Genomic DNA, 112,423 nt, shown 5'->3' with positions numbered 1-112,423 from the left:
GGTCGGGGCGGGCCCGGGCGGGAAGCGGGGCAGGGGCGGGGCGAGGGAGCGCGAGGGGGTGGTGGACGGCACCGCCGTCAGCCGGTGATCGCCCCGAAGATGCTGATCCCGGCCAGCACCACCATGATCGCCGCCGCCACCCGGATGATCAGCTTCATCGGCACGTGCTTGAGCAGCTTCTGCCCGCCCACGATGGCGATCCCGCCGACCGCGCACAGCGCCAGCCAGGAGCCCAGGCCGACGGCCAGCGGATCGGCGTACTTGGCGGCCAGGTTGGCGGTCATGATCTGGGTCAGGTCACCGAACTCGGCGACCGCGACGACCACGAAGCTGGTCCCGGCCACCTTCCAGAAGCGGTTCGAGGACGGCTCCTTGGCCTCGTGCCCCTCCTCGTCCTCACCGCCGTGGAACAGCAGCATGGCCGCGCCGACCAGGAACAGCACGCCGGTGATGCCCTCCACCCAGCGGTGCGGCAGCAGCGACAGCAGCTGCCCGGCGACCAGCGCCAGCACCACCTGGAGCAGCATGGCGGCGGCGACGCCCGCGAAGACGTAGGCCGCCCGGTACTTGGTGCCGAGCACCAGGCTGGCCAGCGCGGTCTTGTCCGGCAGTTCGGCCAGGAAGATGATGCCGAACGTCAACGCGGCAACGGTCAAACTCATCGGAGGATTCCCTCGGTCGGGCTGTCCGGCCTCGGCTGGTCCGTCAGGGGACGCTTCGGCCCGACAGCACTGGAAACGGTCACAGCACTGCGGCCGAAGGTCTCGCCGGCAGCCGCTCTCCGAGCGGTGCCCCGGGCGCCGGGCCCCTGGGGGCCAGTATGTCGACGGTCCGGTGGAGGGCTACTCCCCTTCAACGCGCTCCAGCCTACCCGACCCGGTCGACCGGCCCGGTCGTCACCAGCCCCCGCGCGACCAGCTCCAGCACCACCACGACCGCCACCGACTCCACCGCCAGCAGCCCGATCAGCACGAACAGCTGCACCGCGCCCGCCTGGACCGGCGAGGCTCCGCCGAGCAGCATGCCGACGAAGGCGCCGGGCAGGGTGACCAGCCCGACCGTACGGGTCTGGTCCAGCGCCGGGACGAGCGAGGTCGCGGCCGCCGTGCGGCAGATCTCCAGCCGGGCGTCCCGTTCCTCGAAGCCGAGCGCGAGCGCCGCCTCCACCTCGCCGCGGCGCTGGCGCAGCTCGTCCAGGGCGCGGCGGCCCGCCAGCGAGGTGGCGGTGAGCGCGCCGCCGATCAGGATGCCCGCGACCGGGATCACCGACAGGCCCTTGAGCGGCAGCAGTCCGACGGCCGGCAGCAGCAGGAGCACCGGCAGCACCCCCGCGCCGATCGGGGCCGCCGCCCAGATCCAGCCGGGGCCCGGGGTCATCCGCCGCCCGGCGGTGCGCACCGCGACCGAGAACATCAGCAGCACGAACAGCACCGACCACCAGAGCGAGGCGACCACCCAGGTGATCACCGCGGCCACGGCGGCCAGTTGGACGACCGCCCGCAGCCCGGCCCGGGCCACCGCCCGCCCGTGGCCGAGCAGGCCCCACCCGGCCACCGCGACGGCCGCCAGCAGCAGCACCGCGGTGACCACCCCGAGCGCCGGGGTGACCGGCAGCAGTTGCCCGCCGCCGGAGGCCGCCAGCGGCATCAGATCCAGCTGGTGAACCACATCCGGTCCTGCCAGGACGACATCGGGATCACCTCCGCCGTGTACAGCGGATAGAAGAAGGCGAAGCAGCCGACGATCGCGAGCACGATCAGCCCCGCCCCGATCGCCCCGTAGCGGCGGCGCTCGGGGGTGCAGCCGACCGGGCCGAGGATCGCCCCGAGCATCTGGGCGACGGCCAGGCAGAGGAACGGCACCAGCACGACCATGTAGAAGGAGAAGATCGTCCGCTCCTGGTACTGGAACCAGGGCAGGTAGATCCCGGCCACCGCGCAGAGCACGGCGCCCGAGCGCCAGTCGCGGCGGAAGAACCAGCGCCACAGCAGGTAGAGCAGCGCGAAGCAGGCCGCCCACCAGAGGAACGGGGTGCCCAGGCCGAGGATCTGCGAGGCGCAGCCGCCGGAGGAGGTGCAGCCGTGCGTCCCGGCCGGGACCTGCTCCCAGTACATCGACACCGGGCGGCCGTCGACCAGCCAGGCGTAGGGGTTGGACTGGTAGGTGTGCGGGGTGCTCAGACCGGTGTTGAAGTCGTACATCTGCGCGTGGTAGTGCCACAGGCTGCGCAGCGGTGCGGGCACCCAGCTCATCGAGACCTGCGGCAGCGGGATGCCGAGGACGTGGTCCGGGGAGAGGCCGGCGCGGCCGTCCGCCCAGTGCCGGTCGTAGCCGCCGCCGGTGCCGGCGCCGGTGGCCAGCCAGCCGCTCCAGGCGCCGACGTACACCACCACGGCGGAGCCGACCATGGCGAGGAAGGCGGGGAGGGCGTCCAGGCGCAGCATGGACCGCCAGGGGTGGCGGGCACCGGCCGCGCGGCGGCCGGACTGGTCCCACAGCACGGTCAGGATGCCGAAGGCGGCGAGGATCGGGGCGCCGTTCCACTTGACCGCGCAGGCGGCGCCGATCAGCAGGCCGGCGGCGATCCGCCAGGGGCGCATCCCCAGCCGGACGGTGTCGCCGCCGGTGCCGCCGCCGGTGGCCGCGGCCAGCCGGGCGCGGACGTGGTCGCGGTCGACCAGCAGGGCGCCGAAGGAGGCGAGCACGAAGAACATCTGGATGCCGTCGAGCAGGCCGACCCGGCTCATCACCAGGTGGAGGCCGTCGACGGACATCAGCAGCGCCGCGGTGCAGCCGATCAGGGTGGAGCCGAAGAGCCGGCGGCCGATCCGGGCCAGCATCAGCACGGCGAGGGTGCCGAGCAGGGCGGTCATGAACCGCCAGCCGAAGGGGTGCAGTCCGAACAACTGCTCACCGAGCGCCATCACCCATTTGCCGAGCGGCGGGTGGGCGATGAACTCGGGCGCGGAGCTGAGCGGGATGGACTGCGGGACGGCCAGGATGTCGGCGTTGGCGTGGTCGGGCCAGGTGCCCTCGTAGCCCTGCTGGAGCAGCGACCAGGCGTCCTTGGGGTAGTACGTCTCGTCGAAGACGAAGGCGTTGGGGTGGCCGAGGTTCCAGAACCGCAGCAGGCCCGCGAAGACGGCGACGCCGATCGGGCCGAGCCAGCCGGAGCGGTCGGCGGCCCAGCGCAGCAGCCCGCGCGGGGCCGGGGCCGGGTCCGGGTCGGCGGTGGCCGGGGCCGCCGAAGGATGCGTGAGCGCCGCTTGCGTCATAGCCTCGCCGATCGCCTGTCTGCGGGGCCCGCGGGTGCTGCGCCGGGCCCGGGTCTGCTGCCCGGGCCGGGGCCGGGCGGTCAACAGCCACTGACACTATGTGGCGGTGCCCGGGAAGCCAAGCGCGACGGGCGCCGACCAGGTGACCGGTCGGCGCCCGCTCGAACGCCCGTGCGCGGCCGCCGGGGCCGGCGCGTCAGGCGGCGGTCTGCAGCTCCCGGACCGGGGCCGGGGTGTGGACCACGACCGGGGCCGCGTTGTCCTGCTCCGCCGTGAGGTACGGGCGCAGCCGCAGCGCCAGGACGACGATCAGCAGCGTCGAGCCCGCCATGGCCGCGAGGTAGAGCGGCCAGGTGCCGGAGCCGACCAGCAGCACGCCGACGGCCGGGCCGACCGCGATCGCGATCTGCTTCACCAGGGCGTACCCGGCGTTGTAGGTGCCGAGCAGCCGCGCCGGAGCGAGCTCCGCGACCATCGGGCCCATGGTGGGCGCGAGCAGCGACTCGCCGACGCCGAACAGGGCGTAGATCGAGACGATGGCGACCGTGGCGGCCATGGTCTCGGTCCGGATCAGGCCGGCCACCAGGGCCATCGCCCAGGCGCCGAGCCAGACCACGGCGGCCGCGGCCATCGCGGTGGTGCGGCGGCGGCGGGCGGTGATCCGCACCATGAACATCTGCAGCACCACGATGGTCACCGCGTTGGCGCCGATCGCGAGGCCCAGGGTGGACGGTGCGGTGCCGACGGTGTCGGTGGCGAAGGCCGCGACACCGGACTCGAACTGGCCGTAGCAGGTGAAGAAGATCAGCCCGGCGAGGATGCTGAGCCGGACCATCGCCTTGTCGGCGAGCAGGGCGCGCAGCCCGGTCGGGCTGTCGCTCTTCTCCGGCACGATGCCCAGCTGGGCCTTGGGTATCCGGGCGGTGCCGGTGACCAGGGCCAGGCCGAGGAAGGTGATCGCCTCGATGGTGAAGAGCCGGGTGAGGCTGGCCGGGTCGGCGACGTTGACGATCTGCCCGCCGACCAGCGCGCCGATGCCCATGCCCAGGTTGACCAGGGTGAACTGCAGCGCGAAGGCGTGCGAGCGGGTCGCCGCCGTGGAGCAGCGGACGATCATCGTCGCGAGCGCCGGCTGGCAGGTGGTGACACCCGCGCCGAACAGGAAGGAGGAGACCAGCAGGGCCGGGGTGCCGGTGGCGTGGCCGAAGGCGAACGCGCCGCTCGCGGCGAGCGCGGCACCCACCAGCAGCACCGGACGGGGGCCGTAGCGGTCGATGCCGCGCCCGGTGAACGGGAGGACGGCGAGCGCCGCCAGCGCGAAGACGGTGAACACCATCCCGGCCGCCAGCGAGCCCAGTCCGCGCACCTGGTCCACGTACACGAACATGTACGGCATCGTGAACCCGCTGCCGAACGCGCTGAGCGCGTTGCCGATCTGGACGCGGCGCAGCGGGCTGCCCGCCCCACGTCGCTGCTGCCTCTGCTGCTTCACCGTGCCGGTCACCGTGCACATCCCTTCCTGGTTTCGACTGGAACTCTTGAGCCCAGAAGACTTCAGACCTAAACTCTGACGAGATAAAGTCTTAGCACCGGAAGAGTGCGGAGTCAAAGTCTTAAGGAGTGCACGACCGTGCGACACTGGTCCGCATGACTACGGACAAGCCGTCGCCGGCTGCCGACAAGCTCCCGCGCGCCACTCCCCTGGAGCTCGGCATCGCCGAGCAAGTGGCGCTCTACCAGCGGGAGTTCCCCACCGTCGACCCCCAGGTCGAGACGATCGTGCAGACCCTCAACCGGGTCTCCCGGCGGATGGGCGTGGCGTACGACCGGCAGCTGACTGTGCTCGGAATCACCTCCGCCGAGTGGGAGGTGCTCAAGGCGCTGGTGGTCAGCGGCAGCCCCTACCGGCTGGGGCCGGGCGAGCTGGCCAAGCGGCTGGGCCTCACCCCGGCCGCGATGACCCACCGGATCGACCGGATGGTGGCCGAGGACCTCGTCACCCGGGAGCGGGACGAGTCCAACCGGGTCCGGGTGATCATCGAGCTGACCGAGAACGGCCGCGACAAGTGGCTGGAGTCGATGCGGATGGCGGCGGTGTTCGAGGAGGAGCTGCTCCAGGACGTCGTGGGCGAGGAGCGCACCGCGCTCTCCGCGCTGCTGGCCCGGATGCTGCGGCGGATCGAGGAGAGCCAGCCGGACGCACTCGGGCGCACGGCCGATCTGGCGCCGTAGCACCGGGACGGCATCGCCGGGGGCCGTGGCGCCGGGAGGCCGTGGCGCCCGGCGGCGGGAACGACCGAGTCCGGCCCGCCGGGGAGATGCTCCCCGGCGGGCCGGACTCGTCGTCGTTCAGGTGCCGCGGGGTCCGTCGGACCCCCGGGCGGTCAACCGGTCAGGCCGGTCGACCGGTCAGCAGGGGCCGTTGTCGGTCCAGACGCCCCACTGGCCGCTCTGGCTCGGGTCGTCGCCCTTGGTCCACCACTTGTTGGTGTAGTAGTGGCCCTTCCAGGAGACCTTGGTGCCGCCGGCCGCGTAGGTGGCGTTCGGGTCCCAGGCCGGGGCGGCCGCGCAGGTGGCCGGCGAGGTCGGGGTGCCGGTGGGGGTGCCGGTCGGCGTCCCGGTGGGCGTGCCGGTCGGGGTGCCCGTCGGCGTACCGGTGGGGGTGCCGGTGGGCGTACCGGTCGGGGTCTGGCTCGGGGTGCCGGTCGGCGGGGCCGGGCAGCCGGCCGCCGAGCCGTTGGTGGCGTTCACCATCGTGTCGAACAGGCTGGTGTTGGTCCCCAGGTCGTACAGCGAGAAGGCGAAGGAGCCGCCGAGGCCGTTGCAGTGCGCGTAGTCGAGCTTGGCCTGGATGGACCGGGCGTCCTCACCGCTCCAGAAGGTGTTGCCGTCGTAGAAGTAGGTCGCCTTGGCGTCGTCGTCCCAGAAGGTCTTGGAGGGGTTGTCGACGAAGCCGGCCAGCTCCTTGTACATCTGGATGCCCGCGACGTTGCCGGACATCGCGGCGCCGGTCGCCGGGGCGGTGGCGGGCTGGAAGAGGCCGTTCTTGCCGTTGTTCTGGACGCCGGTCCAGCCGCGGTAGTAGAACGGCACACCCATGTTGATCTTGCTGGCCGGGAAGCCGCCGGGGATGCCGTACTGCGGGTCGCCGACCGTCCACGCCTTGATGGCGTTGTCGATCGAGTACTTGCCGTTGCCCGGCTTGGCCGGGGTCGACGGGTCGTTCGGGCCGGAGTACAGCGGCGCCTGGTGGTTGGTCGGACCCTGGGGGTCCCAACCGCCGTGCATGTCATAGGTCATGACGTCCATGAAGGTCAGGTACTGACCGATCTTGTCGGTCTCGACGTTCATGATCTTGTCCTGGCCGGCACCGACCGCCGCCGACAGGGCGTAGGTCTTGTTGTCGGCCTTGCCCTGGGCGTCCAGCTGGTTGCGGAACTCCTGCAGCAGCAGGGTGAAGTTCTGCTTGTCGGCCGGGCTGGAGATGTTCCCGGTGTGGCCGCCGCCGCCCGGGTACTCCCAGTCGATGTCGATGCCGTCGAAGATGCCCGCACCGGTGCCCGGGCCGCCGTAGCCGGCGTCGGACGGGAGGTTGCCCTTGATGAACATGTCGATGCAGGACGAGACCAGGTGCTTGCGCGAGGCGTCCGTGGCGGCCGCCGACGAGAAGTACTTGGAGTAGGTCCAACCGCCGATCGACAGCAGGATCTTGAGCTTGGGGTTCTTCGCCTTCAGCTTCTTCAGCTGGTTGAGGTTGCCCGCGATCGGCTGGTTCCAGACGTCGCCGACGCCGTCCACCGAGATGTCCGCGCCGAAGCTCTTCTGGTAGTCGGCGAACGCGTCGGCCGCGCCGTCACCGGCGTTGGGGTTGTTGTCGTTGGTGTCGGCGGCCTTGGTCGCCTCGAAACAGCCCAGGTCGGTCGGCGAGATGTTGGCGAAGTCGTAGATCAGGTAGTCCAGCTTCCCGGCCACGCCGGTGTCCTGGATCGTCTTCGGGTAGTACGCGTTCGCGTAGATCGACCACTGGTCGTAGTAGGCGACCTTGAGGCCGCCGCTGGTGGCGGGCGCGCCGGTGGAGTTGGTGGTCGCGGCGTTGGCCGCGGCGCCGCCGGTCAGCGCGAGGCCCGCGCCGAGCAGCAGGGAGGCGGTGGTGCCGACCGCGATCGCGGCCAGGCTCTTCGGACGGCGCCGACGGGGCCCGTCCGGAGCCGGGGTCCCGGCCCTTTCAATGCGTGAGCGCAGCATGGGTGCGTGACTCCTGGTCGTGGGGGAGGTTCCGTCGCCCGGCGGGGTCGTGCGTCCGGGGTGGGGCCGGACGACCGGGACATGACAGATCAGGGGGTGGGGAGTAGAGCGGGCAGGCCATGACGGACGCCGGGATGTGCCGAACCGGCGCCCCCGGCACGAGGCCGGTGACGCCGGTTCAGGGGCTCCCTGCACCTGGGCAATAAAAATGGACTAGACCAACTCGCCCGTCAAGGGGTGCTGTTGGCCCTTGAGTCCCGCTTAAGGTTGCCCGCCCGGCCCGCACCGGGTCCGAGCAGCGGGTTTCGGCGCCCGGACCCGGTGCGGGGTTCGACAACGGGGGGCGGGGTCCGGCGGAGGCGGGGGCGATCCGGCGGCGGGGGCGCGGGCGGGGTTCAGTAGCGGACGGTGTTGGCCACCTCGGCCTTGACCGTGCCGGTGAGGGCGCGGTTGGCGTGCGCGACGGCCTCCGCGCTCCCGCCGGCGGCCACGTCGTCGACGGTCACCGCGGTCGCGTCCAGCAGCCTGCCGCCGCCGTCGGTGAAGTTCACCTGGACCACGTACCGGTACGACTGCTGCCCGTGGTTGGTGACGGTCAGCCGGACCTGCGGCCGACCGTCCGCGCCGGTCGACACCGCCCCGACCGCGACGTCCCCCTTGGCGTCCAGTCCGCCCTTGATCCCGGCGACCGCCGAGGAGGCCGCCGAGATCGCCGCCGAGGCCTCGGCCTCCGCCGAGGCGATCACCCCGCCCACCCCGCCCGCCACTCCGCCGGCCGCCGAGGCCAACGCCGAGGCGGCGGAGGCGGCGGCGCTCGCCAGTTGCTGGGCCTGCCCGGCCGCCGAGGAGGCCGGACTGCCCGCGCTCTTGCCGGAGGAGCAGCCCGCCAGCCCCGCCACGGCCAGCACGGAGGCCGCCAACACTGCTGCGGTGAAGCGTTGTTGACGTTTCGTCAGACTCTTCGAACACCGCCCTGAGGTGACCCGGGTGAGCGGCTGGCGGTCCGTCGTACGGTCCATGGGGTCCCTCGTTCCTTCCCGGCGCCGGGCCGCCCGGCACACCTCCCCGCCCACCCTCCGAGCCGCCCGGCACCGCCGCCAGCAGAGGTGCTGCCTCCGGGTGAAAGCACCGGGGCCGGTCCGACGGAACCCACGGGGCGGACCCTAGGAGAGCCCGGACCCCTCCTGCTCGTCCGCCTCCACCGCCGCCCGCTCCTCGCGCAGCCGCACCAGGTGACGGCGACGCGCCACCACCCCGTACGCCCCCAGTGCGCTCGCCACGAAGGCCGCCGCGCCGACCCACGGCCGGTCGAAGACGTGTCCGGTGGCGTGGTCCAGCGAGTACCGGCCCGGGCCGGCCAGGCCGAGCGCCAGCGCGGTCGCGCCCAGGAACGCGGGGTACTCGTAGCCGCCGCTGGTCAGGAAGAAGCCCGCCGGGGCGTGCACCGACACCGCCCCGGCCATCGTCCCGGCCACCGCCGCGCCCGCCGCCGGAGTCGCCAGTCCGGCCACCAGCAGCGCACCGCCGCCCGCCTCGCCGAGGCCCGCCGCGACGGCGCTCTGCCGGGCCGGGTGGAAGCCCATGTGGTCCATCGCCCGGGTGGTGCCCTCCAGGCCGCCACCGCCGAACCAGCCGAACAACTTCTGGGTGCCGTGCGCGATCAGCACCCCGCCGACCGCGCTGCGCAGGGCCAGCAGGCCCAGGTCCTTACGGTTCAGGCACATGTCGCATCCTCGTTTCCGCCAAGGGTGGTCACACCGCCGGGGAGCGGTCGCACCTACCTCCATGGCACCCGAGAGCGCGCACCCGTTCGAGTCGGGGCCGCCATCCGGGCGAATCCGCCCGCCGCGAGGAATGGACCGCGCGCGGGGAGATCCACGCCACGCCCGGCCGCGGGGCGTGGCGGGCGGGAGGCCGCGGCCGTCGCGGTCATGCTGGACGCATGTTCGTCTTCAACCTCGGCAGCGCCTTCATCACCTTCTTCGCCGTGGTCGGCCCGCCGAAGACCATGCTGTCCTTCGCCCGGCTGGCCGGGACCCGCAGCAACCGGGAACTGCGCAGACTGGCCGCGCTGAGCACGGTCATCTCGGCGGTGATCGGCCTGGTGCTCGGCTTCGGGGCCGACGAGGTCACCACGCTCTTCCACATCAGCGACCAGTCGCTGCAACTCGCGGGCGGGGCGATCTTCTTCGTCTACGCGGTCGCGCTGGTCTTCGGGATGCACCTCGGCACCGACGGCGACGAGGACGAGCACCTGACCAACCCGCTGGCGGACGGCGTCCGCGAACTGCTGCTGCCGTACATCGCCAGCCCGCTCGCGATCACCGCCGTCCTGGTCGCCTCGCTCAACCGCAACGACTGGGGCTGGAAGGCCGCCGTCGCCGGCGCGTACGTGGCGGTGGCGGTGCTCAACTACGTCTGCGTGGCCCTGCTCGCACCGCTGATGCGGCGCACCCACAGCACCTCGCTGGAGGTGCTGTCCCGACTGCTCGGCCTGCTGCTGGCGGCGGTCGGGGTCGAACTCTTCCTGGAGGGCCTGGCCGGGCTCGGGGTGCCCCTGGCCGTGGTGCACTGAGGCCGCTCGACCCACCGCCGACCGGGCCGGCACCGCGCCCGTCAGCCCGCCACCTCGTCGCTCAGCCCGCCGCCAGCCGGGCCAGCACCGCGCCGATCCGCTCGCGCACCAGCGGGTCGGCGACCAGTCCGTCCGGGCCGACCGCGCCGCGCTCCAGCGGGATCCGCACGCAGGCCTCGTCCAGGACGGCCGCGCCGGTGTAGCCGAGGACGGTGCGCAGGGTCGCCTCCGCGCCCCCGCCGCGGCCCGGGCCGGCGCAGTTGATCCAGCCGACGGGCTTGTCCGCGATCTCGACCCCGCCGACCGTCCAGTCCAGCAGGTTCTTGAACGCGCCCGGCAGCGTCCCGGCGTACTCGGGGGTGCAGACCAGCAGCGCGTCGGCCGCCCCGATCGCCGCCCGCAGTCCGGCCACCGGCTCCGGCAGCGGGTCGGTGTCGTGGTCCGGGTTGAAGTGCGGCAGCCCGGCCGGCCCCGGGTGGTACACGGTCCGGACGCCGGGCAGGGTGTCCGCCACGGCGGCGGCGGTGCGCAGCACGGCCTCGTTGGCGGATCCGGCCCGCAGGCTCCCGGACAGCAGCAGGATGTGGCGCTCGTTCGGCATGCCGAGGAACCTACTCCCTGCCGTCGACGTCAACGCACGTTCGTCAGCTCGGCAGCAGCGGCCGCCAGGGCACCGGGCTGGAGAGGATCATCGAGCTGGCCGGCGGGCCGTACCCGCCGAGCCGGTCGCAGAGCGCCTCGAACTCGGCCATCGTGGACACCGCGACCAGCAGCACGCAGCAGGCCCCGCCGGTGACCCGGTGCAGTTGCAGCACCTCCGGCCAGGTCGCCACCTCCGGGTCGCGCAGCACGCAGCGCGGGCCGTAGCACTGCACCTGGACCAGCGCGGTGATCGGCAGCCCGGCCCGGGTGGGGTCGACGTGGGCGTGGTAGCCGCTGATCACCCCGTCCGCCTCCAGCCGGCGGACCCGTTCGGCCACCGCGGGTGCGGACAGGCTCACCCGGCGGGAGAGTTCGTTGTACGAGAGCCTGGCGTCGGCCTGCAGCTCGGCCAGCAGTCGGCGGTCGACGGCGTCCATGGGGCTCCCGAAAAGCGGTGGTGATCAGCGGTTTTTCATTCGTAAAGCAGTTCGGCCGAACGCCTCGCGAATGACAACCCGAAGCCCGGTTGCGGTGCTCGTCGGCCATTCAAGCGGGGCACCGTGGCGCCGCACAATGGGCTCCCCGGTGGAACCAGGACGTCCGTCCACTCCGCCGGCCCCGGGCGACGAGGCCCGGACGGGACCAGGAGGGATCGGGATGGGGCACGACACGGTGGAGACACCCAACCTGTCGTTCGGTCGGGGCGGCCGACCGGGTCGGGGCACCCCGTACGCGCAGTACGTGCGCCTGGAGGAGTTGCACGGCCTCCAGCACCCGCGCAGCAAGGAGCCGGCCGAGCTGTCGTTCATCGTCACCACCCAGGTGATGGAGCTGCTCTTCGACCTGCTGCGGCACGAGTGGACGATCGCCCGGCAGGCACTGCACGACGACGACCTGGCCGCCGCGCTGGCGGCGCTGCGCCGCGGCACCCACGTCCAGGACGTGCTGGTGGGGTCCTGGGACCTGCTGGCCACCATGACGCCGCAGGAGTTCAACTCCTTCCGCGCGCTGTTCGGCGAGGCCTCCGGGTTCCAGTCCTCGGCCTTCCTGCACCTGGAGTTCCTGCTCGGCAACAAGAACGCCGCGCTGCTCAACATGTACACCGAAATGCCCGAGGTCCAGGCCGAGTTGGCCGAGGAGCTGCGCTCCCCCGGGCTGTACGACGAGGCGCTCGGGCTGCTGGCCCGGCACGGCCTGGCGGTGCACGCGGAGACATCGGAGCAGCGCTACCGGCCCTCCGAGGAGGTCGTGGCGGCCTGGCGCCGGGTCTACACCGAGCCGGAGTTCGCGGCCCTGCAGCCGCTCGCCGAGGCCCTGTTGGACGTGGCCGAGCGGGTCACCCGCTGGCGCCAGCGGCACCTGACCTCGGTCAAGCGGACCATGGGCGGCAAGCCCGGCTCGGGCGGCTCCAGCGGGCTGACCTGGCTGCGCAAGGCGGCCGAGCAGGACGTGTTCCCGGAGCTGTGGACGATCCGGGACGAGCTGTGAACGACGACGGCGGGAGAGGGACCGGCATGATCACGCGCGAGGAGTGCGCGGCGCTGGACGCCGTCGACCCGCTGGCGGCGTTCCGCGAGGAGTTCACCCTCCCCGAGGGGGTGGTCTACCTGGACGGCAACTCGCTGGGCGCGCTGCCGGTGCGCACCCCCGAACGGGTCGCCCGGGTGGTCGAGCAGGAGTGGGGCCGGGAGCTGATCCGCAGCTGGAACGACGCCGGCTGGTTCGAGCAGCCGTACCGGCTGGGTCGGCGGATCGCGCCGCTGATCGGGGCCGACCCGGCGGAGGTGGTCGTCTGCGACACCACCTCGGTGAACCTGTTCAAGGTGCTCTCGACGGCGCTGCGGCTGCGCCCGGAGCGCCGGACGGTGCTCGGCGACGTCGAGGCCTTCCCGACCGACCTGTACATCGCCGAGGGCGTGACCGGCCTGGCCGAGGGCGGGCGCAGCGTGCTGATCCGCCCCGAGGAGCTGGACCGGCACCTGGACGGCGACGTGGCCGCCGTCGTCCTGTCGCACGTGGACTACCGCACCGGCGAGCTGCTGGACATGCCCGGGATCACCGCCCGGGTGCAGGCCGCCGGCGCCCTGATGATCTGGGACGTCTGCCACTCGGTGGGTGCGCTGCCGATCGGACTCGGCGCCGCCGGGGCGGACTTCGCGGTCGGCTGCAGCTACAAGTACCTGAACTCCGGCCCCGGCTCGCCGGCCTTCCTGTACGTCGCCGAGCGGCACCTGGCGGCCGGTCCGCAGCAGCCGCTGAGCGGCTGGTTCGGGCACGCCCGCCCGTTCGCCTTCGAGCCCGGGTACGACCCCAAGCCGGGCATCGGCCGCTTCCTGACCAGCTCGCCCTCGCTGCTCGGCCAGGCCTCGCTGGAGGTCTCGCTGGACATCTGGGAGCGGGCCGACCTGGCCGCCGTGCGGGCCAAGAGCCTGGCGCTGACCGACCTGTTCATCGCGCTGGTCGAGGGCCTGGACGGGGTCGAGGTGGTCACCCCGCGCGAGCACACCCGGCGCGGCAGCCAGGTCGCGCTGCGGCACGCGGACGGCTACCCGGTGGTGCAGGCGCTGATCGCCCGCGGGGTGATCGGGGACTTCCGCGCGCCCGACCTGATGCGCTTCGGCTTCACCCCGCTCTACCTCTCGTACACCGAGGTGTGGGACGCGGCCCGGCAGCTGGCCGAGGTGCTGGCGAGCGGCGAGTGGCGGGAGGAGCGCTTCTCCCGGCGGGGCGAGGTGACCTGACCGGAAGGCGGCGGTCGTGGCCGTCGGAGCCGGGGTCCGTGGGCCTCGGAGCCGGGGTCCGTGGGCCTCGGAGCCGGGCGGTCGTGGCCGTCGGAGCCGGGGGCGCGTTGCCGTTAATAATGCGCAGTATTAATCTGGTGCGCATGGCAAGGACGACAGCGGGCCACGAGACCCGCGAGAGGCTGCTGCGGGCGGCGGAGGAACTCTTCGCCACCCGGGGCGTGGAAGGCGCCCTGACCAGGGACATCACCCGGCTGGCCGGACAGGGCAACCCCTCCGCCGTGCAGTACCACTTCGGCTCCCGCGAGGGCCTGCTCGACGCGATCATGGCCGGCCGCCAGGACCGCACCGAGCGGGCCCTCGCGCCGCGTCTGCCCGCACTCGCGGACGCGGACCTGCCCGGACTGCTCGGCGCCCTGGTCACGGCCGAGGCCACCGAGCTGCGCACCGACCAGGGCCGGCACTGCCTGCGGATCTCCGCCCAGGTCAGCCACAGCAGCGGGGTCCGCACCCGGACCCCGCACCCCACCCTGGCGGGCGGCGGCTACTGGCGACTGATCGAGCTGGTCGAGGAGCGGATCACCGCGCTGCCGGAACCGATCCGGCTGGAACGGATCGACCTGGTCCTCACCCTGATCGGCGCGGCCCTGGCCGACCGGGCACAGCAGTACCTCACCGGGTCCACCCCCCTCACGGACGAGGAGACCTTCCTCGCCGACCTGGTGACGGTGTCCGCCGCCATGCTCTCCGCCCCCACCCCCGCAAGGAGCACCCCATGAACGACCTCACCGGCAAGACCGTCATCATCACCGGCGGCGCCCGCGGCCTCGGCGCCGAGGCGGCCGGGCTCGCCGTCGCGGCCGGCGCCAACGTGGTGATCACCGACGTCCTGGAGGAGGACGGCAGGGCCACCGCCGCCGAACTCGGCGAGCGGGCCCGGTTCGTACGCCACGACGTGACCTCCGAGGCGGACTGGCAGCGCGTGGTGGACTTCGCGACGGCGGAGTTCGGCGCGGTGCACGGCCTGGTCAACAACGCCGGCATCTCGACCGGCTCGCTGCTCGCCGACGAGAGCGTCGAGCACTTCCGCAAGGTCCTGGACATCAACCTGACCGGCGTCTTCATCGGCATGAAGACCGTCGTCCCGGCCCTGCGCGCGGTCGGCGGCGGCTCGATCGTCAACATCTCCTCGGCGGCCGGCCTGATGGGCCTGGCGCTCACGGCCGGCTACGGCGCCTCCAAGTGGGGCGTGCGCGGCCTCAGCAAGATCGGCGCCGTGGAGCTCGGCACCGAGCGGATCCGGGTCAACTCGGTGCACCCGGGCATGACCTACACCCCGATGACCGCGTCCGTCGGCATCCAGCGCGGTGAGGGCAACTACCCCAACACCCCGATGGGCCGGGTCGGCGAGGCGCCCGAGATCGCCTCCGCCGTGGTCTACCTGCTCTCCGACGACTCCTCCTACGTCACCGGCGCCGAGCTCGCGGTGGACGGCGGCTGGACCACCGGGCCGACCGTCAGGTACGTCATGGGGCAGTGACACCGCTCCGCCCACCCGGGCCGCCCGGGCCGGACGGACCGCCCAGCAGGTGGCGTGACGTGACGTGACCCAGTTCATGGCCGGGCCCGAGTTCGACCGCCACCGCCCCTGGGAAACCTCCTTCTTGACTGTTCGTCAGACCTTGGGGAGGTTGGCGTGCACATCGAACTCGGGCCGCTCAGGCCCGATCCCGGCATGCTGGTGCTCGGCCTGGCCCTGTTCCTCCTGCTGCTGTGGACGCTCGGCACCCGCCTGCTCCCGCGCGTCGAACGAGTGCAGGCGGAGCGCCGGGACGCGACCGAGGGCCGCGCCGAACGTGCGGAAGCCGTCCGCGCCGAGGCCGAGGCGGTCCGGGAGGCCGTCCGGCGCGAGCTGGCCGAGGCCCGGCACGAGGCGGCCCGGATCCGCCGGGACCACGCCGAGCGCGGCGCGGCGGCGATCGCGGCGGCCCGCGCCGACGGCACCCGTGACCGCGAACGGCTGCTCGCCGCCGGCCGCACCCGGATCGCCGCCGACCGCGACGCGGCCGCCGCCGTGCTGCGGCAGGACGTCGGCGAGCTGGCCGTCCTACTGGCGGGCCGGGTGGTCGGCGAACCGGTGCACACCGTCGCCGCCGAGCGCCGCACGGTGCAGCGCTTCTTCACCGCCGAGTAGCGGAGCAGCCGCGCCACGGACCGGCGTCCGGCCGATTCGGCCGTTCCGGTCAGGTCGGCGAGCTCGGCCGAACCACCGCTCTGGGAACAGGACTTGGGGCGCGGCTTCGGGAACGGCGAAGGCCGCCCGGTCGGATCGACCGAGCGGCCTTCGCGTGGCAGCCTGCGCTGCTACCGACGTCAGCTGTGGCGGCCGCGACGGCGGGCAGCCATGACGGCGAGACCACCGAGGCCGAGCAGGCCGACACCGGCCAGGCCGAAGACCACCGGGGCGTTGCCCGCACCGGTGGAGGGCAGTTCACCGCCCGGGTGGGTCGGGTGGTGGCTGGTCGGGCCGGGGCCCGCGCTCGTCGTGGACTCGCCGGCCGACGGCGAGGTGGCGGTCCCGCTCGGGGACGTCGGCGCGGGCGAGGTCGGGCTCGCCGAGGGTGAGGTCGGCGACGGAGAGGTGGGGCTCGGGGACGTCGGACTCGGAGACGTCGGACTCGGAGACGTCGGCGAGGGCGAAGTGGGCGACGGGGAGGTCGGGCTCGGGGACGTCGGCGAGGGCGACGTCGGGCTCGCCGAGGGTGAGGTCGGGCTCGCCGAGGGCGACGAGGAACTCGGCGACGGACTCGGCGTCACCCTGCAGTCCGGGAGGTCGCCGTCGAACGGGTAGCTGTGGAGTTCGTAGCCGCCGGTGCCGGTGTGGATCAGGTTGCCCGCGAGGTAGACCCGGCCGTTCATGCCCGGCTGGGCGATGGTCATGGTGCCGCCGGGGTTGCCGGCCAGGACGGAGCCCTGGAACTGGGCGCTGCCCAGGATCTGGGCGTTGGTCGCGGTCGGGAAGTTGTACATCAGCTTGGAGCGCATGTCGGTGGTCTGGTCGCCCGCCGCGCCGGTGCCGGTGTAGGTGTTGATGAGCGGGCTGTCGCCGAGCATGTTGACCACGACGGTGGCCCCGGCCGGGATGTTGTTGAAGACCAGGCCGATCTGCCCGCCGCTGGGCGAGGCGAGGTTCTGGGAGACGTTGAAGACCTGCTTCGCGCTCGTCCCGTCACCGGTGAAGGTGGCCTCGCTGCCGGTGACGTCGACGGTGCCGGTCGCGGTGGCCGTGGCGGCACAGGCGGAGACCGTCTCGATCTGGGTCAGCACGTCCTGGTACGGCGCGGCGGCGTTCGGGTCCTCGATGGACTGGCCGGTGGGGTCGATGGTGACGGTGCCGTCGACGGCGCCCGCGTGGCGCAGGTTGCCGAAGGCCGGGCCGTGCGAGTCGCTGCCGCCGATCAGGATCGAGTTGCCGCTCAACGCGTCGGTGTTGCCGCCGACGGTGACGAAGTCGCTGCCGTTGGGCGGGACGACCCGCGAACCGACGCCGACCACGCCCATGTTGTAGATGCCGCCGCCGTTCTTGTCGACGGTCAGGTTCCCCAGCGTGACGATCTTGCCCTCGGCCTCGGCCGCACGGCCGTTGACGGTGTAGTTGCCGCCGGTGAAGACGTTGATGCTGGCGTCCCGCCCGGTGAAGTCGCCGTTGTTCGGCTCCGGCCAGGTCGCCGGGCAGTCCGGACCGGAACAGGCGCCCAGCGGCGGGGCCAGCGGAGCGGCCGAACCGACCGTCAGCACGGCGGCCAACGGCACCGCGGCGACGGCGGTCGCCACGGCGATCCGGACGACCCGGCGCCGACCGGCGGCGGGCGCGCTTCTCACGGCGGTCGTTCTGTGATCCGGCGAACCGGTGGCCTGACCCATCGACAATTCCTCCGCACATAGAAAAAGGGCAGGTAGCGGACCTGCCGTGCTCCGTGTCCCTGCTGGCGATCCCACAGATCAGGGACATCCAACCCCAAAACGGACTATTCATACCCTATAGACCCTCAGATCCGAACCGGAAATCGGCCGCGCGGCGCAACCCCGCCCCGTCGGCCACCGGACGGCGGGCTAGGTTGGAGTCCATGACCACCGAGGCCCAGGAGCAGGACGCGCCGCTCGTCGCCGTCGCGTCCGCCGACGCCGTACTGCGGCACCCCGAGGCGGGCGAGCACCTGCTCACCGATACCGAGCTGGCGCGTGCCGAGCGCTTCCGCCAGGAGTCCGGACGGACCGACTTCGTCGCCGGGCACGTCCTCGTCCGGCTCTGCGCCGCCCAACTGCTCGACGTTCCGGTGGCCGGCCTGGTCCTCGCCCAGCAGTGCCCGGACTGCGGACTCGCCGACCACGGCAAGCCGTACCTGCCCGACCACCCCGGGGTGGAGGTGAGCCTGTCCCACACCCGGGGCGTGGTCGCGGCCGGGGCCGGCCGCCGGCCGATCGGGGTGGACGTCGAGCTGGCCGCCCGGGGCGGCTCGCTGCGCGCGGTGGCGCGCCGGGTGCTCGCCCCGGCCGAGCTGGCCCTGGTCGAGGCGGCCGCCGAGCCGGACCGGGCCTTCCTTCGGCTGTGGGTGCGCAAGGAGTCGCTGATCAAGATCGGCCGGGCCACCCTGGACACCCTCGGGCGGACCGACCTCTCCGCACTGCCGCTGGACGTCCCGCCCGGCGCCCCGCTGCGCAGCCGCTACGAGGACCTGCACCTGCTCGACTGGACCGACCCCGAACGGGGCGCCGCCGTCGCGGCCGTCAGCACCGCCCCGCCGCGCATCGTGGAGCTGCTCCCGGCGGGCTGAGCGCCGGGCGGGCCGGATACCGATGGACCGGACCACCGGTGGACCGGGCGGACCGGGCTGCCGGTGGGCCGGTGAGTAAGCGGTGTTAGCGTGCCTGGTCGTGGGCACGCCGACCGCGCGCGCCCGCCGACCTCCCCGCTGCCCACCGGATCAAAGGGTGCCCCGCCATGGCCAAGTTCCTGCTGAGCCTGCACGTCCTCGCGTCGGTCCTCTTCATAGGCCCGGTCGCGGTGGCCGTCAGCATGTTCCCGCGCCGGGCGAAGGCCGCCCTCGCCGGCGGACCGGACCAGGCCTCCGACGCGGGCGTGCTGCGCATCCTGCACCGGATCACCCAGGTCTACGCCCTGCTCGGCGTCGCGGTGCCGGTGCTGGGCATCGGCGTGGCCCAGGTGATGGGCGTGCTCGGCCAGTCCTGGCTGATCGTCTCGATGGTGCTCACCGCGGTCGCCGCGCTCTCCCTGCTGCTGTTCGTCCTCCCCGGCCAGCAGGCCGCCGTCGACGCGCTCGGCCTCGACCCGGCGGACGAGAAGCACACCAAGGCCCTCGGCGGCCTGCGCCTGCTGCCGATGACCGCCGGGGTGTTCAACCTGCTGTGGGCCGTGGTCGTGGTGCTGATGGTGATCCGCCCGGGCTCGACCACCGGCGCCTGACCCCCGCCGTTCCCCCGATCCACACCCCCCGTTCCCGCCGCCCCCTCCCGCCGGCCGGGCTCGTTCGAGTACCGTCCTCGATCATGACGATCATGGCGGGCATGGGCGGCCCGACCGGCACCGGCGTCGGCCCGCTGCTGCGCGGCTGGCGGGACCGGCGACAGCTCAGCCAACTCCAACTGGCCCTGCAGGCGGGCTCGTCGGCCCGGCACCTCAGCTTCGTCGAGAACGGCCGCGCCCGGCCGAGCCGCGCCCTCCTGCTGCGGCTGGCCGAGGAGTTGGACGTCCCGGTGCGCGAGCGCAACGCCCTGCTGCTGGCGGCCGGTTACGCCCCGCAGTACCCCGAGACGCCCTTGGACGACCCGTCGATGGACGCGCTGCGCGGCGGCCTGGAACGGCTGCTCGCCGCGCACGACCCGTACCCGGCGGTGGTGATCGACGGGGCCTTCCGGGTGCTGGCCGCCAACCGCGCCGCCGCGCTGGTGCTGGACGGCGTCGCCCCGCGGCTGCTGGAGCCGCCGCTGAACGCGGTCCGGATCGCCCTGCACCCGGAGGGGCTGGCACCGCGCATCGTCAACCACCGGCAGTGGCGGCGGCACCTGCTGGAACGGATGGCGCGTCAGCTGGAGCTGTGCCGCAACGAGTCGTTGCGGCAGCTGTACGAGGAGGTGCGCGACTACCCCGAGCCGGCCGACGGGACGACGGAGGAGAAGGGCTCCCCCTTCGCCCTGCCGCTGCGACTGCGGCACGAGGGGCGGGTGCTCTCCTTCCTGTCCACCGTCACGACCTTCAACACCCCGCTGGACGTGACCGTCTCCGAACTGGCCCTGGAGGCCTTCCTGCCGGCCGACGCGGAGACCGTCCGCTTCCTGCAGTCCGCGGTGGGACCGGAACGTCCGGACCCGTCCGGCTCCGCGCCGGGAGCGACCGGGGCGTAGCGGGGCCCGGCGGGACCGGGGCGTGGCCCGGCGCGGCGCGGGGCGGGGCGGTGCGTGGTGGGTCAGCGCGGGTCGGAGCGACGCAGGGCGGTGCGTGGTGGGTCAGCGCGGGTCGGAGCGACGCAGGGCGGCGAGTTGGAGGACCACGAACAGGGCGACCGCCGCGGCCTGGAGCGGAATCCACACCGCGCCCGCCGCGGTGGGCGCCGGATGGACCGCCAGGACCACCGAACTGAGCACCACCCAGGTCGAGTTGACACCGACCACGGCCAGGACGGCGGGCCTCGGCGTCCGTCGGCGGGCGGCCAGGGCGGCGACCGCCAGCGCGTAGCCGGTGAGGAGGGCCCCGAGCCCGACCACCACGGCGCGGCCCAGCCCCAGCAGTTCGCCGAACGGACCGGTGAAGGCCAGGTAGGCCAGGCCGTTGCCCCCCGTCGCCAGGACGTCCAGGCGCAGGACGCCGCGCACCGTCCACGGGGAGAGGACGGAACCGGTGGGTGTGAGGGTGTTCGCGGACATGGCGGATCGGCCTCCTGGCAGGGGTTCGGCCCGGCGGCGGTGCGGCACGGCCGGGTTCCTCCAGCCTGCCGGGCCGTCCGGCGGGCGTCGATTACCCCGCGGGTAAGAGCGGGTGGGACCGGTCGGCTCAGGGCCTCATCGACCCGGCTGCCGGAGCAGCACACCGGCCCGCTTCACCGCACGGGCCGTGATCACGGTCTCGGCCCGGGTGACCCCGAGCGGGCCGAGGGTGTCGGTGAGGAAGCGGTAGAGGCCGCCGTGGTCCGGGCAGAACAGCGTGGCCAGCAGGTTGCTCGGTCCACTGGTGGCGAAGACGCCGTGCACCCGGGGGTGGCGGGCCAGCTCGCTGCCGACCTCGGCGAGCCGGCCGGGCGGGACGTCCAGCCAGAGGTTGGCGTCCACGGCCATGCCGAGCAGCCGGGGGTCCACGGTCGCGTGGGTGCGCAGCAGCCCGAGCCCGTCCAGCCGGTGCAGCCGGCGCCGTACGGTCGACTCGGGGGCGCCGACCGTCCCGGCCAGCACCGCGTGGGACTGCCGGGCGTCCTCCTCCAGCCGCCCCAGCAGGGCGCGGTCGAGGTCGTCCAACGGCGGGGGCACGGCGGGGCGCGGGACGACCGGCCGGGCCAGCGCAGCGGCCTCCGGCCCGGTCAGCCCCTCGGCCCGCCACTGGCCGGCGTCCGCGAAGGCGTGCAGCACGGCGTGGGTGGTGGTCTCGGTGACCGCCTCGGTCGCGGGCAACTGCCCGTACAGCAGGCGGTCGCGGGCACCGGCGTCGCTCAGCATCACGGCACCGACCTCGTGGCCGCCGAGCATCACGTCGACGAAGGGGACGTCGGGCCGGTCGGCCAGCGCTCGGGCGATCGCGTCCACCCGGCCGCGCAGCACCCGGACCCGTAGCAGCAGCGCCCCCACCGCGGCGTCCTCGACGTCGGGCATCCGGACCACCCGCAGCACCCCGGCCTGCCGCATCCGGCCCAGTCGGCGGGTGACCGTGCGGGCGGAGACGCCCAGCACCTCGGCGATCCGGCCGGGCTCGGCCCGTCCGTCCACCTGGAGCGCACAGACCAGCCGCCGGTCGAGGGTGTCCAGCATGCTGTCCGGATCGGTCGTGGTGAGGTCCATGGTGTCCGATCTCCGTCGTTCCGGTCGATCCGGCATCCACTTCGGCAGCCCTGACGCTACTCCTTGTCCTGCCCGACCGGAACGGACGGGAGCCTATGGGCGGGACCCGATGGGCGGGAAGCCGATGGGCGGGAAGCCGATCTTCGAGGAGGACGGGATGGAGCTGTCGGAGCGGTGGGCGCTGGCGGAGGCCGTGGAGGCGGCGGTGCGCGAGGTCGGTGCGGAGCTCGCGGCGCGGCGGCCGGTGGAGCCGGCCCCGGCGCGGACCGCCGAGGAGGCGATGGCCCGCTTCGCGGAGCTGGACGGCCCCGCCGCCGACGGGCTGCGCACGCGACTGGGCGCGCTGCGCCCGCAGGCCGGCTGGGCGCCGGAGGAGTGGGACGGCACGGTGCCGACCGAGGGCGAGTGGTGGGTGTGCGACGCGACCGACGGTGCGGTGCAGTACCTGCTCGGGCTGCCGCACTGGGCGGTGACGGCGACGCTGGTGCGCGACGGCGCGGCGGTGCTGGCCGTGGTGCACGCCCCGGAGCTGGACGGCGGCCGGACCTACCGGGCGGTGCTGGACGGCGGGGCCCGGCTGGACGGTCGGCCGATCGCGCCGCTGGAGCGCGAGTTGGCGGCCGCCGTCGCCGCCACCAGCCAGCCGCCGCTGGTGGCCGCCGACCCGGTGGCGCTGCGCCGGGCGGGCGAGTCGCTGTCCGCGATGGCGGGCGCGGTGCCGGCGGTGCGCAACCTCGGGCCGACCGCGCTGCAGGTGGCGCAGGTCGGCTCCGGGCACCTGGCGCTGTTCTGGCAGTACGGGACGGACGCGGGCAACCTGCTGCCCGGCGCGCTGATCGCGCGCGAGGCGGGCGCGGCGGTGACGGACGCCGCCGGGGCGGCCTGGACGGCCGGCTCCGACAGCGTCCTCGTCGCCGCGCCCGGACTGCACGCGGACGCGGTGGGCGTGCTGCGCGCGGTCCGGTGACCGGCGTGTCCGTCACGCGCGCGCCGAGTCGGGACGGACGCGCGCGCCGATGCGGGACCGACGCGCGCGCCGCGGTCGGCCGGGCGCGGGACCCGCCCTCAGGTGAGGCCGAACAGGGCGGCCGCGTTGTCGTGGCAGACCGCCCGCAGCCACTCCTCCCCCAGGCCCAGCCCGGCCAGCGCCTCCAATTGGTGGACGTACCGGTACGGGATGTTGGGGAAGTCACTGCCCAGCAGGACGCGCTCCCGCAGCCCGCGCAGGCGCGGCAGTTCATCGCGCGGGAACGGGACGTCGGCCTCCGCGAAGTCGGTGAACGCGATGGTGGTGTCCAGCCGGACGGCCGGGTGGCGTTCGGCCAGGTCGAGGAAGTCGCGGTACTCCGGCATGCCGAGGTGGGCGACCACCAGGACCAGCCCCGGGTGCCGGTCCAGCACCGCACCGATCGGCCCGGGGCCGGTGAACTTGCCGGGCACCGGCCCGGATCCGCAGTGGGTGACCACCGGGGTACCGGTGTCGGCGAGCAGCCCCCAGACCTCGTCCAGCCGGGAGTCCGCCGGGTCGTAGCCGCCGACCTGGAGGTGCGCCTTGAACACCCGGGCGCCGTCCTCGATCGCCCGCGCCACGTAGCCCGCCGCCCCGGGTTCGGGGAAGAAGGTCGCGGTGTGCAGGCAGTCCGGGGTGCGGGCGGCGAACTCGGCGGCCCAGGCGTTCAGCCAGCCGGCCATGCCCGGCTTGTGCGGGTAGAGCATCGCGGTGAACGCCCGGACGCCGAAGTCCCGCAGCCGCTGGACGCGTTGTTCCTCCGCCTCGCGGTAGGTGATCGGCCAGGGGCGGTTCACCAGTGGCCCGGCCGCGTCGAAGTACGCCCACACCTTGTCGAGGACGTTCTTCGGCATGAAGTGGGTGTGTACGTCGATCAGTCCGGGCAGGCCCAGGCGCTGCCAGAACTCCCTTACCGCCGTGGCCTCTTCGCCCATCACGCGGGCACCGGGCGGGCGCGGTCGACGATCTCCCCGGTGTCGACGCCGGACGGCAGGGTGCCGAAGGCCGCGCCGTGGTCGCCGCCCAGCCGGCCGGCACAGAAGGCGTCGGCCACCGCCGGGCTGCCGTAGCGGACCAGCAGCGAGCCCTGGAAGGCCAGCGCCATGGACTCCACCAGCCGCCGGGTGCGGTACTCCAGGTCGGTCACGTCCCCCAGCTGCTTGCGCAGTTCGGCCACCGCGGCGTCCAGTCGGCGGTCCGCCCCGGCGGCCGCGTCGAGTTCGCCGAGGAAGGCCTCGACCGTCTCCGGGCGCTTGGCCATGGCGCGCAGGGCGTCCAGGGCCGCGACGTTGCCGGAGCCCTCCCAGATCGACACCAGCGGCGCCTCGCGGTAGAGCCGGGGCATCCCGGACTCCTCGACGTAACCGTTGCCACCCAGGCACTCCAGCGCCTCCGCCGCATGCGCCGGACCGCGCTTGCACACCCAGTATTTGGCCACCGCCAGGCCCAACCGCCGTACCAGCGACTCGGTTTCGTCCCCGGCCAGGGTGCGGTCGGTGGCCTGGGCGAGCCGCATCGCGGTCACGGTGGCCGCCTCGGACTCCACCACCAGGTCGGCCAGCACGTTCCGCATCAGCGGCTGGTCGACCAGCGCCCTGCCGAACGCCCGCCGGTGCAGGGCGTGGTGGACCGCCCTGGTCGCGCCGTAGCGCATCCCGGCGGCGGCGCCGATGGTGCAGTCCAGCCGGGTCATGTTCACCATCTCGATGATGGTCGGCACGCCCCGGCCCTCCTCGCCGACCAGTTGGCCCACCGCGCCGTCGTACTCCAACTCGGCGGAGGCGTTGGACTTGTTGCCCAGCTTGTCCTTGAGCCGCATCAGGTGCAGCCGGTTGCGTTCGCCGTCCGGCAGGACGCGCGGCAGCACGAAGCAGCTGAGACCGCCGGGGGCCTGGGCAAGGGTGAGGAAGAGGTCGGACATCGGCGCCGAGGTGAACCACTTGTGGCCGGTGAGCCGGTAGCTGCCGTCCGGCTGCGGGACGGCGGTGGTGGTGTTGCTGCGGACGTCCGAGCCGCCCTGCTTCTCGGTCATCGACATGCCGGCGATCAGCCCGCGCTTGGTGCGCGGCTCGCGCAGCCCGTAGTCGTACTCGGTGGCGGCCAGCAGCGGCTCCAACTCGGCGGCCAGGGAGGCGTTCCGGCGCAGCGCGGGGACGGCGGCGTAGGTCATCGAGATCGGGCAGGTGTGGCCGGCCTCGACCTGGCTCCAGACGAAGAACTTGGCGGCGCGGGCGGAGTGGGCGCCGGGCCGCCCGTCGCGCCAGGGCGCGGCGTGCAGGCCGTGGGCGACGGCGGTGCGCATCAGCTCGTGCCAGTGCGGGTGGAACTCGACCTCGTCGATCCGGTGGCCGAAGCGGTCGTGGGTGCGCAGCACCGGCGGGTTCTCGTTGGCCAGCCGGGCCCACTCGGCGGCCTGCTCGGAGCCCGCCAGGCGGCCGAGTTCGTGCAGTTCGGGCTCGGCCCAGCCGGCGCCGGCTCGGTGCAGGGCGGCGAGCAGGGTCGGGTCGGCGGCGGTGTCGTGTCCGTACGGCAGGGGCACCTGGTTGGTGACCTCATGCGTCGCTGTCATCGCGTCCTCCCAGGGCACGCAAGGTGAAGGAGACCAGGGCGGGGACCACCTCGGCGGTGGCCCGCTGGGGGTCGGAGGGTTCGAAGCGGGTGGAGGGTTCGGTCGGGGCGGCGGGTTCGGCCGGGGCGGCGGTGGCGGCCGGGACGGGGGGTTCGGTCGGGGCGGCGGTCGCGACCGGGGCGGCCGCGAGCGGGCCGGCCAGGGCCTCGCCCACCGCTCCGACCAGGGCGGCGGCGGTCAACACCGGGTCCTGTTCGGGAAGTTCACCGGCCGCCACGGCGGCGGCGATCTCGGTGGCGATCACGTCCCGGAACGCCCGCCGGAAGACCAGGCGCTCGCCGTCCACCACCGTGTCGGCGGGCTCCACCAGCAGCGCGTACGCCAGTCGGGGCGCACGCAGGGCGCGGGCGGCGAAGGTCTCGACCACGGCGGCGATCCGCTGCCGGGGGGTGTCCCGGAGGGCGACGGCCGCGTTCACCGCGGCCATCTCACGGGTGACCACCCGGCGGAAGAGCTGCACCGACAGCTCGGCCTTGTTGGCGAAGTGCTGGTAGAGGCTGCCGGTGGCGATCCCGGCGCGGTCCGCCACGGCGGCCATGGTGCAGCCGCCGTAGCCGCGCTCCGCGAGCAGGCCGACCGCGGACTGCAGCACCGCCTCGCGCTGGGCGTCCAGACGGGCTTGGACGGCGGGGGTGCGTCGGTAGGCCATGGAAGCATTGAAGCACTGATTCACTGCTTCGGGGAGAGGGCGCGAAGGCACGAGGGCGCGGCTGGGGCCGTGCGCGACGGAACGGCGGAGGCCGTGCGCACGACGGAACGACGGGAGGCCGCCCCGGGCGGGGCGGCCTCCTGGTCCCGCGGGTGGAACCGCGAGTGGGACTGCGGGTGGGACTGCGGGTGGAACTGCGGGTGGAACCGCGGGGCGCTACAGCGGGCGGCGCTCCTGCTCCAGCCGCTGGCCCTCGACGTCCAGCGGGCCGAAGGGCGCCCCCGGCTGCGCCGACTTGGCGAAGGAGCGGGCGTCGCCCTGGTCGCCGCCGAGACCGGCCCACTCCAGCACCTTGGCGGTGGCCTCCGCCGACTGGTCGGCCGGCAGCTTGCCGATGTTGGAGCCGTGGTTGCCGCCGGGCACGACGTAGACGTAGCTGTCGTCACTGCCCCGGCCGAGGTGGAACGGCTTGGCGCCCCACGGGTCGTTGCCGCCGTAGACGAACATGATCCGCTCGCCCTCGCGCTTCACCCAGCGGTCGATGTCGGGCATCGCGTACGGGTTGAAGACGGTCGGAATGGACTTCGGCACGTAGGAGCGCGCCGAGTAGAGCTCCTTGTAGTCGTAGTGCAGCTGGCCCTGGAGGTGGGAGACGTCGAAGTACGGCGCACCCAGCTCGGTGGCGGCCTGGTAGTAGTACGCGGTGTACTTCGCCAGCGACTGGTCGCTGTTGCCGGTGAGGCCCGACTCGGCGTCGTACCACGCGAGCAACTCGTCATCGGTCGCGGTGGCCGCCACCGGGACCTTGGCGCAGTCCGACTCCAGGCTGTACTGCCAGAACGCCCAGACCACGTCCAGCACGCCGGCCTCGTAGGCGCGGTCCGGGGTGCCGAGGGTGGTGAAGGTGGAGCCGGCCGCCGTGTTGGCGGCGATGAAGCGGGGCTCCAGGCGGTCGCGGCGCACCAGCAGCTCGCGCTGCGCGGCGTTCAGCTTGGCCCGGCACTCGGGGGTGCCGACCGTGCGGAAGAAGTCGCTGTAGGCCGAGTAGTCGTTGACGTCGGTGTTGTTGGGCGCGACGTAGGCGATCGTGCCCGCGACGTCGTCCGGGTAGAAGCGGCGGTAGAAGGTCGAGGACATCCCGCCCTTGCTGGCGCCGGTGGAGAGCCACTCCGCCTGGTAGATCCGCTTCAGCGCGGTCACCAGCTTGTGCGAATCGGCGGCCTGCTGGCGGATGCCCGCCTTGGACCAGTCGGCCGGCTCGGGGCGGGAGGGGGTGAAGTACCGGTACTCGATGGAGACCTGGTTGCCGTCGACCAGCCGGGTCGGCTCGGTGCGGGACGGGGTGGTGCCCAGCGTGTAGCCGTTGGTGTAGAAGACGGTCGGGCGGTCGTAGCCGCGGTGCAGCACGCTGAAGCGCTGCTGGAAGGTGCCCAGCCAGGGGCGGAAGTGGTCGATCGGCTGGGTGTAGGTGGCCAGGAAGTAGCGGTGGCCGGTGGTGGTGGGCTGCTCCTCGGTGATGGTCACGCCGGGGATCGCCGCCAGCCGGTCCTTGATGTCGGCGGTGGGATCGTCGGCGGGGCTCCGGCCGTGGGCGGAACCGGCCGCCTCGGCCGCCGCCCTGCCGCTGTCGGCCGAGGCCGGGGCCGCCAGGCCACCGACCGCGAACAGCGGTATCAGCAGGACGGAAACCAGCAGCCTCTTCAGCTTGGTGGTCATCAACTCTCCATCTGGTCAACGAACATGGCACATGCCTCGTCGGCACAACTCTGCGGTGCGGGTGGTGCGGCGGCCGCCCGGTGGACGGCCGAATGGGCCACCCGCCGGATCGCGGGTGGCCCATCGGGGGAACGTGCTGGTCAGCAGGGGTACCTCGGGTTGCGTCGGCGGGCCGGTCGGCGCCGCCACCGGGTGGCCGCCCGCCGAGGGGGTGCGGTGCGGGCGGGCCCGGGCTCAGGGGTGGGCGGGTGGACGGGTGGACGGGGCAGGGGCTCGGGACTGCCTCGGCGTTCGGGCCGGACCCGGCGTTCGGGCCGGACCCGGCGTTCGGGCCGGACCGTCCCGGAGCCCCGGGGGCGGGTTACGGGCGGGCCAGGGTGCAGCCCGGGAGGGTGAGGTCCAGGGTGTTACCGGCGGAGAAGCAGGCCGGGATGATGTAGGTCTCCTGGGCGTAGCCGATGCCCTGGTGGATCGTCACCGCGCCGGACTGGTCGACCTCGCACGGGTTGTTCAGGGTGCAGGACTGACCGTTCTCGTTGATCGTGTTGTTGACGGCGACGACCAGACCGGTGTTCGCGTCGATGACCGGCGAGCCGGAGGTGCCGCCGATCACGTTGCAGCCCGAGGTGTAGCGGACCGAGTCGTTGAACGTCCAGTCCGCTTCCTTGAGTTGGTAGGCGAAGCCGTCCACCGAGCAGGAGTAGGTCTGCTTCCAGTAGCCGGAGACGACCCGGATGTCGGTGCCCTGCACGGGGTGGTCGGTGGAGATGGTCAGCGGGGAGATCCCGCTCTGGGCCTGGATGCTGTCGTAGCTGGAGTCGAGCTGGTAGATCGTCACGTCGGTGCCGGTCATCGCGCTGTAGACCACCTTGGTGGCGTTTAGCGTGGCGACCTCGTTGGCGGAGCCGTCGAGCAGGGTGAAGGTGCGGCTGGACGGCTGGTTGACGACCACCTGGCCGGGGCCGGGCATGCCGGACTCCAGGCAGTGGCCGTTGGTGAGCACCAGCCCGGGGTCGCTGCCGACCGAGCCGGGCATCCGGACCAGCGAGCCGGAGCAGTTGCTCAGCGCCACGGTGCCGCTGAAGTCGACGGCGTCGAGGGGCTGGGCGGCCTTCGCGGCATGGAGGCCCGTGCCCCGGGCGACGGCGGGGCCGGCGGTGGCGTGGGTCGCGGCCGCGTGGGAGGGGGCGGAGTACGTGGGGGCGGCCTGGGCCGGGGCGGCTCCGGTCAGCGCGGTGGCTCCGGCGACCAGGACCGAGGCGAGCAAGCCTATGAGTGGCTTCTTCATGAGAGACCTCGCGGTGTGGGGGTCCCCCAAAATTGGCGTGGACATGATGACATGTCAAGGGGTCCGCCCGCACCGGCCGGCCAATCGGCACACTATGGCAAGTGGCCGGCCGCCGTCAGGACTTCCGACCGACCCCTGCGCTCAACTCCCGCACCCGCGCCCGGTTCCCGCACTCGATCCCCCGCCCGATCGCCCGCCCGATTCCCGCGCCTGGGCTCAACTCCCCTGCCAGTGACGCCGACCGAGGCTGATCAGCCGCAGCTGGAAGCGGGCGGCGGTGGCGATCCGCTGCCCGCGGGCCGGGTCGGCCTCCTGCGCCTCCAGGAAGGCGGCGGCCGTCGACACCATGTGGTCGACGTACAACTCGGCGAGCATCCGCAGGTCCTGCTCGCTCCAACCCCGGGAGACCGGCTGGAGCGCCAGGGCGGCCCCGACCTCGGCGGCGAAGCGCCCCAACTCGGCGTCGATCGCCTCGCGCACCTGCCGCACCCCGCCGTGCCGCTCGCGCGCCAGGAAGCGCACGTGCGGACGGTGCTCCTCGACGTGCTGTCGGATCACCTCCACCGCACGATCGATCAACTCCTCGGCACCACCGGCCTCGGCGAGCACCGAGCGGATCATGACGTGCAGACTGGCGAGCGACTCCTCGACCAGCGCGACGCCGAGCGCGGCGAGGTCGGGGAAGTGCCGATAGAAGGCGGCCGGGGACAGCCCCGCCTCCCGGGTGACCTCGCGGACGCCCAGGCTCGCCAGGTTCTGATCGGCCAGCAGGTGCAACCCCGCATCCAGCAAGGCCCGCCGACTCTGCTGCTTCTGGGCCTGTCTGGCCCCCACGGTGTGACTCACGCCATTCAGTAAACAGTCGTTTGCCGAACTTGGCCAGTCGGGCGTACAGTGGGCACCGAAGTCAGTGAACACTTGTCAACCGAAACCGGCGCAGCACCAGCCGCAGCTGAAGGAGCCAGCCGTGATCCTGTTCTCCGCACTGGTCGCCATGGGAGTCCTGATCGGCACCGCCGCCCACCTCCCCCTCCCGGTGTTCCTCGCCGCCTCCGCCGCCATCACCGCCTGGCTGCTCGCCTTCGGCGCCCGCGAGGGCATCGCCCGCCTGCGCCACCGCTGACCCCCGGGCACACCGCGACGCCCCGTCCGGTGCCCGGCCGACGCCCCGCTCAACTGAGCCCGGCTCAGCCCGGCCCCGGCGCCACTGCCACTGCCACTGCCACTGCCACTGCCACTGCCACCGAGAGGACCGTCACCGTCATGAGCACCGCCACCAGCCACGCCGTCGGCGAGCGAACTGTCGGCGAGCGCACCCCCACCCGCACCGCCGCCCGCGCCGCCGGCTCCACCGGCTCCACCGTCGATGACCGCCAGGGCACGGCCGAGGCCGACAATCTGGCCGTCGCCTCCTTCCTCCTCGGCCTCCCGGGCCTGCTGCTCTTCAACATCGTCCTGGGCCCGATCGCCATCACCCTCGCCACCCTGGCCCTGGTCCGCGGCACCAGCCGCCGCGGCCGCGCGTTCCTGGGACTGGTGCTCGGCATCGCCTCGGTGACGATCCTCGCCGTCACCACCGCCACCTCCCACGGTGTGCTCATCGACCTCGGCTCCTGAACCGCCACGCGCGGGGCACCGCGTCTCGCCGGTCCGTTCTCTCCGCTCTGCCCTGCTCTCTCTGCTCTGCCCTGCCCTCTCTGCTCTCAGGCTGCTGCCCCGGCCGGTCCTCCGTGCCCGGCCCGTCGCACCGAACCGGCCTCAACTCCTGGGCTCCACACCGGGCGGCTGATCACGTCAACCCCGCCCGCGACCCCTGTCCGCCACGTAGGGTGGCCCCATCGGCCGGGTGAGCACAGGGGGCAGGAGTGAGTACCGAAATCCGCAACGACGCACAGCCGACGCCCGACGGGGCGGGCGGGGGCGGTGGCGGGCGGCTGCTCGCGGTGAGCGACCTGCACATCTCCTACCAGGAGAACCGCGACCTGGTGGAGAAGCTCCGGCCCACCCACCCCGACGACTGGCTGCTCGTCGCCGGGGACGTCGCCGAGCTCACCACCAGCATCGAGTGGGCCCTCGGCCTGCTGGCCGAGCGCTTCGCCCGTGTGGTGTGGGCGCCCGGCAACCACGAGCTGTGGACCCACCCCGAGGACCCGGTCCAGCTCCGCGGCGTGGCCCGCTACAACCACCTGGTGGAGCTGTGCCGTGCCCTCGGCGTCGTCACCCCCGAGGACCCGTACCCGCTGTGGCGCGGTGCCGGCGGCCCGGTCCGGATCGCGCCCCTCTTCCTCCTGTACGACTACTCCTTCCGTGCCCCGGGCACGACCACCAAGGAGGAGTCCCTGGCGGCCGCCTACGAGAGCGGCATCGTCTGCGCGGACGAGCGGATGCTCCACCCCGATCCGTTCCCGGACCTCGACTCCTGGTGCCGCGAGCGCGTCCGGCTGACCGAGCAGCGGCTCGCGGCCTGCGACCCGGACGTCCCGCTCGTCCTGGTCAACCACTACCCGCTGGTCCGGCACCCCACCGAGGTCCTCTGGTACCCCGAGTTCGCCCAGTGGTGCGGCACCGAGCTGACCGCCGACTGGCACCGCCGCTTCAACACGGCGGCGATGATCTACGGCCATCTGCACATCCCTCGCAAGACCAGCTACGACGGCGTCCCGTTCGAGGAGGTCTCGCTCGGCTACCCGCGCGAGTGGCGCAAGCGGGGGCTGCCGGACCCGCTGCTGCGGGAGGTGCTCCCGCAGGTCACGGTGGGCGGCCCGGCGGCCTCCTGAGCCCGTGGCCGGGCCAGCGCTCCGGTGCCCAGCCCCCGGCAGTGCCGGCGCCGTGGACCTCCACGGTGCCGGCGGGCCGGACGCCAGTGCCGCGTACGGCGCCACGGACCGTCACCGGGCACCACCGCCCTGGTGGGTGTCCCGACCCGGCTCTATGAGCACGGCCCGCTTGGCGCGGTACTCCTCGGCGTCGATGTCGCCCTCGGCGTAGCGGCGGCCCAGGACCGCGAGCGGGTGGTCGGCGGCACTCCCGGCCCCGAACCCGCAGGCCCCCGCTCCTGCTCCTGCTCCAGCCCCTGCCCCGAAGCCGCAGGCTCCGCGCCGCCGCCAGACCGTCCGGCGCAGCAGCGCGACCACCAGGACCACCACGGCGATCCAGACCAGCGGGAACAACAGGATCCAGGCGCCCGGCCCGTGCCAATCTGCCAGCTGCGTGTACATCGCGGTTCATCTCCTCGCGTTCGACTCCTCGGCCCCGGGGTTTCCCGAGCTGCCTTGAGCGTCCCGCCGAGGGGTCTCATCGCGCGTCCTACCAGTGGCGGCAGTTGCGGTACTTCCGGGAACGTACGGCCGCCCCACGACACGCCGCGCCGGAAGTAGCTGCCGGAAGCAGCCGTCGAGGCGGACGCCGGGAGTCGACGCCGGGAGCGGACGCCGACCCCGGGCGGCGTCAGCCCAGCCAGCCCGGCCGCACCAGCCCCGACTCGTAGGCCAGCACCACCAGTTGCGCCCGGTCCCGGGCCCCGAGCTTCACCATCGCCCGGCTGACGTGCGTCTTCGCCGTCAGCGGACTGACCACCAGCCGCCGGGCGATCTCCTCGTTGGAGAGCCCCATCCCGACCAGTGCCAGCACCTCGCGCTCCCGCTCGGTCAGCATCGAGACGTCCGAGAGGCCCTCCGGAGCCGCCTCGGGCCCCTTCGACCGGGCCGCGAACTCCCCGATCAGCCGCCTGGTGACGCCCGGCGAGAGCAGGGCATCACCGGCGACCGCGACCCGGATCGCCCGCAGCAGGTCGGCCGGCTCGGTGTCCTTGACCAGGAAGCCCGCCGCCCCCGAGCGGAGCGCCTCGAAGACGTACTCGTCCAGCTCGAAGGTGGTCAGCACGACCACCCGTACGGAGGACAGCGCGGGGTCCGAGGCGATCCTCCGGGTCGCCTCCAGCCCGTCCATCCGGGGCATCCGGACGTCCATCAGCACGACGTCCGGCACCAGTTCGCGGGCGAGCCGCACCGCCGCCTCGCCGTCGTCCGCCTCACCGACCACCGCGAGGTCGTCCTGGAGGTCCAGCAGGGCCCGGAAGCCCGCCCGGACCAGCAGTTGGTCATCCGCCAGCAGTACCCGAATCAATCGCTCTCCGCCTTCGGTGTCGGCAGCTCCGCCCGGACCCGGAAGCCGCCGTCGGGCAGCGGCCCCGCCGTGATGGTGCCACCGAACGCGGCCGCGCGTTCCCGCATCCCGACCAGCCCGCTGCCGGACCCGCCGGCGTCGCCGCCCGCGGCGGGCCCCGGGTCCTCGATCCGGACCACCAGCACGGCGGCGTCCCGCCAGTCGAGCACCACCACCGCGTCGCGGGCCACCGAGTGCCGGATGACGTTGGTCAGCGCCTCCTGGACGATCCGGAAGGCGGTGAGGTCGACGGCGGCGGACAGCGGGCGGCGCTCGCCGTCCTCGTGCACCTCGACCGCCAGGCCCACCCGGTCGGCCTGCTCGGTGAGTTCGTCCAGCCGCCCCAGCCCGGGGGCCGGCCCGCGTGGCGCCGCGTCGGGCCCGCGCAGCGTGGCCAGCACCTGGCGGACCTCGCCGAGCGCCTCCTTGCTGGTCGACTTGATGGTGACCAGCGCGGTGCGGGTCTCCTCGGGCCGGCGGTCGAGCAGCGCCAGCGCGACCCCGGCCTGGATGTTGATCAGGGACAGGCTGTGGGCCAGGATGTCGTGCAACTCCCGTGCCATCTTGAGCCGTTGCTCGTCGGCCCGGCGCTGTTCCAGCTGCTGCCGGTAGGCCCGGTGGGCAGCGATCCGCTCGCGCCGGAAGCGGACCAGCTCGGCGACCGCCAGCATCAGCAACAGCCAGGCCAGCAGGCCGAGTTCCGCCTGCCAGACGAACCCGGCGGGCGGGGTGCGCTGCCAGCTCCCCGGCAGGGCGAAGGTGACCAGGAGGTGCGCCAGGTACACCCCGGCGACCCCCGTCCAGGCCGCCCGGCGGTGCCCGCAGCCGATCGCGAAGCAGCAGGCGATCACCCAGCTCACGAACACCGGGCCGTACGGGTACCCGGCGGCCAGGTATCCGGCGGTGACCACCGACGTCCCCGCCACCGCCGCGACCGGACGGCTCCGGAACAGCGCCAGCAGGGCCGGGCCGAGCAGCAGGAGGAGGTACCCGATGACGTCCAGCGGGGCCCGGCCGCCCTGGTGCCGGGCGGCGATCCCCGAACCGACCACCTGGACCACCGCGACCGCCGCCGCCAGCCCGAGGGGCAGGCCCGAGCGGCCCGAGCGGCCCGACCACGCCCACGGCGGGCGCCACGGCTCCGGCGGAGGAACCGACGGCCCGGGCCCGGACTCGGGCCCGGGCTCAGGCTCGGGCCCGGGCTCGGGCCCGGGCTCAGGCTCAGGCTCGGGCTCGGACCACGGGCCGGACGGCTCAGGCGGTCGGGAGGTGGGCGGCGTCATGCCCGGAAGGCTAGACCCGCCCACCTCACCCGCGCGTCCTCCACCAGTGGCGTTCGGGCGTACTCCCGCTGGAGTACGCCCGAACCGGTGACCCTTCGCCGGATGCCGGTGCCCGTTGCCGGACGCCGGTGACCCATCGCCGGTCGCAAGTCACCGGCTACCGGCTACCGGCTACCGACTCAGCCCTCGGCAGCCGCGCCCGCCTGCGCCTTCTCCTCCGCCTCCGCGAAGGTCGCGGAGGCCTCCGGCCGCGCCAGCGTCACGGTCAGCTCGCCGTCGCCGACGTCCGCGATCAGGGTGTCCCCTTCCCGCACGGTGCCGTCCAGCAGCAGGTTGGAGATCCGGTTGTCCAGCTCCGACTGGATCGTCCGGCGCAGCGGCCGGGCCCCGAACTCCGGCTGGTAGCCGCGGTTGACCAGGTACTCCTTGGCCGCCTCGGTCACCTCCAGCCGGACGTCCTGGGCCCGCAGCCGGCGCCGGCTGCGCTCCAGCAGCAGGTCGACCACCGAGAGCAGGTCCTTCCGGGTGAGCGCGTGGAAGACGATCACCTCGTCGATCCGGTTGAGGAACTCCGGCCGGAACTGCTGGCGGAGGTCCCGCATGAGGTCGTCCCGGATCTCGTCCACGTTGCCGGCGTGGTCCAGGATCCGCTGCGAGCCGATGTTGCTGGTCATGATCACCACGGTGTTGCGGAAGTCGACCGTACGCCCCTGGGAGTCGGTCAGCCGTCCGTCGTCCAACACCTGGAGCAGCAGGTTGAAGACGTCCGGGTGGGCCTTCTCCACCTCGTCGAAGAGCAGCACGCTGTACGGCTTGCGGCGCACCGCCTCGGTCAGCTGGCCCGCCTCCTCGTAGCCGACGTACCCGGGCGGGGAGCCGACCAGCCGGGAGACGGTGTGCTTCTCCTGGAACTCGCTCATGTCGAAGCGGATCATCCGGTCCGGGTCGCCGAACAGCAGCGCGGCCAGGGCCTTGGCCAGTTCGGTCTTGCCGACGCCGGTCGGCCCGAGGAAGAGGAAGGAGCCGGTCGGCCGGTCCGGGTCGCCCATCCCGGCCCGGCCGCGGCGCACCGCCTGGGCGACGGCGGTGACCGCCTCGTCCTGGCCGATCACCTTCTCGTGGAGGTGGTCCTCCAGCTTGAGCAGCCGCTCCTTCTCGGTCGCGTTCAGCTCCGCGACCGGGATGCCGGTCCGGGAGGACAGCACCTGCGCGATGTCGTCGGCGGTCACGTCGACGATCTCCTCGCGGGACTCGGCGGTCGCCGCCAGCTCGTCCTCGGTCCGGCGCAGTTCGGACTTCAGGTTGGCGGCCCGCACGAACTCCTCGTCCGCGACGGCCTCGTCCAACTCCCGCTTCAGCTTGGTGATCCGGTCCTGCACCGAGGTCGCCTCGGTGGACCCGCTGAGGCTGCGCAGCCGGACCCGGGCGCCGGCCTGGTCCAGCAGGTCGATCGCCTTGTCGGGCAGGAAGCGGTCGCTGACGTACCGGTCCGAGAGCGTCGCCGCGGCGTCCAGCGCCTCGTCGCTGAACCGCACCTGGTGGTGCGCCTCGTACGCGTCGCGCAGCCCGCGGAGGATCTCGACGGTCTCCTCCACGCTCGGCTCCGGCACCAGCACCGGCTGGAACCGGCGCTCCAGCGCGGCGTCCTTCTCCACGTGCTTGCGGTACTCGTCCAGCGTGGTCGCGCCGACCACGCTCAACTCGCCCCTGGCCAGGGCCGGTTTGAGGATGTTCCCGGCGTCCATCGAGCCCTCGCCGCCGCCCCCCGCGCCGACCACGGTGTGCAGCTCGTCCAGGAAGAGGATCACGCTCTTCTCGGCCGCCGTGACCTCGTCGATCACGTTCTTCAACCGCTCCTCGAACTCGCCGCGGTACTTGGAACCGGCCACCAGGGCGGTCAGGTCGAGGGTGACCACCCGCTTGTCCCGCAGGCTCTGCGGCACGTCCCCGGAGACGATCCGCTGGGCCAGGCCCTCGACGATCGCGGTCTTGCCGACGCCCGGCTCGCCGATCAGCACCGGGTTGTTCTTGGTCCGCCGGGAGAGGATCTCCACGGTCTGCTCGATCTCCTCGGCCCGCCCGACCACCGGGTCCAGCCGGCCCGAGCGCGCCGCCTCGGTGAGGTCCTGCCCGTACTCGTCCAGGGTCGGCGTCTCGCTCGGGTGCGCCCCCGTACTGCTGCGCTCCCCGCCGGTGCCGCGCCCCTCCAGCACCGACTTCAGCGCCTCCTGCGAGGGCGCCGCGTTGCGCAGCGCCGTCCCCGCGCCGGAGCGCTCCTGCTCCAGCAGAGCGCCGAGGATGTGCTCCGGGCCGATGTACGAGGCGCCGACCGCCTGCGAGCGGGCGTGCGCGGCGAGCAGCGCGCGCTTGGCCGAGGGGGTGAGCGCGGGCTGCCCGTCCAGCGCCGCCGGATTGCCGGAGGGCAGCGCGTGCTCCAAGTCCCCGGAGAGCCGGTCCGGGTCGATGCCCGCGCGCTCCAGCATCCGCCGCGAGGGCTCCACCCGGGTGGCCGCCCAGGCCAGGTGCGCGGTGTCCAGGTCGCTGCTGCCGTCCTCGGCCGCGCGCTGGGCGGCCAGCCCCAGCAACTCCTGGGAGGACTCGCTGAGCAGCCGCCCGATCGGCACCCGTTGCACGGCGGGCGGGGAGGCCAGCGGGCTCATCCCGAAGAACCGGCTGAGCAGGTCGGAGAACGGGTCGTTCGATCCGAACGGGGGCATGGTCACGGCGGGTCACCTCTCCCAAGCGTTTTGCAGTCACACAAACACAGGGTGCGGGCGCCCGCCTGTCGAGCGGGCCCGCCCGAAGGGGCCGATCCGGGCCGATCCGGGGCCCCGCCCGAAGGATCCGCGCGCTTCAGCCCCTGAGCTGGTCCAGCAGTACGCCCCCGCTGTACGTCACCGCCATCGCCAGCAGCCCGCCCACCACGTTGCGCCCCACCGCCCGCGCCGGCCCCGCCCCGCCCAGCCGGGCGCTCGTCCACCCCGAGAGGACCAGCGCGAGCACCACCGCCACCACCGTCACCCACAGCCGGGAGGACTCCGGCGGCAGCAGCACCGCCAGCAGCGGCACCAGCGCGCCCAGCGTGAACGCGGCCGCACTGGCCAGCGCGGCCTCCCACGGGTTGGTCAACGCCTCCGGATCGATGCCGAGTTCGGTCTGCGCGTGGGCCAGCAGCGCGTCCCGCTCGGTCAACGCCGAGGCCACCTCACGGGCAAGGCCGTCGGTCAGCCCGCTGTCCCGGTAGTAATCGGTCAACTCGTCGAGCTCCCCCTCCGGATCCTCGGTCAGCTCCCGCTGCTCCTTCGCCAACGCGGCCCGCTCGGTGTCCCGTTGGGTACTGACCGAGACGTACTCGCCGACCGCCATCGACATCGCCCCGGCCAGCAGTCCGGCCACCCCCGCCGCGAGCAACGCGGTCCGCGACCCCGCCGCACCCGCCACCCCGGTCACGATCCCGGCCGTCGACACCACGCCGTCATTGGCCCCCAGCACGGCCGCCCGCAGCCAGTTCAGCCGCGCCGACAACTCCGCCCGGGTCTCCCCCGCCTGCTCCGCCATCCGCGCCCACCACTCCCAGGGGTCCGTACGCTCCCCCCGATCCTCACCCGCCACCCCCGGCCCCGCCACCCGCCACCCGCCACCCGCCACCCGCCACCCGCCACCCGCCACCACACCCTCGGCCTGCGGCCCGACCGGGGCCCCTGTTCCCCCTCCGGCACGGATGACCGGCCTGAAGCGGGAGCCCACCGCCGGGACATCCACCCGACCGGCGATCACCGGTCGGGCCGGCCAGCGCTCCCCCCACGGCGGGGGTGCTGTTCCAGCGTGGGCCTTCAGTGCCGGCGGTCGGGCAGTGCGGCGTGGACGCGGTAGCCGTGGTCGGGGGTGGGGCCGCTGGTCAGGGTGCCGTCGAGGTTCTCGGCCCGCTCCCGCAGGCCGATGATTCCGGTGCGGGAGCCGGGCAGGAGCAGTCCCGGCCTGGTCGCGGGCGTGTTGGTCACCGTCACCTCCAGTCCCGGCCCCGACCGGCGGACCTCGACCACCGCGCTCGCGCCGGGGGCGTGCTTGCGCACGTTGGTCAGGGACTCCTGGACGATCCGGTAGACGGCCCGCTGCACGGTCGCGCTGGCGTCCTCGGGCACCCCGCCCACCAACCGGGCGTCCAGGCCGCTGCCCGCCACCAGGTCGGCGAGCTGTGCGGCGGTGGGCTGCGGGGCGATCTCGGCGTCCCGGCTCCCGGAGGCCCTCAACAGCGTGACCATGTGCCGCAGTTCGTCCAGCGTGGTGACGCTCAGTTCGCGGATCGTGCGGGCCGCCTCCCGGGTGTCGGCGCCATCGGCACGGTCGACACCGTCGGCGCCGACCTGGAGGGCACCGGCCCGCACGGCGATCAGGCTCACCTGGTGGGAGACCACGTCGTGCATCTCCCGTGCCAGCTGGGCCCGTTCGCGCGCCAGCACGGCCTGCGCGTGCAGCTCACGCTCGTGCTCCTGGGCCTCGCGGAGCTCCGTCATCCTCCGGGCCAGCTCCCTGCGGCTGCTGACCAGCCGCCCCAGCGCGGCCATCGCACCGGCGACACAAGCCGTCCCCTCCAGCCGGTAGGCGGAGAACGCCGGGCCGTGCAGGAGGTCCGGCGGAAGCTGGGACACCTGGTAGTACGCGCAGAGATTGGTCGCGCCCACGTAGAGCACCGCGCCGACCAGCGCCCCTCGCGACGAGCGCTCGGCGAGCGTGAACACGGCCACCAGCAGGGCCACCATGTGGTAGTGCGTCGTGACGACCATCACCGGGAGCACGACGGCGAGCACCGGGACCGGCCACCGTCTGCGCAGCAGCAGGAGGAGCGCGGCCGCCGTGCCGAGGGCCACTGTCGTCGGGTCCAGCTGGACCACCGTGTGCGGGAAGCCCCCGCCCGCGGGAAGGACCCGCCGGGCGCACACCAGGGCATCGACCAGCGCGGCCGCCGCCAGCAGGACGTCCACCGCCCACGGCGACAACGGCCACGCGTCCCGCCACCACGCCCGGGTGCCCGCGCCCCGGCCGGCGCCCGCACTCCGGCCGACGGCATCCTGGCCGCCCACGCCCCGGCCGCCCGCACCCCGATCGGCCGCGACCCGGCCCGCCGCGCTCACCGGGCCCCGTCCGCGGCGAGCAGACCGGTCCGCTGCGCCCAGAGCGCGGCCTGGACGCGGTTGGTGACCCCGAGTTTGGCCAGCAGCGCGCTGACGTGGTCCTTGACGGTGCCCGTGCTCAGGTGCAACCGCCGGCCGATCTCGGTGTTGGACAGTCCCTGCGCCAGGAGCAGCAGGACGCCGCGCTCGCGCTCGCTGAGTCCGGCGGCCCGCTCGGCGCCGGATCCCAGGTCACGGTGGTGGCGCAGGTAGCCGTCGACCACGGCGGGCATGATCCTCGGAGCCAGCACCACGGCGCCCCCGACCAGTGAGCGGACGAGGGGGGCGAGGTCGTCCGGATCGGTGTCCTTGAGGAGGTAGCCGCACGCGCCCCGGCCGAGGGCCCGGGCGATGTACTCATCGGCGTCGAAGGTGGTCAGCATCGCCACCACGGGCGCTTCGGGGAGGTCCGTCAGCTCGCGCAGGAGGGTCAGGCCGTCGATGTCGGGCATCCGGACGTCCAGCAGCACGAGGTCCGGTGCGTGCGCGGCGACGGCCGCCAGGGCCTGCCCGCCGGGGACCGCGGCGACCACCTCGATGTCCTCGGCGGCGTTCAGGATGAGCGAGAAGCCCAACCGGACGAGCGCCTCGTCGTCCACCACCGCAACCCGTATCACGCTCGGCCCCGCCCCTGTCGTGCTGTTCCGTCGGGTCCGGTCGACCGCGCAGTACCCGTCCCGGCGCCGCAGACCCGGCGCACCGCCCCGAGGATAACCAGTCGTACTCGATCGATCCCCGGGAAAGGCGGTGCCTGCGCCAGTGCCTCCGCTCCCCGCGCGGGGCCGGGGGGACCGGCCGGTGGCGAGCGGGGGCCGGTACGGACACCACGCCCCACGGGCTCAGCAGTCGAGGCGCCGCCAGTCCGAGGGGCTGAGTCCGCGGGCCCGTTTGAACGCCACGCTGAAGGCGAAGGCGTCCGCGTAGCCCACCGAGCGGGCCACGGCGGCGACGGTGTCCTCGGTGTCGCGCAGCAGGTCCGCCGCCAGGACCATCCGCCAGCCGGTCAGGTACGTGAGCGGGGGCTCGCCGACCGCGGCGGAGAAGCGGGCGGCGAAGGCGGCCCGGGACTGGCCGACCTGGGCGGCCAGTTCGGCGACCGTCCACCGGCGGGCCGGGTCCTCGTGCAGCAGGCGCAGCGCCTCGCCGACCACCGGAGTGGTCAACGCCGCGTACCAGGAACGGAGTTCGGCGGCCTGCGGGCGGGCGCACCAGGCGCGCAGGGCGAGCACCAGGACGAGGTCCAGCAGCCGGTTGAGGACGGCGTCCTGGCCGGGTTCCTCCTGGGTCGTCTCGGCGGCGAGCAGGTCCAGCGCGGCCCGGGTGCGGGGGCCGGCCGGTACGACGGCCAGCGGCGGGAGCATGGCGAGCAGGCGCTCGCCGACGTCGCCGCGCAGCTCGTAGGCGCCGCGGAGCAGGGTGGTGGCGCCGGGCAGCCCGTCGCCGTACGTGCGGGGGGCCAGGCTCTGCCGGCACGGTCCCACCCGGTCGAAGGGGGCCGCACTGCGGATCACCACCTGCGGCGGGGTGTCCGGGTCGTCGGCGATGGTGTAGCGGCGGGTGCCGCTGATCAGCGCGATGTCCCCGGCGGCCAGTCGTACCGGCGGGGCCTGCGGGTCGTCGTCGAGCCGGACCGCCGCCAGACCGCCGAGCGCGGCCACGACCGTGAGCGCGGGGGCGTCGGCGAAGGCCATCGACCACGGCGGGCGCTGGATCATCTGCCGGACCAGTGCACTGCTGGCCCGGGCCCGGTGCAGCAGGTCACTCAGAACGTCCACGCCACCCACGCTAGACGATGACAAAGGGATCGTCGACGATCGCCCATGGATCATCCGGTTCCACCGGGGTTGGCTGGAGGGCATGACGAAGAACATCCTCATCCTCGGTGGCACCGGCACCACCGGCCGCCGCATCGCCCGCCGTCTCACCGCCCGGGGCCTGCCGGTCCGCACCGCCTCCCGCAACGCCTCCGGCACCGGCGACGACGTCCGCCTCGACCTGGACGACCCCACCACCTGGGCGCCCGCGCTCGACGGCGTCACCGCCGCCTACCTCCTGGAGCCCGGCGGGCCGGCCCGCACCCCGCGGCTGGTCGCCGAGGCGGTCGCCGCGGGAGTGAAGCGCCTGGTGCTGCTCTCCGCCCACGGCGTCGACCGGGCCGACGACGGCCACCCGCTCAAGGCCGCCGAACGGGCCGTGCGCGAGAGCGGCGTCGACTGGACCGTCCTGCAGCCCGAGTGGTTCGCCCAGAACTTCACCGAGTCCTTCTGGCGGGAGGGCGTCCGCTCCGGCACCCTCGCCCTGCCCACCGGCGACGGCCGCATCCCCTTCATCGACGCCGAGGACATCGCCGACGTCGCCGTCACCGCCCTCACCGAGGACGGCCACAGCGGCCGGACCTACCGGCTCACCGGCCCCCGGGCGATCACCCTCGCCGAGGCGGCCGACGTGATCACCGCCGCCACCGGCCGCACGGTCCGCCACCTCGACGTCACCGCCGAGGACTTCACGGCCGGCCTGGTCGCCCAGGGCACGCCCCCCGAGATCGCCGCCGTCCTCACCGGCCTGCTGCTGAACATCCGCGACGGCCACGGCACGGACGTCTCCGACGGCGTCGAACGCGCCCTCGGCCGGCCGCCCCGCTCCTTCGAGACCTTCGCCGCCGAGGCCGCCGCCGCGGGCCGCTGGGCCTGACCACGGAACCACGGGGCCACGAGGCGGACCGGCACCAGGCCACCGACCGGGCCCTTTCCATCGCCACACCCGTGGTGACGGGGGTTCCGGGGCGCTCCCGGATCACCGTGACCATGAACGTCCACACGGATGCCCCGGAGGAGCCCCGGCGCGGGGCACTCGGGCCCATGGACCGCTTGCGGGGGATGCGCCGCAAGACCGGCTGACACCAGCGGTTGATGTCAGTCAGTGCAGTCAAAAGGCCCGCAGCGCGATCGCTGCGGGCCTTTGGCGCTGGTGGGCGCGGACGGTTTCGAACCGCCGACATCTGCTTTGTAAGTTTTCCCCGGGCAAGCCTCTGACCTGCACAAATGCGCCCGGCAGGCTGCCTGACCTGCAAAAGTCACTCTCGGTCGCTCTCCCAGCCTCGCCCCACTTCTCGCCCTCATGTGTGCCAATTCCGTGCTGCGCAGCGGTTCGCCGGCCCCGTGACCGCCACGGACTGCCGGTGCCGCTCGACCACTCGGCATCCCACCAGCTTGGCAGGCCGTGACTCCCCCGCGAGTGCCGATCAGGTCTGGCCATCGCTACACGCCCACGGACAGCAGCAACACCTCCCTCCATCGCGGCGACCACCGACGGTGCCCAGAGGAGTTGCCCGCACACTTCCGCCTCCATCTCCTTTCAAGAAGCAGCACGCGGTCTGCACAGTCCGCGAGATCGCCCGTAGCGCACCGAGTCATCCACCTGCCCTCAAGCGGGAGTGTCGGCCAGCGGCCGATCTGAACGGCGGGGGACTCGGGGAGGTGAGCGGATTCCGGGAACGCTCCGGAAGTCCTTGCAGATTTATCAAACAAGGCAATAAAGTCGGCGTGTGACGAATGCGAATGAATTTCCCGACGCTCGCGCGCGCATGTGGGGGCCAGTTTGTCGGGCCATAGCTCTCTTGCTCGCTCCGCACGCCGAGGTTGTCCTACGGGATACGGGGAACGGCCGGATTCTGGGGATCTGGAATCCGATAACTTCTCACGACCCCGCGCACCTTGTCCCTCCACGACAGCTGGAAAATCTCGTCTCGACGAAAAAGGACGTGTACGGGCCACGCATGGAGATGAGCTCGGACGGCCGCCGACTGTCCTCGGTCAGCGCGGTTCTGAGGAATACCCGGAATGACCCGTCGGCAGTGCTCTGCATAAATCTCGACCGCACACCGTTGGAGCAGGCCGTAGCTGTCCTGTCGGCCTTCGGCGCACCGCACCCGCAGTGCCAGGTGCCATCTTTCGAACCGGACTGGCCCGGGCGCATCCACAACACGGTCAGTAGCTACGTCCGTGAGACAGGGCGCAGCGTGGAGCGGCTGACTCGCCAGGATCGTCTAGCCGTTGTCGAACGCCTGAATGAGGCACGGGTATTCACTGTTCGCAATGCCACACGGACCGTCGCCTTGGCTCTGCGAGTATCCCGATCCACCGTCTACAGTCTCTTGGCTGAGCTGATGGCATCGAGCGCACACCTGTTCGCGTCGGGCGGCGACGAGGCCGGCGCCTGACACAACCGCCTCGTCGTCGACTCCTAGATGCGCCCCGGCATTCCTCGGCGAGCAAGGAGTCACCTGATGCCTGGGTGCGGAAAGGCGCGTTCGTTCGGGGCGAGTGTGGTGTCCGGGGTCTCTGGCTCGATCACGTTGAGCACGACCTCGTCCGCGTGCGGGCGGACGAGGTCGGCCAGCAGTTCCTGAGCCGTACACATGTGGACGTCGGCCACGGCGGAGCGGTCCACCCGCTCAAGCAGGAAGACGACGTTGGACGACTCTTCGGTGACCTTGGTCGCATCGGCGTCCCGGTGGTTCCAGTGCCGGGTGAGCACCTGGGATCCCTGGGCATAGACCACCTCGCTGGGCTTCGGTACTTCCTGCGAGTCGGGCGCGCCGATGGGGGCGAACCGGTCACCTTCTGCGCCGTAGCGGATCAGTACATGACCAGCCAGCCGGTCGAGGTCGAACGCACCGGCCGGGAGCCCGTAGAAAACCGACACGAAGTTGTATGTATCAACGGCCGGATTGATCCGGGGCAGGGTGCCGGACTTCTCCATTCGGCGTGCCAGCGCGTTGACGCTCGGGCGGCTGCGCCGTGGATTCGTCCCGAACTTGCGATAGGCCTCGAACCATGAGGTGGTGAAAGGGTGTTCTTCGCCGTAGAGGGCTCGTCGTCCATCCGCCACTTCGGTCTGTAGGTTACTGATCGCCTGCGCGGTCGCCACCCATTCTTCGCCGTTTCGCAGACCCTTGGCTGTGACGAAGCGCACCTGGCAGTCCGGAAAGTCGTGCGAGATCGCCGGGTCCAGAGAGAAACCCTCAACCATATTCTTCTCCTGTTTTGATGCCTCAGTTTGCCGCTACAGCCCCGAAGTCCTCCCGGTCCCGGCCCACGCGTTCCTCGGCCGCCGAAGGGCACGGTTTGACTGCTGACTCCTGCTTCAGGCGTTCTCTGCCAGGGCCGCGGACACCCTCGTCCGGACGCGGTCGCCCGCATAGGCGCTTGCCGAGCCCAGCAACGCGGCGACGGGAGCCAGAGCAAGGGCTCCGACCGGACCCCAGCCACCCAGGAGCGCTCCGCCCGCACCGGCGCCGGCGGCCGAGCCGAGCTGAAGGGCTGTGCCGACCCAGGCCTGGGTCTCAGCGGCTGTGCCCGGGGGTGCAAGGTCTCCAGACCGGCCGTAAATGGCGACAAAGGAGGGGCCGAAGGCGAGACCGGTCATCAGGCAGAGCGGCACAGTGACGAACCACCCTGCATCGGCAGCGATGACGAGCGCGGTCGCGAAAAGGGCAAGGCCCAGCAGCAGTCGGGGCAACTGGGTCAGCCACGCGGCCAGTCCTGGTGTCGCTGCCCCGATCAGCAATCCGCCCACGATGCTGCCGATGGACAGGACACTTAGTTGCAGGCCGCCGAACAGTGCCGAGCCGCTGTCGTCACCTGGCGTTGCAAGGGCGATCTCCAGTACGCTCACGGCCGTTGCGAAGCAGAGGGCCGCGCCTAGGAGGAGGACCAACCGCAAGCTGGTGAGCGGTCCGGCCCAGTGGCGCGAAACCCCCGTGGCTGACGGCATGTCGTCGCCAATCTGCCTGGGCAACAGCAGGGTTGCCACCACGGTGAAGGCCACAGCAGCCGTCAGGCCAGCCCACGGGGCGAGCGTGACGGAAGCCAGCGCGGCCAAGGTGGGCCCGAGGATGAAGCCGACGTCAGCCAGGACTGCGTCGAAGGCCAGGGCCGCGGGGCGGCTGCCCTCGGTGGTCACCGTTCGCCACATCACGCGGGTGACCACTCCGATGGGAGGAGCTGCGAGGTTGCCCAGCAGAGCCGAGGCGACCGTGGCCCAGAACGGGCCGTGGACGTACTCGTTGATCAGTAGGCCGGCCAGAAAGACGGTGTGGATCAGCAACGTCGACCAGAGCACGACACCGTACGCGTAACGGTCGAGAAGTCGCCCCCTCAACGGTGTGGACAGCCCCCCGAGTGCTGACACGGCCACCACGAATGCGCCAGTGCTGTAACCCCGCTGGTCGGCGACCACGTAGAGGATGCCCAGCGAGAACATGCCGGCCTGGAGTTTCCCGAAGGCCGACGCGAGCGCGTACCTGAAGATGCCGGGTTCCGAGAAGAGCTGCCGGTAGCCGAGAACAGGGGCCTTGCTCATCACGGAGCGGGCTCCGCTTCCGCGGGGACAACGGCAATCTCGATACTGGCCGCGGCCGTCTGCGCCCGCGTCAGCGCGGTCTCGGGGTCATCGGCGACGGCGATGACCGCGCCGCCTCGGTCATCCGAACTGTGCAGCTCAGGAACGACATCGCCCGGACCGAACGCCGTATAGCCCTCCGTCACGCCAGGCATCTCAAGGGCTTCATCGAGTCCGGTGACGGTTGCGACCGTCCCCTGGCGCGGGATGAGGAACCACGTTGCCGCTGCGCGGAGGGCTGGAACGGGTCGCAGGTCGACCGGCTTGCCGGCGAACCAGTCGAAGGTCAGCTGTTGCATGTCCAGACCCGTTGCCAACCGTACGAGTTCGACGATGCCGTCCCCGCCCGGTCGGCTGTGGGTCTCGATAACACGTGGGCCTCGGCTGGTCAGGACGACTTCGGTGTGCGCCAGCCCTTCGGTGAGACCGACAGCGTCGAGCAGTGCCCTCACCTCGGCCTCCATGACGGCCCTGTCCTCGGCATTGACACGGGCCGGAACCAGATGGCCGACCTCGACAAAGTTACCGGTCTTGAACTTCTCGGTGACTGCGAGCACCTGGTGGTTGCCTTCGGCGCTGAAGGTCTCCACGCTGAACTCAGGGCCGCACAGGTACTCTTCGGCGATCCAACTGGATCCCTGCGAGCGAGTAGTGTCCACGAGCGCCAGTGCCGCCGCTTCCACGGCCTGCTCATCGTCGACGAGGGTGATCCCTCGGCTCGCGGAGCCGTCGACCGGCTTGAGTATGAAGGGGTAGCCGTTTCGACGGCCGAAGGCACTGAGGTCTTCGGCGCCGCTGACGCTGCTGTGTGCCACGGGAGCGCAGGCGGAGGCGATGACCTTGGTGCGCATCCGGTGCTTGTCGTTCGCGGTCCGTGCGGCGTCGGCCGAGTTGGCGGGAAGGCCGAACTCCTCGTTGAGGACGGCCGCGACCTCCAGGAGGTGGTCGAGCATGGTGATGACCACGCCGACGGGGTTCCGACGGTGCAGGCCCCGTGCGGCCTGGGCCACAACCTCCGGTGTGAGGTGGTCCAGTAGCACGGATTCGTCGACGCCATCGAGGACGGCGCGGGGCGTCCGTTCCGCCGCACCCAGGTAGACGATCCGCAGACCGGCCTCCCTGGCAGCTCTGATCGGCTCGGGGCGCGTACCCCCAAGGACGAGCACGGAACTGACGGGACAACGACGCGTGTGCAACAAGGCTCCCCCTCGCAGGGATTGAAGAACAGCTGGAATGGGGCTCGCAGACTCTCCGAGGCCGGCCACGTGACGGCAGGAGGAGTTCCCTATCGGCCCCGTGCAGGACATGGCCGGAGTAGCTCTGGCCGACGTACCCCCAGGTCTGGTGCAGAGCGACGAGGAGCTTAACAGGATGGAAGTCACTTTCACGATGGCAGTAGTGGTGTTCGGGAGCACGAATTGCCAGCCCGGTCCGGGGCGGACGGCTTTGCCGATATCGCTATCTGCCTGGGGCTTTGCGTCGGCTCGTCCGTGGTGGCCGGCTCCTTCCCCTGGGCACGTGCCTCTCCCATAGGCACGTGGGTGCGCACTGCCTCCATCGCCCCCGGCGATCGTCCGTGGACGCATCTCCTGCTATTGGGCTCGGGTTCTGCGCTGGCGGGATACCGCCAGTTGCGCGAGGTAGGACAAGAGGTACTTCCCGGGCACGCGGCAGCCGAACTTGGCGTGCCGTCCCGATGAGGGGCGACCTGGTCACGAGGAGCGGCTGGATAGGCGGCAGCGTGACCGTGCGCGAGGTCGTGATGCTGGTGTTTGACAACCAGGCAAGTCGGATGCCAAGTTCGTGATCGATCGCCAATGACACCTGCCGGTCGTGGATTTGGCCTCATGCCATTGCACAGCGACCGCGCCGAAAGAATGGCTAGGCAATATGGAGATCGGATCTGGTCTGGTGAATATCAAGACCGAGTTGAACGTGGAAATGCGGCGCGTCTATGCTCTCGCGGTCCGTCATCGTGTGGTGTCTGCGGAGGACGTGAGTCTTGAGCTCGGCATGGACGGACGCGAGGCGGGCCGTTTGCTCTCCGAACTGTTGGATCTGCGGCTACTGCATCCGCACACTGACGGCCGATGCTTCGTGGCGGTGGCACCGGACTTCGCGCAGCTCGGGCTTCTCGGGCCGTTGGTGCGTCAGATATCAGTGATCCAGGAGCAGGTGAACAGAATACGCGCCGACTTCGGCGCACTCCAGCCGGTCTACCTGGACGCGGAAGGAGCAGCCCCGGGCCGGGGAGACGGCCAGATCGAAGTGGTGCGCGATCCGGACGTGCTGAGGACACTGGTCAGAGAGTTTGGCATGCGGGCTGAGAGTGAGATTCTCTCCTCTCAGCCGGGTGCCAGCGGGCCGGAGGGATATCTGGAAACCGTCGCCTCGTTCACCGGGGAACTGTCCGGCCGAAACAGTATTCTGCGGGCACTGTATCAGCATGCTGCGCAGTTCAATCAGGGGATGATCGCCCATGTCGAGCACCTGTCGACACTCGGCGGTGAAGCGCGAACCACGGCCAACGGCTTCACTGGCATGCTCGTCTTCGATCGGCGGGTTGCCGTCGTTCCTCTCCGGGGAGCTCTCCAAGGGGGCGTCGTCGTCCGCAGCGAGGACGTCGTCACCGCGCTTGTGGACGCCTTCGAGCGGACCTGGAGCGTCGCCAAACCCTTCCCGGTGAACCTCAGCAGGAGACAGGTCATCAATGTCTCCTGCGAGGTCAAGTGGGCGATCATGCGCCTCCTGGTGGACGGGGAGAGCGACAAGAACATCGCCGCCCGGATCGGCCTGTCCTTGCGGACCTGCCAGAGGCATATCGCCGATCTGATGCAGGAGCTGGGGGCGCGCAACCGCCTCCAAGCCGGCTACCGCATGCGCGACCTGCTGGCCGGGGAAGAGCAGGAACGGGAGCCGGCCGTCAGCCGTCGACCGCTTTCGCGGCCGATGTCCGCTTAGTCCCTCCCTCGGGTTGTTGCCGACGGGGTTCCGACCCCTGAGTGCCATGGACGTAGCGCACCGAACCGGGGAGAGTGAGTTGGGCGTGAAGCAAGGTTTTGCACACGGAACATTGAACGGGGAGCGCAGTGGCGCGGCACAACGGGTCACGGGGAAACGTGGCAGGAACCGGGACGGAGAACCGGGCGAATCGCCCGCTGCTTCTTCTGATCGGCAGCGGGGGGCAGCTTTGGCGCGAGTACATCTTGAAGTCCGCCGCGAACAGCTATGATCTCTGGCTGTTCGCGCCGAACGAGCCCGGGTGGGAATCCCCGTATCTCAAGGGGAATACGGTCGTCGACACGCTCGACCCGCGAGCCACGGCGGAATCCGCAGCGCGACTGGGCGAGAGCACGCAGATCGCAGGTGTCCTCTGCTACGACGAGATCCGGGTGCCGGTGGCGGCCTTCGTGGCCGAGTCCCTGAAGCTTCCCGGCGCGAACATCGAGGGCGTTCGTGCTTGCCGGGACAAACACCTCGGACGTGAGGCAATGGCCGCCGCGGGAGTGGCGCAGCCGGCCTCCCGGGCGGTGGCCTCGCTGGAACAGGCGCGGGAGGAAGCCCAGGAGATCGGTTATCCGGTCGTGCTGAAGCCGCGCGCCCTCGCTGCCAGCGTCGGTGTCGTCCGGGCGGACGGGCCCCATGCGCTGGAGGCTGCTTACCAGGAGGCCTCGGAAGCGCATTTCAACGAGGTCCCGCGCGACGACGCCTGGGTCCTGGTCGAGGAGTACCTCGACGGCCCCGAGATCAGCGTCGAAAGCATGTGTAGGGGCAGCCGTGTGACGCCGCTGTTCGTGGCGCGCAAGTCCCTCGGTTTTCCCCCGCAGTTCGAGGAGGTCGGCCACACGGTCAGCGCGACCGACCCGCTCCTCGACGACAAGACAGTGCGACGCGTGCTGCAGGAGGCGCACACGGCGCTCGGTCTCGACACCCTGGTGACCCACACGGAACTGCGCCTGACGCGGACGGGCCCGCGTGTCGTCGAGGTCAACGCCCGTCTCGGTGGGGACCTCATCCCGTACGTGGCCCAGTTGGCCACCGGGATCGACTACGGCATGGTGGCCGCAGACCTCGTCGCCGGGGTCGAGCCGACCGTGGCGCCCACGCGGTCCGGAGCGGCTCACGTTCAGTTCCTGTACCCCGAGCACGACCTCGATGTCACCTCCCTGACGGTCGACGACGAGCTTCCGCCGGGAGTGCGCGAGATCATGCCCATGGTGGCGCCGGGTCGGCGGCTCCGGCTGCCCCCTCGTGACCACGTAGGGGGTCGCTACGCCTACGTGATCACCACCGGCGACACAGCGGAACAGTGTGTCGATGCGGTCGAGTCCGCCGTGCGGCTCGTACACCTGGCCGGGATTCCGCTGGCTCAGTTTTGATGCCACTGAATTGAGCGGGCTCCACAGGGTGCTGACCGCGAGAATTCTCCCTGGAAGCCACCAAAGCCACCGGCATCGGGCTTAGCCCGTCATTCCGCAGGCGTCCGATGCCATGAGGTCGCCGAGCGACGGCACAGCCGGACTCTTGACGCACGTGATCGCCTCGCGGACACGGCCGCGAGTCATGCCTGTCCGTACCCGCCAGGCCGGAGCCAGGGGTCACACAGTGATCGGGATGGCTGCGACGCGCATTGCCTCCGGCGGCCCCTTCTCCCCTGTCCTCGCGGAATCCACCTCTCCTCACAGCGATTTCCAGCACTCCGTTCGCCTGCCGTGCGCGTTCATGCCGGCGATCGCGGGGCTACTTGGTGCGCCCCGATTCAATTCCAGTTCCCCCTCCAGAAAGATGTCATCACCGTGGCACGTGTGATTGCTATCGTCTCCGGCGGCCTCGACTCCGTCGTACTCGCCCATCACCTGCATGCCGAGGGACATGAGGTTCAGCTACTGTCGATCGATTACGGCCAGCGGCACCGGAAGGAACACGATTACGCGCGGATCGCAGCCGATCGCCTTGGTGCCGAGCATGAGATCGTCGACCTCGCGAACGTCGCGAACATGCTTCCCGGATATTCGCTGACGGATTCGCAGGTAAATGTTCCGGATCAGCACTACACGGCACCTGGAAGTGTTAACGTAGTGCCGAATCGAAATGTGATTCTACTGTCCGTCGCGTATGGAAAGGCCGCCGCCGTCAAGGCGGATCAGGTCGCCATCGGCGTGCTAGCGGGTGATGCGTCCACTGCGCCCGACTGTTCGGCTGAATTCATCTCCGCGTTCAACGCGATGGAGAAGGTGGCTTGCTCCGGCTATGCGCCGGAGCACCTGGAGGTCGTGGCGCCGTTCATCGATCTCCACAAGCACGACGTCATTCGGCTCGGAGAGAAGCTCGGCGTCGACTGGACCGAGACCTGGAGCTGTTTCAAGGGTACCGACGTGCACTGCGGAACCTGCGCCGCGTGCGTTGACCGAATCCAGGCGTTCGAGCGGGCCGGAACGACGGACCCCACGGTTTACTTCAAGGAGTAGATGATGCTTCGCATCACGAAGGAATTCCATTTTTCGGCGAGTCACCGACTTGCTCACCTGCCGGCGGACCACCAGTGTGCTCGTCTGCACGGACACAACTACGTGATCGAGCTTGCCCTGTCCGCGGCGACGGAGCAGCTGACCGAGGCCGGCTTCGTGCGGGACTACGGAGATCTGGCCGACTTCAAGAGGTGGCTGGACCGTACCCTCGACCACCGGCACCTCAACGACGTCATCGAGGACCGCAACCCGTCAGCCGAGAACATGGCTGTCTGGATCTTCGAGCAGTGGTCGGAGCGCTACCCCGAGCTCACGGGCGTCCGAGTCTCGGAAACCGACAAGACCTGGGCCGAGTACCGGCCGTGAGCATCGTCGTCAACGAGATCTTCGGTCCGACGGTCCAAGGCGAGGGGCCGTCAGCCGGCCGCCAGTGCGTCTTCCTGCGACTCGGCGGGTGCAACCTGTCCTGCCGCTGGTGCGATACGCCATATACCTGGGACTGGACAGGGGAGAGCGATGAGGGAATCGCGTACGACCCCCGGAAAGAGCTGAACAATCGAGATGTCGACGGGGTTCTCAGCGAACTCCTCGCGCTTGGCACGCCGCTCATCGTGATCAGTGGCGGCGAGCCGCTGAACCAGCAACGCCGACTGCGCCCGCTCCTGAAAGGGCTGCGCGAGGCCGGCGTCATGGTGGAGTTCGAGACCAACGGGACTGTCGTCCCGGACGACGAGATCATCACGTCGGGAATCCGCTTCAACGTCTCGCCGAAGCTCTCCCACGCCGGCGACCCGGAATCCAAGCGGATCGTGCCGACCGCTCTGCGAAAGCTGGCGCAGACGCCTGACGTAGCGTTCAAGTTCGTCTGCCGCAACACCGTCGATCTCGAAGAAGTCGCCTTCCTGGAAGAGAACTTCGGCATCTCCCCGGTGTGGATCATGCCCGAGGGCAAGAACGTGGCACACATCAGTCAGCATTTGAATTCGATCGCCGACGACGTCGTGCGACGCGGCTGGAATCTCTCCACCCGCCTGCACGTCCTCGCCTGGGGCGACAAGAGGGGAATCTAAATGAGCATCGACATCGACACCTCCGCCATCTCCGTCCTGGAGCGGGAAGGGCAGACGGCAGACCCGCTGGAGGCCATTGCCCGCCAGCTGCTGATCGAGCTGGGCGAGGACCCCGACCGCGAGGGCCTGCTCGATACTCCTCGGCGCTACGCGCGGTGGTGGCGCGAGTTCACCCAGTACGATCCGGGCAGCCTCGACACGGTCTTCAGCAGCGTCGCCGGCAACCAGACCGTGATGGTCTCCGGCATGCGCGTGTGGTCCCTGTGCGAGCACCACCTGCTGCCTTTCAACTGCGACATCCAGGTCGCCTACCGCGCCCACAACAGCCTTCTGGGGCTCTCGAAGTTCGCCCGGATCGCACACAAGCACGCTCACAAGCTGCAGGTGCAGGAGCGTCTCGTCGCCGACATAGCCGATGAGATCTCCGAAATCACCGGGTCGCCGGACGTGGCCGTCATCGGCCGCGGCGAGCACCTCTGCATGACGATGCGCGGCATCAAGACCGATGCGCGGATGACCTCCGCCGTCTTCCAGGGGGTCTTCGGTGCGAACAGCTTCGAGCGGACCGAGCTGCTGAGCCTGATGAACGGCTCCTGATCCGGCCACCGCTGACAGAACGGCCCGCGTTGTGCCCGTTCACTGTCATCGAAGGATTGTTCATGCTTCTGTCAGAAAAGGACCAACCCGCTGACAAGGCGTACGCGAAGGGGTACACGGCCCCTTCGCGGCTTCGCCAGGACATCAAGGACGCCCACCGCACACGGCCCTCGATCACCATTCTCTGTGCACTGCTGGACCACTTCATCGCAGGAACGGCAGCCTTGGCCTCGGCCTGGCTGATCACACATCACCTGCTCTTCTCGATCGTCCCGGTCCCGCTCGCCGGCGTCGTCATCGCCCGCCAGCTGCGGGCGCTGGAGAACCTCGTCCACGACGCTTCGCATTTCAACTGGAGCCGGCACCGGCGGCGACTGAACGATGTCGTCGGCTATCTGCTCGCCGCAGCGCCCACGGGCAGCCGCATCAGCACCTACCGCACCAGTCATCTGCTACACCACGGACGTTTCGGCACGACGAGCGACCCGGATCGGAACCGCTATGAGGAGCTGGAGCTGGAGGCCCTGCCCAGGACCTCGTCCAGGGCGTTCACGGCCGGCGTGGCCAGACGGTTGCTGCGCTACCAACTGGGCTGGCTGCGCGAGCTTCGGACGAACGCCCTCGCTCCGATCGTGACCATGCTGTGGAGCACCGTAATCGTGGGGGCGCCCGCCGCCCTCCTGATGGGCGTGCGGTCCGGCGCCACCGCCACCGGCGTCTGGCTCTTCGCGTACTTCGTGCTGCTTCCGCCGCTGCGTCTGGTGGCGGAAGCGGACGAGCACGTGTACTCCGACGCGCGGACGGTGTTCGACGCGACGGTATCGAACACCGGGTGGCTCCAGCGGCTGCTCTTCCACCCTCATGCCGACGCCTATCACACGGTTCACCACATGTGGCCCGGAATCCCTCATCACGCGCTACGCCGAGTTCATCGCCTCCTCCTGGCCGAGGACACGGAGTTCGCCCGGCGGGTCCGGACGCGGAACAGGATGCTGACACCGTCCCGTGCCGCGTCACCGACCGAACCGGACCGCGTGGCCGCCAAGCCCCCGTCCCCCAAGTTCCAGTGTTCCCCGTGACCAAGGAGTAGGCGTGGCACTCGCCGTACAAGAACGACAATTGGACCGGCCCATCATTCACCTCGAGCAGGCCGAGAGCGAGGCCTTGTGGAATCTGTCGGAGACGGCGGCAGCGCTGTTGGACCGCTCACTCTCCTTCGACCTCTCCGAGCTCCTCACGGACGCCCTCGGCCGACTGCGCAGCGCGCTGGCGGACTTCCGCGAGGGGACGTCGGGCCATGGGTACCTGCTCGTCAAGGGGGTGCTGACAGGCGACCTCCCCGATACGCCGCTGGCGTACGGAACACGGGCGCTCGTCGGACACCCGACCAACGGAACGCTGACCGTGGTGGCCGACGAGCTGGGCACTCTCATCGGTTATGCCGACGAGAAGAACGGTGACCTCTTCCACGACGTGCACCCGGTGCAGGGAGAGGAGCACCGGATGGAGAACAGCGGGTCGGTCGCGTTCGACTTCCACACCGAGAACGTTCACCATCCCTTGCGGCCGGACTTCCTGGGACTACTGAGTCTGCGAGAGGGGCACGAGAGCGGCATCGCGACCCGGGTCGCCTCGGTGCGGCATGCGGTGGCCCACCTGTCCGCGGCCGAGGCCGCCGTACTGCGGGAACCGCGATTCAAGAGCCGCTTCCCGACCTCGTTCACCAGGGGAACACTCGGTGAGCCGCCGACGACGGCGGAGCACCGGATCGTATTCGGCAGTCCCGGGACCGAGTTCTTCCGCTTCGACTCGTTCAACACCAATCCGGTCGACCGCGAGGCGGAGCAGGCGCTCGGTGCGCTGGCCGCAGCCCTTGAGGCGGTGTGCGTCGAAGTCGTTCTGAAACCGGGGGACCTCCTGCTCGTCAACAACCACATCGCGGCACACGGGCGGTCTGCCTTCACCCCACGCTACGACGGTCAGGACCGGTGGTTGCGCCGCTTCTACTCCCACAACGCCGTGCCCGGATGGGCGAGGCGGATGATGGCGAGCGAGCGGGTCCTGCCGGCCACGGCGGACATCCTGGGCGTGTTCTGACCGTCCCCTCGCGCGACGCCAACCGACCCCGTCGCCCCACCCCCTTCTGCTCCACAGGAGTTCTCCCAGACCATGCCTGTCAATACATCACCAGCCGTTCTGCTCCTGGACCCTGTACGTACCGGTGCCCACTACAAGGCTGAGGCACGTCACCGGGGCTACCGAGCGATCTCGGTGTACACCGTCGCGAAGGATGTCATCGCGGAGAACTGGCCCGACCACGCGGACGGTGACGACGCCAGCATCTACTCCGCCGACGCCGACGAGATCCTCGCCCAGTTGGACGAGCTCGATGTGAAGCTCGTCGGTGTGGTTCCGGCCATGGACTCCGCGGTGCACCTGGCCGACACGCTGGCGGACCGGATGTCGCTGCCAGGGAACGGCACCTCGAAGGCGTCCGCGCGCCGCAACAAGGCGGAGATGCGCCGGATCGCCGCGGAAGAGGGCCTGCGCATCCCCAGGTTCATGCTCATCGACAGCACGGCCGGGATCGCCGAGGCCGCCGCGGAGATCGGCTTCCCGGCGATCGCCAAGCACACCACGGGCGCCGGCTCCTACGGCACCTACCTGCTGAGCACTCCCAAGGACGCGGCGCAGACATCCGGTATGCACGCGAAGAACCAGTTCGGATGGGAGGTGGACCAGTGGCTGGTAGAGCAGTACATCCGGGGCCGCGAACTCGCGGTGAACTGCTTCAGCCACAACGGTGAACACCGTGTTGTCGACATCTGGGAGTACCGGCAGCCCGATGACGGCGACTACGACTTCCCGTACTGGGAGTCGGCCAAGCTGCCCGAGGACGACCCCGACTGGCAGGCCGCCGCTGACTACGTGTTCCAGGCCCTGACCGCGTTCGAAGTACGGCTGGGTCCCAGTCATACCGAGGTGAAGGTCGCTCCCGACGGCGTCTATCTCATGGAGGTGGGCGCGCGTCTGCCCGGCGGGCCGATGACGGACCAGTGGCTCGCGCACACCGACCTGAATCCTTTCGAACAGGCCCTCGATTGTTACCTAGGGATCCGTCCGGTCTGTCTCCAGGCACCGGTCCGCTTCCGGCAGGCCTGCGGTGCCAGTGCCATCCGCAACGACGGCCCCGCCGGAATCCTCAAGGAAGTCCGCGGCCTGGACGAGGTACGGAACATGCCAGGCGTCGACAAGGTGCTGTCGATCTACGAACCAGGCGATTACGTGCCGGTCACCGACAACACCCTGAACATTCCGATCGGCGTGTGGGTTTCCGCCCCGGACTATTCCGGCGTCCTGGAGCTGCTGGGCCGCGTCAGGGACACTATCGAGCTGGTCATCGAACAGGCCGGGGAGTGACGTAAGCCGGTCCACCAACCGCGTTGCATCAACGCCTCTGCCCCTGTCCACCACGGACAGGGGCAGAGGCGTTGCGCGACTCTCAGCAGGGGACTGAGGCGGTGGCCGATGCTCCGTTTCCAGTCCAGGCACCCCCGCAGTGCCAGGTGCCATCTTTCGAGCCGGACTGGCCCGGGCGCATCCAGAACACGGCCAGTAGCTACGTCCCACGATCACCTCGCCGCGGACAACCGGTGCCGCCCGCTGGCCGGGTACCGGCACCGCCGCCGTCCGCCCTCCGGGCTGTGCCCGTACAGCCGTGCCTTCGGGCGTGCGCTCAGCTGCGCTCCGGCCTGCTCGTCCCGGTGCGTGTTCGGCGTCCGGGTCTTCACGGCCGGGCACGTGTCCGCCCTGGCCAGGGGCCACGTTCGCCGTTCTCACCGGCCCGACTTGCCGGGCTTGCCGCGGCGGTACGGCCGGATCCGGCCCCGGTGCGGACCCGGGCGGGATTCCCGCGCGAGCGGCGGTGGGGTCGGGCGGCCGGCCCGGGGCCGGGCCGCTCAACCGGCGGGTGCTCAGCCGTTGGAGACGTCGACGATGTCGGTCATGTCGTTGTAGAGGAGGCCCAGCGTGGGCGCCGGCAGGTCGATGTTCTTGCGCAGGCCGGCAAGGTCGGTGAGGACGGCCTTGTTGCAGTTGTTGTACCCCTTCATCGAGGGCACGTGGAGCGCCACATTGGCCGGGTTGATCCTGGTGTACGTGACGCCGTTGCCGCAGGGGCCGTCGGTTCCGTAGAGGGAGTTGATGACCCCGTCACGGTAGTTGGTGTCGCGGTACTGCTCCAGCACGAGCAGCGGTGCCCGCAGTCCGCTGGAGCGTCGGGTGCCGTCGGCGTGGGCGAGGGCGTCCTCGCGGGACTCGGTCGAGCAGGCCTGGCCGAGGACGGGCGACTGGCCCCCGGTGTCGGGGGCGCGTCCGACCACGACGGCGCAGTAGCGCGGGGACGCGCCGGACGGCGAAGCCTGAGCCGCTGGAGCGTCGTGGCCCTCGCAGTGGCGTTGGACATCTCTCCGATGCATCTGCTGGGTCTTCCGGAAGAGGCCGCGCCTGGCACGGCGGTCTTGCTGACCCCAGAAGTGGCTGTCAGTGACGGCGAGTTGCTGATGGAGTGGTTCTCCGGGCAGAAGGCTTTGCCCCAGAGCGACGCCAGGCAGTTCTACTCGACCGCCATCCAACGGAGGCCGGCTGGCGACAGCCAACAGGCCCTGGCCGACCTCACCAGCTCGGTCCTCCAGGACCGAGCCGCCGCGATGACCGCAGCCTTCAACTCGGAGATGGCGGCCACCCTGGCGAAGACCAACGCTGCGGTTCAGTCGGGCGCAAGCCCGGATGAAATCACCGCCCTGCTCGACCCGGGCGACTCCGGCTCGAAGTAGGACCCCAGCACCAGCAGGCGTTCGGCACGGCCGCAGCGCCAATTCGACGAACCCGATTGCGCGACCGGCCGGTCCCGCACCTGTACGGGCAGAGAAGAGGAACCCTTATGGCATGCATTCATCAACGATTGGCAGAAGATCATGCTCCACCCTCGGATCGAGAACCGCGGTAGGCACGCGGACTACCAGTTGGCCGTCGCACGCTCGTGCAGTCGGCCGCACCCCGCCAGCCCGCTACCGCGTCCGCTGGCGCGACGCATCGGGCACGTCCCACAGCCTGAGCTTGCCAACCTCCCAACTCGCGGCAGCCATGCGGGCCGATATCGCCCGCGGCCGGGCGCCGCTGACACTCGGCGACCTGGTCGATCGCTGGTCGTCCCTGCCGGTACGGTCCGCCAAGCCGGGAGCACCGCGGTTCCCCAACCGCAGGCCGCTCGACCGTCACGTGCTGCCTCGCCTTGGCAACAGGATCGCCATCACGATCACCCGAGCAGACGTCGAGCGCCTCATGTCAATCCTGCACGCCGACGGCCAGCCGAGCGTCGCCGCGATCAATAGCGCCCTCGCCGCTCTCAAACGCGCCCTGGAACTCGCCGTCCGCTACGGGCACTTGCCCAGCAACCCCGCCCTCGGCGTTCGACCGATCCCCCGGCCGGCCTGAACTCCGGCACAACACCGCCAAGCTCTGGCTCCCTCTACCGCACAGTGTCGTCATTGAGACGCGTGCGGATCACGGATAAACCATGAAACCCGAAATGCGGCACAGGTCGCATATTCGAACGGCCAGAAAGAAGGAATGAAGATGACCATGAAGACTGCAAGGCAGATCCAGGTGATATATGTCCCGCGTATGGATAGAAGACCGCGTCAACCATGCCGACTTCAAGTCGGCAGTAGCAAAAGCGAAGTCCAGCGGCCGTAAGGCCCCTGGCAGGTATCGCGTTCGGTGGTACGACCCGGACGGCCAGGCTCGCATGAAGACCGTCCAGCGCAAGGTCGATGCCGAGGTCACTCGAACTGAGCTGGAGGAAAAGCTTGGCAATGGAACCTATCGAGACCCATCGGCCGGCCGCACGAAGTTCGCGGAAATTGCCGAGGAATGGTTCACCTCCAAGCTCAATGTGAAGCGTTCAACCCGCGCCAGGTACCGAATCGCGCTTGACACCTACGTTCTTCCCAAATGGGGGACGACATCGATTGCAAGGATTCAGTTCGATGGCATCGCCAAGTGGCTCGGCGATATCCTCGCTGACTCCGTGGCCAATGGAAAGGCTCTGTCGGCCAGTTCCATTCGAAAGATCCACGTCGTCCTTAAGGGCGTGCTGGATTACGCAGTGCGAGCCCGCCGGATCGCCTACAACCCGGCGATCGGAATCCCGCTCCCGCGCTATGTCCCGCCAGAGCACGTCTATCTGGACAATGTGCAGGTAGAAAACCTGGCCGACGCCTGCGGCGAGTACCGGACCCTGATTCTCTTCCTTTCCTACACGGGGGTTCGCTGGGGCGAGGCAACCGCGATCACGGTAGGCCGTGTAAATCTCGCCACCCGACGTGTTCGGATTGCTGAAACGTGGAGTCGAGACAAGACTGGGCTATACCTCGACACCCCGAAGAACCATGAACGCCGCTCGGTCCCGGTACCTGCGTTTCTCCTCAAGGAACTCGAACTCTTGATGGCTGACCGCAAACCGGGCGACCTTCTATTCACTGCCCCCGAGGGTGGGACGTTGATTGTCGGCAATTTTACGCGCCGACGTTTCAAAAAGGCCCTGGAGTCCGCCGGCCTCGCAGCCCTCGGCATCACGCTCCACAAGCTGCGCCACACTGCGGCTTCCCTGGCAATCGCAAGCGGCGCCGACGTCAAGGTGGTCCAGACCATGCTCGGCCACAAGACCGCGACCCTGACGCTGGACACGTACGGTCACCTCTGGCCGGACCGTCTGGACGAGGTGTCGGACCGGCTCGACCCAGCGGTCGAAGGTGCTCAAGCTGGCGAAGAAGAAGGCCGAGAAGGCGCAGAAGAAGGCGGCCAAGCTCGCCGCCGAAGTCGCTGCCCTGGAGGCAGCTGCGAACGCCCCTGCGGCGTGATGTGTTCTAAATGTGTTTTGGGCCGTGGTGCCAGCTCCTTCGAGCTGACACCACGGCCCTCTGACCTGCATGTTTGTTGTGGGCGCGGACGGTTTCGAACCGCCGACATCTGCTTTGTAAGAGCAGCGCTCTACCACTGAGCTACGCGCCCCCGGCGTGGCCCTCGGGCGCACGACGAGAGCCTAGGGTACCTGGTCGCGGGGGCTGGTGTGGTGCGGGGCGGGGCCGGGGTGGGGGGAAGGGGTGGGGGCTGGTGGGGTCGGGGTGCCGGTGGGGAGGGGGGATCGGGGAGAATGGGCGCCGGATCAGCGGGTCGGAGCAGGGAGCGCGCAGTGGCGGTGGCCGGCGGGAGCGGGCGGCGGGGGCGGCGGCGGGCGGGGAGTGCGCTGGGCGATGCGCTGGTGTTGCCGGTGGTGCTGGCGGGCGCGCTGGGGGCGGTCGGGCTGGCGTCGGCGGGCAGCGGGGGCTGGTGGGGTCGGCGGGGTGCCGGGGACGGGGTGCGGGCCGGGGCCAGGGAGGCGCGGGCCGCGGCGCAGGAGGCGTTCTACGAGCTGGACGAGACGCAGCGGGAGCTGCAGCTCGCGGTGGAGACCGTCCGGGCGGCCGAGGAGGGGGCGGCGGCGGAGCGGGCGCTGGCCGAGCTGCCGGCGATCTCCGGCCGGGTGGAGCAGGTCACGGTGAACTACCTGGCCGCGCTGGACGCCCACGACCTGGACCGGGAGGACCTGGACGCCGGTTCCGCGGAGCAGGCCCGCCGGAGGCTCACGGAGGTGCAGGGCCAGCTCCGGTCCGCCCGGGCCGAGCTGTCCGACTTCCTGCGCCGCCTCCAGCCCGTCCTCCAGCACGCCGAGCAGCAGCTGATGCGGGTCACCCCCGCCGTCGAGCAGGCCAAGCGCGCGCTGCTGGAGGCCACCACCGCGCTGGACGAGGTGCGCGGGGCCGGGCTGCGGGCGGACGAGTTGGCGGCCCGGCTGGCCGAGCTGGCGCCCGAGCTGGGGCGGTTGAACGAGGGCCCGGCGCGGCACGGTGTGGCCGCCACCCTGCACCGTGCCGAGGAGGTGCGGCGGCGGGCCGCGGCGATCACTGCGGATGCCGTCCAACTGCCGGAGCGGGCCCGTGAGTTGGACCGCCGGGTGGCGAGCCTGCGGACCCGGATCCAGGCGCTGGAGACCAAGGCCGCGACGGTGGATCCGGCGCTGAGCGAGCTGCGCCGCCGGTTCAGCACCGCCTGCTGGCAGGACCTCCAGCGGGTGCCGGAGCAGGTCTCGGAGACCGGCCGGGCCGCCGAGCGCAAGCTCGCGGACGCCGCCCGGGCCCGGAGCGAGCAGCGCTGGGCGGACGCGACGGCGGCGATCGGCACGGTCCGCGCGCTGCTGGACACCGCGGACGGCTCGGTGCTCGCCGTGAACGACCGGCTGCGGCAGCTGAACGAGGTGCAGCACGATCCGAACCGGGAGGTGGAGCGGACCCGGTTCGCCGTACGGGACGCCCAGCGCCTCGCGATGGCGGGCCGCAGTGCGCCGGACCCGCGCCACGCCGGGCCGCTGGACGAGGCGGTGGCCCGGCTGGACCGCGCGCTGGCGACCCTCCAGGCGGCCGGTCGGCACCCCGACTACTGGCACTTCCTGACCGAGCTGGCGGCGGTGCGGGAGACCGCGGCGCGGGTGGTCGGCATGATCCGCGGCGATCTCGGCCAGCAGCACTGAACGGGACCGGCGGTCGGTACCCTGCCGGTATGCCACGCTACGACTTCCGCTGCCGCTCCTGCGGCGCCACCTTCGAGCTCCGCCGCCCGATGGCGCAGGCCAACGACCCCGCCGTCTGCCCCCAGGGCCACCCGGACACCGTGAAGCTGCTGTCCACCGTCGCCGTCACCGGCGCGGCCGGCGGCGCGCCGCAGCAGGCCCCGAGCGGGGGCGGCTGCTGCGGCGGCGGGTGCTGCGGCTAGCCGGCCGGAGCCGGAACGGCGGCCAGGAACCGACGGACGATCTCCTCCCCCGCCGCCACCCCCACCTCCGGGAGGGCGGTGACGGCGGGGGCGGTCCACCCGCTGTCGGCCAGTTCGCCGTGCCCGGGCCGCCACCCGGCGTCGGCGGCGAGCAGCAGGTCGGCGTCCAGCAGCGAGTCCCCGGCCGCCAGGACGGTGCCGACCCCGCTCCGTCGGACGACCTCGGCGAGTGCGGCGCTCTTGCTGAGCGGCTGCGGCACGGCATACACCTTGCGGCCCTGCAGCGAGACCCGCCAGCCGCGTTCGACGCACCAGCCGGTCAGCTCGGCCAGCCACCCGCCGGGCAGCCGGTCGCGTTCGACGACCAGGTAGACGAACCGCTCGTCGGCGATCCGCCGCTTGTGGGTCCACTCCGGGTCGGCCGACAGCGCGAGCCGGTGCACCACCTCCTCCAGCGGCGCCGAGCCGGCGGCGATCCGCGCGGTGATCTCGCGGCGCCAGTCCCCGTCGGGTTCGTCGTCGACCAGCAACTGCCCGCCGTTCGCGCAGATCGCGTACGCCGGCCGCGGGCCGGGCAGCCGGACCCGCCGGTACTGCTCGACGGTCCGGGTGGTGGCGGGGGTGACGAGGGCCCGGCGGCCCAGTTCGGTGAGCAGTTCGGCGGCCCGCTCGGTCAGGAAGGACAGCGGCCGCCCGCCCAGCACCTCGACGCAGAGCAGCCGCGGCGCCAGGTGGTCCGGTCCGGTCAGGGCCAGCGCCCGGTCGGAGTAGATGAGCGTGCGGTCGAGGTCGCTCGCCACCAGCACACCGCCGGCCATCAGGACTCCCTCCCCGTCGCCCGACCGGACGCCGGGACATCCAGCCGACCGGACGCCGGGACGGCCGGCCGACCATCCGCCGGGACAGCCGACCGAGCAGGCACCGGCCGAACAGCCGGCACGGCCCGCCCGCTCGCCCCGGTCGCTCCCCGACTGTACCGGGGGTGGATCAACCCCACGCAGCTGTACGGCAGTTCGTCCACCTCCTCGACCGGGACGCCGCGCTGCGCGGCGAGCAGGCGCACGTGGTCGAGCTCGGCTCCGGCGCCGCGCCGGGCCAGTACCCGCCAGGGCACCCGGCGCAGCAGCACCCGGGTGGTCTCGCCGACCCCGGGCTTGACCAGGTTGACGTCGTCGATCCCGTACCCGGCGCTGATCCGCTCGACGGCGGCCCAGCCGGCCCAGTCGGGCGTACGGTCCGGGTCGGCGGCCAGCCGTCCGGCGTCCTCGACCACGCCGGCCCGGACCTCCCCGAACCGGGCGGTCACCGCGGCGAGGAAGGCCTCCGAGACGTCGCCGCCGGCCAGTTCGGCATAGTGCTTGGCCCCGTGGAAGTCGTCGGGGCCGATCAGTCCGGCGCGCAGCACGGTGCGTGAAACCAGCCCGGACACCGTGGAGTTGAGGCAGGCGGAGGGGATCAGGAAGTCGTCCCGGGTGCCGTACGTCCGGACGCAGCGGCCCGGGTCGGCGAGCACCGCGAGGTCCGGGTCGAAGCCGGTGCCGGCCAGCGCGGCGGTGAGTTCGCGGGTGATCGCGCCCTTGCCGGTCCAGCCGTCCACGAACACCACGTCGGACGGCCGGTGGTGGGCCGCCAGGTAGCGCAGGGCGACCCGGTCGATGCCCCGGCCACGGACGATCGACACCGCGTAGTGCGGCACGTCCAGGCCGTGGGCGAAGGCCAGCCAGCGACGGACCAGGATGCCGACCGGCGTCCCGGCCCGGGCCAGCGAGGCGAGCACCAGCCCGGGCCCGCGCTCGCGCAGCAGCGTCTCGGCGACGGTGCCGACGGCGCGCGCGATCCGGTCGGCGGAGCCGCGCAGCGCCTGGTGGAACAGCTCCTGGTACTCGGGGCTGGGCGTGTACTCGACCGGCAGCGACTCGGCGTAGTGGGCGCCGCCGTTCTGGACGGCTTCCTCGCGTTCCTCGGTGGGGGCTTCGAGCGGAACCCCGGAGAGGTCCTTGAGCAGCCAGGTGACCTCCTCCGGGCGGTACGAGGAGAAGGCCGGCCCGTACAGCGGAACGGGCAGGGCGGGCGAGGCGGCGGCAGCGGGCGCACCGAGCGCACCAGCCGTGCCAGACGCATCAGAGGCGTCAGAGGCATCAGACACACCGGAGCCACCGAGCGCCCCCGGCCGGTGCGAGGGCAGCACCGCGAGGACCACCCTCCCGGTGACCTGCCGCAGTTGGCGCAGTAGCGCGTCCTCCCCCCGGTGCAGCGCCGGGGTGTCGGCCACGTCGTCCACCACCAGCACCACCGCGTCGAAGCGGCGGGCCCCGTCCGCGCCGGGGGCGACGTTGTAGACGTAGCGCTCGCGCGGGCTGCCGTCCTGCGGGTCGTCGTGGGCCGGGAAGACCAGCCGGGTGCGGATGGCGTAGCCGGGGTCGTCCACGGCGAGGACGGGCGAGCGGGTGGTGGTGGAGTAGCGGACCCGGTCACCGCCGAGCCGCTGGGCGAGCGCCTCGGCCAGTCGCAGCGGCGCGTACATCAGCTCCTCGAAGCCGAGCACCAGCACCCGCTCGGGCCCGGCCGCCACCCCGCCCACCACATCCGCCGACACCCCGCCCGAGCCGTCCGCCGACACCCCGCCCACGACATCCGCCGCCACCTCTCCCGAAGCGTCCGCCGCCACCCCACCCAGGGCGTCCGCCACCTGCCCGGCCAGCGCGGGCAGCGCGGCGTCGAGCCGCTCGCGGTCGCGGGCGGTGAAGCCGTGCCGGCCGCCGTCCGGCAGTCCAGCGGGCCAGTCCAGCCCGACCCGGACCAGCGGGGCGGGGGCGGTCTCCGGCGGCCGGGCGGCCGGGGGGACCGAGGCGATCAGCCGTTCGGCCCGCGCCACGATGTCCGCGGGCAGGTCGACGCCGCCGCTCGCGGTGGCCACCACGTCCAGCCGGGCGCCGAGTTCGGCGGCCGCCGCGGCGAGCCGGTGGCGGTCCCCGGCCGAGCGCAGGTCGACCAGGGTGACCACCAGGTAGTGGCCGCGCGGGTGCCGGCCGTGCAGTTCGCGGATGGTGTTGAGGACCGTCCGGCCGGTCGAGAGCTCGTCGTCCACCAGCACCAACGGGCCGTCACCGGCGAGGAGTTCGGGGTCCGCGGGGAGCAGCAGGTGCCCGGTGGCGTGCGAGTGCTCCTCCTCGAAGCCGCCGAGCGGCGGCACCCCGGGGACGGCCCGGCGGGTGGAGTGCAGGTAGGGCACGTCGAGACCGTCGGCGACGCTGTGGCCGAGACCGGTGGCGGTCTCCGCGTAGCCGAGCACGACGGCTCGCGCGGCTTCCTCCGGGCCGAGCAACTCACGCACTCGGCGGCCGAGTTCGAGACCGGCGCCGTGCACCACGGCGGGCCGCTGGGGAACGTGCTTGCCGAGCACGCTGGAGACCAGCAGGTGGGCGCGCCGGGGGTTGCCGGAGCGCAGGGCCAGCCCGACGAGTTCGGGCAGCCGCTCCGATCCGGTGAGCGCTATCCCGGCCCGGTCGGCGACCCAGCGCCCGTTCCACGTGCGCTGCCGTCCGGACGAAGTAGCCGACGTGTCTGCTCTGTTCACTACTGGTCCCGCCTTCGATGGTGCTCGTCGGTTCACGCGGGCAGGGCCGTCGGCCGCCGCGCGCTTCGGTCGGTCAGGGGTCAGCCGCACAGACAGGCCGACAACAGCTCCGCGAAGCTCACGTCCTCCCGGGCGACTCCGAAGACCTCCGCCCGCAGCAGCACCCGCTCCGCCCAGGCGCGGTGCGGCCGGGACTCGTTCATCTTGTTGGTGTACGCCGAGCGCAGCACCCCGCCGCCGTCCTGCTCCTGCCGGAGGATGTCGCGGGCGTCGCAGTACTCCTCGTGGGTGACCACGGAGAGCGCGTGCACCGCCGGGACGTGGCTGGGGTGGATGCAGGTCTTGCCCAACAGGCCGTTGGCACGGTCGAGTTCGAGCTCCCGGAGGAGCCCGTCCAGGTCGTGCTCGATGATCCGGCGGCGGACCTCCTCCCCGGAGGCGCGGTCGGTTCCGGCGGTGGCGGCGAACGGGGTGCGGCGCAGCTGGGGCTTGAACATCCGCTCCTGCACCGGGAAGTACTCCCAGACCGGGCCAGTCACGGTGTACCCGGTGCCGTCCGCCCGACCGAGCACGTTGACCACGTCCGCGACCACCGACGCGACCAGCGCCACGTCGTACGCGGTGAGGTCGGGCGAGCGCCGCAGCCCGTACGCGGAACAGAGGTCGGTGACGCCGAGCCGCACGGCGAGCACCCGCTCGCGATGACCGGCGAGCAGTTCGGCGATGCCGAAGAGCTGCTCCCGGCGGGTCTCCAGGTGGGCGAGTTCGGGCGACTCCAGGACGGGCATGGCGAACAGCCGCCGCCCGGTGGCGGCCTCGGCGGCGGCGAGGGCGGCCAGGTAGGCGCCGCCGCCGCAGGGGGTGAACTTGGGCAGCACGAAGCCGCTGAGCAGTCCGACGGCCGGGCCGAGCCGCTCGACCAGGTCGAGGATCTGCTCGGCAGCCCGGACTCTGATGAAGAGAAGTGGATGATCGTGTGTGGGATCGGTGAAATCATTGACCAGGTCGGTCAGCTGCTCGACCAGGTTCCGCTCACCCGCGCCCACCTCGTGGTCGGCGATCGCGTCCTCCAGGCAGAGCACCATCGAGACCACGCCCCGCGCCGCCTGCTTCCGGATGTCGGCGGCCAGGGCGGGCCTGGTGGCGGGGCTGTAGAGGGTGCCGCCGAGGGCGGTGGCGAGCACCGCGGGCGCGCTCCGCGCGGTGAACGTCCGCGGTTGCTCCAGGAACAGCCGGGACCGGACGTCGTCGGCGAGGTGGCCGAAATGGCGCAAGGTGCCCTCCTCGGGGTGGACGGCCTCCGGCCCGCGGCCCCACCCGGACGCACCGCGGACGGACCCCCTTCCACCGGCCCCGGAGCCGGCCCCGGAGACCTCTTCGAACGCCCATCGTACGAACGGTTTCCGGCCGTTTCCGGCGCCGGGGCACTGAACTCCCGGAACATCCGGCGCGGCCGCCGGACCATCGGGTACGCCTCCCGGTACGCCGCCGCGGACGCCGGACCGGCGCGCACCGGCCGCCCGACGATCGGGGGGACCCCGGCCGCAAACCTCGATCCGACGCAATTCTTGGCAAAGTCCGACCCCGGACCGACGGTCCCGGTCACGTTGTCCGAAGGGGTGGCGAACAGGCAGGATGGTCGGCTATGACGCACGTGATGGCCAAGGGCGCCAACATCGCACTGCCGGCGGCGGCGGTCCGCGCCGTGCTGCGCTGGAGCGCCACGCCCGGTGCGCCGGACGTGGACGCGTCCGCGCTGCTGCTCGGCGCCAACGGCAAGGTCCGTTCGGACGCCGACTTCGTCTTCTACAACCAGCCGCGGCACCCCTCCGGGATGGTGCGCCACCTGCCCAAGCAGCACACCTCCGGCGGCGCCGAGATCATCGACACGGTCGAGATCGAACTCGCCAAGCTGCCCGCCGAGGTGGACCGGGTGGTGCTGTCCGGTTCCTCCGAGGGCGGGCCGTTCCGTGCCGTCCCGGGGCTGCGACTGCTGCTGTTCGACGCCTCGACCGGTGAAGGCGCGTCCGCGCTGGCCGAGTTCGCGATCGCCGACGCCGAGAACGTCTCCGCCCTGGTCGCGGGCGAGCTCTACCGGCGCAACGGGACCTGGAAGTTCCGGGCGATCGGCCAGGGCTACACCTCCGGACTGATCGGCCTGGCCACCGACTTCGGCATCACCGTCGACGACGAGGCGGAGGATCCGGCCGCCCCTTCGGCCCCGGGCGCCCCGGCACCCGCGACCACCGCCGCCACCACCGGTGCGATCGACCCGCGCGCCACCCCCGGGCCCGACCGGCACGCCGAGTCCCGGCCCGAGCCCGGCACCTTCACCCTCACGCCGGCCGTCCCGCACGGCCGGCCCCCTGCGTCGACGCGGGCGCGGACGTCGACGCCCGCACCCGCCGCGGCCGCCGCGGCCACCGCCGCGTCCCCCGCGTCCACCACCGCCGCGAACGGTCCGGCGACCCCGCCTCCCCCGCCGGTGGCCCCGCCCACCGTGCCCCCGAACGTTCCCCCGGCCCCGCAGGCCCCACCCGCGCCGCCGACCCACCGCCCGGGCGGCTACGGCTACCCCCAGGCACCGCAGCACCAGCCGCAGCACCAGCCCCAGTCCCCGCCTCAGTCCCAGCCCGGCACCGGTTACGGCTACCCACAGCAACCCCCCGCGACCGGTTACGGCTACCCCCAGCCCAACCAGCCGTACCCACCGCAGCCGCACCCCCAGGCGGGCACCGGCTACGGCTACCCCCAAGCGCCTCAGGCTCCTCAGGCACCCCAGGCCCAGCCGCACCACCCCGGCGGCTACGGCTACCCGCAACAGCAGCCCGGCACCGGCCAGCAACCGCCCGTCCCGCCGCAGCCCCCCGCGCCGGCCCCGACGACGGCAGCGCCGGCCGCGCCCGGCGAGGAGTTCGCGCTCCCCCCGCAGGGCCCGCAGTTCCAGCCCCACTGAGCCGACGGAACCCCGGCCGAGTCCGAACCCCGAGCCGGGGCCGAACCCCGAACCCCGCGCCGGGGCTCAGTCCGAACGCCCCGGCTGCTGCCCCTTGTACCCCCGCTGCCACTGCATCCCGAAGCCGTACAGCCGGTCGATGTCCGCCTGGAACCCGTTGACGTACCGCACTTCGCGGCGCACCGTCAGCTGGTTGTCCCCGCCGTTCTCGATCAGCACCACCGCGCAGGAGCGCGCCGCCCGGGCCCGTTCGTCCAGCTTGATCTCGATCCGCGGCCCGGTCTGCGGCACGATCGTTATCACCGCGTGGGTCTGCTCGAAGGCCGGGGTGCCGTCGTAGATGTAGACGAAGATCAGCAGCCGCTTGAACTTGTCCTTCTTCTCCAGGTTGACGTACATCGTCTCGCCGGACGGCGCCCCGTACTGGTCGTCGCCGCTGAGCTTGATGTACGGCGGTTCCCGCAGGTCGCCGAAGAGTTCACCGAGCGGCTGCACCACGCCGCAGGTGCCGTCGGAGAGTTCGTACATGCAGGCCAGGTCGAGGTCGACGTTCACCTGCTCGTTGCTCCCCGGCGAGTCCGGCTCCAGCGGGCGGAAGATCCGCGGGCTGAAGAACCGCTTGACGCTGTCCCCGCCGCTCGGCCGGCTGCTCCCCGGACGCATGGTCCAGTGCAGGTTGACGTAGAGGTAGCCGGTGGTGGCGGCGGAGCCGGTGATCGCGTGCTGCGGCGCCGACTTGGTGAGCGTGACCTTGTGCTGCGCGCCCGGGTTGTCGAAGGTGTAGCTCTTGTCCCCGCGCAGGTACTCCCAGATCGAGACCATCCCGTCCTCTCCCCCTGCCTTCGCCCGGAGTTCCGGGGTTCGACGCGTCGACGAATCGGTGATGCGGCGATTCGGCGATCCGACGACCGGGTCCGGCCATCTGACGATCCGCCGGTCCATGATCGGGCATCACCCCGGTCCGCGGATAGCCGGACCTCCCCTTTCCCTACCCCGCCGGGAGGCTCCCGCGCACCCGTGGCGCCAACCGGCGGGTCGATTGGCCCGAGGAAGCCGCCCTCCCGTAACATGCCGCCCCTTCGGACGCGATATCGTCTAGCCGCACAGGTGTCCCGTCCGCCCCCGCGCGGGCGCGGTGGGCACGCCGTGCGGTGACGAACGAACCGTCAGGCAGTGCCCGCGCGGCGGGGCCTGACCGCCTGTGTCGCACCGAGTACCTGTCCCCTGCGGAAACCCGAGGCCCGACCCGCAATGAACCTGACCTCCATACAGCTGGTCTGGACCGTCGTCGGCGGCGCAGCCCTGCTGTTCGTCGCCATCCTGATGGCGACGCTGCGATTCAAGAGCTCGAAGAAGGACGAGGCCGGCGACTCCTGGGAGCGCAGCGAGGAGCGTCGCCGCCGCAAGGAGATGATCTACGGCATCTCCTCGTACACCCTGCTGTTCTGCTGCGCCGGCGTCGCGGCCGCGCTGTCGTTCCACGGCCTGGTGGGCTTCGGCATCGAGAACCTGGGCCTCTCCGGGGGTTGGGAGTACCTCGTCCCGTTCGGCCTGGACGGCGCCGCGATGTTCTGCTCGGTGCTCGCCGTCCGCGAGGCCAGCCACGGTGACGCCGCGCTCGGCTCCCGGCTGCTGGTCTGGGTGTTCGCGATCGCCTCGGCCTGGTTCAACTGGGTGCACGCCCCGCGCGGCGACGGCCACGCCGGCGCCCCGCAGTTCTTCTCCGGCATGTCGATCTCGGCCGCGATCCTGTTCGACCGGGCGCTGAAGCAGACCCGCAAGGCCGCGCTGCGCGAGCAGGGCCTGGTGCCGCGCCCGCTGCCGCAGATCCGCATCGTCCGCTGGCTGCGCGCCCCGCGCGAGACCTACGCGGCCTGGTCGCTGATGCTGCTGGAGAACGTCCGCAGCCTGGACGAGGCGGTCGAGGAGGTGCGCGAGGAGCGCCAGGCGAAGATGGACGCCAAGGTGCGCGCCCGTTCCGCCGACCGCCGCGAGCGGGCCGAGCTGAAGGCCATCTCCCGCCAGGGCGGCATGCTCGCCCGGGCCCGCGGCGGGCGTCAGGTGCCCGCGCTCACGGCGGCCGGAGACGGCCCGAGCGCTACGGAGCCTGCCCTAGCCGCCGAGAGCGACCACACCGCCTCGACCGCGCAGGACCGCTACACCTCGTCCGCCCCGTACGGTTCGTCCGCCTCGACGGGCTCCTCGGGGTCGGCCGCCCTGGACTCCGGCTACCGGTCGCGGACCGCCGTCGGTTCGTCCTACTCCTCGACCTCCGCCACGACGGGCTCGACCTCGTCGCCCAGCTCGTCGACCGCCTCCTCGTCGTCCTCCTACTCGTCCTCGTCGTCCTACCGCAGCTCGACCATCGACCTGACGGCCGACGACGACACCCTGGCGATGCCGAAGCTGGACTCGCTGGAGCGCAAGCTGCGCGCGATCGAGCAGCAGCTGGGCTGACCCCGGCGCCACCACACGCACCACCAGGGCACCACAGCACCGCACCACAGCCCCACCGCAGGAACAGCGCGGACACGAAGCGGCCGCCCCCGGAACCCCGGGGGCGGCCGCTTCGTACGCTCGACGAACTACCGTTCGCTGCCGACCAGTTCCCGCTCCGGGTCGGCGCCCTCGCGCCGGTTGCGCAGCACCGAGGAGGCCAGCGCCAACCCGATGAAGGCGACCCCGATCAGGCCGGTGACGATCTCCGGGATGTGGTACTTGATCCCGACCAGCAGGATCACCGCGAGCGCGCCGATCGCGTAGTGCGCGCCGTGCTCCAGGTAGACGTAGTCGTCCAGGGTGCCCTTGCGGACCAGGAAGACGGTCAGCGAGCGGATGTACATCGCGCCGATGCCGAGGCCCAGGGTGATCTGGAAGATGTCGTTGGAGACCGCGAAGGCGCCGACCACGCCGTCGAAGGAGAACGACGCGTCCAGCACCTCCAGGTAGAGGAAGAGGAAGAACGCGGCCTTGCCGGCGACCTGGACGATCGACTTGCCGGACTTCTCGGCCTCCTCCTCGCGCTCGGCCTCCTCGTCCAGACCCGATTCGAAGATCGAGGACAGGCCGCCGACCGCGAGGTAGGTGATCAGGCCGAGCACCCCGGCGAGCAGAACGGTTTCGGCGTGCTCGGCCGCGAAGAAGCGCGAGGCCAGCACCAGCGCGACCAGCGCGACGACGCTGGAGAGGGCGTCCAGCTTGCCGACCTTCTCCAGCGGGCGCTCCAGCCAGCCCAGCCAGTTGTGCTCCTTCTCGTCGAACACGAAGTCGAGGAAGATCATCAACAGGAAGACGCCGCCGAAGGCCGCGATGGCCGGGTTGGCCGCCTCCAGGTACTGGCCGTAGGTGAGGCCGTCGTGGGTGCGGTCGGAGTGCAGCGCGAGGTCGATCACCGTCGCCGGGTTCAGCTTCGCGGTGAGGCCGACCACCAGGAGCGGGAAGACCAGGCGCATCCCGAAGACGGCGATCAGCACACCGACCGTCAGGAAGATCTTCTGCCAGTACGGGTTCATCCGCTTCAACACCGTGGCGTTGACCACCGCGTTGTCGAAGGAGAGGGAGATCTCCAGGATGGAGAGGATCAGCACGATGCCGAAGCCTTGGGCTCCCCAGAGCAGTCCGGCCGCGATCAGGCCCAGTGCGGTGATCGCGAACGACCAGCCGAATGTGCGGAGGAACACGGGAGTTGGCTACCTTTCGGGTTCTGGCCGTGCCGGGGTCGGCCTGGTCCCGAGACGCCTGACCGGGCCGGGCCCGGTCAGGTCACCCCCGCACTGCCCTCTATTCTCATGATCGTTTGATCGTTGATCATCTGATCGTTGATCGATGGTCGCGTGCGATATATCCGATTTGCACCCTTACTGTACGTTGACGCCGAAGTCGAGCGCGATTCCGCGCAGGCCGGAGGCGTAGCCCTGGCCCACCGCGCGGAACTTCCACTCGCCCGCGTACCGGTACAGCTCGCCGAAGATCATCGCGGTCTCGGCGGAGGCGTCCTCCGACAGGTCGTAGCGCGCGATCTCCTGGCCGTCGACGGAGTTGACGACCCGGATGTAGGCGTTGCGCACCTGCCCGAAGTTCTGCAGCCGGGCCTCGGCCTCGTAGATCGAGACCGCGAACACCACCTTGTCCGCCTGGGCCGGGACCAGCTCCAGGTTGACCAGGACCAGCTCGTCGTCGCCCGTGTCGTCGCCGCCCACGAGGTTGTCGCCCTGGTGCTCCACCGAGCCCTCGGGGCTCTTGAGGTTGTTGTAGAAGACGAAGTACTCGTCACCGAGCACCCGCCCACCACCACAGATCAGGGCACTCGCGTCGAGGTCGAACGGTGCGCCCGTGGTCGAACGGGCGGACCAGCCGAGGCCGATCCGGACCTGCGTCAGGTTCGGCGCGGCCTTGGTGAGCGAGACGTTCCCGCCCTTGGCGAGCGTGACCACCATGGTGTTCTTCCTCCCTTGCTTCTCCCGGGGCGCCATACAGGTTTAGTCCCCCGCGGCCCCGGCCGGCCCGCTTCGGCCGGCTGAACTTCCTGAACTCACATCCTCGCAGCGCACCGGGCCCCGACGAAGCCGGGGCGGCCCCGGACCTCGAAAGGTCCGGGGCCGCCCCGGGGGTCACCCGCAACTCCCTTGCGCGGCAGCGCTGCACCGCGTCAGCGCGGCAACACCGAAGCACCCAAGCGCCCAAGCGCCACCGCGCCGCACGAGGGCTCAGACGTTGACGCCGAAGTCCTGGGCGATGCCGCGCAAGCCGGAGGCGTAGCCCTGGCCGATGGCGCGGAACTTCCACTCGCCGCCGTTGCGGTACAGCTCGCCGAAGACCATCGCGGTCTCGGTGGAGGCGTCCTCGGAGAGGTCGTAGCGCGCCAGCTCCACGTTGTTCGCCTGGTTCACCACCCGGATGAACGCGTTGCGCACCTGGCCGAAGTTCTGGCCCGAGCCCTCGGCGTCGTAGATCGACACCGGGAAGACGATCTTCTGCACGTCGGCGGGGACGGCGGCCAGGTTGACCTTGATCGCCTCGTCGTCGCCCTCGCCCTCGCCGGTCCGGTTGTCACCGGTGTGCTCGACCGAGCCGTCCGGGCTCTTCAGGTTGTTGAAGAACACGAAGTTCCCGTCCGAGCCGACCTTGCCCTGCTCGTTGCAGAGCAGCGCGCTGGCGTCCAGGTCGAAGTCCGTCCCGGTGGTGGTCCGGACGTCCCAGCCCAGGCCGACGATGACGGCCTGGAGCCCGGGGGCCTCCTTGGTGAGCGAGACGTTGCCGCCCTTGCTGAGGCTGACTCCCACGTGTCCTCCAAGAATCGGGAGGCACGGTCGGTGCCCCCGGTGGTGCGGTTCGGGGCGACGCCCGTCGAAAACGGACGTACGCCGCACTCCGCCAACGGCCCGAGCGTAGTGCCGGGTTCCCGTACGCACGGTCGAACGGGCGGGACGGGAGGGTCGCGGCCGGCCCGGCGGGGCGCCGCGCGGAGCCCGGGCCGGGCCTCAGAGGGCGGCGAGGACCTTCAGGTACTCCTGCTCGTCCCGGGCGTCCGGGAGGCCGTTGACGACGCTCCAGCGCACCGTGCCGGCCTTGTCGATCACGAAGGTGCCGCGCAGCGGGCAGCCCTTCTCCGCGTCCAGCACGCCGTACGCCCGGGTGACCTCGCCGTGCGGCCAGAAGTCGGCCAGCAGCGGGAACTCCAGGCCCTCCCGGTCGGCGAAGACCCGCTGGGAGAACGGGGAGTCGCAGGAGACGCCGAGCACCTGGACGTCGTCGTTCTGCAGCCCGGCCAGCTCGCGCTGGATCGCCCCCAGCTCGCCGGTGCACACCCCGGTGAAGGCGAACGGGTAGAAGACCAGGACGACGTGCTTGGCACCGCGGAAGTCGGCCAGCCGGACCGTCTCCCCGTGCTGGGTGCCGAGCTCGAAGTCCGGAGCCTGGGTGCCGACCTCGACGGCCATGGGCGGGGCCTTTCTGACGCGCCTCCGGCGGGCGCGCGGCACGGGAGTGCGGGGCCACCGGGCCGCGCGGGGGGCGCGGCTGGCGCCATCCTCGCATCCGTTGACGGGCGTTGCGCCGAACGGATGACCCGGTCCGCCGGGCGGCTGATTCCTTCCGCCCTGAGCGAACACTTTGCAGCTCAGCCGGACCGGCGCGTCCGGTCGCCCACCCGGGCGTCGCACCCGCTCGGCACACCCCCGCAGGCCCCGGCAGGGGGCCCCGGGCCGGTCCGGGAAAGCCGCCGGGCCCCGCCGGAGGGGAGAACTCCGGCGGGGCCCGGTGCGGGGCTCAGGGGCCCGCTCAGCGCTGCTTGGGCTGCTTCGCCGTGGACTTGGTCGCCAGGCGGGTGGCCGCCCAGTCCTTGGCCACCGCGATCGAGCTGGTCTGCGAGAGACCGGCGGTGCGGGACGCGTCCGCGATGTCGGAGGCCTCGATGTGGCCGTCCCGACCGGTCTTGGGCGTCAGCAGCCAGATCAGACCGCCCTCTGCCAGGTACTCCAGGGCGTCGACGAGGGCGTCGGTGAGATCCCCGTCGTCGTCGCGGTGCCACAGCAGGACGGCGTCCGCGACGTCGTCGTAGTCCTCGTCGACGAGTTCCGTACCGGTGAGCTCCTCGATGCCCTCGCGGAGGTCCTGGTCAGTGTCTTCGTCGTACCCGAGCTCCTGAACGATCTGGCCCTCTTCGAAGCCGAGACGGGTCGCCGGGTTGGACTTGTCCGCGGGGTCCGCGGTCGCGCTCACGGGAATAACCTCCAGTATTCGGCCCGGCGTCCATGCCGGGGCTGTGGCCGTAGTCCACACGGGCGCGGCGGTTCGCGCAAGTACCCGACCCCCGATCCCCTCCAAAGGTTGACGTGTCGCACCGGGACACGCCGTCCGACGTGTCGGGAATCACACCGATTTGCCCTTCTCTGCATGGGACAAGGATGCTTCGGGTGGTCCCGGCCCACAGGCCGTACGCGTGCCCGAGATGCGAACGGCATTCGGGGTCCGCGCGTACGCGGGCGTAGAGTCTCCTGTTGGCCCTCACCCCGGCCGCCCGCCATCGGGCGGACGGGACACCAGGTCGGACCACCTCTTTTCGTAACACCCGGGGGTGTGCGAGCGGACGAAGACGCCCGCACCGCGCACCACCAGACCGCTCCGCCCACCAGGCGGAACGGTTACCGATCGGTAGAGATGACGGATCTCCGAGCGCGGTAGCACGATGGAGGCGGCGCGACACACCTCAGTTTCGACCGACAGTGAAGGAACAGCGTGGCTTCCGGATCCGATCGCAACCCGATCATCATTGGCGGCCTTCCGAGTCAGGTCCCGGACTTCGATCCCGAGGAGACCGCGGAATGGCTGGAGTCGCTCGATGCGGCCATCGACGAGCGGGGGCGTGAGCGTGCCCGTTACCTGATGCTGCGGCTGATCGAGCGCGCCCGCGAGAAGCGTGTCGCCGTGCCCGAGATGCGCAGCACGGACTACGTCAACACCATCGCGACCAAGGACGAGCCGTTCTTCCCCGGCAACGAGGAGATCGAGCGCAAGATCCTCAACGCGACCCGCTGGAACGCGGCCGTCATGGTCTCCCGGGCGCAGCGCCCGGGCATCGGCGTCGGTGGCCACATCGCCACCTTCGCCTCCTCCGCGTCGCTGTACGACGTCGGCTTCAACTACTTCTTCCGCGGCAAGGACGCCGAGGGCGAGTCCGGTGACCAGATCTTCTTCCAGGGTCACGCCTCCCCCGGCATCTACGCCCGCGCCTTCCTGCTGGACCGACTGACCGAGCAGCAGCTCGACGCGTTCCGCCAGGAGAAGTCGAAGGCGCCGTACGGCCTGTCCAGCTACCCGCACCCGCGGCTGATGCCGGACTTCTGGGAGTTCCCGACCGTCTCGATGGGCCTCGGCCCGCTCGGCGCGATCTACCAGGCCCGGATGAACCGGTACCTGGAGCACCGGGGCATCAAGGACACCTCCGACTCGCAGGTGTACGCCTTCCTCGGCGACGGCGAGATGGACGAGCCCGAGTCGCTCGGCCAGCTGTCGCTGGCCGCCCGCGAGGGCCTGGACAACCTGACCTTCGTGGTCAACTGCAACCTGCAGCGCCTGGACGGCCCGGTCCGCGGCAACGGCAAGATCATCCAGGAGCTGGAGTCCCAGTTCCGGGGCGCCGGCTGGAACGTGATCAAGCTCATCTGGGACCGCAGCTGGGACCCGCTGCTCGCGCAGGACCGCGACGGCGTCCTGGTGAACAAGATGAACACCACGCCGGACGGCCAGTTCCAGACGTACGCCACCGAGACCGGTGACTACATCCGCGAGCACTTCTTCGGCAGCGACCTGCGCCTGCGCGCCATGGTCGAGAACATGACCGACCAGCAGATCCAGCACCTGGGTCGCGGCGGCCACGACCACAAGAAGGTCTACGCCGCGTTCAAGGCCGCCCGCGAGCACAAGGGCCAGCCGACGGTCATCCTGGCGCAGACGGTCAAGGGCTGGACGCTGGGCCCCAACTTCGAGGGCCGCAACGCCACCCACCAGATGAAGAAGCTGACGGTCGAGGACCTGAAGCGCTTCCGCGACCGGCTGCACCTGCCGATCACCGACAAGCAGCTGGACGAGGGCTACCCGCCCTACTACCACCCGGGTCGTGACTCGGAGGAGATCCAGTACATGCACGACCGCCGCCGGGAGCTCGGCGGCTACGTGCCCACCCGCAAGGTGCGCCCGCGCCCGCTGGTGCTGCCCGGCGACGACGCGTACAAGGCGGTCAAGAAGGGCTCCGGCAACCAGACCATCGCCACCACCATGGCGTTCGTCCGGGTGCTCAAGGACCTGATGCGGGACAAGGGCATCGGCAACCGCTTCGTGCCGATCGCGCCGGACGAGTACCGCACCTTCGGCATGGACTCGCTGTTCCCGTCGGCGAAGATCTACAACCCGCTGGGCCAGACCTACGAGTCGGTCGACCGCGACCTGCTGCTGGCCTACAAGGAGTCGCCGACCGGCCAGATGCTGCACGACGGCATCTCCGAGGCCGGCTGCACCGCCTCGCTGATCGCCGCGGGCTCGTCCTACGCGACCCACGGCGAGCCGCTGATCCCGGTCTACGTCTTCTACTCGATGTTCGGGTTCCAACGCACCGGCGACCAGTTCTGGCAGATGGCCGACCAGCTGGCCCGCGGCTTCGTGATCGGCGCCACCGCCGGCCGCACCACGCTGACCGGTGAGGGCCTGCAGCACGCCGACGGCCACTCGCACCTGCTGGCCTCGACCAACCCCGGCGTCGTCGCGTACGACCCGGCGTACGGCTTCGAGATCGCGCACATCGTCCAGGACGGTCTCCGTCGGATGTACGGCTCCACGGCCGAGCACCCGAACGGCGAGGACGTGTTCTACTACATGACCGTCTACAACGAGCCGATCAAGATGCCGGCCGAGCCGGAGAACGTGGACGTCGAGGGCATCCTCAAGGGTCTGCACCGGTACGCCCCGGGCACCGCCGGCCAGATCCCGGCCCAGATCCTCGCCTCCGGCGTGGCCGTGCCGTGGGCCCTGGAGGCCCAGCGCATCCTCGCCGAGGAGTGGAACGTCAAGGCCGACGTCTGGTCCGCGACCTCCTGGAACGAGCTGCGCCGCGACGCGGTGGAGACCGAGGAGTTCAACCTGCTGCACCCCGAGGAGCAGCAGCGGGTGCCGTACGTCACCCGGAAGCTCCAGGGCGCCGAGGGCCCGTTCGTCGCCGTGTCCGACTGGATGCGCGCCGTTCCGGACCAGATCGCCCGCTGGGTGCCCGGTCAGTACCAGTCGCTGGGCGCCGACGGCTTCGGCTTCGCCGACACCCGTGGCGCGGCCCGTCGCTTCTTCCACATCGACGCGCAGTCGGTCGTCCTCGGCGTGCTCACCGAGCTCGCCAAGCAGGGCAAGATCGACCGCTCGGCGCTGAAGGACGCGATCGACCGCTACCAGCTGCTGGACGTGACGGCGGCCGACCCGGGCGCCGCCGGCGGCGACGCCTGATCACCCGCCAGTGACCGAAGGGGCCGGACCTCCGTACGGGGGTCCGGCCCCTTCGGCGTCGTACCGGCCCCTTCGGTGTCGCACCGGTCCCTTCGGTGTCGCACCGGTCCCCGGGCGCCCGCGGGTTGACCCTCACACCGGTGTCAGGTCCTACCCTCGGCGCATGACGAACCAGAGCACCGGGCCGCACCCCGAACCCGCCGACGGCGCGGGCGAGTTCAACCGTGAGGTGATCGCCGAGTTCCGCGCCCGCGCGGGGGTGGTGGGCGGCGGGCTCAGCGGCCTGCCGCTGCTGCTGCTGACCGTGCTCGGCGCCCGCAGCGGCGAGCCGCGCACCACCCCGCTGGTCCACCTCCGGGACGGCGCACGGCTGGTGGTCTTCGCCTCCAACGGCGGCAGCGCCACCGACCCGCTCTGGTACCGCAACCTGGTCGCCCACCCGGAGGTCACCGTCGAGGTCGGCGGCGAGCGCTACCCGGCCGTGGCCACCCCGGTCGACCCGGCCGAGCACGACGCGCTCTGGGCCCGGCAGATCGCCGCCCAGCCGCAGTTCGCGGAGTTCCGCACCGACGCCCGGACGGTCCCGCTGGTGGCCCTCACCCGGGCCTGACCGGCACGACGGCCCCGTCGGTGGCGCCCACCCGGGCCCGAACCGCACGACGGCCCCGGACTCCGTGGGGAGTCCGGGGCCGTCGTGGCGCGGGTGCCGGTCAGATGTGCACGGCCGGGCCCGCGTCGGTCTCGCCGCGGCGGGTCAGCAGGGCCAGCAGGGCGGCCACGAAGGCCACCACGGCGGCCACCGCGAAGGCCAGCGACATGCCGCTGACGAAGGACTGGTGCACCGCGCCGGCCATCGCGTCCACGGCCTGCTGCGGGGTGCCGGGCGGGGCCGGCGGGGCGATGCCCAGCTGGGCGGCCTGCTTGAGGCCGTCCGCCTGGTCCGCGGGAACCGGCGGCAGACCGGCCTTCGCCCAGTTGCCGGGCAGCACGTCACCGACCTTGGCGGCCATCAGGGCGCCCAGCACGGCGGTGCCCAGGCTGCCGCCGACCTGCATCGCGGCCTGCTGGAGACCGCCCGCCACACCGGACAGCTCCATCGGGGCGTTGCCGACGATGACCTCGGTGGCGCCGACGATGACCGGGCTGATGCCGAGGCCCATCAGGACGAACCAGAGCGACATCACGCCGGTGCCGGAGCCGGTGTCCAGGGTGGACATGCCGAACATCGCGGCGGTGGTGATCAGCATTCCGGCCATGATCGGGATGCGCGGGCCGAGCTTGCCGATCGCGATGCCCGCCAGCGGCGAGCCGACGATCATCATGCCGGTCATCGGCAGCAGGTGGACGCCGGCGTCGACCGGCTTCATCCCGTGCACGTTCTGGAGGTAGAAGGTCACGAAGAAGATCGCGCCGAAGAACGCGAAGGCCATCAGCACCATCAGCAGCACGCCCGCCGACAGCGGCACCGAGCGGAACAGGCTGAGCGGGATCAGCGGCTCCGCGGCCCGGTTCTGCCAGAGCGCGAAGAGCACCATCAGCAGCACTGCGCCGCCCAGCAGCAGCAGCGTCCGGGCGTCGCCCCAGCCCCACTCGGGGGCCTTGATGATGCCGAAGACCAGCGCGAACATCCCGACCGAGAGCAGCGCGATGCCCGGCACGTCGAAGGACCGGGCAGCGTTCTCGGCCCGGACGTCCTTGAGGATCCACAGGCCGAGGGCGACCGCGATCAGGCCGACCGGGATGTTGATGAAGAACACCGACTCCCAGTTGACGTGCTCGACCAGCAGGCCGCCGACGATCGGGCCGGCCGCGGTGGAGGCGCCGATCACCCCGCCCCAGATGCCGATCGCCATGTTCAGCCGCTCGGCCGGGAAGGCCCCGCGCAGCAGGCCGAGCGCGGCCGGCTGGAGCAGCGCGCCGAACAGGCCCTGGAGGACGCGGAAGGCGATCACGGTCTGGATGTTGCCCGCGAAGCCGATCGCGGCCGAGGTGGCGGCGAAGCCGACCGCGCCGACCAGGAAGGTGCTCTTGTGGCCGAAGCGGTCGCCGATCTTGCCCGCGGTGATCAGGAAGACCGCGAGGGCCAGCAGGTAGCCGCTGGTGACCCACTGGATCTCCGAGGGCGCGGCCCCCAGCTTCTCCTGGATCACCGGGTTGGCGATGGCGACGATCGTGCCGTCCAGGGCGACCATCATCACGCCGACCGCGACGGTCAGCAGGGTCAGCCAGGGGTGTCCCTTGAGCCCTCCCCCGGCCGGCCGGTCCGACGGCGGCGGTGCCCCCGCCGCGGAGTTCTTGACGACGGACTGACTCATCTGGGCCCTCCGGGGCGTGGCAGGCATCGGAACGTGGCGGTGGCGCTGCGACGGCCCACCCGTCCCCACGAGTGCCCGGCCGACGAGCGCCACTTCCGCAGATTATGACAGCTGCTGACATTCGGCAAACAATGACTTCTGACCTGCACTGACATTTGTCAGACCGCTAAAGTTGTGCTCCCACCCGTCACACCCGCGCCCGGAAGGCCCCACCATGGCCGCTCGCACCCCCCACCCCGCCCCCGCGGCCGCCGACCGGGCCCCCGGCCTGCGGGAGCGCAAGAAGCAGCAGACCCGGGACGCCCTGGTGCAGGCCGCCCACATGCTCTTCCTCAGCCAGGGCTTCGCCCGCACCACCGTCGACGAGATCGCCTCCGCCGTCGACGTCTCCCAGCGCACCTTCTTCCGCTACTTCGCCAACAAGGACGAGGTCGCCCTCGCCGTGATGGCCGACGCCGAGGACTACTTCATCGAGTGCCTGCGCCTGCGCCCGGCCGAGGAGCCCCCGCTCCAGGCCCTGCGCGCCTCGATCGTCCAGGCCTGGCGCGACCTCGGCAACGCCCAGGCCGGCGGCCACGGCTCGATCAGCAGCGCCCTCGAACTGCTCCGGATCATCGAGGAGACCCCCGCCCTGCTCGCCGCCCACCTGCGCCGGGTCACCGAACAGGAGCGGCTGGTGGTCCAGGTGCTCGCCGCGCGCGAGGGGCTGGACCCGACCCGGGACCTGCGCCCGGTCGTGCTCGCCGCCGTCTTCGGCAGCCTGCTGCGCGCAGCCCACCTGTCCTGGACCGCCGAGCAGGAACCGGCCGGCCCCGAGGGCATGGTCGCCGTCATCGAGCGCCACTTCGACCAGCTCGGCCCGGCCCTGGCCGGCCACTGGCGGGCGTGACGCCACCGACGGCCGGGAAGGCTCCCGCGGCCGGGACGCCACCGACGGCCGTGGCACCTCCGTCAACGCCCTCCGACGGCACCCGCGTCATACCCGGGTATCACCCCGTACCGGGGTAGCCCCCGGAAGTTCGCGCTCCAGTCCGACGCCGGGCGCGGGCCCGCCCTCCTAGGCTGGCCCGTGATGAACACGCTCTCCGCCGCCGCCGCCCGCAGGTTCGCCGTCCGTCAACTTCACCTCCTGCGGAGCAACCTCACCACCCCCGGCGAGGACGACACCCCGCTGCTCGGCACCTCCCGCCGACGCTGGGTGCGCCGGATCCCGTACGCCGTCGCGGTCATCCTCCAGGCCTCGCTGATCCCCACCGGGATCGTCTGCCTGGTCGAGTTCTACGACCTGGTGCTGCCGGTGGCCGCCGCGCTCACCGTCGCCCAGACCGCCCCGCTGCTCCTCGCCATCACCCGGCCGCTGGCCGCCTGGTGGATCAGCGCCGCCACCCTGACCACCACCGCCGTCGTCACCGCCCACCACCACCAGCTGACGGGCAGTTGGCCGTGGACGGCGCCGATGATCCTGGCCTACCTCTTCCTGCTGCTCGCCCTCGGCCTGCGCGAACGGGCGGCCACCCTGGTCTCGGTCTGGATCGCCACCTTCCTGCTCACCGTGCTCACCACCACGCTCGGCCTGCCCCGGGCCGGCGACGGCACCACCGTGCTGCTGATCGCGCTCAGCGGCGCCGTCCTGCTGCTCGGCTGGGCCGTGCGGGACCGCGCGGTGGCCCGCCGACTGCTCACCGAGCAGGAGCAGATCAGCGAGGTGGAGCGCGAACGGCGCACCCTGCTGGAGGAACGCGCCCGGATCGCACGGGAGTTGCACGACGTGGTGGCCCACCACATGTCGGTGATCGCGGTGCAGGCCGCCAGCGCGCCGTACCGGATCCCGGACGTCCCGGCCGACGCCGCCGAGGAGTTCGGCGCGATCGCCGGCACCGCGCGCGAGTCGCTGGCCGAGATGCGCCGACTGCTCGGCGTACTGCGCAGCGAGGAGACCGGCGGCGAGAAGGCCCCGCAGCCGGGCGTCGGCCAACTCGCCCAACTGGTCGAGACGGTGGGCCGGGCCGGGGTGCCCGCCGAACTGACCGTCGGCGACGGGCTGGCCGACCGGGTGCCGCAGGCCGTCGCGCTCTCCGCCTACCGGATCGTCCAGGAGGCGCTGGCCAACGTGGTCCGGCACGCCCCCGGCGCCCGCACCTGGGTGTCGCTCTCGGCGGACGGCCCGGAACTGCGGCTCACCGTGGTCAACGCGCCCCCGCCGCAGCGCACCGAGTCGCTGGAGGCCTCGGTCGAGGGCACCGGGCAGGGCCTGGTCGGAATGCGCGAACGCGTGCGGCTGCTCGATGGCAGGCTGGACACCGGCCCGCTGCCGGACGGTGGCTTCAAGGTGGCCGCCGTCCTGCCGCTCGACCCACTCCAGGAGACAACCGCATGACCATCCGCGTGATCATCGTCGACGACCAGGCCATGGTGCGGGCCGGCTTCGCCGCGCTGCTCAACGCCCAGAGCGACATCGACGTGGTGGGGGACGCGGCGGACGGCGCCCAGTCCCTGGAGGTCACCGGCCGCACCCACCCGGACGTGGTGCTGATGGACGTCCGGATGCCCGTCATGGACGGCCTGGAGGCCACCCGGCGGCTGCTCGACCCCGAAGTCCCCGGTGCCCACCGGCCCAAGGTGCTGATGCTGACCACCTTCGACGTGGACGACTACGTCTACGAGGCGCTGCGCGCCGGGGCCAGCGGCTTCCTGCTCAAGGACGCCCCGCCCGCCGACCTGATCGCCGCGGTCCGGGTGGTCGCGGCCGGCGAGGCACTGCTCGCCCCCTCGGTCACCCGGCGGCTGATCGCCGACTTCGCCCGCAACCGGCCCGCCCGGCGCCGCGACCCCAAGCTGCGGCTCAACGGCCTGACCCCGCGGGAGACCGAGGTGCTGGAGCTGATCGCCCGCGGCCTGTCCAACCAGGAGATCGCCGGGCAACTGGTGCTCGCCGAACAGACCGTCAAGACCCACATCGGCCGCATCCTCGCCAAGCTCGACCTGCGCGACCGCGCCCAGGCCGTCGTCCTGGCCTACGAGTCCGGCCTGGTGACGCCCGGTCAGTAGGGACCGGTGATACCCGGGTAGCACCCGGCAGTTGGCCCCGCGGTGTGACGTCCGCGGGGCCGTCGCATTCCTACCTTCCTCCTCGTCGACAGCAGAAGTCGGCAGCCGGGACCGGCCGCCGCACAGACGAGGGGGACCACGGACATGCGCACCTTCCGTACCGGGCGGGCGATCGCCGCCACCGCGATCGCCCTGGCGGCGGTGCTCGGCGCGGGCGGCTGGACCGCCGACACCCAGACCGCCGTCACCGGTCCGCCGCCCGACAGCGCCGCCTGGACCGCCGACACCGCGCTCGGCCTGCGGCTGCCCGACCCGGCCACCACCACGCCCGCCCGGGTGGCCGCGTTCTTCGCCGGGTTGACGCCGGCCCAGCAGGACGCCCTGGCCGCCCGGCACCCCCTGGTGGTCGGCAACCTGGACGGCGCCCCGGTCCGGCTCCGGTACCGCGCCAACACCCTGGCCCTGACCGCCGAACGCACCCGGGAGCTCGCCCGGGCCACCGACCCGGCGCTCACCCCGCAGGACCACCAGGCCGCCCGGACCCGCGCCGAGCGCTACCGCACCCTGCTCGACGGCGACCGGCAGATCCTCGCCTTCGACCCGCGCGGCCGCGGCCAGGTCGCCGAGGTGTACGGCGACCTCGCCACCGCCGCGCGCACCGCCGTGATCGTCCCCGGCTCGGACGTCGACCTGCTCACCTTCGACCGCGCCACCGACCCGTACGGCACCCCCGCCGGGATGGCCCGGGCGCTGTACCGGGCCACCGGCGGACGGACCGCCGTGATCGCCTGGGCCGGCTACACCACCCCGGTCGGCGTCGGCGTCGACGCCGCCACCGAGGACCTCGCCCGGGCCGGCGCCACCCGCCTGGACCGGCTGCTCGACGGACTCGCCGCCGGCACCGCCCCGCAGGCCCCGCCCACCGTGTTCTGCCACAGCTACGGCTCGGTGGTCTGCGGCCTCGCCCGACCGACCCCGGCCCGGGCCTCCGCCCTGGTGGTGCTCGGCTCGCCTGGCATGGGCGTCGACTCGGCCGCCGACCTCGACCCCGGCGTCCCGCTCTACGCGACCGCCCGCAACGGCTCGGACTGGATCGGCGACGTGCCCAACGTGCGGTTCCTCGGCCTCGGCCACGGCACCGACCCGACCGACCCCGGCTTCGGCGCCCGCCCGCTGCCCGCCACCGGATCGCACGGCCACACCGGCTACTTCGCCCCCGGCACCGCCTCGCTCGCCGCCTACGCCGCCGTCGCCCTCGGCCGCTGAAACCCGTCGACCCGTCAGTCAGCGGGCCCGCGAGCCCGCACTGGAAGGAGCACCGCCATGGCCCACCCCGCCACCGCCCTGCGCCGCGCCGCCGAGAAGGTCGACGCGCAGACCCCCGCGACCCGCGACCGCGCCCTGGACGGGCTGCGCGCCCTCGCCCTGCTGTCCGTCCCGATCGGCCACTGGATGCTCGGCGGCCTCACCCGCTCCCCCGACGGCGCCCTGCACAACGCCAGCCCGCTCTCCTCGCTCGGCTTCTTCGCCCCGGCCAGCTGGCTGCTCCAGATGCTCGGGGTGTTCTTCCTGGTCGGCGGCCACTCCTCGGTCCGCTCGCTGGAACGGTCCCGGGAGAAGGGCCTGACGTACGGGAGCTGGCTGCGCAACCGGACGGTCCGGCTGCTGCGCCCGGTCCTCGGGGTGACGGCCGTGTGGGCGCTGCTGATCCCGCTGCTGCCCCGGCTCGGCGTGCCCGCGGACACCCTGCGCACCGGCGCGACGCTGGTGGTGCAGCCGCTCTGGTACATCGGGGTGTACCTGGCGCTGACCGCGCTCACCCCGCTCTGCGTCGCCTTCGGGCGGCGGCTCGGCCTCTGGTCGGCGGGGCTGCTGACGGCCTCGGTCGCGGCGGTCGACCTGCTGCGGTACGGCCCGTGGGCCGAGGCGGTGCCCTCCTGGGTCGGGCTGCTGAACCTGCTGCCGGGCTGGATGTTCGGCTACCAGCTGGGCGTGCTGTGGGCGCAGGGCCGGCTCGGCCGGCCGGCCGCCCGGGTGCTGCTGCTGGGCGGCGGCGCGCTGTTCGCGGTGCTGCTGACGGTGTTCCACTACCCGGCCAGCATGGTCGGCGTGCCGGGCGTCGAGCGGACCAACTCGCACCCGCCGTCCCTGCTGGTGCTCGCCCTGGCGGCGGTGCAGTGCGGCGCCGCGGTGCTGCTGCGGGAGCGGCTGGGCCGGCTGCTGACCCGCCGTCCGCTGCTGTGGCTGCCGGTGGTGGTGGTCAACCTGTCGGCGATGACGATCTTCTGCTGGCACCAGAGCGCGATGCTCGCGGTGGCGGTGCCCGGCGCGGCCGGCCTCGGCGCCGTCCCCGGGCTGACCACCGCGCCGGACTCGCTCGGCTGGGTGGCCGCCCGGCTGGCCCTGCTTCCGCTGTTCGGGGCCGCCCTGGTGGCGATCGGCTGGTTCACCCGGCGCTTCGACGGGCCGTGGACGTCCTTCTCCCGGGCCGGCAAGGCGCTGGCCGGGGCCGCGGCGGCGCTGTTCGCGGCGTACGCGCTGGGCATGGTGTGACGCCGGACGGCGGCCACGGTACGACGGGGGCGCGGACCATCCGGTCCGCGCCCCGCGCCGTCCGGGCCCGCCGGGTCGCGTCATCGGCGCCCGCCGGGTCGCGTCATCGGCGCCCGCCGGGTCGCGTCATCGGCGCCCGCCGGGTCGCGTCGTCGGCGCCCTGCCCTAACCTGCCGCCATGGTGACGTTCGACGAGTTCCGCACGATGGCCCTGGCCCTGCCGGAGGCCGCCCAGGAGCCGACCTGGGGCATCGAGACGCTGCGGGTCCGCGGCAAGGTCTTCGCGATGGGCTCCCCCGAGGGCGACAGCGTCACCGTCAAGGCCTCCCGGGAGGACCAGGCCGAGCTGATCGCCGCCGAACCCGGGGTGTTCTCCTTCGCCCGGTACGTCGGACGCCACGGCTGGGTGAGCGTCCGGCTGGACCGGGTCGACCCGGAGGAGCTGCGGGACGTGGTCACCGAGGCCTGGCGGCGGACGGCCCCCAAGCGGCTGGTGGGCGAATTCGACACCCGCCGCTCCGCTTAGCACCGCCGGGACGGCCACACAAGGACGCCGGAAGGACACTCCCGGTTCATGTGATCCATCCCACAGTTTGGGCGGGTCCGTCACCCTCCTGTGACCTCTACGCTTTCCCAGGAAAGTCAGCAGTCCATTCGCACCCTCCGGGCACCGCCCGAGAAACGGTGACGGGCCCCTAGGGAGTTGGTGCGGTGCGCAACCGTCGACGCTGGAAGCGGGTACTGATCGGCGCGTTCGCGGGTTGTGCCGTGCTCGCCGACGCCGGTGCCTCGGCCGCCGCCGCCGCGGTCTCCTCCGAGCAGTTGGCGATCTCCACGCCACCGGCCGGCAGCGCCGCCTGGATCCAGGACCACTCCTTCGGCCGCACCCTCCCCGACCCGGCCACCACCGGCCCGGCCGACGCCGCGGCCTTCTTCGCCTCGCTCGCGCCCACCGAGCTGGACCGGCTGGTCAAGGACTACCCGCTGGTCGTCGGCAACTACGACGGCGCCCCGCTGGACCTGCGCTACCGCGCGAACCGGATCGCCCTGGCGAACGAGCGCGACGCCGCCCGGGCCCGCGCCGCCGACCGGACGCTGGACTCCGACACCCGCGCGCTGGCCGTCTCCCGCGCCAACGACGTCGAGCGCCTGCTCTCCCCCGACCGGCAGATCCTGGCCTTCGACCCGCGCGGCCGCGGCCTGGTCACCGAGGTCTGGGGCGACCTCGCCGACGCCGAGCACATCTCGGTGCTCGTCCCCGGTTCGGACGCCGACCTCGGCCACTTCGACCAGTCCGCCGAGCCGCTGCGCTCCCCGGCCGGCATGGCCCGCGCCCTGTACGCCGAGGAGCAGCACCAGGCCCCCGGCACCCGGACCGCCGTGATCGCCTGGACCGGGTACGTCACCCCGTCCGGCCTCGGTCCGGACGCGGCCACCTCCCGGCTCGCCGACGTCGCCGCCCCCCGGCTGGAGCGACTGCTGGCCGGCCTCAAGGAGACCACCCGGCCGGACGCGCCGCCGGCCCTGCTCTGCCACTCGTACGGCTCGGTGGTCTGCGGCACCGCCGCCCCGAAGATCCCCCGCGCCGCCGCCTCGCCGTCCGACACCTCCGGCATCACCGACATGATGGTGTTCGGCAGCCCCGGCATGGGCGTGCAGTCCGCCGCCGACCTGGGCGCCGGCGTGCACGTGTGGGCCACCCGCAACCCCAACGACTGGATCGGCAACGTCCCGTTCCTGGAGGTCGGCAAGCTCGGCCACGGCGCGGACCCGACCGGCAGCGGCTTCGGCGCCGAGCAGATCTCCTCCGCCCGGGCCTCCGGCCACAACGGCTACTTCACCGCCGGCACCGACAGCCTGCACAACTTCGCGGCGATCGCCCTCGGGGACTACGGCGACGTCGTCCGGGCGCAGCCCGGCTCGTAGGCCCGCCCGTGGGCCGGCCGTCCCGACCGGACCGCGGCTACTCCTGGTAGAGCCGCAGCGCCTCCGCCGCCGCCCGGGCCTGTTCGCGCCGGGCGGACGGCGGGGCCAGCACCTCGACCTCCGCGCCGAACGCCAGCAGCGCGCGGACGGCGCCGACCGCCGGGAAGGCCATCGCCAGCTCGACCCAGTCCTCGGCCGGCCCGCCGCCCGCCTCCGGCGGCAGCCCGGTGACCCGCCCGCCGTGGATGCGCAGGAACATGTCCAGCCGCCCGCGCCGGACCCGCACCCGGGCCGGCAGGTCCTTCGGCAGCCGCTCCACCTGCTCGCGCAGGGCCGCCCACACCTCGCCCAGCACCACCCCGGCCCGGCGGCGCACCGGCTCCTCGGTGGTCTCGGCGGCCAGCACCCGGTCGGCCCGGAACAGCCGCGGCTCGCCGCGCAGATCGGCCACCAGGTACCAGACCGCGGCCTTGCTGACCAGCCCGTACGGGTCCACGGTGTAGTCCACCGGCGCGGGCGTGCCGCCGTGCCGGTAGCGCAGCCGCAGCCGCCGGTCGGCGAACACGGCGTACTGCAGCTCGCCCAGGTCCGGCCCGCTCCCGGCGCCGGGTTGGGGGTTCTGCAGCCAGCGCGCCGGGTCGACCAGGATCCGCTCGCTCACCCGCTCGGCCACCGGGCGGTGCGGGGCGGGCAGCGCCGCCATCACCTTGCGCAGCGCCGAGCCGAGCGCGCCGTCCAGCCCGAGGTCGCTGTGCGCGCCCTGGGCCGAGAGCACGAACAGCGCCCGGGCCTCGTCCGCGGTCAGCCCGGTGACGTCGGTGCGGTAGCCGGGCAGCAGATTGATGCCGCCGTGCCGGCCGCGCTCGGTGAACACCGGCACCCCGGCGGCGGAGAGCGACTCCACGTCCCGGTAGATGGTGCGGACGGACACCTCCAGCCGTTCGGCCAGTTCGGTGGCGGGCACCCGGCCCCGGGTCTGGAGCAGCAGCAGGATCGAGAGCAGGCGGTCGGCCTTCATGGCACCAGGATCCCAACAATCCTGACGACACCTGTCAGGTTTTACTGGGAGATTGCGTTCCGGGTCCGGCGGCGAACCGCCCGGGCCCGAACGACCGCACCGCACAAGGGAGCTGACCACAGATGAACGCCGTCCAGGACACCCGCCCGCAGTACCTGACCGCCCTCGCCCAGCTGGAGGAGCTGTTCGCCGCCGTTACCCCCGCCGACCTCGACCGGCCCACCCCCTGCACGGAGTACACCCTGCGGCAGCTGCTGAACCACGTGGTCGGCGGCGTCCACCGGTTCGCGTACCTGGGCGAGGGCGGCCGGGCCGAGGACGTCGTGGCGGCCATCGAGGACCCCTCGGACGACGGCTGGCCGGCCGCCCTCGCCCGGGCCGCCGCCCGGGCCACCGCCGCCTGGGCGGATGACGCCAAGCTCGGCCGCCCGACCTTCGCCCCCTGGGGCGAGGCGCCCGGCGCCCTGGTGGTCGGCGGCTACGTGATGGAGACGGCGACCCACTGCTGGGACATCGCCACCGCCCTCGGCGGGGACTTCGTGCTGGACGACGGGCTGGCGCACACCGCGCTGGCCGTCGCCGAGATCGTCCTGCCGCCGGAGAGCCGGGTCCCGGGCACCCCGTTCGGCCCGGTGCGGCCGGTCCCCGGTGACGCCGACGTGCACACCCGGCTGGCCGCCTGGCTGGGCCGCGCGGTCTGACCCGCCGGGCAACTCCCCTGCCGGGGAGGGGAGTCGGCGACCCCCTCCCCGCCGGTGCTGCTCCCGGGCTACTCCCGGCCGACCGAGGTGTTGCGCATGTCCGCGTAGCGGTCCCCGGCGACCTGATCGGCGATCGGCTCCAGCAGGGCCAGCTCCTCCGCGCTCAGCAGCAGGGTCGCCGCACCGGTGTTCTCCAGCAGCCGGCTGCGCTTGCGGGTGCCCGGGATCGGCACCACGGCCAGCCCGTGCACCTGCGCCCGCTGGTGCACCCAGGCCAGCGCCACCTGGGCGAGCGTCGCCCCGTGGGCCGCGGCGATCTCCCGCAGCGGGGCGAGCAGTTCGCCGTTGGCGACGGCGTTCTCCCCGGTGTAGCGCGGGTGGGTGCGGCGGAAGTCGTCCGCGGCGAGCGCCGCCGCGTCCTGGAAGGCGCCGGTCAGGAAGCCGCGCCCGAGCGGCGAGTACGGCACGAAGGTGACGCCCAGCTCGGCCGCGGCCGGCACCGCCGAGCGCTCCACGTCACGGGCGAACACCGACCACTCGGACTGCACCGCGGCGATCGGGTGCACGGCGTGCGCCTCGCGCAGCTCGGCCCCGGTCACCTCGGACAGGCCCAGCTGCCGGACCTTGCCGGCCTGCACCAACTCGGCCATGGCGCCGACCGATTCGGCCAGCGGCACCTCCGGGTTGCGGCGGTGCATGTAGTACAGGTCGATCACGTCCACGCCGAGGCGGCGCAGCGAACCCTCCACCGCGGAGCGGATGTACGCCGGGTCGTTGCGGATGGCGCGCTTGGTCGGGTCGTTCGCGTCGCGCTCGATGGCGAACTTGGTGGCGAGCACCACCCGGTCGCGGTTGGCCCGGACGAAGGGGCCGATGAACTCCTCGTTGCGGCCGGCACCGTACATGTCCGCAGTGTCGAACAGCGTGACGCCGGCCTCCAGCGCGGCGTCCAGCGTGGCGAGCGCCTCGTCGGAGTCGGTCGGGCCGTAGAACTCGCTCATGCCCATGCAGCCGAGGCCCTGGACGCCCACCAGCGGGCCGTCGGTGCCGAGGGTGGCGGTGGGGAGGACGGGGTGAGTCATGCGCTCTGCTCTTCCTCTGCTCGGTGGTTCTGGCAATGGACGGGGGCGCCGGTGCCGTCGGCGGTCTTCCCGGCGTAGAGATCGATCTTGTGGTCGAGGACGGCCAGGGTGGCCTGGAGGTCGACGATCCGCTGCCGGACCTCGTCGCGCTGCGCCTCCAGCAGTCGGCGGCGCTCGTCGTAGGTCTGTTCGCCGCGGCGGGCCATGTCGACGTACTTGAGCATGTCGGCCACCGACATCCCGGTCAGCCGCAACCGGCCCAGGAAGGCCAGCCGGTGCAGGTCGCGGTCGCAGTAGCGGCGCTGGCCGCCGACCGCGCGGTCGACCGGGTCGAGCAGGCCGATCCGCTCGTACCAGCGCAGGGTGTGGGCGGTCAGCCCGCTGGCCGCGGCGACCTCGCTGATGGTGTGCCGCGGGGTGCGGTCCGGGTCGCCGACCGGGCGGTCGAACACCTCGGCGCAGCTGCGCAGCCCGGGCCGGACGCGTGCGGGTGTGGCCATTGATCGATTCCCCCTGTCCTGTGTCCACGACGCTACCGAGTTGGAGTGCACTCCAAGCAAGCCACCCGCCGGGTGCTCCCGCCACCCGGTTCCGGGCCCCGACTAGAGTCGGGCGCATGGAGAGCTTGCGGATGATCGAGAACTGGCCCGTGCCCCACGCCGCCGCGGCGGTGGTCCGGGGGGCGGACGGCGCCGTGCTGGCCGCGCACGGCCCGCAGCAGCACCTCTTCCCGCTCGCCTCGGTGACCAAGCTGCTCACCTCCTACGCGGCGCTGGTCGCGGTGGAGGAGGGCGTGTTCGAGCTGGACGACCCGGCCGGCCCGCCCGGCTCGACCGTGCGCCACCTGCTGGCCCACACCTCCGGCCTCGGCTTCGACGAGGACCGGCTCTTCGCCGAGCCCGGCAACCGCCGGCTCTACTCCAACGCCGGCTTCGACGTGCTCGCCCGCACCCTGGCCGAGGCCGCCGGGATCGCGTTCCACCAGTACGTCGCCGAGGCGGTGTTCCAGCCGCTGGGCATGCACGACACCCTGATCAACACCGCGAGCAAGTCCCCGGCCGGCGCCGGCGGCCTGTCCACGGCGGCCGACCTGGCCCGGTTCGCCGCCGAACTGCAGTCCCCGAAGCTGCTGGACCCGTCCACCGTCCAGCGGGCCACCCGCGAGGTCGCCTTCCCCGGCACCAGCGGCGTGCTGCCCGGTTACGGCCACCGCCGCCCGAACGACTGGGGCCTCGGCTTCGAGATCCGCGACGGCAAGAGCCCGCACTGGACCGGCACCGCCAACTCCCCCGCCACCTTCGGCCACTTCGGCCAGGCCGGCACCTTCCTCTGGGTCGACCCGCAGGCCGGAGCGGCCTGCATCGCGCTCACCGACCGGGACTTCGGCCCCTGGGCCGTCGAGGCCTGGCCGCCGCTCTCCGACGCCGTGCTCGGCGAGCTCGCGAACTCGCCGAGCTGAGCCGCAAGGCCCTGTCCCAGCCCGGTCCTAGCCGTACGAGACCGGCGAGTGCATCTCCCAGAGCAGCAGTTCGGCGCCGCCCTCCCCCGCCGTCGGGTCGGCGAAGGCCTCGCCGGTGATCCGCACGCTGTCGCCCGGCACCATGGACCGGCCGGCGCCCTTGGGCCCCGGCACGGTCCGGTAGCCCAGCGAGCCGGCCGTCAGGTGGGCGTACCGCCAGGGCGCGGCCGGCAGTTCGGGCAGCGGCTGCCAGGGGCCGGCCGCGACCAGCCAGAGCGCGGCGTCGCTCCGGCGCAGCCGCAGGGCGCCCGTCCCGGCGTCCCGCTCCAGCCCGGAGGCCAGCAGCGTCAACCCGCCGTCGGCCGGTTCCACCTTGCGCAGCCCGTACACCGGGGCGGCGTCGAAGCGGTCCGGCTGCAGCCACATCTGGACGAACCGCACCGGCCCGTCGGCCCCGCCGACGTTGCGCTCGGTGTGGGTGACCCCGGAGCCCGCGCTCAGGTGCTGGACCGTGCCCGGGCGCACCACCCCGCTGTGGCCGTGCGAGTCCCGGTGGGCCAGCGCGCCCTCCAGCACCCAGGTGAGGATCTCGGTGTCCCGGTGCTTGTGCTCCTCGAACCCGGCACCGGGGGCGAGGACCTCCTCGTTGCAGGCGAGCAGCGCGCCGAAGTGGGTGTTCTTCGGGTCGTAGTGGCCGGAGAAGGAGAACGCGTGGCGGGTCTCGATGCCCTCGGCGGGGGTGGAGCGGTAGCGCTCGGCGGTGCGGCGCAGGTCGGCACGGGGGCGTTCAGGGGCGTCGGTCACCCGCCCCACCGTAGTCGCTGTGACCGGCACCACCCGGGCGCTGCGCCGGGGGGTGTGCGCGAGCAGTGACCCGCGTGAGGCAGTCTTGTCCTTGTGCCAGCCGCCTCCGCGAACTCCCAGAGCGATCCCAGCCCCGCCGCCGAACCCACCGGGAAGAGTCCGGCCGCACGGGCCGTCCGGGACCGCCCCGGCCGTGCGGCGCCCCGGCTGACGGCCCAGGAGCGCAGAAACGCCGCCGAGCGGGCCGAGCGCCGGGCCGCGACGCTCAAGCGGCTGGAGAAGTCCTCCGGGAAGCTCGCCACCGCCGCGATCTCGCGGATGGACGACCAGCTCGGCTGGTACCGGCGGATGCCGCCGGAGCACCGCTCCTGGATCGGCCTGGTCGCCCAGGCCGGCATCGCCGCGTTCACCGAGTGGTACCGCCACCCCGACACCGCCCAGGCGATCTCCACCGACGTCTTCGGCACCGCCCCGCGCGAGCTGACCCGGGCGATCACGCTGCGCCAGACCGTCGAGCTGATCCGCACCACGATCGAGGTGATGGAGGAGGCCATCGAGGAGGTGGCCGCCCCCGGCGACGAGGCGGACATGCGCGAGTCCGTGCTCGTCTACGCCCGGGAGATCGCCTTCGCCACCGCCCAGGTGTACGCCCAGGCGGCCGAGGCCCGCGGCGCCTGGGACGCCCGGCTGGAGGCGCTGGTGGTGAACTCCCTGCTGTCCGGCGACGCCGACGAGGGGGTGCTCTCCCGGGCCGCCGCACTCGGCTGGGGGCAGCCCAGCCAGGTCCGGGTGGTGATGGGCAGCGCACCGGACGGCGACAGCGAGCTGGTGGTCGAGGCGATCCGCCGGGCCGCCCGGTACGCCAAGCTGAACGTGCTGACCGGGGTGCTGGGCAAGCGCCTGGTGGTCGTGGTCGGCGGTGACAAGGAGCCGGTGCACGCGGCCCGGGCGCTGATCGGCCAGTTCGCGCCGGGTCCGGTGGTGATCGGCCCGACCGTGCCGGACCTGCTCTCGGCGACCCGCTCGGCGCACGCCGCCGCGGCCGGCCTGCGCGCCTGCGCCGCCTGGCCGGACGCCCCCCGCCCGGTGCTCGCCGACGACCTGCTGCCCGAACGGGCGCTCGCCGGGGACCAGACCGCCCGCCGCCAGCTGGTGGAGGAGATCTACACACCGCTGGACGAGGCGGGCTCCGCCCTGCTGGAGACCCTGAGCGTCTACCTGGAGCAGGCCTCCTCCCTGGAGGGGGCGGCCCGGATGCTCTTCGTGCACCCCAACACGGTGCGCTACCGGCTACGACGTGTGACCGACGTCACGGGGTACGCCCCCTCCGACGTACGTTCGGCGTTCACGCTGCGGATCGCCCTGGCCCTCGGCCGACTCACCGCCGCCGGGGAACCCGGCTGAGCCGCAGTGTAGGGACCATACAATCCCGGATGGTTTTCTTCGTTACCGTCGCCTACCCGCCCCTGGGCGCCTGGCGAGAGAGGGTTGAACCGTGCTCGTAATCGTCGCCCCTGGACAGGGTGCCCAGTCCCCCGGTTTCCTCAGCCCCTGGCTGGAGCTCGACGGTGTCGCCGACCGCCTGCGCCGCTGGTCGGAGCCCGCCGGGCTCGACCTGGTGCACGCCGGGACCGAGGCGTCCGCCGAGGAGATCAAGGACACCGCCGTCGCCCAGCCGCTGCTGGTCGCGGCCGGTCTGGTGACCGCCCGGGCGCTGTTCCCGGACGAGGACATCGCCCGCAAGCTCTCCGGCGCGGTCGCCGGCCACAGCGTCGGCGAGATCACCGCCGCCGCTTGCGCCGGCGTGTTCGGCGCCCACGAGGCGCTGACCTTCGTCCGTGAGCGCGGCCGGGCCATGGCCGAGGCCGCCGCCGTCACCGAGACCGGCATGACCGCCGTGCTCGGCGGCGACCCCGAGGTGGTCGCGGCGAAGCTCGCCGAGCACGGCCTGACCGCCGCCAACAACAACGGCGGCGGCCAGATCGTCGCCGCCGGCACGCTGGCCCAGCTGGAGGCCCTCAAGGCCGACCCGCCGGCCGGCGCCAAGCTGATCGCCCTCAAGGTGGCCGGCGCCTTCCACACCGAGCACATGGCCCCCGGCGTCGAGCGGCTGGCCGCGCTGGCCCCGAGCCTGCCGGTGGCCGACCCGCAGGTCCGCTACGTGTCCAACAGGGACGGCGAGGTGGTCGGCTCCGGCGCCGAGGTGCTGGCCCGTCTGGTGGCGCAGGTCTCCAACCCGGTCCGCTGGGACCTCTGCATGGAGACCCTCGGGCAGCTGGGCGCGACCGCGGTCATCGAGCTGTCCCCCGCGGGCACCCTCACCGGCCTGCTCAAGCGCAACCTCAAGGGTGTGGCCACGCTCGCCCTGAAGACCCCCGCCGATCTGGACAAGGCCCGCGCCCTCATCGCGGAGCACGGCGGTCAGGACCAGCAGGACCAGGAGGACCACGCATGACCAAGCCGCAGATCCGCCCCGCCACCGGCGCGCAGTACTCCCGCATCCTCGGGGTCGGCGGCTACCGCCCGGTCCGGGTCATCCCCAACTCCGAGGTCCTGGAGTGGATCGACTCCTCGGACGAGTGGATCCGCACCCGCAGCGGGATCGCCGAGCGCCGCTGGGCGGGCCCGGACGAGAGCGTCTCCGAGATGTCGGTGCAGGCCGCCGGCAAGGCCATCGCGCAGGCCGGCATCGCCGCCGAGCAGATCGGCGGCGTGATCGTCGCGACCGTCTCGCACTTCAAGCAGACCCCCGCGATCGCCACCGAGATCGCCGAGCGGCTGGGCTGCGGCACCGCCCCGGCCTTCGACATCTCGGCCGCCTGCGCCGGCTTCGGCTACGGCCTGGGCCTCGCCGACGGCATGATCCGCGGCGGCAACGCCGAGTACGTGCTGGTGATCGGCGTGGAGCGGCTCAGCGACCTGACCGACACCTCGGACCGGTCGACCGCCTTCATCTTCGGCGACGGCGCCGGCGCCGTGGTGGTCGGCCCGTCCGACACGCCGGGCATCGGCAAGCTGATCTGGGGCTCGGACGGCTCGCAGGCCGACGTCATCACCCAGACCCAGGCCTGGGACACCGCCTTCGCCAAGCCCGGTGCGATCAACGGCCCGGCCGAGGACCCGGAGCAGGGCGGCAAGTGGCCGGCCCTGCGGATGGACGGCCAGCCGGTGTTCCGCTGGGCGGTCTGGGAGATGGCCAAGGTGGCCCAGCAGGCGCTGGACGCCGCCGGGATCACCGCCGACCAGCTCGGCGCCTTCATCCCGCACCAGGCCAACATGCGGATCACCGACGCCATGATCAAGGCGCTCAAGCTGCCGGCGTCGGTGCCGGTCGCCCGCGACATCGCCGAGACCGGCAACACCTCCGCCGCCTCCATCCCGCTGGCGATGGAACGCATGCTGGAGTCCGGCGAGGCGCACAGCGGCGACCTCGCGCTGATCATCGGGTTCGGGGCGGGTCTCGTCTACGCCGCGGCAGTCGTTACGCTCCCCTAGGCGCGTTTCGCCCCATCCATCCACAAGCCCGTGCTCGGCCGACGGCCGGACACGTTCAACACCGAAGAGGAGCAGCCAGTATGGCTACGCAGAACGAGGTCCTGGAGGGTCTCGCCGAGATCGTCAACGAGATCGCCGGCATCCCGGCGGAGGACGTTGAGCTCGACAAGTCCTTCACCGACGACCTGGACGTCGACTCGCTGTCCATGGTCGAGGTCGTCGTGGCCGCCGAGGAGCGCTTCGACGTCAAGATCCCGGACGACGAGGTCAAGAACCTGAAGACCGTCGGCGACGCGGTGAACTACATCCTCACCAACGCCGACAACGCCTGAGCGACCGACTCGTCCGAGTCGCCCAGTCCGTCCGGCGTCAGTCACGCCTCGGACGGCTGACCCGTCGGCCCCGGCTCGCTCCGAGCCGGACCGACCCGCCGGCCGGGACGCCCCACCGGGCGCCCGGCCGGGCCCTTCTTCGGCCCGCCGCCGATCTCGCACCAACGTGAAAGAAGAGAGACCAGTGACCGCTGAGAACCGAACCGTGGTCGTCACGGGTATCGGCGCCTTCACGCCGCTGGGCGGCGACGCCGCCACCACCTGGGAGAACCTGGTCGCCGGGCGCTCCGGAGTGGCGGCCCTGACCGAGGAGTGGGCCGAGGACCTGCCGGTCAAGATCGCCGCGCGCACCGCGGTCGAGCCGGGCGAGATCCTGCCCCGCCCGCTGGCCCGCAAGCTGGACCGCTCGGCCCAGTTCGCGCTGATCGCCGCCCGCGAGGCCTGGGCCGACGCCGGCTTCGAGACCCCCGCCACCGACGAGTCCTCCAAGCTCGCCCCCGAGCGCCTGGGCGCCGTGATCGCCTCCGGCATCGGCGGCGTGACCACCCTGCTCGACCAGTACGACGTGCTGAAGGACAAGGGCGCCCGCAAGGTCTCCCCGCACACCGTCCCGATGCTGATGCCCAACTCCCCGGCGGCCAACGTCGGTCTGGAGGTCGGCGCCCGCGCCGGCGTGCACACCCCCGTCTCCGCCTGCGCCTCCGGCGCCGAGGCGATCGGCTACGCGATCGAGATGATCCGCAGCGGCCGCGCCGACGTGGTGGTGGCCGGCGGCACCGAGGCGGCGATCCACCCGCTGCCGATCGCCGCGTTCGCCAACATGATGGCGATGTCCAAGCGGAACGACGAGCCCGAGCGCGCCTCGCGCCCGTACGACAAGGCCCGGGACGGCTTCGTGCTGGGCGAGGGCGCCGGCGTGGTCGTGCTGGAGTCGCTGGAGCACGCCGAGGCCCGCAACGCCCGGATCTACTGCGAGGCGGTCGGCCAGGGCCTGTCCTCGGACGCCCACCACATCGCCCAGCCCGAGCCGACCGGCGCCGGCGTGGCCCGCGCGCTGGCCGACCTGTTCGACCGCAACGAGCTGGACAAGGCCGAGATCGTGCACGTCAACGCGCACGCCACCTCCACTCCGCAGGGTGACACCGCCGAGCTGAAGGCGCTGCGCAAGGAGCTGGGCGAGGACCTCGACCACATCCTGGTCTCGGCCACCAAGTCGATGACCGGTCACCTGCTGGGCGGCGCCGGCGGCATCGAGACCGTCGCCACCGTGCTGGCCCTGTACCACCGGATCGCCCCGCCGACCATCAACGTCGACGAGCTGGACGACGAGGTGGACACGAAGATCGTCACCGAGGCCACCCCGCTGCCCGAGGGCCGGATCGCCGCGCTGAACAACTCGTTCGGCTTCGGCGGCCACAACGTGGTGCTGGCCTTCCGCACCCGCTGACGCACCCCGCACGGAGGGGCCGGCGCTCGTGACGAGCGCCGGCCCCTCCGTCGTGCTCCGTCGGTCTCAGACCACCTGGTGCAGCCAGCGCACCGGTGCGCCCTCGCCCGCGTAGCGGAACGGCTCCAACTCGTCGTCCCAGGGCTTGCCCAGCAGCCGGGAGATCTCGACCTCCAGGTCGGCCCCCTCACTGCGGGCCCGCAGCAGGACGGCCCGCAGCCGGTCCTCGGGGATCAGGATGTCGCCGTGGATGCCCGTGACGGCGTGGAAGATGCCGAGGCTGGGCGTGCTGCTGAAGCGCTCGCCCTCCGCCGTGGCGCAGGGCTCGCTGGTCACCTCGTACCGCATGAGCTGCCAACCGCGCAGCGCGGAGGCGAGTTTCGAGGCGGTGCCGGGCTCCCCCTGCCAGGAGAGCTCGGCGCGCCAATGCCCGGGTGCGGCCGGCTGGCGGATCCAGTCCAGACTCACCCGCACACCGAGCACCCCCGCGACGGCCCACTCGACGTGCGGGCACAGCGCGCGGGGCGCGGAGTGGACGTACAGAACTCCACGGGTCGTCACCGGGACCTCCAGGCTGTGGACGAGGGTCGCCTTCCCCAGCTGCCTCGTGCCTGCAGTTGATCCACAGTTACCCACGTTAGCCGACATTAAGCTACTAAATTGAGCAAAACGGACAGGCTTTCGCTCAATGCTAGTCGAATCCTCAACGAGGTCTACCCCTCGGCCGGATCTCTCCCCCGAACGGCCCCATCGCCGGGCGGGACCACCGTACCGCGCGGCACCGGGCGATGGATGACGCACTTTCGGATCCGGCCGGAATGCGGTAGTGCGGCCGGATCCCCTGCGCCGTGCACGCGAACCGCCCCGCGCGCCCGGTCGGGGGCGGCGGGGCGGTTCACCCGTCTGACGCTGCGTCAGTCCGCCAGGCGGACGACCATCTTGCCGGTGTTGACGCCGCGCAGCAGGTCGATGAAGGCCTGGGCGGCGTTCTCGAAGCCGTCCACCACGGTCTCCTCGGTGCGCAGGTCACCGGACTTCAGCCAGCCGGCCACCTCGGTGACGAACTGCGGCTGCAGGGCGGCGTGGTCGCCCACCAGCATGCCCTCCAGGCGCAGCCGCTTGCCGATCGCCAGCGCCAGGTTGCGCGGGGCGGCGGGCGCGGTGGTCTCGTTGTACTGGGCGATCGCGCCGCAGAGCACCGCACGGCCGTGCACGCCGAGGGCGCCGATCGCGGCCTCCAGGTGGTCCCCGCCGACGTTGTCGAAGTAGAGGTCGATGCCCTCCGGGGCGGCCGCGGCGAGCTGCTCGGCGACCGGGCCGTCCTTGTAGTTGAAGGCGGCGTCGAAGCCGTACTCGTCCACCAGCTTGGCGACCTTCTCCGCCGAGCCGGCCGAACCGACCACCAGCGAGGCGCCCTTGAGCCGGGCGATCTGGCCGACCAGCGAGCCGACCGCGCCGGCCGCGCCGGAGACGAAGACCTTGTCGCCCTCCTTGAGGGCGCCGACGGCGAGCAGTCCGGCGTAGGCGGTCAGGCCGGGCATGCCGAGCACGCCGAGGTAGGCGGAGAGCGGGGCGGCGGCCGGGTCGACCTTGACGGCGCGCGCGGCGTCCAGGGTCGCGTACTCGCGCCAGCCGAGCCCGTGCAGCACCGCGTCGCCGGGGGCGAAGCCCTCCGCCTCGGAGGCGACCACGTAGCCGACCGCGCCGCCGTCCATGGCCCGGCCGAGCTGGAACGGGGGCACGTACGACTTCACGTCGTTCATCCGGCCCCGCATGTACGGGTCGACCGAGAGGTCGGTGTTGCGGACCAGGATCTCGCCCGGGCCCGGGGTCCGGACCGGGGCCTCGACCAGGGCGAAGTCGGTCGGCACGGGCCAGCCCTGGGGGCGGGCGGCGAGGTGCCATTCACGGGCGGTCGCGGGGGCGGCCTGCTCTGCCATGGAGTGCTCCTTGGAGGGGGTTCGGCAGGTAAAAGGTTGAGCAACTGAAGTAACGATGGACATGAAAGGTTCACCTTGTCAACTTTTCAGGTAGACTCTGGGGCATGGACACTCAGCAGACCGAGGCCGCCACGCCGCAGTCCGACGAGATCACCCGCGAGGTCGTCGACCTGATGGCCAACCTGGTCGCACTGTTCCACCGCGAGTACGAGGACGCGGCCGCCGCCCGGTCGCTCACCGGCGCCCAGGCCAAGGTGCTCGCGCTGCTGCGGCGCGGCCCGTTGCCGATGCGCCACATCGCCCAGACGCTCAGCTGCGAGCCGTCCAACATCACCGGCATCGTCGACCGGCTGGAGGCCCGCGGCTTCGTGACCCGGGAGGCCGACCGCCAGGACCGCCGGGTCAAGCTGGTCGCCGCCACCGAGACCGGCGCCGCCGCCTCCGAGGAGCTGCGCGAGTCGCTCAACTTCGCCCGCGAACCGCTGGCCGCGCTCGACACCGAGGAGCGGGCGCTGCTGCGGGACCTGCTCCGGCGGATGCTCACCGGCGCCTCCGGCCCCGGGGCGTGATCAGCATCACAGGCCCGCGGCCGGATTCACCCGCCCCACGGGGGTAACCGAACGGCCTTCCGGAGCGTCTAACGTTCGAACTATCGAACGCTGAGACCTGAAGACGGGGGGCACGGGGATGAGCAGCAGCACGCGCCGGCGCCGCTACCTGCGGACCGCCATCGGCCTGGCCGCCGTTCTGGTGCTGTCGGTCGTGGGGGCCGGAGCCTGGTTCTACCACCGGCTGGACAGCAACATCACCACCTTCGACGCGGGCGGCGTCGCCACCGAGCGCCCGCCCGCCCCCGTCCCGGCCGCACCCGGCGCCCAGGTCCCGGTCAACGTGCTGCTGCTCGGCTCGGACACCCGGGACGACGGCAACAACGCGCTCGGCGGCGGCGACGACGGCGTCGGCAACTCGGACACCGCGATCCTGGTGCACGTCTACGCCGACCACAAGCACGCCGTCGGCGTCTCGATCCCCCGCGACACCCTGGTCACCATCCCGTCCTGCAAGCTCGCGGACGGCACCTGGACCAAGCCCCGCACCGACCAGATGTTCAACTCGGCGTTCAGCGTCGGCGAGCTCGCCAAGGGCAACCCGGCCTGCACCCAGAACACCGTGGAGAAGCTCACCGGGCTGCGGATCGACCACACCGTCGTGGTCGACTTCAAGGGCGCCGCGGCGATGACCGACGCGCTCGGCGGCGTGGAGGCCTGTGTGCCCAACGACGTCAACGAGTACGGCATCCAGCTGAAGAAGGGGCTGCAGAAGCTCTCCGGGAAGTCCGCGGTGGACTACCTGCGGGCCCGCCACGGCATCGGCGACAACTCCGACATAGGCCGGATGAAGCGCCAGCAGGCCTTCCTCTCCTCGATGATCAAGAAGGTCCAGGACCAGGGCTTCTCGCTGCCCACCCTGCTGCCACTGGCCGACGCCGCCACCAAGTCGCTCACCGTCGACGAGGGCCTCGGCACCGCGATGAAGCTGGTCGACTTCGCCCGCTCGGTCGAGGACATCAAGCTCTCCGACGTCACCTTCGTCACCGCCCCCTGGCGCTTCGCCGGCGAGCGGGTGCGGCTGGTCCAGCCGGACGCCGACGACCTGTGGAAGCTGCTGCGGGAGGACCGCACCCTGGACGGCCACAGCACCGCCGGCACCGGCGCGGCCACCGCCTCGGCCTCCGCCTCCGCCTCGCCCGGCGCGACCGGACCGCTCACCCCCGAGCAGGCCGCCGCCCCGGTCACCGTGGTCAACGGCGTCGGCACCGCCGGGCTGGCCGGCTCCGGCGCCGAGACCCTCAAGGGCCGCGGCTTCCAGAACGTCGTGCTCGGCGCCAACAGCCCCGGCAAGCAGCAGACCGAGGTCTCCTACGACCCCGCCCTGAAGGCGGCCGCCGACCAGGTCGCGGCGCTCTTCCCCGGCGCCCGCACGGTCGAGGACCCGGGCTCGGGCGGTATCACCCTCACCCTCGGCGCGGACCGGCAGTCCCCCGGCACCCAGCTGAACTCGGTCTCCTCGCCGTCGCCCTCGGCCTCGGCCGGCGGTGCCGGCACCGGCAGCGGCAGCGGCGCGCCCGGCGGGATACCGACCGGCATAGCGGAGAACACCCGGGGGGCCGACACCGATCCGTGCGCCGACCTGACCTTCGGGTCGTAGGACGGATCGTCGCAGCGCTGCTCCGGTACGGCTACTCCGGGTCCGGCAGTCCGGTGACCACGGCCGTCAGGCGGGTGCCCCGCAGGAAGGCACCCGCCGCGGCCAGGTCGGCCAGCGCGGCCAACAGCTTCGCCACGTACCGGAGTTCCACCGGGATGCCGTGGCGTCGCTCGAACTCCTGGGCGAACGAGGCCAGTTCGGCCGGGACCTTGCCGTAGCCGCCGCCGTGGTGGCCGTGCTCGACCCGCCAGTTGTCGAACTCGCGCCCGAAGGCGGCCCGGTGCAGCCGGGTGACCTCCGCCTCCAGGTAGCCCTCGCCGCCGCGCAGCACCGCCACCCCGAGCGCCAGGGCGCCGGTCGGCAGGCCCGCCGCGATGCCGGCCAGCGTGCCGCCGGTGCCGACCGGGCAGCAGACCACGTCCCGCCCGTCCAGGTCGGGCAGTTCGGCCGGGATCGCGGCCGCTCCGATCGCGGCCAGGGCGTTGGAGCCGCCCTCCGGCAGCACCAGGCAGCGGCCCCAACGGCGTTGCAGCTCCGTACCCGCCTCCGTGTCGTCCTGCGCTCCTCCCGTCGTGCCGCCCGTCGTGCCGCCCTCGGCGCCGGCCCGGCCGACGGCCTCCCGGTAGGCGGTCCGGGTGAGGAACTCCAGCCGCATCCCGGACCGTTCGGCGGCCCGCAGCGACCAGTTGCGCGGCCGCTCGGCCAGCTCGTCGCCGCGCACCAGCCCGACGCTCTCCAGCCCGAGCGCCGCGGCCGCCGCCGCGACCGCGCGCAGGTGGGTCGAGTAGGCCCCGCCGAAGGTCAGCAGCCGGGTGTGGCCCTGTTCGACGGCGGCGGCCAGGTTGGGCGCCAGCTTGCGCCACTTGTTGCCCGGGACGCCGGGGTGCAGCAGGTCGTCCCGCTTGAGCCGCAGTTCCACCCCGGCCCGGGCGAAGACCCCGTCGGTGCAGTCCACCAGCGGGGTCGGCAGCAGGGCGGGTTCGAGCATCCGGCCAGCTTACGGGGCCGGACGGCGACCGGCCCGATCACCCGGACGGCCGACGGCCCGGCCGCCGTGGGGCAGCCGGGCCGGGGCACGCTTCCGGGCGGTCAGACCGCCCCGCCGTCCGCGTGCCGCGCGGTGATGGCGCGGCGCAGGGCACGCGGGACGGGGCCCGCCGCGGGTGCCAGCTTGTCGATCCGGGCCCGGTGCTCGCGCCGCCGGCGCCAGGCCAGGACCGAGCCCAGCCGGGCCGCGTCGACCAGGGCCACCAGCGCCGCGTCCGCCGGGTCGACCCGGCTGAACGGACCGGTCAGCGCCGACTCGACGCCCGCCGCCAGCGCCTTGCGCACCCGGGGCTCCCGAAGGGTGACCCGGGCGACCGGGAACAGCCCCAGCAGCCGGTGCTCCTCGACCCGGATCCGGCCGGCGGCCGCGAGTCCGTCGCGGACCACCCGCACCGATCCCCGCTGGCGCCCGATCCAGCTCCGCCAGGTGCGCCGCCGCCCCTGGCGGATCTGCTCCAACAGCGCGGCGGAGAGCGGGTCGAGCCCGTCGGCCACGGCGTCGACGGGGGCCGGGTGCCGGCCGTCGTCACGGATCAGCCCGCGGCGGAGGAGTTCGGTGAGCGCCGCCGCCCGCAGGGCCAGGTCGAGGTCGGTCGCGCGGGTCGGCCGCCCGCGCTCGGGGTCGCAGGCGAGCAGGTAGAGCTTCTCGGGCAGATTGACGGGCAGGTCCATCTCGGTCTCTCCGAAAGGTCTGTGGCGCCCGGCCGCCGCGGTCGGTCCTCGTCAGTCCTCGACGGGACCGCCGCTCTCCGGGCTCTCCTTGGGCGGTCGGCCGCGCCGGGGAAGCCGGGCCGCACCGCTGGGCATCCGGCCGGCCTCGGTGAGGGCACGGCGGAGCACGAACTCGATCTGCGCATTGGTGCTGCGCAGCTCGTCCGAGGCCCACCTGGCCAGCGCGTCGTGAACCGAAGGATCCAGTCGCAACAGGAGCTTCTTCCGTTCCGTCGCCAATGCCGCGCCCTTACTGGTAGAGGGAGCCCGTGTTCACGACGGGCTGGGTGCCGCGGTCGCCGCAGAGCACCACCAGGAGGTTGCTCACCATGGCGGCCTTGCGCTCCTCGTCCAACTCCACCACGTCCCGCTCGGCGAGCCGGTCCAGCGCCTCCTCGACCATACCGACGGCGCCCTCGACGATCAGCCGCCGGGCGGCCACCACGGCCCCGGCCTGCTGCCGCTGGAGCATCACCTGGGCGACCTCGGGGGCGTACGCGAGCCGGGTGATCCGGGACTCGATGACCCGCACCCCGGCCGAGGCGACCCGCGCGGCGATCTCGGCGGACAACTTGCGGGTGATCTCGTCCGCACCGTCGCGCAGCGACAACTGCCCCTCGTGGTGGGCGTCGTACGGATAGCTGGTGGCGATGTGCCGGACGGCCGTCTCGGTCTGGATCGCGACGAAGTCGGTGTAGTCGTCCACCTCGAAGACCGCCATCGCGGTGTCCTCGACCTGCCAGACCACCACGGCGGCGATCTCGATCGGGTTGCCGTCGGCGTCGTTGACCTTGGCGGTCTCGGTCTCGTGGTTGCGGATCCGCAGCGAGAGGAGCCGGCGGCTGGTGAACGGGTTGACCCAACTCATCCCCTCGGCGCGGATGGTCCCCCGGTAGGTGCCGAGCAGCTGGACCACCCGGGCCGAGCCGGGCGAGACCACCGTCAGCCCGCACAGCAGCACCAGCGAGGCCAGCACCACCAGCGGCCCGAGGACCACCAGCGGGATGCCCACCCCCTGGTTCCCGCCGGCCAGTTGGACCCCGCCGGCGATCAGGGCGCCGAGCCCGGCGAGCACGCCGAGCAGCGCCCCGCCGAGCACCGGCAGCCCGGGAGCGCCGGTGATGACCCGCTCGGTGGTCTTCGGAGCCGGAAGGTCGAGGACGGGGCCGTCCTCGACGTCGAAACGCGGTGTGGTCATGGGACCCACTCCCCCCAGAACGATGTCCGCCGACGCGAGTGCTCGCGCCTGCTGTCAAAGTGATATCACTTTTTGCGCGTGGAGCACCAGGGGCGGGACCGGGGATCCGGTCGTACGGGGGGGCGCGCGCGTGCGCCACGTGCGCGCGGCTCGGCGACGCAGCGACGCAGCGACGCAGCGACTCGGCAGCCCGGCGGCTCAGCGGCTCTGATCAGCCGTCGGCCCCGGAGCCGAAGTGGTTGCGCTGCCTGCCCGCGACCAGGACCGGCCCGACCACCTCCGACCGCCCCTGCCGACGGAACAACCCCACCGCCCGCTCCCGGAGTTGGCCCCACCCCTCGGTGACCATCAGCCCCGGCGGCCCCCATCGACGCCGAACGACGCATGCGGTCGACGGGCCAGGGCCCGCGCCTCGACCCGACCGGACGTCAGCGCGACGTGGTCACGGCGTTCCCATGCGGGTGAACCTCGGCGTGTAATCGCCGCCGGGGGTTGTCGGGTGCGTACAGTTCTCGCAGGCGCGCCGCATCTCCGCAGGTCAGCGACTCTGCACAGGCGCGCCCGGGGCACGATCGGAAGTGGGGCGGGTGGGACTCGAACCCACGACCAAGGGATTATGAGTCCCCTGCTCTAACCGGCTGAGCTACCGCCCCGGTTCGCCGCGTGCGCCGGTGGTCGGCCACGGCAGCAGCAGACGGCCCCGCGAGGCCGTCCCGGGCAGCATAGCCGGTCGATCAGTCGTGGTGCGCGCCGGGGGCGCAGCTGGGTGCGCGACGGCGTGCGCCTCTCCGGGCGGGGGTGTCCGGGTGGCGGGGGTGGGGCCCGGCAGGGCAGCCTGGAGCGATGACGATGCGTGGGGCGGGAGCCGCGGCCGGGGTGCTGGTGCTGGTGCTCGCGGCGGCGACGGGGTGCACCACCGCGGCGCGGCCCGGCAGTGTCGCCCCGACGGTCAGCTCGGCGCCGCCGTCCGCCGGCACGAGCGCCCACGGGTGGAACCGGCAGCGCTTCAAGGGGGCCGTCGGCCGGCACACCGGGGTCACCCGCACAGCCAAGCCGACGGTGCTCAACGGGTTGGTGGGCGCGGTGTTCACCCGCAACGCGGACGGCGACCACTTCTGCACCGCGAGCGTGGTGGACAGCGCCGGGCTCAACCTCATCGTCACCGCCGCCCACTGCGTCTGGGACCCGAAGATCGGCCAGCGCAGCGACCTGGTCTTCGTCCCCGGCTACCGCAACGGGGACACCCCGAGCGGCGTCTGGCCGCTGGTGGCCGTCACCGTGGACGACGGCTGGAAGGACCACGCCGACCCGGACATGGACGTCGCCTTCGCGGTCGTCCAGGCGCAGAACGGGCGGCAGGTGCAGCAGGTGCTGGGCGCCAACCAGCTGGGGGTCAACCGCGGCTACCGGGTCCCGGTGCGGGTCACCGGCTATCCGGGCAGCAGCGACGTCCCGATCACCTGCGCCAACACCACCTCCGAGCAGAGCGCCACCCAGCTGCGGATCGACTGCCCCGACTACACCGGCGGCACCAGCGGCAGCCCCTGGGTCACCGACTTCGACCCGACCACCAGGACCGGCACCGTGGTCGGCGTGATCGGCGGCTACCAGGAGGGCGGCAACAGCCCGGACACCTCGTACAGCAGCTACTTCGGCGACCGGGTCCAGGCGCTCTACGACCGGGCCACCGGCTGAACCACCCGCTGTTCGAACACCCGGCAGTGGCGCCGCCGGGCACGGCCTGGTAGATCTTCCTCTCGAACGGCGGAACGCACGGCCCGGATGCCCGCCCCGAGGAACGAGACGGAGCGTCGATGGCCCCCCGCCCGGTGCCGCCCCCGCGCACGGCCGGAGCGGCCGCGCTGGCCGCCCTGCTGCTGGCCACCGGCACCGCGTGCAGCGGTGGGTCGGACGGGTCGCCGAACGCCGAGGTCGCCCAGCAGAGCGCGGCCCGGGACCGGGTCGGCACCCTGTCCATCCACTCCGCGCAGGGCTCCCGGGCCTGCACCGCGAGCGTGGTGCGCAGCCCCGGGCACAACCTGCTGGTCACCGCCGCGCACTGCGTGCAGAACCAGCAGGTCGGTCTGCTGGACGGCCTGGTGTTCACCCCCGGCTACCGCAACGGGGCCACCCCGTACGGGACTTGGCAGGTGCAGTCGATCACCGTCGATCCGCGCTGGGCCGACGACGACGACCCCGACTACGACGTGGCGTTCGTCACGGTCGGCGCGCTCGGCGGCCGGCAGATCGAGGACGCGGTCGGCGGCAACCCGCTCGGCACCGGCAAGGGCGTCGGGCTGGCGGTCTCGGTGACCGGCTACCCCAACGACAGCGACGAGCCGATCACCTGCGCCGTCCGGACCCGGTCGCAGAGCTCCACCCAGGAGCGCTTCGACTGCGGCGGCTACACCGACGGCACCAGCGGCAGTCCGTGGATCACCGGGGACGGCACCGTGGTCGGTGTGATCGGCGGCTTCCAGGAGGGCGGGGACAGCCCGGGCACCTCGTACAGCGTCGCCTTCGACCAGCGGGTCGCCGACCTCTACCGGAAGGCGACCACCTGACCGCGGCCCCTGACCGCGGCTCCCGCCCCGGCCCCGCCCGGGCCGGGGTGACGCAGGCGACAGCCGCCCGGGCAACACGAAGGCCCCCCGGTCGACCGAGGGGCCTTCGCTCTGAGCAGTCACCGGGCGGACCCGGTGCAGCTCCCCCAATTGGACTCGAACCAATAACCTGCCGATTAACAGTCGGCTGCTCTGCCAATTGAGCTATGGGGGATCGCTGTGCTGAACTTCCTTACCTGCCACGGGAGTCGGGCTCCTAGGAGCACTCGTCCCGAGCTCCCCCAATTGGACTCGAACCAATAACCTGCCGATTAACAGTCGGCTGCTCTGCCAATTGAGCTATGGGGGATCGGCTTCCGCTTCGGCTCCCGTGACCCGGGCTCCTCGGCGCTCGCTGCGGGACATACATTAGCGCACTCGGGGGGGTGGTCCGCCAATCGCTTTCCCCGGCCGCCCCCGACCGCCGGTCCGGCGTGCCCCGCGCGCGCCCCCGACCGGCCCCGGGGGATGCTGAGGGGACGCGGACGGTTCGCCGTCCCGGGCAACGGGTAGGGCAATGCGGCAGAACGCCGCCAGGAGAGGGTGGGTCCGCTCATGTGGAAGCTGTCGTTGGCCGTGGGTTTCGCGGCCGGCTACGTCCTCGGCTCTCGGGCCGGACGCCAGCGCTACGAACAGATCGCCAAGGTCACCCGGCAGATCGCGCAGAACCCGACGGTCCAGGGGGCGACCGACCGGGCACGGCAGCAGGCCGGCGCCGTCGCGGGGAAGGCGGCCGGCGCCGTCGCGGACCGGGTCGGGGACCGGCTGCCCAGCGCGGTCACCGACCGGGTGCCGTACTTCAGCCGGTCCCGGGCCGAGGACGACGGCTGGGGTACCGTCCGGCCGTGACGGGGCGGTGACCCCCGGGCAAAGAAGGCCTCAACCCGGGGTCCCGAACAGGCAACGGCTCACCCGGCCCGGACGCGTACCGGGCCGGGCTGAGGCATGATCTCGGCATGGCCATCGTCGCGGGGATAGACAGCTCGACCAGCCGCACCCGGATCGTCGCGTGCGACACCGACACCGGTGCCGTCCTGCGGGCCGGCAAGGCGCCCCACCCCGTCCCCGAGGACCAGGACCTGCGCCCCGGCGAGGCCGACCCGCAGGTCTGGCTGCACTCGCTCGGCGACGCCGCGGCCGGCGGCCTGCTGGAGAGCGTCCGGGCGATCGGCGTCAGCGCCCAGCAGCACGGCATGATCGGCCTGGACGCGGGTGGGGTGCAGGTGCGGCCCGCGATCCTGTGGAACGACCCGCGCGCCAGCGGCGCCGCCGCCAAGCTGCTGGACGCCCTCGGCGGCCCCGCCGCCTGGACCGCCGCGATCGGCGCGGTGCCCGGCCCGACGTACACCATCGCCAAGCTGCGCTGGCTGGCCGAGTTCGAGCCGGCCAACGCCCGCCGGATCGCCGAGGTGCTGCTGCCGCACGACTGGCTGGTCTGGCAGTTGCTCGGCCACCCCAAGCGCCGCACCACCGACCGCGGCGACGCCTCCGGCACCGGCTACTGGTCGCCGATCACCGGCGAGTACCGGCAGGACCTGGTCGAGCTGGCGCTCGGCCACGAACTGCGGCTGCCGCACGTGCTCGGCCCCGCCGAACCCGCCGGGCACACCCCCGAGGGCCTGCTGATCTCGGCCGGCACCGGCGACAACATGGCCGCCGCGCTGGGCCTGGGCCTCGGCCCGGGCGACGCGGTGGTCTCGCTCGGCAGCGCCGGCACGATCTTCGCGGTGCACGAGCAGGCCGTGGTGGACGCCTCGGGCCTGATCTCCTCCTTCGCCGACGCCGGCGGCCGCCACCTGCCGATGGTCGCCACCCTCAACGCCGCCCAGGTGCTGCGCTCCACCGCCTCCATGCTCGGCGCGGACCTGGACGGGCTGAGCGACCTCGCCCTGCACTCCTCCCCCGGCGCCTACGGGCTGGTGCTGCTCCCCTACCTGGACGGCGAGCGCACCCCCGCGCTGCCGCACGCCGCCGGCACCCTGACCGGCCTGCGGGCCGAGGCGATGACCCCTCAGCACCTGGCCCGGGCCGCCGTCGAGGGCATGCTCTGCAACATCGCCGACGCGCTGGACGTGCTGCGCGCCCAGGGCGTCGGGATCAAGCGGGTGTTCCTGCTCGGCACGGCCGGCCGGCTGCCCGCCGTGCGGCACGTCGCCCCGATGCTGTTCGGCGTCCCGGTGGTGGTGCCCCCGCCGGGCGCCCACGCCGCCCGCGGCGCCGCCCGGCAGGCCGCCTGGGCGCTCGCCGGCACCGCCGAGCCGCCGGAGTGGGAGCTGCCGGACGCCGAGACGGTCGAGCCCGAGGGCGAGCAGGACCTGGCGATCGGTTCGGCGGTGCGCCAGCAGTACCGCGCCGCCCGGGACCAGATGCACCCGGAGGCGCTCTCCTCCTAGCGAGGGCCGACGGGAGCGAGGGCCGACGGGAGCGAGGGCCGCCGGGAGCGGAAGCCGGAGCCGGCCTGGACCCGGGGCGACGGAGGCCCGGGCTCCGGCCGAGCGCGGGTTGGCCGAAGTCCGCCGATGAAGATGCGTCACCGGGCGCCCGGTGGCAGCGTGGGTCGGGACACGGCCACCGAGGCGAAGGGCGGCAGGAACCCATGGCCCTGCACAAGGGGACCGGCGGCGACCGCCGGCTGAGCGTCAGTCCGTTCCTCGGCATCACCGACCCGCTGGGCGCGATGCAGCTCTCCCCGCCGGTGCACCGGCTCGGCGAGAGCCCGGTCGCGGCCGACACCGCGTACCAGCTGGTCCGCGACGAGCTGATGCTGGACGGCAGCGCCAAGCTCAACCTGGCGACCTTCGTCACCACCTCGATGGAGGTGCAGGCCACCCGGCTGATGACCGAGTGCCTGGACAAGAACATGATCGACAAGGACGAGTACCCGCAGACCGCCGAGCTGGAACGGCGCTGCGTGGCCATCCTCGCCGACCTCTGGCACGCCCCCGACCCGGACGCCGCGGTCGGCTGCTCCACCACCGGCTCCAGCGAGGCCTGCATGCTGGCCGGCATGGCGCTCAAGCGCCGCTGGATGCGCCGCAACGCCGAGCGCTACGCGGCCGGGGCGCGGCCCAACCTGGTGATGGGCGTCAACGTCCAGGTGTGCTGGGAGAAGTTCTGCACCTTCTGGGAGATCGAGGCGCGTACCGCGCCGATGGAGGGCGAGCGCTTCCACCTCGGCCCCGAGCAGGCGGTCGCCCTGTGCGACGAGGACACCATCGGCGTGGTCGGCGTCCTCGGCTCGACCTTCGACGGGTCGTACGAGCCGATCGCGGAGATCTGCGCGGCCCTGGACGAACTCCAGGAGCGCACCGGCCTGGACGTCCCGGTGCACGTGGACGGCGCCTCCGGCGGCATGGTGGCGCCCTTCCTCGACCCGGAGCTGGTCTGGGACTTCCGGCTCCCCCGGGTGCAGTCGATCAACACCTCCGGCCACAAGTACGGCCTGGTCTACCCCGGCGTCGGCTGGGCGCTCTGGCGGGACAAGGCGGCGCTGCCGGAGGAGCTGGTCTTCCGGGTCAACTACCTGGGCGGCGAGATGCCGACCTTCGCGCTCAACTTCTCCCGGCCCGGCGCGCAGGTCGCGGCCCAGTACTACATCTTCCTGCGGCTCGGACAGGCGGGCTTCCGGGCCGTCCAGGGCGCCTGCCGGGAGGTCGCCACCTACCTGGCCGGGGAGATCGGCAAGCTGGGCTGCTTCCGGCTGCTGACCCACGGCGACGAGGTCCCGGTGTTCGCCTTCACCACCACCGAGGACGCCACCTTCGACGTGTTCGACGTCTCGCGGCGGCTGCGCGAGCGCGGCTGGCAGGTGCCCGCGTACACCTTCCCGGCCGATCGGGAGGACCTGTCGGTGCTCCGGATCGTCTGCCGCAACGGCTTCTCCCGGGACCTCGCCGACCTGTTGCTGGCCGACCTCAACCGGCTGCTGCCGGAGCTGCGGCGCCAGCCCGTGCCGCTCCAGGAGCTCGGGGTGCCGGTGCGCGAGGGGTTCCACCACTGACCGACCCTGACCGACCTCTGACCGGCCCTGAGCGAAGGCCTGCCGGCGCCGTCGGCCGGTGCCCGGAAATGCCGCGGCGGGTCGGGCTCGGATATCAGGTAGCGCACGCCCAAGGGGCGGCTCCCTTCGAGGTCAGGGGGTGCGGGCGCTCTCGGAC

General features: G+C 72.4%; 105 protein-coding genes, 4 tRNA genes and 1 pseudogene. 55 read left to right on the top strand and 55 right to left on the bottom strand.

From position 1 onward, the window contains the following. Positions 1-77: 77 nt before the first annotated feature. From AB0O91_RS17550 to AB0O91_RS17535, 4 genes are all read right to left on the bottom strand, one after another. A complete protein-coding gene (locus AB0O91_RS17550; RefSeq protein ID WP_363433471.1) occupies positions 78-662 on the bottom strand; it encodes a TMEM165/GDT1 family protein in 585 nt (194 codons plus the stop codon). A gap of 205 nt (positions 663-867) precedes the next feature. Continuing rightward, positions 868-1,647: an ABC transporter permease gene (locus AB0O91_RS17545; protein ID WP_363433576.1), complete on the bottom strand. Its 780-nt coding sequence runs from the start codon at positions 1,645-1,647 to the stop codon at positions 868-870. Continuing rightward, positions 1,647-3,275, bottom strand: coding sequence for a phospholipid carrier-dependent glycosyltransferase (locus AB0O91_RS17540; protein WP_363433468.1), 1,629 nt, complete (start codon positions 3,273-3,275; stop codon positions 1,647-1,649). The genes AB0O91_RS17545 and AB0O91_RS17540 overlap by 1 nt, the downstream gene beginning before the upstream one ends. A 196-nt stretch (positions 3,276-3,471) precedes the next feature. Next, complete coding sequence (locus AB0O91_RS17535) at positions 3,472-4,767, bottom strand: MFS transporter (protein WP_363433465.1); 1,296 nt, start codon at positions 4,765-4,767, stop codon at positions 3,472-3,474. 155 nt (positions 4,768-4,922) lie between these two features. Here AB0O91_RS17535 and AB0O91_RS17530 point away from each other — a divergent pair, with 155 nt between their 5' ends. Beyond that, on the top strand, positions 4,923-5,507 hold the full coding sequence (locus tag AB0O91_RS17530; protein ID WP_363433462.1) for a MarR family transcriptional regulator: 585 nt from the start codon (positions 4,923-4,925) through the stop codon (positions 5,505-5,507). 177 nt (positions 5,508-5,684) lie between these two features. On the opposite strand, the gene AB0O91_RS17525 is transcribed toward AB0O91_RS17530, so the two are convergent. From AB0O91_RS17525 to AB0O91_RS17515, 3 genes are all read right to left on the bottom strand, one after another. Further along, a complete protein-coding gene (locus tag AB0O91_RS17525; protein WP_363433459.1) occupies positions 5,685-7,520 on the bottom strand; it encodes a glycosyl hydrolase family 18 protein in 1,836 nt (611 codons plus the stop codon). A 395-nt stretch (positions 7,521-7,915) separates the two neighbouring features. After that, on the bottom strand, positions 7,916-8,539 hold the full coding sequence (locus tag AB0O91_RS17520; RefSeq protein WP_363433457.1) for a hypothetical protein: 624 nt from the start codon (positions 8,537-8,539) through the stop codon (positions 7,916-7,918). A 144-nt stretch (positions 8,540-8,683) separates the two neighbouring features. Next, positions 8,684-9,244, bottom strand: a complete 561-nt coding sequence (locus tag AB0O91_RS17515) for a DoxX family protein (RefSeq protein WP_363433454.1) — start codon at positions 9,242-9,244, stop codon at positions 8,684-8,686. Positions 9,245-9,462: 218 nt separating this feature from the next. Between AB0O91_RS17515 and AB0O91_RS17510 the strand changes: the two genes are divergently transcribed. Further along, the gene (locus AB0O91_RS17510; RefSeq protein ID WP_363433451.1) at positions 9,463-10,095 is read left to right on the top strand and encodes a MarC family protein; all 633 of its coding nucleotides are present in this window, start codon (positions 9,463-9,465) and stop codon (positions 10,093-10,095) included. Between the two features lie 61 nt (positions 10,096-10,156). On the opposite strand, the gene AB0O91_RS17505 is transcribed toward AB0O91_RS17510, so the two are convergent. Both AB0O91_RS17505 and AB0O91_RS17500 read right to left on the bottom strand, forming a co-directional pair. Further along, a complete protein-coding gene (locus tag AB0O91_RS17505) occupies positions 10,157-10,696 on the bottom strand; it encodes an NADPH-dependent FMN reductase (protein WP_363433449.1) in 540 nt (179 codons plus the stop codon). Positions 10,697-10,739: 43 nt separating this feature from the next. Further along, positions 10,740-11,174, bottom strand: a complete 435-nt coding sequence (locus AB0O91_RS17500; RefSeq protein WP_363433447.1) for an Lrp/AsnC family transcriptional regulator — start codon at positions 11,172-11,174, stop codon at positions 10,740-10,742. Between the two features lie 220 nt (positions 11,175-11,394). On the opposite strand from AB0O91_RS17500, the gene AB0O91_RS17495 reads away from it, so the two are divergent. From AB0O91_RS17495 to AB0O91_RS17475, 5 genes are all read left to right on the top strand, one after another. Next, positions 11,395-12,225 (top strand): tryptophan 2,3-dioxygenase family protein, encoded by an 831-nt coding sequence (locus AB0O91_RS17495; RefSeq protein WP_363433445.1) that lies wholly within the window; start codon positions 11,395-11,397, stop codon positions 12,223-12,225. A gap of 26 nt (positions 12,226-12,251) precedes the next feature. Next, positions 12,252-13,478 (top strand): kynureninase, encoded by a 1,227-nt coding sequence (kynU, locus tag AB0O91_RS17490; protein WP_363433442.1) that lies wholly within the window; start codon positions 12,252-12,254, stop codon positions 13,476-13,478. Between the two features lie 143 nt (positions 13,479-13,621). Further along, positions 13,622-14,257 (top strand): TetR family transcriptional regulator, encoded by a 636-nt coding sequence (locus AB0O91_RS17485; RefSeq protein ID WP_363433439.1) that lies wholly within the window; start codon positions 13,622-13,624, stop codon positions 14,255-14,257. Next, positions 14,254-15,018, top strand: coding sequence for a glucose 1-dehydrogenase (locus AB0O91_RS17480; protein WP_363433436.1), 765 nt, complete (start codon positions 14,254-14,256; stop codon positions 15,016-15,018). Before AB0O91_RS17485 ends, AB0O91_RS17480 begins: the two co-directional genes overlap by 4 nt. A gap of 156 nt (positions 15,019-15,174) precedes the next feature. Further along, on the top strand, positions 15,175-15,672 hold the full coding sequence (locus AB0O91_RS17475; RefSeq protein ID WP_363433433.1) for a F0F1 ATP synthase subunit B: 498 nt from the start codon (positions 15,175-15,177) through the stop codon (positions 15,670-15,672). A 179-nt stretch (positions 15,673-15,851) separates the two neighbouring features. On the opposite strand, the gene AB0O91_RS17470 is transcribed toward AB0O91_RS17475, so the two are convergent. Continuing rightward, a complete protein-coding gene (locus AB0O91_RS17470; RefSeq protein WP_363433430.1) occupies positions 15,852-17,360 on the bottom strand; it encodes a choice-of-anchor A family protein in 1,509 nt (502 codons plus the stop codon). A gap of 245 nt (positions 17,361-17,605) precedes the next feature. Here AB0O91_RS17470 and AB0O91_RS17465 point away from each other — a divergent pair, with 245 nt between their 5' ends. The 3 genes from AB0O91_RS17465 (at position 17,606) to AB0O91_RS17455 (ending at position 19,901) form a co-directional block, all read left to right on the top strand. Further along, positions 17,606-18,313, top strand: coding sequence for a 4'-phosphopantetheinyl transferase superfamily protein (locus tag AB0O91_RS17465; protein ID WP_363433427.1), 708 nt, complete (start codon positions 17,606-17,608; stop codon positions 18,311-18,313). Between the two features lie 167 nt (positions 18,314-18,480). Further along, positions 18,481-18,963, top strand: a complete 483-nt coding sequence (locus AB0O91_RS17460; protein WP_363433424.1) for a hypothetical protein — start codon at positions 18,481-18,483, stop codon at positions 18,961-18,963. Between the two features lie 83 nt (positions 18,964-19,046). Next, on the top strand, positions 19,047-19,901 hold the full coding sequence (locus tag AB0O91_RS17455; protein WP_363433421.1) for a helix-turn-helix domain-containing protein: 855 nt from the start codon (positions 19,047-19,049) through the stop codon (positions 19,899-19,901). Positions 19,902-20,003: 102 nt separating this feature from the next. Here AB0O91_RS17455 and AB0O91_RS17450 read toward each other — a convergent pair whose 3' ends face one another. After that, positions 20,004-20,420 (bottom strand): hypothetical protein, encoded by a 417-nt coding sequence (locus AB0O91_RS17450; RefSeq protein ID WP_363433419.1) that lies wholly within the window; start codon positions 20,418-20,420, stop codon positions 20,004-20,006. Between the two features lie 135 nt (positions 20,421-20,555). After that, positions 20,556-21,542 carry an Lrp/AsnC family transcriptional regulator gene (locus AB0O91_RS17445; RefSeq protein WP_363433416.1) on the bottom strand — a complete coding sequence of 329 codons (987 nt, stop codon included), beginning with the start codon at positions 21,540-21,542 and terminating at the stop codon, positions 20,556-20,558. A 124-nt stretch (positions 21,543-21,666) separates the two neighbouring features. On the opposite strand from AB0O91_RS17445, the gene AB0O91_RS17440 reads away from it, so the two are divergent. Continuing rightward, positions 21,667-22,509, top strand: a complete 843-nt coding sequence (locus AB0O91_RS17440; protein ID WP_363433414.1) for an inositol monophosphatase family protein — start codon at positions 21,667-21,669, stop codon at positions 22,507-22,509. A 98-nt stretch (positions 22,510-22,607) separates the two neighbouring features. On the opposite strand, the gene AB0O91_RS17435 is transcribed toward AB0O91_RS17440, so the two are convergent. The 6 genes from AB0O91_RS17435 to AB0O91_RS17410 form a co-directional block, all read right to left on the bottom strand. Continuing rightward, entirely contained in the window at positions 22,608-23,486 is an 879-nt protein-coding gene (locus AB0O91_RS17435) for an amidohydrolase family protein (protein WP_363433411.1), read from the bottom strand. Further along, complete coding sequence (locus AB0O91_RS17430) at positions 23,486-25,120, bottom strand: acyl-CoA dehydrogenase family protein (protein WP_363433408.1); 1,635 nt, start codon at positions 25,118-25,120, stop codon at positions 23,486-23,488. Before AB0O91_RS17430 ends, AB0O91_RS17435 begins: the two co-directional genes overlap by 1 nt. Beyond that, complete coding sequence (locus tag AB0O91_RS17425) at positions 25,104-25,829, bottom strand: TetR/AcrR family transcriptional regulator (RefSeq protein ID WP_363433405.1); 726 nt, start codon at positions 25,827-25,829, stop codon at positions 25,104-25,106. The genes AB0O91_RS17430 and AB0O91_RS17425 overlap by 17 nt, the downstream gene beginning before the upstream one ends. 216 nt (positions 25,830-26,045) lie before the next feature. Further along, positions 26,046-27,545, bottom strand: a complete 1,500-nt coding sequence (locus AB0O91_RS17420; protein WP_363433403.1) for a S28 family serine protease — start codon at positions 27,543-27,545, stop codon at positions 26,046-26,048. 361 nt (positions 27,546-27,906) lie between these two features. Then, positions 27,907-28,833, bottom strand: a complete 927-nt coding sequence (locus AB0O91_RS17415; RefSeq protein ID WP_363433400.1) for a serine protease — start codon at positions 28,831-28,833, stop codon at positions 27,907-27,909. Positions 28,834-29,049: 216 nt separating this feature from the next. Then, positions 29,050-29,679, bottom strand: coding sequence for a TetR family transcriptional regulator (locus AB0O91_RS17410; RefSeq protein ID WP_363433398.1), 630 nt, complete (start codon positions 29,677-29,679; stop codon positions 29,050-29,052). Between the two features lie 121 nt (positions 29,680-29,800). Here AB0O91_RS17410 and AB0O91_RS17405 point away from each other — a divergent pair, with 121 nt between their 5' ends. The 3 genes from AB0O91_RS17405 to AB0O91_RS17395 all read left to right on the top strand — a co-directional run bounded on the left by AB0O91_RS17405 (position 29,801) and on the right by AB0O91_RS17395 (position 31,610). Then, positions 29,801-29,956: a hypothetical protein gene (locus AB0O91_RS17405; RefSeq protein WP_270151505.1), complete on the top strand. Its 156-nt coding sequence runs from the start codon at positions 29,801-29,803 to the stop codon at positions 29,954-29,956. Positions 29,957-30,096: 140 nt separating this feature from the next. Then, a complete protein-coding gene (locus AB0O91_RS17400; protein WP_363433395.1) occupies positions 30,097-30,450 on the top strand; it encodes a DUF4190 domain-containing protein in 354 nt (117 codons plus the stop codon). Positions 30,451-30,710: 260 nt separating this feature from the next. Then, positions 30,711-31,610 (top strand): metallophosphoesterase, encoded by a 900-nt coding sequence (locus AB0O91_RS17395; RefSeq protein ID WP_363433574.1) that lies wholly within the window; start codon positions 30,711-30,713, stop codon positions 31,608-31,610. Between the two features lie 111 nt (positions 31,611-31,721). Here the strand turns inward: AB0O91_RS17395 and AB0O91_RS17390 are convergent, their stop codons facing one another. The 8 genes from AB0O91_RS17390 to AB0O91_RS17355 all read right to left on the bottom strand — a co-directional run bounded on the left by AB0O91_RS17390 (position 31,722) and on the right by AB0O91_RS17355 (position 41,226). Next, positions 31,722-32,051: an SHOCT domain-containing protein gene (locus AB0O91_RS17390; protein WP_363433392.1), complete on the bottom strand. Its 330-nt coding sequence runs from the start codon at positions 32,049-32,051 to the stop codon at positions 31,722-31,724. A gap of 229 nt (positions 32,052-32,280) precedes the next feature. Beyond that, positions 32,281-32,958, bottom strand: coding sequence for a response regulator transcription factor (locus AB0O91_RS17385; RefSeq protein ID WP_363433389.1), 678 nt, complete (start codon positions 32,956-32,958; stop codon positions 32,281-32,283). Beyond that, positions 32,955-34,049 carry a sensor histidine kinase gene (locus AB0O91_RS17380; RefSeq protein ID WP_363433386.1) on the bottom strand — a complete coding sequence of 365 codons (1,095 nt, stop codon included), beginning with the start codon at positions 34,047-34,049 and terminating at the stop codon, positions 32,955-32,957. The genes AB0O91_RS17385 and AB0O91_RS17380 overlap by 4 nt, the downstream gene beginning before the upstream one ends. 410 nt (positions 34,050-34,459) lie before the next feature. Beyond that, entirely contained in the window at positions 34,460-37,003 is a 2,544-nt protein-coding gene (locus AB0O91_RS17375; RefSeq protein WP_363433384.1) for an ATP-dependent Clp protease ATP-binding subunit, read from the bottom strand. 130 nt (positions 37,004-37,133) lie between these two features. Then, positions 37,134-37,838, bottom strand: coding sequence for a VIT family protein (locus AB0O91_RS17370; RefSeq protein ID WP_363433381.1), 705 nt, complete (start codon positions 37,836-37,838; stop codon positions 37,134-37,136). A 275-nt stretch (positions 37,839-38,113) separates the two neighbouring features. Continuing rightward, positions 38,114-39,361 carry a histidine kinase gene (locus AB0O91_RS17365; RefSeq protein WP_363433379.1) on the bottom strand — a complete coding sequence of 416 codons (1,248 nt, stop codon included), beginning with the start codon at positions 39,359-39,361 and terminating at the stop codon, positions 38,114-38,116. A gap of 47 nt (positions 39,362-39,408) precedes the next feature. Then, the gene (locus AB0O91_RS17360) at positions 39,409-40,068 is read right to left on the bottom strand and encodes a response regulator transcription factor (RefSeq protein ID WP_363433377.1); all 660 of its coding nucleotides are present in this window, start codon (positions 40,066-40,068) and stop codon (positions 39,409-39,411) included. A 222-nt stretch (positions 40,069-40,290) separates the two neighbouring features. Beyond that, positions 40,291-41,226, bottom strand: a complete 936-nt coding sequence (locus AB0O91_RS17355) for an AraC family transcriptional regulator (protein ID WP_363433374.1) — start codon at positions 41,224-41,226, stop codon at positions 40,291-40,293. 82 nt (positions 41,227-41,308) lie between these two features. Between AB0O91_RS17355 and AB0O91_RS17350 the strand changes: the two genes are divergently transcribed. After that, complete coding sequence (locus tag AB0O91_RS17350; RefSeq protein ID WP_363433372.1) at positions 41,309-42,142, top strand: SDR family oxidoreductase; 834 nt, start codon at positions 41,309-41,311, stop codon at positions 42,140-42,142. A gap of 892 nt (positions 42,143-43,034) precedes the next feature. Next, the gene (locus AB0O91_RS17345; RefSeq protein WP_363433571.1) at positions 43,035-43,670 is read left to right on the top strand and encodes a helix-turn-helix domain-containing protein; all 636 of its coding nucleotides are present in this window, start codon (positions 43,035-43,037) and stop codon (positions 43,668-43,670) included. A 59-nt stretch (positions 43,671-43,729) separates the two neighbouring features. Here the strand turns inward: AB0O91_RS17345 and AB0O91_RS17340 are convergent, their stop codons facing one another. From AB0O91_RS17340 to AB0O91_RS17330, 3 genes are all read right to left on the bottom strand, one after another. Further along, complete coding sequence (locus AB0O91_RS17340; RefSeq protein ID WP_363433370.1) at positions 43,730-44,482, bottom strand: phenylalanine--tRNA ligase beta subunit-related protein; 753 nt, start codon at positions 44,480-44,482, stop codon at positions 43,730-43,732. Between the two features lie 114 nt (positions 44,483-44,596). Then, positions 44,597-45,814, bottom strand: coding sequence for an MFS transporter (locus tag AB0O91_RS17335; RefSeq protein WP_363433568.1), 1,218 nt, complete (start codon positions 45,812-45,814; stop codon positions 44,597-44,599). After that, positions 45,814-47,019, bottom strand: coding sequence for an ATP-grasp domain-containing protein (locus AB0O91_RS17330; RefSeq protein WP_363433368.1), 1,206 nt, complete (start codon positions 47,017-47,019; stop codon positions 45,814-45,816). The genes AB0O91_RS17335 and AB0O91_RS17330 overlap by 1 nt, the downstream gene beginning before the upstream one ends. A 724-nt stretch (positions 47,020-47,743) precedes the next feature. Here AB0O91_RS17330 and AB0O91_RS17325 point away from each other — a divergent pair. The 9 genes from AB0O91_RS17325 to AB0O91_RS17285 all read left to right on the top strand — a co-directional run bounded on the left by AB0O91_RS17325 (position 47,744) and on the right by AB0O91_RS17285 (position 56,408). Continuing rightward, on the top strand, positions 47,744-48,814 hold the full coding sequence (locus tag AB0O91_RS17325) for a LuxR C-terminal-related transcriptional regulator (RefSeq protein WP_363433365.1): 1,071 nt from the start codon (positions 47,744-47,746) through the stop codon (positions 48,812-48,814). A gap of 158 nt (positions 48,815-48,972) precedes the next feature. After that, positions 48,973-50,232 carry an ATP-grasp domain-containing protein gene (locus tag AB0O91_RS17320; protein WP_363433363.1) on the top strand — a complete coding sequence of 420 codons (1,260 nt, stop codon included), beginning with the start codon at positions 48,973-48,975 and terminating at the stop codon, positions 50,230-50,232. Between the two features lie 417 nt (positions 50,233-50,649). After that, positions 50,650-51,321, top strand: a complete 672-nt coding sequence (queC, locus tag AB0O91_RS17315; RefSeq protein WP_363433360.1) for a 7-cyano-7-deazaguanine synthase QueC — start codon at positions 50,650-50,652, stop codon at positions 51,319-51,321. 3 nt (positions 51,322-51,324) lie between these two features. Then, complete coding sequence (gene queD / locus AB0O91_RS17310; protein ID WP_363433566.1) at positions 51,325-51,687, top strand: 6-carboxytetrahydropterin synthase QueD; 363 nt, start codon at positions 51,325-51,327, stop codon at positions 51,685-51,687. Next, positions 51,684-52,391, top strand: coding sequence for a 7-carboxy-7-deazaguanine synthase QueE (locus tag AB0O91_RS17305; RefSeq protein WP_363433357.1), 708 nt, complete (start codon positions 51,684-51,686; stop codon positions 52,389-52,391). Before queD ends, AB0O91_RS17305 begins: the two co-directional genes overlap by 4 nt. Further along, positions 52,392-52,988, top strand: coding sequence for a GTP cyclohydrolase I FolE (gene folE / locus AB0O91_RS17300; RefSeq protein WP_363433355.1), 597 nt, complete (start codon positions 52,392-52,394; stop codon positions 52,986-52,988). 62 nt (positions 52,989-53,050) lie between these two features. Continuing rightward, a complete protein-coding gene (locus tag AB0O91_RS17295; RefSeq protein WP_363433352.1) occupies positions 53,051-54,067 on the top strand; it encodes a fatty acid desaturase family protein in 1,017 nt (338 codons plus the stop codon). Positions 54,068-54,080: 13 nt separating this feature from the next. Next, a complete protein-coding gene (locus AB0O91_RS17290; protein ID WP_363433350.1) occupies positions 54,081-55,085 on the top strand; it encodes a TauD/TfdA family dioxygenase in 1,005 nt (334 codons plus the stop codon). Between the two features lie 174 nt (positions 55,086-55,259). Next, positions 55,260-56,408, top strand: a complete 1,149-nt coding sequence (locus AB0O91_RS17285; RefSeq protein ID WP_363433348.1) for an ATP-grasp domain-containing protein — start codon at positions 55,260-55,262, stop codon at positions 56,406-56,408. 554 nt (positions 56,409-56,962) lie between these two features. On the opposite strand, the gene AB0O91_RS17280 is transcribed toward AB0O91_RS17285, so the two are convergent. Further along, positions 56,963-57,370, bottom strand: coding sequence for a hypothetical protein (locus AB0O91_RS17280; protein ID WP_363433345.1), 408 nt, complete (start codon positions 57,368-57,370; stop codon positions 56,963-56,965). Between the two features lie 57 nt (positions 57,371-57,427). Here AB0O91_RS17280 and AB0O91_RS17275 point away from each other — a divergent pair, with 57 nt between their 5' ends. The 3 genes and pseudogenes from AB0O91_RS17275 to AB0O91_RS17265 form a co-directional block, all read left to right on the top strand. Continuing rightward, entirely contained in the window at positions 57,428-57,823 is a 396-nt protein-coding gene (locus AB0O91_RS17275; protein ID WP_363433343.1) for a hypothetical protein, read from the top strand. A gap of 508 nt (positions 57,824-58,331) precedes the next feature. Then, positions 58,332-58,484 (top strand): hypothetical protein, encoded by a 153-nt coding sequence (locus AB0O91_RS17270; RefSeq protein WP_363433340.1) that lies wholly within the window; start codon positions 58,332-58,334, stop codon positions 58,482-58,484. A 178-nt stretch (positions 58,485-58,662) separates the two neighbouring features. Further along, positions 58,663-59,691, top strand: a pseudogene (locus tag AB0O91_RS17265) (tyrosine-type recombinase/integrase); the annotation flags it as partial. A 299-nt stretch (positions 59,692-59,990) separates the two neighbouring features. Here AB0O91_RS17265 and AB0O91_RS17260 read toward each other — a convergent pair. Next, a tRNA-Val gene (locus tag AB0O91_RS17260) sits at positions 59,991-60,062 on the bottom strand. A 181-nt stretch (positions 60,063-60,243) separates the two neighbouring features. Here AB0O91_RS17260 and AB0O91_RS17255 point away from each other — a divergent pair. Next, entirely contained in the window at positions 60,244-61,617 is a 1,374-nt protein-coding gene (locus AB0O91_RS17255) for a hypothetical protein (RefSeq protein ID WP_363433338.1), read from the top strand. A 29-nt stretch (positions 61,618-61,646) separates the two neighbouring features. After that, positions 61,647-61,859, top strand: coding sequence for a zinc ribbon domain-containing protein (locus AB0O91_RS17250; RefSeq protein WP_350511075.1), 213 nt, complete (start codon positions 61,647-61,649; stop codon positions 61,857-61,859). Here AB0O91_RS17250 and AB0O91_RS17245 read toward each other — a convergent pair. The 3 genes from AB0O91_RS17245 to AB0O91_RS17235 all read right to left on the bottom strand — a co-directional run bounded on the left by AB0O91_RS17245 (position 61,856) and on the right by AB0O91_RS17235 (position 66,710). Further along, positions 61,856-62,677, bottom strand: a complete 822-nt coding sequence (locus tag AB0O91_RS17245; RefSeq protein WP_363433334.1) for an HAD family hydrolase — start codon at positions 62,675-62,677, stop codon at positions 61,856-61,858. The genes AB0O91_RS17250 and AB0O91_RS17245 overlap by 4 nt on opposite strands. Continuing rightward, on the bottom strand, positions 62,677-65,436 hold the full coding sequence (locus AB0O91_RS17240; protein WP_363433332.1) for a phosphoribosyltransferase: 2,760 nt from the start codon (positions 65,434-65,436) through the stop codon (positions 62,677-62,679). The genes AB0O91_RS17245 and AB0O91_RS17240 overlap by 1 nt, the downstream gene beginning before the upstream one ends. Positions 65,437-65,516: 80 nt before the next feature. Next, on the bottom strand, positions 65,517-66,710 hold the full coding sequence (locus tag AB0O91_RS17235) for an HpcH/HpaI aldolase/citrate lyase family protein (RefSeq protein WP_363433329.1): 1,194 nt from the start codon (positions 66,708-66,710) through the stop codon (positions 65,517-65,519). A 371-nt stretch (positions 66,711-67,081) separates the two neighbouring features. On the opposite strand from AB0O91_RS17235, the gene AB0O91_RS17230 reads away from it, so the two are divergent. Continuing rightward, positions 67,082-68,392, top strand: coding sequence for a TerD family protein (locus AB0O91_RS17230; RefSeq protein ID WP_363433327.1), 1,311 nt, complete (start codon positions 67,082-67,084; stop codon positions 68,390-68,392). 66 nt (positions 68,393-68,458) lie between these two features. On the opposite strand, the gene AB0O91_RS17225 is transcribed toward AB0O91_RS17230, so the two are convergent. Then, positions 68,459-69,214, bottom strand: a complete 756-nt coding sequence (locus AB0O91_RS17225) for a Tellurium resistance (protein WP_363433325.1) — start codon at positions 69,212-69,214, stop codon at positions 68,459-68,461. A gap of 429 nt (positions 69,215-69,643) precedes the next feature. Between AB0O91_RS17225 and AB0O91_RS17220 the strand changes: the two genes are divergently transcribed. Continuing rightward, the gene (locus AB0O91_RS17220) at positions 69,644-70,849 is read left to right on the top strand and encodes a DUF2637 domain-containing protein (protein WP_363433323.1); all 1,206 of its coding nucleotides are present in this window, start codon (positions 69,644-69,646) and stop codon (positions 70,847-70,849) included. A 128-nt stretch (positions 70,850-70,977) separates the two neighbouring features. Here AB0O91_RS17220 and AB0O91_RS17215 read toward each other — a convergent pair whose 3' ends face one another. The 5 genes from AB0O91_RS17215 to AB0O91_RS17195 form a co-directional block, all read right to left on the bottom strand. Beyond that, positions 70,978-72,072, bottom strand: a complete 1,095-nt coding sequence (locus tag AB0O91_RS17215; protein WP_363433321.1) for a DUF475 domain-containing protein — start codon at positions 72,070-72,072, stop codon at positions 70,978-70,980. Positions 72,073-72,249: 177 nt separating this feature from the next. Continuing rightward, entirely contained in the window at positions 72,250-72,828 is a 579-nt protein-coding gene (locus tag AB0O91_RS17210; RefSeq protein WP_363433318.1) for a TerD family protein, read from the bottom strand. Between the two features lie 270 nt (positions 72,829-73,098). Then, entirely contained in the window at positions 73,099-73,674 is a 576-nt protein-coding gene (locus tag AB0O91_RS17205) for a TerD family protein (protein ID WP_363433315.1), read from the bottom strand. A gap of 198 nt (positions 73,675-73,872) precedes the next feature. Further along, positions 73,873-74,331, bottom strand: coding sequence for a peroxiredoxin (locus AB0O91_RS17200; RefSeq protein WP_363433312.1), 459 nt, complete (start codon positions 74,329-74,331; stop codon positions 73,873-73,875). 340 nt (positions 74,332-74,671) lie between these two features. Then, positions 74,672-75,112, bottom strand: a complete 441-nt coding sequence (locus tag AB0O91_RS17195) for a DUF3052 domain-containing protein (protein WP_363433310.1) — start codon at positions 75,110-75,112, stop codon at positions 74,672-74,674. 516 nt (positions 75,113-75,628) lie between these two features. Between AB0O91_RS17195 and aceE the strand changes: the two genes are divergently transcribed. Next, positions 75,629-78,379 (top strand): pyruvate dehydrogenase (acetyl-transferring), homodimeric type, encoded by a 2,751-nt coding sequence (gene aceE, locus AB0O91_RS17190; protein ID WP_363433307.1) that lies wholly within the window; start codon positions 75,629-75,631, stop codon positions 78,377-78,379. A gap of 163 nt (positions 78,380-78,542) precedes the next feature. Next, positions 78,543-78,989 carry a nitroreductase/quinone reductase family protein gene (locus tag AB0O91_RS17185; protein ID WP_363433304.1) on the top strand — a complete coding sequence of 149 codons (447 nt, stop codon included), beginning with the start codon at positions 78,543-78,545 and terminating at the stop codon, positions 78,987-78,989. 100 nt (positions 78,990-79,089) lie between these two features. Here AB0O91_RS17185 and AB0O91_RS17180 read toward each other — a convergent pair whose 3' ends face one another. Continuing rightward, positions 79,090-80,694 (bottom strand): MFS transporter, encoded by a 1,605-nt coding sequence (locus AB0O91_RS17180; RefSeq protein ID WP_363433301.1) that lies wholly within the window; start codon positions 80,692-80,694, stop codon positions 79,090-79,092. Between the two features lie 214 nt (positions 80,695-80,908). On the opposite strand from AB0O91_RS17180, the gene AB0O91_RS17175 reads away from it, so the two are divergent. The 7 genes from AB0O91_RS17175 to AB0O91_RS17145 all read left to right on the top strand — a co-directional run bounded on the left by AB0O91_RS17175 (position 80,909) and on the right by AB0O91_RS17145 (position 88,221). After that, on the top strand, positions 80,909-81,583 hold the full coding sequence (locus AB0O91_RS17175; protein WP_363433299.1) for a TetR family transcriptional regulator: 675 nt from the start codon (positions 80,909-80,911) through the stop codon (positions 81,581-81,583). A 183-nt stretch (positions 81,584-81,766) separates the two neighbouring features. Then, positions 81,767-83,071 carry a sensor histidine kinase gene (locus tag AB0O91_RS17170; RefSeq protein ID WP_363433296.1) on the top strand — a complete coding sequence of 435 codons (1,305 nt, stop codon included), beginning with the start codon at positions 81,767-81,769 and terminating at the stop codon, positions 83,069-83,071. Further along, positions 83,068-83,742, top strand: a complete 675-nt coding sequence (locus AB0O91_RS17165; RefSeq protein WP_363433293.1) for a response regulator transcription factor — start codon at positions 83,068-83,070, stop codon at positions 83,740-83,742. Before AB0O91_RS17170 ends, AB0O91_RS17165 begins: the two co-directional genes overlap by 4 nt. Positions 83,743-83,886: 144 nt before the next feature. Next, positions 83,887-85,008, top strand: a complete 1,122-nt coding sequence (locus tag AB0O91_RS17160) for an alpha/beta hydrolase (RefSeq protein WP_363433290.1) — start codon at positions 83,887-83,889, stop codon at positions 85,006-85,008. Between the two features lie 57 nt (positions 85,009-85,065). Next, a complete protein-coding gene (locus AB0O91_RS17155) occupies positions 85,066-86,295 on the top strand; it encodes an acyltransferase (protein ID WP_363433288.1) in 1,230 nt (409 codons plus the stop codon). A gap of 178 nt (positions 86,296-86,473) precedes the next feature. Continuing rightward, on the top strand, positions 86,474-86,821 hold the full coding sequence (locus AB0O91_RS17150) for an MmcQ/YjbR family DNA-binding protein (protein ID WP_363433286.1): 348 nt from the start codon (positions 86,474-86,476) through the stop codon (positions 86,819-86,821). A 185-nt stretch (positions 86,822-87,006) separates the two neighbouring features. Next, positions 87,007-88,221 carry an alpha/beta hydrolase gene (locus AB0O91_RS17145; RefSeq protein WP_363433283.1) on the top strand — a complete coding sequence of 405 codons (1,215 nt, stop codon included), beginning with the start codon at positions 87,007-87,009 and terminating at the stop codon, positions 88,219-88,221. A 37-nt stretch (positions 88,222-88,258) separates the two neighbouring features. On the opposite strand, the gene AB0O91_RS17140 is transcribed toward AB0O91_RS17145, so the two are convergent. Further along, on the bottom strand, positions 88,259-89,239 hold the full coding sequence (locus tag AB0O91_RS17140) for a WYL domain-containing protein (protein WP_363433280.1): 981 nt from the start codon (positions 89,237-89,239) through the stop codon (positions 88,259-88,261). Between the two features lie 122 nt (positions 89,240-89,361). On the opposite strand from AB0O91_RS17140, the gene AB0O91_RS17135 reads away from it, so the two are divergent. Then, positions 89,362-89,940, top strand: a complete 579-nt coding sequence (locus tag AB0O91_RS17135) for a TIGR03086 family metal-binding protein (RefSeq protein ID WP_363433277.1) — start codon at positions 89,362-89,364, stop codon at positions 89,938-89,940. A gap of 68 nt (positions 89,941-90,008) precedes the next feature. Here AB0O91_RS17135 and AB0O91_RS17130 read toward each other — a convergent pair whose 3' ends face one another. Beyond that, positions 90,009-91,022, bottom strand: a complete 1,014-nt coding sequence (locus AB0O91_RS17130) for an aldo/keto reductase (RefSeq protein ID WP_363433274.1) — start codon at positions 91,020-91,022, stop codon at positions 90,009-90,011. Then, complete coding sequence (locus AB0O91_RS17125; protein WP_363433271.1) at positions 91,019-91,522, bottom strand: MerR family transcriptional regulator; 504 nt, start codon at positions 91,520-91,522, stop codon at positions 91,019-91,021. Before AB0O91_RS17125 ends, AB0O91_RS17130 begins: the two co-directional genes overlap by 4 nt. A 116-nt stretch (positions 91,523-91,638) precedes the next feature. Between AB0O91_RS17125 and AB0O91_RS17120 the strand changes: the two genes are divergently transcribed. Further along, positions 91,639-92,481, top strand: a complete 843-nt coding sequence (locus AB0O91_RS17120; protein WP_363433268.1) for a serine hydrolase domain-containing protein — start codon at positions 91,639-91,641, stop codon at positions 92,479-92,481. Between the two features lie 27 nt (positions 92,482-92,508). On the opposite strand, the gene AB0O91_RS17115 is transcribed toward AB0O91_RS17120, so the two are convergent. After that, a complete protein-coding gene (locus AB0O91_RS17115; protein ID WP_363433266.1) occupies positions 92,509-93,285 on the bottom strand; it encodes a pirin family protein in 777 nt (258 codons plus the stop codon). 207 nt (positions 93,286-93,492) lie between these two features. Between AB0O91_RS17115 and AB0O91_RS17110 the strand changes: the two genes are divergently transcribed. The 5 genes from AB0O91_RS17110 (at position 93,493) to fabF (ending at position 98,559) form a co-directional block, all read left to right on the top strand. Continuing rightward, positions 93,493-94,689, top strand: coding sequence for a helix-turn-helix domain-containing protein (locus tag AB0O91_RS17110; protein WP_363433563.1), 1,197 nt, complete (start codon positions 93,493-93,495; stop codon positions 94,687-94,689). A gap of 91 nt (positions 94,690-94,780) precedes the next feature. After that, on the top strand, positions 94,781-95,740 hold the full coding sequence (locus AB0O91_RS17105; protein WP_363433264.1) for an ACP S-malonyltransferase: 960 nt from the start codon (positions 94,781-94,783) through the stop codon (positions 95,738-95,740). Continuing rightward, positions 95,737-96,780 carry a beta-ketoacyl-ACP synthase III gene (locus AB0O91_RS17100; RefSeq protein ID WP_363433262.1) on the top strand — a complete coding sequence of 348 codons (1,044 nt, stop codon included), beginning with the start codon at positions 95,737-95,739 and terminating at the stop codon, positions 96,778-96,780. Before AB0O91_RS17105 ends, AB0O91_RS17100 begins: the two co-directional genes overlap by 4 nt. Before the next feature lie 80 nt (positions 96,781-96,860). Further along, the gene (locus tag AB0O91_RS17095) at positions 96,861-97,112 is read left to right on the top strand and encodes an acyl carrier protein (protein WP_363433260.1); all 252 of its coding nucleotides are present in this window, start codon (positions 96,861-96,863) and stop codon (positions 97,110-97,112) included. A gap of 184 nt (positions 97,113-97,296) precedes the next feature. Further along, positions 97,297-98,559 carry a beta-ketoacyl-ACP synthase II gene (gene fabF / locus AB0O91_RS17090; protein WP_363433258.1) on the top strand — a complete coding sequence of 421 codons (1,263 nt, stop codon included), beginning with the start codon at positions 97,297-97,299 and terminating at the stop codon, positions 98,557-98,559. Positions 98,560-98,625: 66 nt separating this feature from the next. Here the strand turns inward: fabF and AB0O91_RS17085 are convergent, their stop codons facing one another. Then, positions 98,626-99,120 carry a DUF3145 domain-containing protein gene (locus AB0O91_RS17085; protein WP_363433256.1) on the bottom strand — a complete coding sequence of 165 codons (495 nt, stop codon included), beginning with the start codon at positions 99,118-99,120 and terminating at the stop codon, positions 98,626-98,628. 353 nt (positions 99,121-99,473) lie between these two features. Then, complete coding sequence (locus AB0O91_RS17080) at positions 99,474-100,499, bottom strand: NADP-dependent oxidoreductase (RefSeq protein WP_363433254.1); 1,026 nt, start codon at positions 100,497-100,499, stop codon at positions 99,474-99,476. A gap of 104 nt (positions 100,500-100,603) precedes the next feature. On the opposite strand from AB0O91_RS17080, the gene AB0O91_RS17075 reads away from it, so the two are divergent. Beyond that, the gene (locus AB0O91_RS17075) at positions 100,604-101,068 is read left to right on the top strand and encodes a MarR family transcriptional regulator (protein ID WP_363433252.1); all 465 of its coding nucleotides are present in this window, start codon (positions 100,604-100,606) and stop codon (positions 101,066-101,068) included. Positions 101,069-101,186: 118 nt separating this feature from the next. Further along, positions 101,187-102,707: an LCP family protein gene (locus tag AB0O91_RS17070; protein WP_363433250.1), complete on the top strand. Its 1,521-nt coding sequence runs from the start codon at positions 101,187-101,189 to the stop codon at positions 102,705-102,707. A gap of 31 nt (positions 102,708-102,738) precedes the next feature. Here AB0O91_RS17070 and AB0O91_RS17065 read toward each other — a convergent pair whose 3' ends face one another. The 6 genes from AB0O91_RS17065 to AB0O91_RS17040 all read right to left on the bottom strand — a co-directional run bounded on the left by AB0O91_RS17065 (position 102,739) and on the right by AB0O91_RS17040 (position 106,316). Then, on the bottom strand, positions 102,739-103,695 hold the full coding sequence (locus AB0O91_RS17065) for a pyridoxal-phosphate dependent enzyme (protein ID WP_363433248.1): 957 nt from the start codon (positions 103,693-103,695) through the stop codon (positions 102,739-102,741). A gap of 101 nt (positions 103,696-103,796) precedes the next feature. Then, a complete protein-coding gene (locus AB0O91_RS17060) occupies positions 103,797-104,426 on the bottom strand; it encodes a GPP34 family phosphoprotein (protein WP_363433246.1) in 630 nt (209 codons plus the stop codon). Between the two features lie 51 nt (positions 104,427-104,477). Next, complete coding sequence (locus tag AB0O91_RS17055; RefSeq protein ID WP_363433244.1) at positions 104,478-104,705, bottom strand: hypothetical protein; 228 nt, start codon at positions 104,703-104,705, stop codon at positions 104,478-104,480. 10 nt (positions 104,706-104,715) lie between these two features. Next, positions 104,716-105,663, bottom strand: a complete 948-nt coding sequence (locus AB0O91_RS17050) for an SPFH domain-containing protein (protein WP_363433242.1) — start codon at positions 105,661-105,663, stop codon at positions 104,716-104,718. Between the two features lie 211 nt (positions 105,664-105,874). Beyond that, a complete protein-coding gene (locus AB0O91_RS17045) occupies positions 105,875-106,012 on the bottom strand; it encodes a hypothetical protein (protein ID WP_363433240.1) in 138 nt (45 codons plus the stop codon). Positions 106,013-106,242: 230 nt separating this feature from the next. Further along, a tRNA-Ile gene (locus tag AB0O91_RS17040) sits at positions 106,243-106,316 on the bottom strand. 190 nt (positions 106,317-106,506) lie between these two features. On the opposite strand from AB0O91_RS17040, the gene AB0O91_RS17035 reads away from it, so the two are divergent. Then, positions 106,507-107,358 carry a hypothetical protein gene (locus tag AB0O91_RS17035; RefSeq protein ID WP_363433237.1) on the top strand — a complete coding sequence of 284 codons (852 nt, stop codon included), beginning with the start codon at positions 106,507-106,509 and terminating at the stop codon, positions 107,356-107,358. A gap of 119 nt (positions 107,359-107,477) precedes the next feature. Beyond that, positions 107,478-108,227: a trypsin-like peptidase domain-containing protein gene (locus tag AB0O91_RS17030; RefSeq protein WP_363433235.1), complete on the top strand. Its 750-nt coding sequence runs from the start codon at positions 107,478-107,480 to the stop codon at positions 108,225-108,227. 141 nt (positions 108,228-108,368) lie between these two features. Here AB0O91_RS17030 and AB0O91_RS17025 read toward each other — a convergent pair. Both AB0O91_RS17025 and AB0O91_RS17020 read right to left on the bottom strand, forming a co-directional pair. Then, a tRNA-Asn gene (locus tag AB0O91_RS17025) sits at positions 108,369-108,441 on the bottom strand. Positions 108,442-108,503: 62 nt separating this feature from the next. Then, a tRNA-Asn gene (locus tag AB0O91_RS17020) sits at positions 108,504-108,576 on the bottom strand. Positions 108,577-108,821: 245 nt separating this feature from the next. Here AB0O91_RS17020 and AB0O91_RS17015 point away from each other — a divergent pair. The 3 genes from AB0O91_RS17015 (at position 108,822) to AB0O91_RS17005 (ending at position 112,266) form a co-directional block, all read left to right on the top strand. Continuing rightward, the gene (locus AB0O91_RS17015; RefSeq protein WP_363433232.1) at positions 108,822-109,115 is read left to right on the top strand and encodes a hypothetical protein; all 294 of its coding nucleotides are present in this window, start codon (positions 108,822-108,824) and stop codon (positions 109,113-109,115) included. 107 nt (positions 109,116-109,222) lie between these two features. Beyond that, positions 109,223-110,659 carry an FGGY family carbohydrate kinase gene (locus tag AB0O91_RS17010; protein ID WP_363433229.1) on the top strand — a complete coding sequence of 479 codons (1,437 nt, stop codon included), beginning with the start codon at positions 109,223-109,225 and terminating at the stop codon, positions 110,657-110,659. Positions 110,660-110,862: 203 nt separating this feature from the next. Further along, on the top strand, positions 110,863-112,266 hold the full coding sequence (locus AB0O91_RS17005; RefSeq protein WP_363433226.1) for a glutamate decarboxylase: 1,404 nt from the start codon (positions 110,863-110,865) through the stop codon (positions 112,264-112,266). The last annotated feature ends 157 nt before the right edge of the window (positions 112,267-112,423 follow it).

This window comes from Kitasatospora sp. NPDC089797 (assembly GCF_040684795.1).
In the GTDB taxonomy this organism is placed as follows: domain Bacteria; phylum Actinomycetota; class Actinomycetes; order Streptomycetales; family Streptomycetaceae; genus Kitasatospora.
This window is presented reverse-complemented; position numbering and strand designations above follow the sequence as displayed.

What these genes read in the sequence shown, in the direction of transcription:
- AB0O91_RS17550 (WP_363433471.1), bottom strand. Translation starts at nt 662, where the DNA reads ATGAGTTTGACCGTTGCCGCGTTGACGTTCGGCATCATCTTCCTGGCC.
- AB0O91_RS17545 (WP_363433576.1), bottom strand. Translation starts at nt 1,647, where the DNA reads ATGCCGCTGGCGGCCTCCGGCGGCGGGCAACTGCTGCCGGTCACCCCG.
- AB0O91_RS17540 (WP_363433468.1), bottom strand. Translation starts at nt 3,275, where the DNA reads ATGACGCAAGCGGCGCTCACGCATCCTTCGGCGGCCCCGGCCACCGCC.
- AB0O91_RS17530 (WP_363433462.1), top strand. Translation starts at nt 4,923, where the DNA reads ATGACTACGGACAAGCCGTCGCCGGCTGCCGACAAGCTCCCGCGCGCC.
- AB0O91_RS17525 (WP_363433459.1), bottom strand. Translation starts at nt 7,520, where the DNA reads ATGCTGCGCTCACGCATTGAAAGGGCCGGGACCCCGGCTCCGGACGGG.
- AB0O91_RS17520 (WP_363433457.1), bottom strand. Translation starts at nt 8,539, where the DNA reads ATGGACCGTACGACGGACCGCCAGCCGCTCACCCGGGTCACCTCAGGG.
- AB0O91_RS17515 (WP_363433454.1), bottom strand. Translation starts at nt 9,244, where the DNA reads ATGTGCCTGAACCGTAAGGACCTGGGCCTGCTGGCCCTGCGCAGCGCG.
- AB0O91_RS17510 (WP_363433451.1), top strand. Translation starts at nt 9,463, where the DNA reads ATGTTCGTCTTCAACCTCGGCAGCGCCTTCATCACCTTCTTCGCCGTG.
- AB0O91_RS17505 (WP_363433449.1), bottom strand. Translation starts at nt 10,696, where the DNA reads ATGCCGAACGAGCGCCACATCCTGCTGCTGTCCGGGAGCCTGCGGGCC.
- AB0O91_RS17500 (WP_363433447.1), bottom strand. Translation starts at nt 11,174, where the DNA reads ATGGACGCCGTCGACCGCCGACTGCTGGCCGAGCTGCAGGCCGACGCC.
- AB0O91_RS17495 (WP_363433445.1), top strand. Translation starts at nt 11,395, where the DNA reads ATGGGGCACGACACGGTGGAGACACCCAACCTGTCGTTCGGTCGGGGC.
- kynU (WP_363433442.1), top strand. Translation starts at nt 12,252, where the DNA reads ATGATCACGCGCGAGGAGTGCGCGGCGCTGGACGCCGTCGACCCGCTG.
- AB0O91_RS17485 (WP_363433439.1), top strand. Translation starts at nt 13,622, where the DNA reads ATGGCAAGGACGACAGCGGGCCACGAGACCCGCGAGAGGCTGCTGCGG.
- AB0O91_RS17480 (WP_363433436.1), top strand. Translation starts at nt 14,254, where the DNA reads ATGAACGACCTCACCGGCAAGACCGTCATCATCACCGGCGGCGCCCGC.
- AB0O91_RS17465 (WP_363433427.1), top strand. Translation starts at nt 17,606, where the DNA reads ATGACCACCGAGGCCCAGGAGCAGGACGCGCCGCTCGTCGCCGTCGCG.
- AB0O91_RS17460 (WP_363433424.1), top strand. Translation starts at nt 18,481, where the DNA reads ATGGCCAAGTTCCTGCTGAGCCTGCACGTCCTCGCGTCGGTCCTCTTC.
- AB0O91_RS17455 (WP_363433421.1), top strand. Translation starts at nt 19,047, where the DNA reads ATGACGATCATGGCGGGCATGGGCGGCCCGACCGGCACCGGCGTCGGC.
- AB0O91_RS17450 (WP_363433419.1), bottom strand. Translation starts at nt 20,420, where the DNA reads ATGTCCGCGAACACCCTCACACCCACCGGTTCCGTCCTCTCCCCGTGG.
- AB0O91_RS17445 (WP_363433416.1), bottom strand. Translation starts at nt 21,542, where the DNA reads ATGGACCTCACCACGACCGATCCGGACAGCATGCTGGACACCCTCGAC.
- AB0O91_RS17440 (WP_363433414.1), top strand. Translation starts at nt 21,667, where the DNA reads ATGGGCGGGAAGCCGATCTTCGAGGAGGACGGGATGGAGCTGTCGGAG.
- AB0O91_RS17435 (WP_363433411.1), bottom strand. Translation starts at nt 23,486, where the DNA reads ATGGGCGAAGAGGCCACGGCGGTAAGGGAGTTCTGGCAGCGCCTGGGC.
- AB0O91_RS17430 (WP_363433408.1), bottom strand. Translation starts at nt 25,120, where the DNA reads ATGACAGCGACGCATGAGGTCACCAACCAGGTGCCCCTGCCGTACGGA.
- AB0O91_RS17425 (WP_363433405.1), bottom strand. Translation starts at nt 25,829, where the DNA reads ATGGCCTACCGACGCACCCCCGCCGTCCAAGCCCGTCTGGACGCCCAG.
- AB0O91_RS17420 (WP_363433403.1), bottom strand. Translation starts at nt 27,545, where the DNA reads ATGACCACCAAGCTGAAGAGGCTGCTGGTTTCCGTCCTGCTGATACCG.
- AB0O91_RS17415 (WP_363433400.1), bottom strand. Translation starts at nt 28,833, where the DNA reads ATGAAGAAGCCACTCATAGGCTTGCTCGCCTCGGTCCTGGTCGCCGGA.
- AB0O91_RS17400 (WP_363433395.1), top strand. Translation starts at nt 30,097, where the DNA reads ATGAGCACCGCCACCAGCCACGCCGTCGGCGAGCGAACTGTCGGCGAG.
- AB0O91_RS17390 (WP_363433392.1), bottom strand. Translation starts at nt 32,051, where the DNA reads ATGTACACGCAGCTGGCAGATTGGCACGGGCCGGGCGCCTGGATCCTG.
- AB0O91_RS17370 (WP_363433381.1), bottom strand. Translation starts at nt 37,838, where the DNA reads ATGGCGGAGCAGGCGGGGGAGACCCGGGCGGAGTTGTCGGCGCGGCTG.
- AB0O91_RS17350 (WP_363433372.1), top strand. Translation starts at nt 41,309, where the DNA reads ATGACGAAGAACATCCTCATCCTCGGTGGCACCGGCACCACCGGCCGC.
- AB0O91_RS17345 (WP_363433571.1), top strand. Translation starts at nt 43,035, where the DNA reads ATGTGGGGGCCAGTTTGTCGGGCCATAGCTCTCTTGCTCGCTCCGCAC.
- AB0O91_RS17340 (WP_363433370.1), bottom strand. Translation starts at nt 44,482, where the DNA reads ATGGTTGAGGGTTTCTCTCTGGACCCGGCGATCTCGCACGACTTTCCG.
- AB0O91_RS17335 (WP_363433568.1), bottom strand. Translation starts at nt 45,814, where the DNA reads ATGAGCAAGGCCCCTGTTCTCGGCTACCGGCAGCTCTTCTCGGAACCC.
- AB0O91_RS17325 (WP_363433365.1), top strand. Translation starts at nt 47,744, where the DNA reads ATGGAGATCGGATCTGGTCTGGTGAATATCAAGACCGAGTTGAACGTG.
- queD (WP_363433566.1), top strand. Translation starts at nt 51,325, where the DNA reads ATGCTTCGCATCACGAAGGAATTCCATTTTTCGGCGAGTCACCGACTT.
- folE (WP_363433355.1), top strand. Translation starts at nt 52,392, where the DNA reads ATGAGCATCGACATCGACACCTCCGCCATCTCCGTCCTGGAGCGGGAA.
- AB0O91_RS17295 (WP_363433352.1), top strand. Translation starts at nt 53,051, where the DNA reads ATGCTTCTGTCAGAAAAGGACCAACCCGCTGACAAGGCGTACGCGAAG.
- AB0O91_RS17270 (WP_363433340.1), top strand. Translation starts at nt 58,332, where the DNA reads ATGTCAATCCTGCACGCCGACGGCCAGCCGAGCGTCGCCGCGATCAAT.
- AB0O91_RS17250 (WP_350511075.1), top strand. Translation starts at nt 61,647, where the DNA reads ATGCCACGCTACGACTTCCGCTGCCGCTCCTGCGGCGCCACCTTCGAG.
- AB0O91_RS17245 (WP_363433334.1), bottom strand. Translation starts at nt 62,677, where the DNA reads ATGGCCGGCGGTGTGCTGGTGGCGAGCGACCTCGACCGCACGCTCATC.
- AB0O91_RS17230 (WP_363433327.1), top strand. Translation starts at nt 67,082, where the DNA reads ATGACGCACGTGATGGCCAAGGGCGCCAACATCGCACTGCCGGCGGCG.
- AB0O91_RS17225 (WP_363433325.1), bottom strand. Translation starts at nt 69,214, where the DNA reads ATGGTCTCGATCTGGGAGTACCTGCGCGGGGACAAGAGCTACACCTTC.
- AB0O91_RS17220 (WP_363433323.1), top strand. Translation starts at nt 69,644, where the DNA reads ATGAACCTGACCTCCATACAGCTGGTCTGGACCGTCGTCGGCGGCGCA.
- AB0O91_RS17210 (WP_363433318.1), bottom strand. Translation starts at nt 72,828, where the DNA reads ATGGTGGTCACGCTCGCCAAGGGCGGGAACGTCTCGCTCACCAAGGCC.
- AB0O91_RS17200 (WP_363433312.1), bottom strand. Translation starts at nt 74,331, where the DNA reads ATGGCCGTCGAGGTCGGCACCCAGGCTCCGGACTTCGAGCTCGGCACC.
- AB0O91_RS17185 (WP_363433304.1), top strand. Translation starts at nt 78,543, where the DNA reads ATGACGAACCAGAGCACCGGGCCGCACCCCGAACCCGCCGACGGCGCG.
- AB0O91_RS17180 (WP_363433301.1), bottom strand. Translation starts at nt 80,694, where the DNA reads ATGAGTCAGTCCGTCGTCAAGAACTCCGCGGCGGGGGCACCGCCGCCG.
- AB0O91_RS17175 (WP_363433299.1), top strand. Translation starts at nt 80,909, where the DNA reads ATGGCCGCTCGCACCCCCCACCCCGCCCCCGCGGCCGCCGACCGGGCC.
- AB0O91_RS17170 (WP_363433296.1), top strand. Translation starts at nt 81,767, where the DNA reads ATGAACACGCTCTCCGCCGCCGCCGCCCGCAGGTTCGCCGTCCGTCAA.
- AB0O91_RS17165 (WP_363433293.1), top strand. Translation starts at nt 83,068, where the DNA reads ATGACCATCCGCGTGATCATCGTCGACGACCAGGCCATGGTGCGGGCC.
- AB0O91_RS17160 (WP_363433290.1), top strand. Translation starts at nt 83,887, where the DNA reads ATGCGCACCTTCCGTACCGGGCGGGCGATCGCCGCCACCGCGATCGCC.
- AB0O91_RS17155 (WP_363433288.1), top strand. Translation starts at nt 85,066, where the DNA reads ATGGCCCACCCCGCCACCGCCCTGCGCCGCGCCGCCGAGAAGGTCGAC.
- AB0O91_RS17150 (WP_363433286.1), top strand. Translation starts at nt 86,474, where the DNA reads ATGGTGACGTTCGACGAGTTCCGCACGATGGCCCTGGCCCTGCCGGAG.
- AB0O91_RS17140 (WP_363433280.1), bottom strand. Translation starts at nt 89,239, where the DNA reads ATGAAGGCCGACCGCCTGCTCTCGATCCTGCTGCTGCTCCAGACCCGG.
- AB0O91_RS17135 (WP_363433277.1), top strand. Translation starts at nt 89,362, where the DNA reads ATGAACGCCGTCCAGGACACCCGCCCGCAGTACCTGACCGCCCTCGCC.
- AB0O91_RS17130 (WP_363433274.1), bottom strand. Translation starts at nt 91,022, where the DNA reads ATGACTCACCCCGTCCTCCCCACCGCCACCCTCGGCACCGACGGCCCG.
- AB0O91_RS17125 (WP_363433271.1), bottom strand. Translation starts at nt 91,522, where the DNA reads ATGGCCACACCCGCACGCGTCCGGCCCGGGCTGCGCAGCTGCGCCGAG.
- AB0O91_RS17120 (WP_363433268.1), top strand. Translation starts at nt 91,639, where the DNA reads ATGGAGAGCTTGCGGATGATCGAGAACTGGCCCGTGCCCCACGCCGCC.
- AB0O91_RS17100 (WP_363433262.1), top strand. Translation starts at nt 95,737, where the DNA reads ATGACCAAGCCGCAGATCCGCCCCGCCACCGGCGCGCAGTACTCCCGC.
- AB0O91_RS17095 (WP_363433260.1), top strand. Translation starts at nt 96,861, where the DNA reads ATGGCTACGCAGAACGAGGTCCTGGAGGGTCTCGCCGAGATCGTCAAC.
- AB0O91_RS17080 (WP_363433254.1), bottom strand. Translation starts at nt 100,499, where the DNA reads ATGGCAGAGCAGGCCGCCCCCGCGACCGCCCGTGAATGGCACCTCGCC.
- AB0O91_RS17075 (WP_363433252.1), top strand. Translation starts at nt 100,604, where the DNA reads ATGGACACTCAGCAGACCGAGGCCGCCACGCCGCAGTCCGACGAGATC.
- AB0O91_RS17070 (WP_363433250.1), top strand. Translation starts at nt 101,187, where the DNA reads ATGAGCAGCAGCACGCGCCGGCGCCGCTACCTGCGGACCGCCATCGGC.
- AB0O91_RS17065 (WP_363433248.1), bottom strand. Translation starts at nt 103,695, where the DNA reads ATGCTCGAACCCGCCCTGCTGCCGACCCCGCTGGTGGACTGCACCGAC.
- AB0O91_RS17060 (WP_363433246.1), bottom strand. Translation starts at nt 104,426, where the DNA reads ATGGACCTGCCCGTCAATCTGCCCGAGAAGCTCTACCTGCTCGCCTGC.
- AB0O91_RS17050 (WP_363433242.1), bottom strand. Translation starts at nt 105,663, where the DNA reads ATGACCACACCGCGTTTCGACGTCGAGGACGGCCCCGTCCTCGACCTT.
- AB0O91_RS17045 (WP_363433240.1), bottom strand. Translation starts at nt 106,012, where the DNA reads ATGGTCACCGAGGGGTGGGGCCAACTCCGGGAGCGGGCGGTGGGGTTG.
- AB0O91_RS17035 (WP_363433237.1), top strand. Translation starts at nt 106,507, where the DNA reads ATGACGATGCGTGGGGCGGGAGCCGCGGCCGGGGTGCTGGTGCTGGTG.
- AB0O91_RS17030 (WP_363433235.1), top strand. Translation starts at nt 107,478, where the DNA reads ATGGCCCCCCGCCCGGTGCCGCCCCCGCGCACGGCCGGAGCGGCCGCG.
- AB0O91_RS17015 (WP_363433232.1), top strand. Translation starts at nt 108,822, where the DNA reads ATGTGGAAGCTGTCGTTGGCCGTGGGTTTCGCGGCCGGCTACGTCCTC.
- AB0O91_RS17010 (WP_363433229.1), top strand. Translation starts at nt 109,223, where the DNA reads ATGGCCATCGTCGCGGGGATAGACAGCTCGACCAGCCGCACCCGGATC.
- AB0O91_RS17005 (WP_363433226.1), top strand. Translation starts at nt 110,863, where the DNA reads ATGGCCCTGCACAAGGGGACCGGCGGCGACCGCCGGCTGAGCGTCAGT.